Source organism: Escherichia sp. MOD1-EC6162, from assembly GCF_002965125.1.
In the GTDB taxonomy this organism is placed as follows: Bacteria; Pseudomonadota; Gammaproteobacteria; order Enterobacterales; family Enterobacteriaceae; genus Escherichia; species Escherichia marmotae.
The window spans coordinates 1-82,593 of the sequence record NZ_PTSB01000019.1; the positions used below are offsets into that span (position 1 = coordinate 1).

An 82,593-nucleotide genomic window follows, 5' to 3' on the forward strand; every position below is an offset into this window, starting at 1 on the left:
CCCCAGAGAAGTCAGTGGGTTACGCAGAGAATCGTAACGGGATACCAGATCAAGGGCCTGTCCAATGTGCATAAAAAAATCCGGAAACGAGTGAGCGTTTCCGGATTCTTACACAGCCACTGGATCGGTCAACTGATCCTTAACTGATCGGCATTACAGCCTTCGGGCTGGCATTTTTTATGGTTGAGTTACCAGCGGCCGGACGCGCCGCCGCCGCCAGAAGAACCACCCCCGCCGCTAAATCCGCCGCCACTTGAGCCTCCACCGGAAGAGGATGAAGAAGAACCTTTTCTTGAAGCTCTTTCTTTACTGAGCTTCTTATATTTGGCGCGTAACTTTTTATTCACCAGAAGCCAGAAGATAAGCAGAGGTACGATCGCAAAAGGCGTTAACATACTGCAAGCAACGATTAAATTCGTCCATGCTCCGGGCTCGGCAACATAGAGGAATACCATCCCGTAAATTGCGCCGGTGAGTGCAATCCACGGTAGATTTGATGGATCGGTAAAAATAATAAAATACGAAAGTACTGCCAGTAAAATAATTACAGCGACCGATAATGGAATTGGAGTTTTGATACTGTAATGATTTCCGCTGCCTTCCGGTAATTCACCATTCAACAGAAGCGCGCCGATATTTTCGCTGGCCAGTGTCAACCCTCCAATAAGATCATCGTTTTTGAACGCGGGGATCAATATAACACGGATAATCTTTGCCGCTTGCAGGTCGGTAACCACCCCTTCCAGCCCGTAGCCCACTTCTATACGGACAGCATGATCTTCCCAGGCAACCAGAAGTAAAATACCATCGTTGCGCTGTGCATCGCCCAACTTCCAGCTATCAAAAACGCGTGTTGCATATTGTTCAATGGTATCTTCACCAGTGGATGGCACCACTAATATAGCGACCTGCGCCTGCGTATTCTGTGCAATCTTCTGCAACTGTAGTGTCAGAGATTGTTGCTCAGATGAACTTAACGTATCAGTAAGATCTGTCACCTGTTGGTGTAGTTCCGGTACAGCCATTTGCTGGGCAAACACAGGAACGCACCACAATATGAGTAGAAAAAGGATTAAGCGCATATTGATCACCAGCGCCCTGAAGCGCCACCGCCACCAGATGAACCGCCACCGCCGCTGAAATTGTCATTGTCGAAAGAAGAGGACGATGATGATGACGAATCTCTGGAGTTATAATTACTTCTGGTATGGCGTGATGGTCGGTTGGCACTACGCATTAAATTACGTACCTTTTTTCCGAAAGGGGTAAAAGAAATAACAATAATAAGGAACGGTGTGGAGAAGCATAATAATGTGATAAGCGCTCCCCAGCTCCCGCTATATCCAGCAATGGGAAGCACAAAGGCCAGCACTATGGCAGCAAAGCAAATTACTCCCAGCGTTTTGATATATCCCCTGGCGGAAATAAAGGTCAATACTATTGCCCAGACCAACAAAGCCCACCAGCCGCTAAAAGGTAAGAAGTGATCGGTCGGTGTTATAGTTGATAAAGTATTCTCTGCCAGACGACTTTCAATATCGTTTATTCCTTTTTGTAAGCCGCCAGCAAGGTCGCCATTTTTAAATGCTGGAATAATACTGTTGCGAATAATTTGTCCGGACTGTGCATCTGTAATAAGGCCTTCCAGTCCGTAACCGATTTCAATACGCACGGTATGATCCTGCCAGGCGACTAACAGTAGAACACCATCATCGCGGTCTTTATCACCTGGTTTCCAGCTATCGAATACCCGCGTAGCGTACTGCTCGATAGTTTCATCGCCTGTTGTGTCAACTACTAACACCACCATTTGCGCCAGATTTCTTTGCGTCAGGTTTTTAATCTGACCAGCAAGAGCATTTATTTCGCTGTTCGTCAATGTACCTGTTACGTCATTCACATACACAGGTAATTCAGGTACTGGAATTTGCGTAGCAAACGCCGATGGACAGAAGAAAGCCAGAAGAAAGATAAAAATTCGCATAAGGATTGCCCGCTTAATGAATATTAGGATTTTGGCTAAAATCTATTGTTGGTGCTTTACTCACTGCGGCGACATCATCCGGCAAATAATTTTTCTTTGCGGTGTAATCCATTATTTTTGCGGTTAATACAGCGGGGAATTTGCGGATAGTGACATTATATTGTTCAATAGCTTTAATGTATCTTCCTCGCGCAACGGCAATGCGGTTTTCACTTCCTTCGAGCTGTACTATCAAATTTTGATAGAGTTCCTGGGCCTTTAATTCAGGATAACGTTCACTGATAATCGTTAACTGGCCGAGTGTACGAGTCAGTTGCGCCTGAGCTTGTTGCCAGGTTTGTAGCTTTTGCTCATCGCCTGGCGCTTGCTGTAAATCGCTACTGGCCCTGATAGCCTGGCTACGCGCTAATGTTACGGCTTCCAACACTTCTTTTTCATAGCTGGAATAACCTTTAATACTGGCGACAAGATTAGGAATAAGGTCGGCACGACGTTGATACTGATTCAGAACTTCTGACCAGGATGAATTGACTTGTTCGTCATAAGTTTGAATATCATTATATCCACAACCTGATAAATTGAAAATAAATATAAGTACGATGAATATTCTGAGCATGTTTAAATCCCTTTTGTTTAATTCCCCGGGGAATAATACGTTGTTTCATTTTTTTATTAATGATCTGTTTCGCCTTTTTATCTTAAACCCGCGTGTAACAGAATGTTAATAAAGCATGAATATTGCGGTAGGATCTGCAATAATTAACAATTATCCACTTTACAGAGAATGCTATGCAGTACCCGATTAACGAGATGTTCCAGACCCTGCAAGGTGAGGGTTACTTTACCGGCGTCCCCGCCATTTTTATTCGTTTACAGGGATGCCCGGTCGGCTGTGCCTGGTGTGATACCAAACACACGTGGGAAAAACTTGAGGATCGGGAAGTTTCTCTTTTCAGTATTTTGGCGAAAACCAAAGAGAGTGATAAGTGGGGCGCAGCAAGCAGCGAAGATTTGTTAGCGGTCATAAGTCGTCAGGGATATACCGCGCGTCACGTAGTGATTACGGGTGGTGAACCTTGCATTCATGATTTGCTGCCATTGACTGACTTGCTTGAAAAGAACGGTTTTAGCTGCCAGATAGAAACCAGCGGTACTCACGAAGTACGTTGTACACCGAACACCTGGGTTACCGTGTCGCCAAAACTGAACATGCGCGGCGGCTATGAAGTGTTGTCGCAGGCGCTGGAACGCGCCAATGAAATCAAACATCCGGTTGGGCGTGTACGGGATATTGAAGCACTGGATGAATTGCTGGCAACGCTGACTGATGATAAACCGCGAGTAATTGCACTTCAGCCAATTAGTCAGAAAGAAGATGCCACGCGTTTATGTATCGATACCTGTATTGCGCGGAACTGGCGTTTGTCGATGCAAACGCATAAATATTTGAATATTGCCTGATTAAATATTTATAAGCGTTATAAATGGGTGGAACCTGTAAAGAATTCCACCCATTTATATTTTTGCCTCTTCTGATTGTTCTCTTCTGGTTTTTCCGGACTCGTCATTGCAAACCAAAACAAAGTCCGTAGTGTTAATTTTTCACTGGAGTAAAAATCATCGCTACAAATTTTGGTAGATTGAAACTGGCTTGAAAATTCATTAATTAATAACAGGTTATGTTTAGAGGTAACCATTCAGGTATGCTCAGAGCGGGCGGTTTCCCGCCCGGTCTTCTTCACTTACGCATTAGACCAGCTTTGAATAGCGTCCACATTGCCCAATTCTCCATGCATCACTTCATACGATTTTTTCAGGATCACATCAGTGTGTTTGGTTAGGTCTTTGAAAATGCCTTTATTCATCGCGTCGTAACGTCTGGCGTTGCTCTCAACAGGCATAAAGATGTCTTTCACGCGAACCATTTTGTCAACAGCCGTTGCGTAATCCGGGTACAAGCCAAGCCCTACAGACGCGTTGATAGCCGCTCCCAAACTAGCGCACCCGTTAATGGCGTTACGTCTTGCCGGAAGATTGAACACGTCGGCAAAAATTTGCATAAACAGATCGCTGTTTGAACCGCCGCCAGTAATGATCACATGCTTCGCAAAGTGATTCATTTCATTACACATATTGTCGTAATTGTTCTTCAGTGTCAGCGCCACGCTTTCCAGAATCGAACGATAAATCCATGCGTAATCCATACTGGAATCAAAGCCGATCATAATTCCGCGTTTGTACGGTTCCCACGGGTTGGTCAGCCAGTCCAGCACCGTCATCAACCCATTACAGCCAGGTGGCACGCAAGAGGCTTTTTTGTTGAGCAAATCTTCCGGCGAAAGATCCTGTGCTCTGGCATCCTGAATTAACGACTCGCCCAACATGTCGCGCAACCAACTTACCGTCCACATCCCTTTGCGAATACCGTAACCTTCATACAGCAATGTTTCTGGAATAGAAGACATAATCGGCCAGTACGCTACCGGGTCTTTCGGCAGTGCTTTGCCATTCATCATCAGCGCGATATAGGTGCCTAAGGAAATCACCGCCGTTTCATCGTCCAGCAATCCGGCTCCTAATGCTTCTACCGGTTTATCACTGGTGGTACAAACTACCGGCAGTCCTGCCGGGAAATGTGTCGCCAGTGCTGCTTGTGGTGTGATATGCCCGAGAACGGTCCCCGGCATTTGTACGCCAAAAAGCATATGGCGGGGGATATTAAACTTCTCGATTACCGCGGCATCTTCACTCCAGGCCCAGGTTTTATAATCCACCGGCCACTGGCCAAAATAGTTGGCGATATTGTCTTTAAACTCGCCTGTTAAGCGGTGCGCCAGATAGCCCGAAAAAGAAGTGACATACGCCACGTCAGGATTCGTGTGTTCGTAAGGGCGCGTAACTCGCGCATCCTGCCAGCTAATCAGTGGTGCGGCGGGTGTACCGTCAGCTTTCAGTAAGGCACGGCAGCAACGGATTGATCCCAGGCCGATGCCAACAATATCTTCTTTATTCCCGGCAAACTGGCTCATTAAATCGTGACCGGCAAAACATAATGATGCCCATAAATCGTCGTCAGGATGTTCTGCGGTATCGGCATCCGGTGTGTGCATCGGCTGTAATAAACCTTTGCCTTCGCAAATTATGTTGCCTTGCAGATCGTACATCACCACTTTTGTACTCTGACTTCCGCCATCAATCCCTATGATGTATTTCTTCGACATGATTTTTCTCCTGTAATGTTCTGGGCTTACTTGCTGTTAGCCGTTGCGGGGGCGCTATCAGCAGTACGAATTTTTTGGAACAGCAAAAAGGTAAAGACGATCACCATGCCGAGCGCCGCCATGCCCATCAGCCACATGTTGCGGTAGGCTTCTGCTGCGGGCAGGGTGTCCTGCCAGTAACCGATAATCGGGTAAACAAAGACATCAGGCAGGAAGCCAATCACCGAACAAATACCTACCGTGGTGCCCATAATGTAAGATGGTGTTCTCGCTTCGCCGGGGCAGGCCCAGTACAGCCCGCGTGAGGCGTAGCAGGTGAATCCCAGTAGTAAAATCAGGCCAATCCCCATCGCGACCGATTGCGGGTTAGAGTTAGTCATGAGTAGGGCAGTGAGTGCCAGCAGGCCGACCACGGAAAGAATTTGGATCACGCGGGTAGGGGATTTCACTTTGCTGTAGGTGGTGATAATGCCGCCAAGTGGGCCGCACAGTGCGCGGAAGATTTTGTTGATCACGATCCCCATGTAGCTCGCCGCCACCAGCGACATGCCATACATTTCGGTCAGATAGTTGGTGGAGTAACTCAGAATGGCGTAGATGGTGAAGACCCCAAAAATCACCATGCTGCAATACCAGGTTGTACTGATACGCAAAACGGCCAGGATGTCGCTAAGCTGGAATGACTGTTTTTCTTCGTTATGGGTACTACGCAGGCTGTTGTTATCGCTAACAAAAAACCAGCACAGAATCCCCAACAAGATGTAAACCACGCTGTAGATGATAATGACCGTTTTCAGGCTGGCGCTGTCATCCGGGGCGAAGCGGGAAAAGACCCACATGGTAAACACTGCCAGCGACATTACACCGACGCCGCGCAGTCCTTCCATCCAGCCCATGATTTTCCCTTGTTCGCTATGGTCACCAAGCAACGAGGCGGCTTTAATCGACACCGACCACAGCATTAAAATAGTCGTTATCGCAAAGGCAACCTGAATACAGAGCATGACCCATAATGGTGGATACGTTGCCATTATCAGGCCTAATAATCCGGTAATTACCATCGCGGAAGTAATCATTTTGCGATGTGAAAATTTATCGGCAATAACCCCGCTGGGCGCATAAAGAATAATGGCGGCAATACCAAAGGTGCTCATAATTAAACCTATCTCGGTATTGCTGAATCCCATAAATTTCGCCATGGGAATTTGATAAATATAACGTAAATAAGCCAGGTCAAAACTAACTCCGCCGCTAAAACTAATTATCGCGAGGGTTATCCAACGTCGATATGAGCTGTGTTGCATATCGTATTCCCATTTGTAATAGACAAAAAAAAGAGAAAAGTAAGCCGCCTTTTCAGGAGGATTACTTTTCTCAGGTCTCTAGTAATTGCGATAAGAAATAACATGGAAAGCAGAGGTGTTGTGTGAGAGTAATCACGCTTCTGCTTTTTAAAATTATTTGATTATACGAGTAATACTCTGTGAGTACGATCACATTAGCGACTATGCCCTTATGCTAAAAATTATCGCCAGTTACCAGAGATAATGAGAAAGGTAACTTCCCTCTCGCGGGGGAAGTTACCTTTCTTTTTTTTTGCCTTACGGAAATTGGAGCTAACTATGTCAATCGAATCACTCAATGCATTCTCAATGGATTTTTTCTCCCTGAAAGGTAAAACTGCAATTGTTACCGGCGGGAATAGTGGTTTAGGCCAGGCATTTGCGATGGCACTGGCAAAAGCAGGTGCAAATATCTTTATTCCAAGCTTCGTCAAAGATAATGGCGAAACGAAGGAAATGATTGAAAAACAAGGCGTTGAAGTGGACTTCATGCAGGTGGATATCACCGCAGAAGGCGCGCCGCAGAAGATAATCGCTGCCTGTTGTGAGCGTTTTGGCACTGTCGATATTCTGGTCAATAACGCAGGTATTTGTAAGCTGAATAAGGTGCTGGACTTCGGCCGTGCCGACTGGGACCCGATGATTGATGTGAACCTGACAGCCGCTTTTGAGCTGAGTTACGAAGCGGCAAAAATTATGATCCCGCAAAAAAGCGGTAAAATCATTAATATCTGTTCATTGTTTTCTTACCTGGGCGGGCAATGGTCTCCAGCATATTCTGCAACTAAACACGCACTTGCTGGATTCACTAAAGCCTATTGCGATGAATTAGGTCAATATAATATTCAGGTAAATGGTATTGCCCCTGGTTATTATGCAACCGATATTACGCTGGCGACACGCAGCAATCCAGAAACAAATCAGCGCGTTCTTGATCATATTCCGGCAAATCGTTGGGGCGATACACAGGATTTAATGGGCGCAGCCGTATTCCTCGCAAGCCCGGCATCGAATTATGTGAATGGTCATTTGCTGGTGGTTGATGGTGGTTATTTAGTGCGCTAATCCATAACGGTGGTTTCTGTTTTCTTTTATTAATGACTATTCCATTTTTATTATCAGAAAGGATTTATTATGTCTTTATCTCGCGCAGCGATTGTCGACCAGCTAAAGGAAATTGTTGGTGCAGATCGCGTAATTACCGATGAAACGGTATTAAAGAAAAACAGTATTGACCGTTTTCGTAAATTTCCGGATATTCATGGAATTTATACTTTGCCGATTCCGGCAGCGGTCGTAAAACTCGGTTCCACAGAGCAAGTGTCCCGCGTGCTGAATTTTATGAATGCGCACAAAATTAACGGTGTGCCGCGTACCGGCGCTTCCGCCACCGAAGGTGGGCTGGAAACTGTCGTAGAAAACTCGGTGGTGCTCGACGGCTCCGCCATGAATCAAATCATTAATATTGATATTGAGAATATGCAGGCCACGGCGCAATGTGGCGTTCCGCTGGAGGTGCTGGAAAACGCGTTGCGTGAAAAAGGCTACACCACGGGGCATTCTCCGCAGTCAAAACCGCTGGCGCAGATGGGTGGCCTGGTGGCAACCCGCAGTATTGGGCAGTTCTCCACACTTTACGGCGCAATTGAAGATATGGTCGTTGGCCTGGAAGCGGTACTGGCAGATGGCACCGTGACGCGCATTAAAAACGTTCCACGTCGCGCGGCTGGTCCGGACATTCGTCACATCATTATTGGTAACGAAGGTGCACTGTGCTATATCACTGAAGTTACAGTGAAAATCTTCAAATTCACCCCGGAAAACAATCTCTTCTACGGCTATGTGCTGGAAGACATGAAAACCGGCTTCAACATCCTGCGTGAAATCATGGTGGAAGGGTATCGCCCGTCGATTGCTCGTTTGTATGACGCTGAAGATGGCACGCAACACTTCACTCATTTTGCTGATGGTAAATGCGTGCTGATCTTTATGGCCGAGGGTAACCCACGTATTGCGCAGGCGACAGGCGAAGGAATTGCCGAAATCGTGGCGCGTTACCCGCAGTGCCATCGTGTGGACAGCAAACTGATCGAAACCTGGTTCAACAACCTGAACTGGGGGCCGGATAAAGTGGCCGCCGAACGTGTGCAGATCCTCAAAACCGGCAACATGGGCTTTACCACCGAAGTGTCCGGCTGCTGGAGTTGTATTCACGAAATCTATGAAAACGTCATTAACCGTATTCGTACCGAGTTCCCGCACGCCGACGACATCACTATGCTGGGCGGTCACTCTTCTCACAGCTACCAAAACGGCACCAACATGTACTTCGTTTACGACTACAACGTTGTTGACTGCAAACCGGAAGAGGAAATCGACAAGTACCACAACCCGCTCAACAAAATCATCTGTGAAGAAACCATTCGCCTCGGTGGTTCGATGGTGCATCACCACGGCATTGGTAAACATCGCGTTCACTGGAGCAAACTGGAACACGGCAGCGCGTGGGCGTTGCTGGAAGGGCTGAAAAAGCAGTTCGATCCTAACGGCATTATGAACACGGGTACTATCTATCCGATTGAAAAATAATGTGTCAGGCAGCGTCCTGTGATGTCGGGGCGTTGCCTTTTCGGCTTCTCAAGCGAGAAGCCGTTCTTATTACCGGACAATGAAGGGGTAAAGATGAACACTTCACCGGTGCGAATGGATGATTTACCACTTAACCGTTTTCACTGTCGCATTGCTGCGCTTACTTTCGGCGCGCACCTGACTGACGGTTATGTCCTCGGCGTCATTGGTTACGCCATTATTCAGCTTACTCCAGCCATGCAACTGACACCGTTTATGGCGGGAATGATTGGTGGCTCAGCGCTACTTGGCCTGTTTATCGGCAGCCTGGTTTTGGGCTGGATCTCCGACCATATCGGGCGGCAAAAAATCTTCACTTTCAGCTTTTTACTGATTACGCTCGCTTCGTTTTTACAATATTTTGCCACCACGCCGGAGCACCTGATTGGTTTGCGCATTTTGATCGGCATTGGGCTGGGTGGTGATTACTCTGTGGGGCATACCTTGCTGGCAGAATTTTCCCCGCGCCGCCACCGCGGTATTTTGCTGGGCGCGTTCAGCGTGGTGTGGACGGTGGGTTATGTGCTGGCAAGTATTGCCGGACATCACTTTATTTCAGAAAGTCCGGAGGCCTGGCGATGGCTTTTGGCATCAACAGCTCTGCCCGCGCTGTTGATTACGTTGTTACGTTGGGGCACACCGGAATCGCCGCGCTGGCTGCTGCGACAGGGGCGTTTTGCAGAAGCTCATGCCATTGTGCATCGTTACTTTGGCTCTCATGTATTACTGGGCGATGAAGTGGCAACGGCCACCACTAAGCACATCAAAACCTTGTTCTCTTCGCGTTACTGGCGGCGCACGGTATTTAACAGCGTGTTCTTTGTCTGCCTCGTGATCCCGTGGTTTGTGATTTATACCTGGCTGCCGACTATCGCCCAGACTATTGGTCTGGAAGATGCGCTGACCGCCAGCCTGATGCTCAATGCCTTGTTAATTGTTGGCGCGTTATTAGGGTTAGTGTTGACCCACTTGTTAGCCCATCGCAAATTTTTACTGGGGAGCTTTTTGCTGCTGGCGGCCACGCTGATGGTGATGGCCTGTTTGCCTTCCGGCAGTTCGTTAACGCTGCTGCTTTTTATTCTCTTCAGCACCACCATTTCAGCGGTCAGCAATCTGGTTGGCATTCTACCTGCCGAAAGTTTTCCTACTGATATCCGCTCTCTGGGCGTCGGTTTTGCGACCGCCATGAGTAGACTTGGCGCGGCAATTAGCACCGGTTTGTTGCCGTGGGTTCTGGCGCAGTGGGGAATGCAGGCCACCTTATTGTTACTGGCCATCGTGCTATTGGTTGGTTTTGTTGTGACCTGGCTATGGGCTCCAGAAACTAAAGCTCTCCCGCTGGTTGCGGCGGGAAATGTCGGAGGTGCGAATGAACATTCTGTTAGCGTTTAAAGCCGAACCGGATGCCGGAATGCTGGCGGAAAAAGAGTGGCAGGCTGCTGCTACGGCAAATTATGGGCCGGATGTTTCACTGTTGCGAAGTTTACCCGGTGCTGATGAACAGGCCGCCGCCGCAATTCTATTGGCGCAGAGAAAAAGCGGCACGCCGATGACTTTAACCGCGTTGAGCATGGGGGATGAACGGGCGTTGCATTGGCTTCGCTATTTCACGGCTCTCGGGTTTGAGGAAGCAGTATTGCTGGAGACTGCGGCAGATCTGCGTTTTGCGCCGGAATTTGTTGCTCGCCATATTGCCGAATGGCAGCACCAGAATCCGATGGAGCTGATTATTACCGGCTGCCAAAGCAGCGAGGGGCAGAACGGGCAAACGCCGTTTTTGCTGGCGGAAATACTGGCCTGGCCCTGTTTTACCCAGGTGGAGCGTTTCACACTCGACGCGCCATTTATCACTCTCGAACAGCGTACTGAAAACGGGCTGCGCTGTTGCCGGGTACGCTTGCCTGCGGTCATTGCCGTGCGCCAGTGTGGCGAAGTCGCTTTGCCTGTACCGGGAATGCGCCAGCGTATGGCGGCAGGGAAAGTGGAAATTTTACGCGAAACTCTCGCCGCCGAATCGTCAGCGATACAGTGCCTGCAACTGGAAAGGCCGGAGCAACGACGTGGCGCGACGTTGATTGATGGGCAAACAGCAGAAGAAAAAGCACAAATACTGTGGCGGGATTATTTGCGCCAGAGGATGCAGCCATGAATGTCGTAATAGTGACAATAAATCAGGACAATGCAGCTATCGCAGGCTGGCTGGCAGAACAGGATTTCAGCGGTTGTACACTGACGCACTGGCAGATTGAACCTCAGCCCGTAGTGGCGGAACAGGTGCTGGATGCGCTTGTGGAACAGTGGCAGCGAACACCTGCGGAATTTGTGCTCTTCCCTCCGGGGGCGTCTGGCGATGAACTGGCGACCCGACTGGCCTGGCGTTTACATGGCACCAGCATCTGCCAGATCATTTCGTTGGATATACCGACAGCAAGCGTGCGCAAATCCCACTGGGGAAATGCGCTGACGGCGACGCTGCAAACAGAAAAACGTCCGCTATGCCTTTCTCTGGCGCGCCAGGCTGGAGCTGCGAAAAACGCAATGTTGCCATCTGGTATGCAGCAACTAAACATTGTCCCCGGCGCACTTCCAGACTGGTTTGTTAGCATCGAAAACCTGAAAAATACTACCCGTGACCCATTAGTAGAAGCCAGACGGGTGCTGGTGGTAGGGCAGGGCGGCGAGGCTGATAGCCATGACATCGCTACGCTGGCTGAAAAGCTGGGCGCCGAAGTGGGCTACAGTCGGGCGCGAGTGATGAATGGTGGTTTTGATGCGGAAAAAGTGATTGGAATTTCCGGGCACTTGCTGGCGCCAGAGATTTGCATTGTTGCCGGGGCGTCCGGCGCGGCAGCGTTAATGGCAGGTGTGCGTAATAGCCAGTTTGTGGTGGCTGTGAATCATGACGCCAGCGCGGCTGTTTTTTCACAGGCAGATGTTGGCGTGGTGGATGACTGGAAAGCGGTGCTGGAGGCACTGGTGACAAATATTCACGCAGATTGCCAATAACGTACTGGCGGATGCGGTTCTGGGTCAGGGACTTGTAGGCCTGATAAGACGCGTTAGCGTCGCATCAGGCGTTGAATGCCGGATGTGGCCTACAAATCACACAAATTCAATTCGTTACGTTTATCCCGTTAAAGCAATTTTTTCGCTAACGTCCAGACGCGGGTATTAGTAGTAGAAAGCGCCACGACACCGGCGTCAATTGCATTACGCGCATCTTCTTCATCGCACACCAGCCCGCCAGCAATCAGCGGTTGGCGGATTTTCTCCGTCACCCAGCCCAGCACTTTGGGCATACAGCCAGGCAGGATCTCAATGCAATCTGGGTTCGATTGCGCAACCTGCTTATCAATATTGTGAAACGAAATCGAATCGACAATAAACAGGCGATGAATACAGAAAAAACCTTCTGCTCTGGCGGCTTTCAGCATCGACGCTTTAGTGCTGATAATGCCGTCTGCTTCGGTCACCAGTTTCAAAAACTGAATCACCACCTCTTTATTTGACGCGCCTTCCAGCAAATCGACATGAATAAAGGCATATTTCCCGGCGTTTTTAATCTTTTTGACGATATTGCTGATGGTGCAGATATTGCCGTACAGCACGGAAATAAACTGGCATTCAGAATTAATGGCCAGTTGCAGGCTGGCATTATCTTTAACGGCAGCAATCACCGGATTCTGACGGAGCAGGTGTAAGAGGGGCATAAATTATCCTTATTATTTATCCAAAGCGGTAGGTGATGCCGAATCCAGAAGGCGGATAGCGCCACTGTTGTAGTGTTTTTTCATCGCATAACAAACGGCAGGTGCCGCACTCCAGGCAACTACGATAATCAATACGCAAGTCGCCTTCCGGCGTGAGCGAAAAAAGACCTGCCGGGCAGGCATTAATCAACCGTTCTGCTGTCTGGCGCTCAACGGGGTCAACCGGAACAATGTGTGGCGCATCAGCAGCACGCCAGAGATTACGGGCTACAGACATCGCAGACTCCTGATAACATCGCCCGCCAGATGCCACAGGCCGTGACGACGTAAATGACGCCAGAGCAACTGGCGAAGTGGTGGAACAGGTTTATCTCCCTGATCCCATAAGTCGCGGGAAATATCCTGCATTAACGCAGGCCACGTCCGATACCAGCCAGGGCGTTGCAAAAGCGCCGGAACATGCTGATAACGTTGTAGAACATCCCACAGCAAACTGTGTTCTACGTTGTGATGATAAATCGGGAACAGATTTTGCGGCTCGCGTTGCTGGCAGGCGCTAATCAGTGTTTGTGCTGCTGCCTGTGCGCCAATGAACGCCATATCCATGCCTCGCACTGAAATTCCAGTATTGACGCAACTGCGCAACGCATCGCCCACCAGCAGCCAGCCGTTACCGGCGAATTGCACGGGCATATTGCGTAAACCGCCTTCCGGCACCAGATGTGCACCGTATTCCAGCGTTTCACTGTTTTTAATGAGAGGTCTTACTGCCGGATGTGTCTTAAAACGAGCCAGCAACTCGCTTGCCGGAACGCGGTTTTGTGCAAGGGAAGAGAGCGGGCAAACAATCCCCAAAGAGAGCGTTTGCTGATTGGTATAAAGAAATGCACCGCCTGGCAGGTCATCACAGATTTCCCCGCTGAACAGTATCGCTGCACCTTCGTTGTTTTCCAGATGAAAACGCGCTTCAATAATGGGCGTTTCCAGCGACAGCACTTCTTTGATCCCTAACGCCATCGATTCGCCAGCAGGACGGGTAACTAACCCGTGATGTTCTGCCAGCACACTATTGGCCCCTTCCGCCAGCACAACATAACGGGCGCGGAGAATATCATCACCACAGATAACGCCACACACTCTGCTGTTTTCTTCATATAACGCGTCTACTGTTGCGCCGGGAATACACTCAACTCCTGCTTTTTCAGCTTCGGCAACCAGCCACGGATCGAATCGTGCGCGTAATACGCTCCAGGATTCACCACCGGGTTGTAAGCTGGAAAACGTCGTTGCGCCATCGGGCGTTAACAGAGAAAGGCTTTCGTGAGTGATACGTCGCTCAAGGGGCGCGGTCAGGTGAAATTGAGGGAGGAGTTCCGCGAGCGCATGGGTATATAACCGCCCGCCGGAAAGGTTTTTGCTGCCAGGGATTTCAGCGCGTTCCAGTAACAGAACAGATAATCCCGCTCGCGCGCAGCGTAACGCACAAGCGGTGCCCGCAATACCGGCACCAATAATAATAATGTCGCAGTCGTCTTCCATGTCATGCCCCAGATATCCAGAGCACAACACCCTAACATAGCGTTACTTAAGGGAAATTGACCGCCGACACACTCTGATTATTCACCGCGATAGATGCAGCCTGCGGTGCAGGTTTCTTTCACCATCACAGCGCTTAATAGTGGTACAACGGGTTTAACTTGATCCCAAATCCATTTTGCTAAAACTTCGCTGGTCGGGTTTTCCAGGCCGGGTATATCATTGAGATAATAGTGGTCGAGACGATCGTAAGTCGGTTTAAACGCCGCTTTCAGTTCAGCGAAATCGATAATCCAGCCCGTATGCGGATCGACTTCCCCGGTAATTTCCAGGCGCACCATAAAAGAATGCCCGTGCAGGCGACCACATTTATGCCCTTCTGGGACGTGTGGTAAGCGGTGAGCGGCTTCGAAGGTGAAATCTTTAAATAACGTGGTGGACATCATAATTTCTCTACTGGACGATAAAACCGCCGTAGAGTACCGGAAAGCCTGTTTTTTCGCATTACCAAAAACGGGTTTGTTGCGCAAAATGACCGATTTATCTTAATTGCGGTCGATATTTATCTATTTTTCATTGAGTTAATAAATCTATTTTGTTGTTAAAGACTATTGCTAAAACAGGTTAGTCGATTTGGTTATTAGTTATCGCTATCCCGTCTTTAATCCACCCCCTTCGCGCCGTTAACCTTACCTTCTCTTCTGTTTTATGGGCGCTGACAGGGCCGATAAACAGCTTTGCTTACTGGAACATAACGACGCATGACGACACAGGTCCCTCCTTCCGCTTTGCTTCCGCTGAATCCGGAGCAACTGGCTCGCCTTCAGGCAGCCACTACTGATTTGACACCGACCCAGCTTGCGTGGGTATCTGGTTATTTCTGGGGAATGCTTAACCAGCAGCCAGGTACACTTGCCGCTACACCAGCCGCAGAAATGCCGGGTATCACCATCATCTCCGCCTCGCAAACGGGTAATGCTCGCCGGGTCGCTGAAGCATTACGTGACGACTTATTAGCGGCAAAACTGAACGCTAAGCTGGTGAACGCAGGCGACTATAAATTCAAACAAATCGCCAGCGAAAAACTGCTTATCGTGGTGACTTCAACACAAGGTGAAGGGGAACCGCCGGAAGAAGCCGTCGCGCTGCACAAGTTTCTGTTCTCCAAAAAAGCGCCGAAACTGGAAAACACCGCTTTTGCTGTGTTTAGCCTCGGTGACACCTCTTATGAGTTTTTCTGCCAGTCCGGTAAAGATTTCGACAGCAAACTGGCTGAACTGGGCGGCGAACGCCTGCTCGACCGGGTCGATGCCGATGTTGAATATCAGGCAGCCGCCAGCGAATGGCGCGCCCATGTAGTTGATGTACTGAAATCGCGCGCGCCTGTCGCAGCACCTTCGACATCCGTCGCCACTGGCGCGGTGAATGAAATCCACACCAGTCCGTATAGTAAAGAAGCGCCGCTGGTGGCGAGCCTCTCTGTTAACCAGAAAATCACTGGACGTAACTCTGAAAAAGACGTTCGCCATATTGAGATCGATTTAGGTGATTCAGGCCTGCGCTATCAGCCGGGCGATGCGCTGGGTGTCTGGTATCAGAACGATCCGGCACTGGTAAAAGAGATTGTCGAACTGCTGTGGCTGAAAGGCGATGAACCCGTCACTGTCGAGGGCAAAACGCTGCCGCTGGCGGAAGCCTTACAGTGGCATTTTGAACTGACCGTCAACACCGCGAACATTGTTGAAAATTACGCCACCTTAACGCGCAGCGAAACGCTGCTGCCGCTGGTGGGCGATAAAACGAAGTTGCAGTATTACGCTGCGACGACGCCGATTGTCGATATGTTGCGTTTCTCTCCGGCACAACTGGACGCTGATGCGTTCATCAGTATTTTGCGTCCGCTGACGCCGCGCCTTTATTCCATCGCCTCATCGCAGGCGGAAGTCGAGAGTGAAGTGCACGTTACTGTCGGCGTTGTGCGTTATGACGTGGAAGGCCGTGCCCGTGCCGGTGGTGCCTCCAGCTTCCTCGCGGATCGCGTGGGAGAAGAGGGCGAAGTTCGCGTCTTTATCGAACATAACGACAACTTCCGCCTGCCAGCTAACCCGGAAACCCCGGTGATTATGATTGGCCCTGGCACCGGTATCGCGCCATTCCGCGCCTTTATGCAGCAGCGTGCTGCCGACGAAGCGCCGGGCAAAAACTGGTTGTTCTTCGGCAATCCGCACTTTACGGAAGATTTCCTCTACCAGGTGGAATGGCAGCGTTATGTCAAAGAGGGCGTGCTGACGCGTATCGATCTGGCCTGGTCACGCGATCAAAAAGAAAAAATTTACGTACAAGACAAACTGCGTGAACAGGGGGCAGAGCTGTGGCGCTGGATCAATGACGGTGCCCACATTTATGTTTGCGGCGACGCTAATCGCATGGCGAAAGACGTTGAACAGGCACTTCTGGAAGTGATTGCCGAATTTGGTGGCATGGACACTGAAGCGGCGGATGAATTTTTAAGTGAGCTGCGCGTAGAGCGCCGTTATCAGCGAGATGTCTACTAATGAGCGAAAAACATCCAGGGCCTTTAGTGGTCGAAGGTAAACTGGCAGACGCCGAGCGCATGAAGCTTGAAAGCAACTTTCTGCGCGGCACGATTGCCGAAGATTTGAATGATGGCCTGACTGGCGGGTTTAAGGGCGATAATTTCCTGCTGATCCGCTTCCACGGCATGTATCAGCAGGATGACCGCGACATTCGCGCCGAACGAGCTGAACAGAAGCTGGAGCCGCGTCACGCCATGATGCTCCGCTGCCGCCTGCCGGGGGGCGTTATCACCACCAAACAGTGGCAGGCGATCGACAAATTTGCAGTGGAAAACACCATTTACGGTAGCATTCGCCTGACCAACCGTCAGACCTTCCAGTTCCACGGTATTCTGAAAAAGAACGTCAAACCTGCACACCAAATGTTGCACTCAGTCGGTCTTGATGCGCTGGCGACCGCCAACGACATGAACCGTAACGTGCTGTGCACCTCGAATCCGTACGAGTCACAGTTGCACGCGGAAGCCTATGAGTGGGCGAAGAAGATCTCTGAACATCTGTTGCCGCGTACCCGCGCCTATGCGGAGATCTGGCTCGATCAGGAGAAAGTTGCTACCACTGATGAAGAACCGATCCTCGGGCAGACCTATCTGCCGCGTAAGTTCAAAACGACGGTGGTTATTCCGCCGCAGAACGATATCGATCTGCACGCCAACGACATGAACTTTGTGGCTATCGCGGAAAACGGCAAGCTGGTGGGCTTCAACCTGCTGGTGGGTGGCGGCCTTTCTATGGAACACGGCAATAAAAAAACCTATGCCCGCACGGCGAGCGAGTTTGGTTATCTGCCACTTGAGCATATGCTGGCAGTGGCGGAAGCTGTGGTTACGACTCAGCGTGACTGGGGTAATCGTACTGACCGTAAAAATGCCAAAACCAAATACACGCTGGAACGCGTGGGGGTAGAGACGTTTAAGGCGGAAGTTGAACGTCGCGCGGGGATCAAGTTCGAACCGATCCGCCCGTATGAATTTACCGGACGCGGCGATCGCATCGGCTGGGTTAAGGGTATCGATGATAACTGGCACCTGACGCTGTTTATCGAAAATGGTCGTATTCTCGATTATCCGGGGCGTCCGCTGAAAACCGGTCTGCTGGAGATCGCAAAGATCCACAAAGGCGATTTCCGCATTACGGCGAACCAGAACCTGATTATCGCGGGTGTACCGGAAAGTGAAAAAGCGAAGATCGAGAAGATCGCCAAAGAGAGCGGGTTGATGAATGCCGTCACACCACAGCGTGAAAACTCAATGGCATGTGTGTCATTCCCGACCTGTCCGCTGGCGATGGCGGAAGCCGAACGTTTCCTGCCCTCGTTTATCGACAACATCGATAACTTAATGGCGAAACATGGCATCAGCGATGAGCATATCGTAATGCGTGTGACGGGATGCCCGAACGGCTGTGGCCGGGCGATGCTGGCAGAAGTTGGTCTGGTGGGTAAAGCGCCGGGGCGCTACAACCTGCATCTTGGCGGCAACCGTATGGGGACACGTATCCCACGGATGTATAAAGAAAACATCACCGAGCCGGAAATCCTGGCGTCGCTTGATGAACTGATAGGGCGCTGGGCGAAAGAGCGCGAAGCGGGTGAAGGCTTCGGTGACTTTACGGTGCGTGCGGGCATCATTCGCCCGGTGCTCGATCCGGCTCGCGATTTGTGGGATTAACATAAATCGCCGCGTCTGCTCGGTTTTGTAGGCCTGATAAGACGCATAAGCGTCGCATCAGGCAAGGCAAACAGTGAGGAATCTATGTCCAGACTTGATCTAAACGACCTGAATGAACTGCCGAAGGTAGAGCGCATTCTGGCTCTGGCACAAACCAACGCTCAACTGGAAAAACTGGACGCTGAAGGCCGCGTTGCCTGGGCGCTGGAGAATCTGCCCGGCGAATACGTGCTCTCTTCCAGCTTTGGCATTCAGGCGGCAGTCAGCCTGCATCTGGTGAACCAGATCTGCCCGAATATCCCGGTGATTCTTACCGATACTGGTTATCTGTTCCCGGAAACCTACCGCTTTATTGACGAGTTAACGGACAAACTTAAACTCAACCTGAAAGTGTACCGTGCCACTGAAAGCGCCGCATGGCAGGAAGCACGCTACGGCAAACTGTGGGAGCAGGGTGTTGAAGGCATTGAAAAGTACAATGAGATCAACAAAGTCGAACCCATGAACCGTGCACTGAAAGAACTTAACGCGCAAACGTGGTTTGCTGGTCTGCGCCGTGAGCAATCTGGCAGCCGTGCCAATTTACCAGTGCTGGCTATCCAGCGTGGCGTATTTAAAGTGCTGCCGATTATCGACTGGGATAACCGAACTATTTATCAGTACCTGCAAAAACATGGCCTGAAATATCACCCATTATGGGACGAAGGATATTTATCGGTTGGCGACACCCATACAACCCGTAAATGGGAACCCGGCATGGCCGAAGAAGAAACGCGCTTCTTTGGCTTAAAAAGGGAATGTGGATTACACGAAGGGTAAATATTTCCGGATAAATTAAACGCCTCTGTCAGAAATGATGGGGGCGTTTTTATTTTGCGAGCAGCATTCTGGCCTTTAAACGAGAACGTCGCAGGGAGAATCAACAGGTATAGAATGGCGTCGGGTGCTTGAGGCTGTCTGGCGTTAAGCATTCGCGAGGTTCCAGATGGACAAAAGCCCCAGGCGATATTTCTATCCACCTGAGGCCTACGTTCGAACCCAACAATTCGAATGCTAGTCTCTTCTTTGCAGAGAGGCAAGACATGCTAACAAAATATGCCCTTGTGGCAGTCATAGTGCTGTGTTGTACAGTACTGGGATTCACGCTGATGGTAGACGACTCGTTGTGTGAGTTGAATATCAGAGAACGTGGTATGGAGTTTAAGGCTGTTCTCGCTTACGAACCGAAGAAGTAGCCACCACGCGGGGGTGAAACCCCGCGTATTGAATTGTTATAGTTTGGCCTCCTGCACCCTATTTTTTTATAGGCAGAATTGACTCCTCACAGTCATGGGGAATCAGCTCAAACCCATCAAGACGCCTTCGCCAGTTCCTTCACCAGTGGCAGCATTATCCGCATAACATCACGGCAGCGGCGTTCTATTCTTCCTGGAAGTGCCTTATCAATATGCTGTTGATTATCCAGTCTTACGTCATGCCAGCTATTTCCTGCGGGGAATGCGGCTGTTTTTGCGCGTTGCTGATAACCATCTTTATTTCCCAGATTCCAGTTTGTTGCTTCTACCGAAAGTACAGCAATACCGGCTTTGTCAAAAACTTCAGCGTCATTACAACACCCGGTGCCTTTTGGATAATTTTTATTCAAACCAGGATTGGTCGTCGCGGCAATTCCATGACTGCGGGCAATTGCCAGCGCCCGATCGCGCGTTAATTTCCTTACTGCTTCGGGGGTTTTTACGCCACTGTTGAAATACAATTTATCACCGACAATTAAGTTATCGAGATTAATCACCAGCAGAGTATTTTTCTTTTCGGCGTCACTCATTCGTTTGAGTAAATTTTCAGCGCCTAATTTCCCTTCCTCTTCACCACTGGTCGCCACAAAACGAATACCATATTCGGTTGGCGTATTTTTCAGGCGTTCTGCCAGCTCTAGCATGACCCCCAAACCTGCGGCGTTATCATCCATACCTTGTAATGTCAGCCCGCCGAGATTGGCATCGGCATCCGCGTCGCTCTGTGGGGCGTAGGTATCCAGATGCGCCATGATAATGATCTGCTGCGGTGCTTTGCCTTCATGAGCGGCAATCACCGTACTTCCTGTCACGTTATGCCAGTTTTTGTGGTTATCGCGGGCGGTATAAATATATCGGCCATTAAATGTCCGGATATCACTGCGATAACCCATTTGCTGAAACTGTTGCCGGATATAATCGGCAGATAACATTTCTGCGGGTGTTCCGGTCATTCGCCCCGGAAAGAAAGTGGCAATGTGTCGCGCCTGTGTATTAGCAAAATCGCCAGGTTTAGGTGACGAGGCGTGTACGGGGAGAATAAAGCATACGCCGAGCGCCAGGGCAGCGGTACGGTGGCGCAATGCGGAAAACATAGTGAGTCCTTAAATACCATGCAAATTTTTTTACCGCCATAGTATGAAACTGCCGCTGCGCTAAAACAATTTCAAATCTTCCTAAATGCCCGAAATCCGGAGCCTTAAGCACTTTTTGATATTAGCTTTGCCAAATCGTTATTCCGTTAAGGAACTACTCATTCTAATTGGTAATTTCATTCGCACTCTTACGCTCCCTATAGTCGGAATATCTGATGGCAAGCAAATAGCAGTATTGCAAAGGAACGGTTATGAACCAAAAACGACTGACTCACCTGCGGCAACTGGAGGCGGAAAGCATCCACATCATTCGCGAGGTGGCGGCAGAATTCTCAAATCCGGTGATGCTCTACTCCATCGGCAAAGATTCCAGCGTCATGCTACATCTGGCGCGCAAGGCGTTTTATCCAGGTTCGCTGCCTTTCCCGTTGCTGCATGTTGATACCGGCTGGAAATTCCGTGAGATGTATGAATTTCGCGATCGTACGGCAAAAGCCTACGGCTGCGAGCTGTTGGTGCATAAAAATCCAGAAGGTGTGGCGATGGGGATTAATCCATTCGTTCACGGCAGCGCCAAACACACTGACATCATGAAAACCGAAGGCCTGAAACAGGCGCTGAACAAATATGGTTTTGATGCTGCCTTCGGCGGCGCGCGCCGCGATGAAGAGAAATCCCGCGCTAAAGAACGTATCTACTCTTTCCGTGACCGTTTCCATCGCTGGGATCCGAAAAACCAGCGTCCGGAGCTGTGGCATAACTACAACGGGCAGATTAACAAAGGCGAAAGTATCCGCGTCTTCCCACTCTCTAACTGGACCGAGCAGGATATCTGGCAATACATCTGGCTGGAAAATATCGACATTGTTCCGCTGTATCTTGCTGCTGAACGTCCGGTTCTGGAACGCGACGGTATGTTGATGATGATTGATGACAACCGTATCGACCTGCAACCCGGCGAAGTGATTAAAAAACGGATGGTGCGTTTCCGTACGCTGGGCTGCTGGCCGCTGACCGGCGCAGTAGAGTCAAACGCGCAAACACTGCCCGAGATCATCGAAGAGATGCTGGTTTCCACTACCAGCGAACGTCAGGGCCGTGTGATTGACCGCGACCAGTCCGGTTCTATGGAGCTGAAAAAACGTCAGGGGTATTTTTAAGATGAACACCGCACTTGCACAACAAATCGCCAATGAAGGCGGAGTCGAAGCCTGGATGATCGCGCAACAACACAAAAGCCTGCTGCGTTTTCTGACCTGTGGCAGCGTTGATGACGGCAAAAGTACCCTGATAGGTCGCCTGTTGCACGATACCCGCCAGATCTACGAAGATCAGCTCTCATCGCTGCATAACGACAGTAAACGCCACGGCACCCAGGGTGAAAAACTGGATCTGGCGCTGCTGGTGGATGGCCTGCAGGCTGAGCGTGAACAAGGCATCACCATTGACGTGGCTTACCGTTATTTCTCCACCGAAAAACGCAAATTTATTATTGCCGACACCCCAGGGCACGAGCAGTACACCCGCAATATGGCGACCGGCGCGTCGACGTGTGATCTGGCGATCTTATTGATCGACGCCCGTAAAGGTGTGCTTGATCAAACCCGTCGTCACAGTTTTATCTCCACGCTTCTGGGGATCAAACATCTGGTAGTGGCGATCAACAAGATGGATCTGGTGGATTACAGCGAAGAAACGTTCACCCGCATTCGTGAAGATTATCTGACCTTTGCCGGGCAACTGCCGGGCAATCTGGATATCCGCTTTGTGCCGCTCTCCGCGCTGGAAGGCGATAATGTTGCTTCGCAAAGTGAAAGTATGCCGTGGTACAGCGGCCCGACACTGCTGGAAGTGCTGGAAACCGTTGAGATTCAGCGAGTGGTTGATGACCAGCCAATGCGCTTCCCGGTGCAGTACGTTAACCGCCCGAATCTTGATTTTCGAGGCTACGCAGGAACGCTGGCCTCTGGCAGCGTGAAAGTCGGGCAACATGTCAAAGTGCTCCCCTCTGGTGTTGAGTCAAATATTGCGCGGATCGTCACGTTTGATGGCGATCGCGAAGACGCCTTTGCCGGAGAAGCGATCACCCTGGTGCTGACGGATGAGATCGACATCAGTCGTGGCGATTTGCTGCTGGCAGCAGATGAAGCGTTGTCGACGGTGCAGAGCGCGTCAGTGGATGTGGTATGGATGGCGGAACAACCGCTTTCCCCAGGGCAGAGTTACGACATCAAAATTGCCGGGAAGAAGACGCGTGCTCGTGTTGATGACATTCATTATCAGATTGATATTAATAACCTTAACCAGCGTGAAGTTGAAAATCTGCCGCTGAACGGCATTGGTCTGGTGGATCTCACTTTTGATGAGCCGCTAGTGTTAGATCGTTATCAACAAAATCCGGTAACTGGTGGGCTGATTTTTATCGATCGCCTGAGCAACGTGACCGTTGGTGCCGGTATGGTGCATGAGCCGAAAAATGAGGCTGCCGTTGCGCCATCAGAATTTAGCGCATTTGAGCTGGAACTGAATGCGTTGGTACGTCGCCACTTCCCACACTGGGGCGCGCGCGATTTGCTGGGAGGTAAATAATGGCGCTGCATGACGAAAACGTCGTCTGGCATAGTCATCCGGTGACTCCACAACAGCGCGAGCAACACCACGGGCATCGTGGTGTTGTGTTGTGGTTTACCGGCCTCTCTGGTTCAGGGAAATCGACAGTTGCCGGGGCGCTGGAGGAGGCGCTGCATAAACTTGGCGTCAGCACGTATTTGCTGGATGGCGACAACGTTCGCCACGGTTTATGCAGCGATCTCGGTTTTAGCGATGCCGATCGTAAAGAAAATATCCGTCGGGTTGGCGAAGTGGCGAATTTAATGGTTGAAGCCGGTCTGGTAGTGCTGACTGCGTTTATCTCACCACATCGCGCTGAACGTCAGATGGTTCGCGAACGTGTAGGAGAAGGGCGGTTTATCGAAGTGTTTGTCGATACGCCGTTGGCGATTTGTGAAGCTCGCGATCCAAAAGGTTTATATAAAAAAGCGCGTGCCGGTGAACTGCGTAACTTTACGGGGATAGATGCCGTTTACGAAGCGCCTGAATCAGCAGAAATTCATCTCAATGGTGAACAATTGGTAACAAATTTGGTTCAGCAATTATTAGATCTACTGAGACAGAACGATATTATCAGATCCTGAGACACCGCCGGGTTTACATGCCCGGTTCGTCAAAGTAACAGGATCCGATATGCGTAATAGCCATAACATTACACTAACAAATAGCGAAAGCCTTACCGAAGATGAAGAAACCACATGGTCGCTGTCAGGGGCCGTGGTCGGTTTTGTCTCCTGGCTGTGCGCGCTGGCGATACCGATGTTGATTTATGGCTCTAACACGCTGTTCTTCTTTATCTATACCTGGCCTTTCTTTCTGGCGCTGATGCCCGTCGCGGTGGTGGTGGGTATTGCGCTGCATTCATTGATGGACGGAAAGCTACGCTACAGCATTGTTTTCACCCTGGTGACAGTCGGCATTATGTTTGCCGCACTGTTTATGTGGTTGCTGGGCTAATTTGTTCTTTCCCGTCTGGTCTGTTCATAATTCAAACCGTAACCAATAATGAGATTATGTTCTGCACGCCCTGGGTATACGTAACAATGGACAAATGTGGTACATTTGCCCGCGTTGTCGCGGTATCCCCAACAGAGGATGTAGAGTCGTCTTCGGATGCATGGGATGATGATGCCGTTTTTCAGGGGGCAGGATGGGTAAACTAACGCTGCTGTTGCTGGCTATTCTGGTCTGGCTACAGTATTCGCTGTGGTTCGGTAAGAACGGTATACATGACTATACCCGCGTCAATGATGATGTGGCGGCACAGCAAGCTACAAACGCGAAACTTAAAGCGCGAAACGATCAGCTTTTTGCCGAAATTGACGATCTCAATGGCGGCCAGGAGGCGCTCGAAGAGCGTGCGCGTAATGAACTCAGCATGACCAGGCCGGGCGAAACTTTTTATCGTCTGGTGCCTGACGCGTCGAAGCGCGCGCAGTCTGCGGGGCAAAACAATCGATAAATCAGCCCAGGAATTAACATGGCAACCACTCATTTGGATGTTTGCGCCGTGGTTCCGGCGGCCGGATTTGGCCGCCGAATGCAAACGGAATGTCCTAAGCAATATCTCTCAATAGGTAATCAAACCATTCTTGAACACTCGGTGTATGCGCTCCTGGCGCATCCCCGGGTGACGCGTGTCGTCATTGCAATAAGCCCGGGCGATAGTCGTTTTGCACAACTTTCTCTGGCGAATCATCCGCAAATCACTGTTGTTGATGGTGGTGAAGAGCGTGCCGATTCTGTGCTGGCAGGACTGAAAGCTGCTGGCGACGCGCAGTGGGTGTTGGTGCATGACGCCGCTCGTCCTTGCCTGCATCAGGATGATCTTGCACGGCTGTTAACTCTGAGCGAAACCAGCCGCACGGGGGGGATTCTTGCCGCTCCGGTGCGCGATACCATGAAACGCGCCGAACCTGATAAAAATGCCATTGCACATACCGTTGATCGCAACGGTTTATGGCACGCGCTGACGCCGCAATTTTTCCCTCGAGAGCTGTTATATGACTGCCTGACGCGTGCTTTAAATGAAGGCGCAACCATTACCGATGAAGCCTCGGCGCTGGAATATTGCGGTTTTCATCCGCAGCTTGTCGAAGGCCGTGCGGATAACATTAAAGTCACGCGCCCGGAAGATTTGGCGCTTGCTGAATTTTACCTCACCCGAACCATCCATCAGGAGAATACATAATGCGAATTGGACACGGTTTTGATGTACACGCCTTTGGTGGCGAAGGCCCAATTATCATTGGTGGCGTGCGCATTCCTTACGAAAAAGGGCTGTTGGCGCATTCTGATGGCGACGTGGCGCTGCATGCGCTGACCGATGCACTACTTGGTGCCGCGGCGCTGGGGGATATCGGCAAGCTGTTTCCGGATACCGATCCGGCATTTAAAGGTGCCGATAGCCGCGAGCTGCTACGCGAAGCCTGGCGACGCATTCAGGCGAAGGGGTATACCCTCGGCAACGTTGATGTCACTATCATCGCTCAGGCACCGAAGATGCTGCCGCACATTCCACAAATGCGCGTGTTTATTGCCGAAGATCTCGGCTGCCATATGGATGATGTTAACGTGAAAGCCACCACCACGGAAAAACTTGGATTTACCGGACGTGGGGAAGGGATTGCCTGTGAAGCGGTGGCGCTACTCATTAAGGCAACAAAATGATTGAGTTTGATAATCTCACTTACCTCCACGGCAAACCGCAAGGCACCGGGCTGCTGAAAGCCAACCCGGAAGACTTTGTGGTGGTGGAAGATTTAGGCTTTGAGCCTGATGGTGAAGGTGAGCATATTCTGGTGCGGGTGCTTAAAAACGGTTGCAATACCCGGTTTGTGGCGGACGCACTGGCAAAATTCCTGAAAATTCATGCTCGTGAAGTCAGCTTCGCGGGGCAGAAAGACAAACATGCCGTTACGGAACAGTGGTTATGCGCGCGTGTACCGGGCAAAGAAATGCCTGATCTGAGTGCGTTTCAACTGGAAGGTTGCCAGGTGCTGGAGTATGCGCGGCACAAGCGTAAGCTGCGTTTAGGGGCGCTGAAAGGTAACGCCTTTACCCTGGTGCTACGCGAAGTGAGCAATCGCGATGACGTTGAACAGCGTCTGATCGATATTTGCGTGAAAGGTGTACCGAACTACTTTGGTGCGCAACGTTTTGGTATTGGCGGCAGTAACTTGCAGGGAGCGCTGCGCTGGGCGCAAACGAATACACCGGTGCGCGATCGCAATAAACGCAGTTTTTGGTTGTCGGCAGCCCGTAGTGCGTTGTTTAATCAGATTGTTGCTGAGCGCCTCAAAAAAGCGGACGTTAATCAAGTTGTTGACGGCGATGCGCTACAATTAGCGGGGCGTGGTAGCTGGTTTGTTGCTACTAACGATGAAATGGCGGAATTACAGCGTCGCGTCAACGATAAAGAGCTGATGATTACCGCTGCTTTGCCCGGTAGCGGCGAGTGGGGTACCCAGCGTGAGGCGCTGGCATTCGAACAAGCGGCGGTTGCCGACGAAACTGAATTGCAAGCATTACTGGTACGCGAAAAAGTAGACGCCGCGCGCAGAGCGATGCTGTTATATCCACAACAATTAAGCTGGAACTGGTGGGATGACGTCACCGTAGAAATCCGTTTCTGGCTTCCGGCGGGAAGTTTTGCAACCAGCGTTGTCAGGGAACTTATCAACACAACAGGTGATTATGCGCATATTGCTGAGTAATGATGACGGGGTACATGCACCCGGTATACAAACGCTGGCGAAAGCCTTGCGTGAGTTTGCTGACGTTCAGGTGGTTGCCCCCGATCGTAACCGCAGCGGCGCTTCAAATTCTCTGACACTGGAATCCTCCCTGCGCACGTTTACCTTTGAAAATGGTGATATCGCCGTGCAAATGGGAACCCCGACCGATTGTGTATATCTTGGTGTGAATGCACTGATGCGTCCGCGTCCGGATATTGTGGTTTCGGGCATTAACGCCGGGCCGAATCTGGGTGATGATGTTATCTATTCCGGTACGGTGGCAGCCGCGATGGAAGGCCGTCATTTAGGTTTTCCAGCGCTGGCCGTCTCGCTTGACGGGCATAAGCATTATGACACTGCTGCGGCGGTAACCTGTTCTATTTTGCGCGCACTGTGCAAAGAGCCGCTGCGCACCGGGCGTATTCTCAATATTAACGTCCCGGATTTACCGCTGGATCAGATTAAAGGTATCCGCGTCACTCGCTGCGGTACACGACATCCGGCAGATCAAGTTATCCCGCAACAGGATCCGCGCGGTAATACGCTGTACTGGATTGGCCCGCCGGGCGGTAAGTGCGATGCCGGTCCGGGGACTGATTTTGCTGCGGTAGATGAAGGCTATGTCTCCATCACGCCGCTGCATGTAGATTTAACCGCGCACAACGCGCAAGATGTGGTTTCAGACTGGTTAAACAGCGTGGGAGTTGGCACGCAATGGTAAGCAGACGCGTACAAGCACTTCTGGATCAATTACGTGCGCAAGGTATTCAGGATGAGCAGGTGTTGAACGCACTTGCCGCCGTGCCGCGTGAAAAATTCATTGATGAAGCGTTTGAACAAAAAGCCTGGGACAATATCGCGTTGCCGATAGGTCAGGGGCAGACAATTTCGCAGCCGTACATGGTGGCGCGAATGACCGAATTACTCGAACTGACGCCGCAGTCGCGGGTGCTGGAAATCGGCACCGGTTCGGGCTATCAAACGGCAATCCTTGCACATCTTGTCCAGCATGTATGTTCGGTTGAACGGATTAAAGGATTGCAGTGGCAGGCGCGTCGTCGCCTGAAAAATCTTGATTTACATAATGTTTCAACCCGTCACGGCGATGGATGGCAAGGTTGGCAAGCACGTGCGCCGTTTGACGCTATCATTGTAACGGCAGCACCGCCCGAAATTCCTACTGCACTAATGACGCAACTGGATGAAGGCGGGATTCTCGTCTTGCCGGTAGGGGAAGAGCACCAGTATTTGAAGCGGGTGCGTCGTCGCGGGGGCGAATTTATTATCGATACCGTAGAGGCCGTGCGCTTTGTTCCCTTAGTGAAGGGGGAGCTGGCTTAAAGTGCGAGGAAATACCTGGAATTTTCCTGGTTATTTTGCAGCAGGTCAGCGTATCGTGAACATCTTTTCCAGTGTTCAGTAGGGTGCCTTGCACGGTAATTATGTCACTGGTTATTAATCAATTTTTCCTGGGGGATAAATGAGCGCGGGAAGCCCAAAATTCACCGTTCGCCGTATTGCGGCTTTGTCACTGGTTTCGCTATGGTTGGCTGGCTGTTCTGACACTTCAAATCCACCGGCACCGGTCAGCTCCGTCAATGGCAATGCGCCTGCAAATACCAATTCTGGTATGTTGATTACGCCGCCACCGAAGATGGGGACGACGTCTAAAACGCAGCAACCGCAAATTCAGCCGGTACAGCAGCCACAAATTCAATCTACGCAACAACCACAAATCCAGCCGGTGCAGCCTGTCACTCAGCAACCGGTGCAAATGGAAAATGGGCGTATCGTCTACAACCGTCAGTACGGGAATATTCCGAAAGGCAGTTATAGCGGTAGTACTTATACCGTGAAAAAAGGCGACACACTTTTCTATATTGCCTGGATCACCGGTAACGATTTCCGCGATCTCGCCCAACGTAATAATATTGAGGCACCATACGCGTTGAACGTAGGTCAGACTTTACAGGTTGGCAATGCTTCTGGCACGCCAATCACTGGCGGAAATGCCATTACCCAGGCGGATGCAGCAGAGCAAGGAGTTGTGATCAAGCCTGCACAAAATTCCACCGTTGCTGTTGCGTCGCAACCGACAATTACGTATTCTGAATCTTCGGGTGAACAGAGTGCTAACAAAATGTTGCCGAACAACAAGCCAACTGCGACCACGGTCACAGCGCCTGTAACTGTACCAACAGCAAGCACAACCGAGCCGACTGTCAGCAGTACATCAACCAGTACGCCGATTTCCACCTGGCGCTGGCCAACTGAGGGCAAAGTGATTGAAACCTTTGGCGCTTCTGAGGGAGGCAACAAGGGGATTGATATCGCAGGTAGCAAAGGACAGGCAATTATCGCGACCGCAGATGGCCGCGTTGTTTATGCCGGTAATGCGCTGCGCGGCTACGGTAATCTGATTATCATCAAACATAATGATGATTACCTGAGTGCCTACGCCCATAACGACACAATGCTGGTCCGGGAACAACAAGAAGTGAAGGCGGGGCAAAAAATAGCAACCATGGGTAGCACCGGAACCAGTTCAACACGATTGCATTTTGAAATTCGTTACAAGGGGAAATCCGTAAACCCGCTGCGTTATTTACCGCAGCGATAATTCGGCGGAACCAGGCTTTTGCTTGAGCGTTCCGTCAAGGGATCACGGGTAGGAGCCACCTTATGAGTCAGAATACGCTGAAAGTTCATGATTTAAATGAAGATGCGGAATTTGATGAGAACGGAGTTGAGGTTTTTGACGAAAAGGCCTTAGTTGAAGAGGAACCCAGTGATAACGATTTGGCCGAAGAGGAGCTGTTATCGCAGGGTGCCACACAGCGTGTGCTGGACGCGACTCAGCTTTACCTTGGTGAGATTGGTTATTCGCCACTGTTAACGGCCGAAGAAGAAGTTTATTTTGCGCGTCGCGCACTGCGTGGAGATGTCGCCTCCCGCCGCCGGATGATCGAGAGTAACTTGCGTTTGGTGGTAAAAATTGCCCGCCGTTATGGCAATCGTGGTCTGGCGTTGCTGGATCTTATCGAAGAGGGTAACCTGGGGCTGATCCGCGCGGTTGAGAAGTTTGACCCGGAACGTGGTTTCCGCTTCTCAACATACGCAACATGGTGGATTCGCCAGACGATCGAACGGGCGATTATGAACCAAACCCGTACGATTCGTTTGCCAATCCACATCGTAAAGGAGCTGAACGTTTACCTGCGAACCGCACGTGAGTTGTCCCATAAGCTGGATCACGAACCGAGCGCGGAAGAAATCGCAGAGCAACTGGATAAGCCAGTTGATGACGTCAGCCGTATGCTTCGTCTTAACGAGCGCATTACCTCGGTAGACACCCCGCTGGGTGGTGATTCCGAAAAAGCGTTGCTGGACATCCTGGCCGACGAAAAAGAGAACGGTCCGGAAGACACTACGCAAGATGACGATATGAAGCAGAGCATCGTCAAATGGCTGTTCGAACTGAACGCCAAGCAGCGTGAAGTGCTGGCACGTCGATTCGGTTTGCTGGGGTATGAAGCGGCAACACTGGAAGATGTAGGTCGTGAAATAGGCCTCACACGAGAACGTGTTCGCCAGATTCAGGTTGAAGGCCTGCGCCGTCTGCGTGAGATTTTGCAGACTCAGGGGCTGAATATCGAAGCGCTGTTCCGCGAATAAGCAAGCATCTGTCAGAAAGGCCAGTCTCATATGAGGCTGGCCTTTTTCTTTTGTTTGGGGCGTTGGTGTATTTTGTCGCCTGGATAAGATGCGACAGTGTCGCATCCGGCAATCAGCACCCTATGTGTTCATCATCTTGCGCACCAGTCGCATAAACAACACCTGCTCTTCTCTACTCAAACGCCCCAAAAATTCATCATCCACGCGGTTACCAATGGGATCGCCGCAGCAAGTACCCATCGAACCTTTTCGCTAAGGTTAAATTACTGCCCACACGCACCAGGTGATTAAGAATCCGGTAAAACCGAGGATGGTCGTTAACACTGTCCAGGTTTTCAGACCATCTGCCACCGATAAACCCAGATATTTGGTGACGATCCAGAAACCGGAGTCGTTAATGTGCGATGCGCCAAGCCCACCAAAGCAGGCCGCCAGTGTCACCAGTACGCACTGAATCGGATTCAGCCCCACAACCGCTTCTGAAAGCAGTCCGCCTGTTGTCAGGATTGCTACGGTTGCCGAACCCTGCGATGCACGCAGCGCCAGTGAAATAATAAATGCCGCAGGCAACAGAGGCAGGTCAATCATTTGTAGCATGTTGGCAAGAGCCTTACCGACGCCAGATTCCACCAGCACTTTGCCGAACACCCCACCAGCTCCAGTAACCAGAATAACTACCGCCGCAGTGGGAAGGGCTGAGCCCATAATATCGCTGGTGTGTTGCAGGCTCCAGCCGCGACGTAAGGCCAATAACCAGAACGCCAGTACCAGCGCAATCATCAATGCTACCATCGGTGAGCCGAGCAGTTGCAACGTACCAAGCAGGGGATGCGAGGCTGGCATTAGTGTTGCCGAAACCGTACCCGCCATAATAATCGCGATAGGGATAACAATTAGCGAGGTGACCAGCGCTACGCCTGGCGGATTTATTTTATCGCTTAATTTTGTTGCGTTTCCCTCACTGGCTGGAGCCAGTTGCATCTGCTCCAGTACTTCCACCGACATCGCATATTGGCGCTTATTGATTATTTTCGCTGCAAAATAGCCGACAATGCCCACTGGAATAGAAATCGCAATACCGATTATGGTCAGCCAGCCGATGTCTGCGTGAAGGAGTCCCGCTGCGGCGACGGGGCCAGGATGTGGCGGCACAGCTACGTGAACGGTCAGCATGATCCCAGCAACAGGCAGACCAAATTTAAGCGGTGATATTTTTGCAACCTTGGCAAAGCCATAAATGATTGGCGCAAGAATAATAAAGCCGACATCAAAGAAGACGGGGATGCCGAGGAAGAATGCTGCCAGAGTCAGTGCGGCGATTGTTCGTTTATCCCCTAACTTGCGGCTGAAATAATTGGCCAGTGATTCTGCGCCGCCAGAGTGCTCGATCATGCGTCCCAGCATAGCGCCAAGGCCGATGATAATGGTGACGGAGCCAAGCACGCCACCCATCCCGGCGATCATCACTTTACCTACTTCGCCAGCCGGGATACCCGCTGCAAGTGCGACTAACAGGCTGACGAGAAGCAGCGCGACGAATGGTTGTACCTTTGCCTTGATGACCAGCAGCAACAGCATGATTACGCCAGCTAACGCAATGCATAACAATGTAATTGTGGACATGGAAAACCCTGTCTGAAAGTTATAGTTAACCTACCCCATCCGTAGATGGGGGGATGTATGGGTACGTTGTAATTATGGATTTAGCGAATTAGCGCCAGGCGTCAAACCAGCCAAGCCCTTCTTCGGTGAGGCCGCGGGGTTTGTATTCACAACCGATCCAACCCTGATATCCCACCTTATCGAACAGGCGAAACAGCCACGGATAATTGATCTCGCCATCGTCTGGTTCATGTCGGTCAGGCAGTCCGGCAATTTGCACGTGGGCATATTTCCCAGCGTAATCGCGGATTAAATGCGTCAGGTCGCCATCTACTTTTTGCGCATGGAAGGTATCCAACTGAATAAACACATTATCGCGAGCGACCTCTTCAACAATTGCCAGTGCCTGATACTGACTGGAGAAGAGATAACTAGGTTTAACGGCTGGGCTGAGTGCTTCAACCAAAACTCGCTTGCCGTGCGGCGCAAAGCTATCGGCAGCGTAGCGGAGATTATCGATAAACACTGCCCGATACCGTTCAGCGTCTTCGCCTGCGGGCACTACTCCTGCCATCACATGAACTTGTTCGCAATTGAGCGCCAGCGCATATTCCAGAGCCAGATCGATGTCCGCGCGAGCTTCGTGCTCACGTCCGGGAAGGGCGGATAATCCCCATTCACCCGCATTAACATCCCCAGGAGCGGTATTGAACAGCGCCAGCGTCAGATGGTTTTGCGCCAGTTGTTGCTGGATTTGCTGGATGGAATAGTCATAGGGAAACAGAAATTCCACGGCATCAAAACCAGCTTTTCGCGCTGCGGCGAAGCGTTCAATAAAAGGCACTTCGGTGAACATCATGGATAAATTAGCTGCAAAACGAGGCATTGCATTAACTCCTTAATTCCGCAATTTCATCTGCGGTCAGATAGCGGATCGGGCGGTCGCTGAGAATAAAAATCAGCCTGGCCGTTTCCTCCAGCTCTTCCATATTGTTGGCAGCTTCTTGCAGGCTTTCACCGCAAACCACTGGGCCATGATTTGCTAACAAAAAGGCCTGATGATTTGCTGCCAGTTCCGCCAGATCCTGTGCGATGCGTTTATCGCCCGGGCGATAATAGGGCACCAACGGGACGTTCCCCATCCGCATCACCACGTACGGTGTGAACGGACGAATAACGTTACTGCTGTCCAGCCCTTGAAGGCAGGAAAGTGCCGTCGACCACGTACTGTGCAAATGCACGACAGCTTTACAGCGCGGATTATTGCGATACAGCGCCAGATGAAAGAGCACTTCTTTTGAGGGGTTGTCACCACTTAGCCATTCGCCATCCGCGGTGACTTTGGAAAGCCGCTGCGGATCGAGATTACCCAGGCATGAACCTGTCGGCGTTGCCAGTAAATTCCCGTCAGGCAAAAGCAGCGACAGATTGCCAGCCGAACCGGTGGCATAGCCGCGCTGAAAGAACGAACTGGCAATCCGCGTCATCTCTTCTCGCAAAGACTGCTCTGCTTTTGCGAAATCGCTCATGGTAGAAACTCTCTTTGGGCTCGTGAAAAAAAGGCTTCGTCACCGAAATTGCCGGATTTAAGGGCCAGTGAGACAGGTTTATCCAGTGCGTTAACCCACGGCACACCGGGGGAAATTGTTGGGCCAATATGGAACCCTTTTATGCCCAGACTCTGCGTGACCACTCCGGAAGTTTCACCGCCTGCGACAATAAAACGCGTTACACCTTCCGCCGCTAACCTGGCAGCCAGTAGCGAAAACAGCGCTTCCACTGCCTGGCTGGCTTTTTGTGCGCCATATTGCTGTTGAATAGCGGCCAGCGCGTCGGTGCTGGCGGTGGCAAAAACCAGCGGAGCAAGTTCACTTTCCTGACTCAGAACCCATTTCGCCAGTTCGTGTGTATAAGCGACCAGTGTTTCTGTTGTGAGACAACGTGCCACATCAACTTCACGGGCTGGCGCAATCTGACGGTAATGTGCCACCTGGCAATTGGTCATTTGTGAGCATGAACCGGAGAGCACTACGCCGCGCCCTGCGAGTGGACGCCCTGCTTCGCGTGCCTGGTTACCGTTTTCTTGCGCCCACTGCCGGGCCAGACCTATCGCAAGGCCAGAACCGCCGGTTACTAATGGGGCATCACGCAAGGCTTCACCCTGAATTTCCAGATGGCGTTCGGTCAGGGCATCAAGCACCGCGTAGCGATAGCCCTCTTGCTGTAAACGGGCCAGTTCCTGACGCATGGCTTCCACACCTTTTTCGAGAATATGCGCCGAAACGACGCCGCAGCGCCCTGTGGATTGTGCTTCAACCAGACGCGGAAGGTAGCTGTCGGTCATAGGATTTACTGGATGATGCCGCATCCCGGATTCGGCCAGCAGTTGATTCATCACGAACAAATAACCCTGATAAACCGTACGCCCGTTGACTGGCAGAGCCGGGGAAAAGACCGTAAACGGCGTGTCGAGTGCATCCATTAATGCATCAGTCACCGGGCCGATATTGCCTTTCTCAGTACTGTCGAAAGTGGAGCAGTATTTGAAGTAGACTTGTTTGCAACCTTGTTGTTGCAACCAGCGCAGAGCCGCCAGCGATTGCTGTGTGGCTTCTGCCACCGGGCAGGAGCGAGTTTTCAGACTGATCACAACGGCATCGATTGCTTCCGGCATTTCCCCTGTCGGGACACCGTTGATTTGCACCGTTGGCAGACTATTTTCCACCAGAAAACTGGCGATATCCGTCGCGCCGGTAAAATCATCAGCGATAACGCCAATCCTGATCATGATTTCGCTCCCGGTAGAGTGATGCCAGAGAAAATCTTGATGACTGCGCTGTCGTCTTCTTTTCCGTAACCTGCGTTGCTGGCGCTGGTGAACATATTCAACGCTGTTGAGGCCAACGGCAGCGGAAAGTGCAGGGCTTTAGCGGTATCAGCAACCAGCCCGAGATCCTTCACAAAAATATCTACGGCAGAATGCGGGGTGTAATCGCCATCCACCACATGGCGCATCCGGTTTTCGAACATCCACGAATTTCCGGCGGCATTGGTTACGACGTCATACATTACATCCAGTGGGATCCCCGCACGGGCAGCAAGCGCCATCGCTTCGGCCCCGGCAGCAATATGCACGCCAGCTAACAACTGGTGGATAATTTTTACTGTCGAACCCAGACCCGGCTCTGCACCAATGCGATAAACTTTTCCGGCGACGGCTTCCAGCACGGGGGTCAGGCGTTCAAAGGCAAGATCACTACCGGAGGCCATAACGGTCATTTCACCGTTAGCGGCTTTTACCGCGCCACCAGAAACTGGCGCATCCAGCATTTCCAGATCGAACGCAGCCAGAGCAGTGGCAATTTCCTGCGCATCAGCACTGGCGATAGTGGAAGAAACCATTACAGCCGTGCCGGGTTTCAGATGCTGTGCAACGCCTTTATCACCAAACAGTACTTGTTTGACCTGGGCCGCATTTACCACCAGCACCAGCAGAGCATCCAGTTTTTCGGCAAACGTCGCGGCGTTATCGGAAACCCCGCAAGCGCCAGCCTCTTTCAGCGTAGCGCAGGCATTGGCGTTCAGGTCTGCGCCCCAGGTAGAAAGACCCGCGCGGACACACGACAGCGCCGCTCCCATCCCCATTGACCCTAAACCAACGATACCGACATGAAACTCAGATCCCGTTTTCATCTGCTCTCCTTGTTAATTTAAGTGATATTTTGTTTGATGTTGTGAATATAAGCGCCAGGCGATAACGATATGGTGAGCTGATTCACAAAAATTAACATGGCGTGTTATTTTATGTGAACTAAGCGATAGTTGCGTTGCGCACGTTTCGCAGGCAAATAGCGTAGAATGTCCGCAGGACAAAGGAAGGAGCAAAAGTTGATACCCGTAGAGCGTCGCCAAATCATCCTTGAGATGGTAGCTGAAAAAGGCATTGTCAGTATTGCTGAACTGACGGACAGAATGAATGTGTCACATATGACCATTCGTCGGGATTTGCAAAAACTGGAGCAGCAGGGCGCTGTTGTGTTGGTGTCCGGAGGTGTCCAGTCGCCGGGACGTGTGGCGCATGAACCTTCTCACCAGGTAAAAACTGCGCTGGCAATGACGCAAAAAGCGGCTATTGGCAAGCTGGCGGCAAGTCTCGTTCAGCCGGGGAGTTGTATCTATCTGGATGCGGGAACGACCACGTTAGCGATTGCACAGCATTTGATTCACATGGAGCCACTCACTGTAGTCACCAACGATTTCGTTATCGCAAACTACTTGCTCGACAACAGTAATTGCACAATTATTCACACTGGTGGTGCAGTTTGTCGGGAAAACCGTTCCTGTGTCGGAGAAGCCGCCGCGACCATGCTACGCAGCTTGATGATTGATCAGGCTTTTATTTCTGCATCGTCATGGAGTGTGCGGGGGATCTCTACGCCAGCGGAAGATAAAGTCACGGTGAAACGGGCGATTGCCAGTGCCAGTCGCCAGCGGATTCTGGTCTGTGATGCCACGAAATATGGTCAGGTGGCGACATGGCTGGCGTTACCGTTAAGTGAGTTTGATCAGATCATTACTGACGGCGGTCTGCCGGAAAGCGCCAGCCGCACGCTGGCGAAGCTTGATCTCTCTTTGCTGCTGGCGAAAAACGAATAATGGCCTGAAATAAAACCGGGATACTCATGCTTCACAGAGGAAGCATGAGATTACTTTATTTTATAAAACGATAACCGTCCGCTTTTCGGTGAGCCGGTATCAATATAAATCTGGTTAGCGAACGTCTGAATGTTATCAAACATCATATGACCAAAGATAAAGCGGTCGGCACCGTTTATTTTTTGTGATTCGCCTTTAAGCGATTTCTGCACGCGATCAACAGGCCAGAGTAATTCACTTTCCGCTATTTCTTTACCAAACTGATATTTATCTCCTGGGTAATCCGCATGTGCGATGATATATTTTATATTATCGTTATCTAATTCAATAATATGGGGAAGATGATGAAAACGAAGCAACAGATCTATTGCCTCTTTTTGTTCCGTCTTATTTAAATCGAAAAACCAGTCACCGCCACTGGCCAGCCACATATTGCCATCGCCAGTCGCGAATGCATCAAGAGCCATCGCTTCGTGGTTGCCTTTAACAGAGGTAAACCAGGGATGGTTTAACAGGCGTAGTACGTTAAGACTCTCCGCCCCACGATCAATATTATCGCCTGTAGAAATAAGTAAGTCTGTTTCGGGACAAAAAGATAATTGATGTAAGCGGGATTGTAATAATTGATAGTCACCATGAATATCACCAACGGCCCATATATGGCGATAGTTATGAGCATCAATTTTTTGATAGCGGGTGGTAGACATTTGCATAGACTCAAAATTATAGCAATGTATTATTATACCCGACCAGAGTGTCGAAGTCTTTGGAGTAATAAATTACAAAAGGATGTTTTAAGATGCTTAGATGTTTTTATGCTTTCCTGTTAGCTTTCTGTTTTTTTACATCTAATGTACAAGCTGCTTCTATAGAAGAAATAAATCGTTTTGAAAAACTTATAACTGAAGGTGATGTAGTTAAGTGTACAACAGATTTCAGTGTGACGGAGAATAACGAAAAATATCAACTTAGCATTTTGGGAATAATGAAAGTCATTTACTCGGTAGAAAATGAAAAACGCTACCACACGACACAATATTATCATTTAAATGGTTCCACAATATCCTTTGTCCGCCATGAGATGGATATCATTGTTACTCATGAAAAATCGAAGATAAAAGAAGAGATTGTACCTGACAGTGTAAAGGTATTTTATCCGTTAGCACCAGAGCAAGAAGCGATCTTAGCAGAAGCTGCACGGAAAACTGCCCCCGTGTTTATTGATCATGAAGATATCACATTTACGACATTTCCTGATTACCAGGTGAAAGTGAAATATCCCTCTATTTCAGATGTGGTGACTCAGTATTGCCGGGTGCAAATGAAAAAGTAGTGAATCAACCCGACGGCATAGTGCCGTCGGGAATATCAGGTTTACACCAGACTCTTCAACCGATAAATCCACTCCAGCGCCTGACGCGGGGTCAGTGAATCTGGATCGAGATTTTCCAGTGCTTCGACTGCTGGCGAGGTTTCTTCCGGTAATGACAGCAAAGACATCTGCGTACCATCAACCTGCGTAGCGGCCGCATTAGGTGAAATGCTCTCCAGCTCACGCAGTTTCTGCCGCGCGCGCTTGATTACCTCTTTTGGTACGCCCGCCAGCGCAGCAACCGCCAGACCGTAGCTCTTACTTGCCGCGCCGTCCTGCACACTGTGCATAAAGGCAATCGTGTCGCCGTGCTCCAGTGCATCAAGATGCACGTTCGCCACGCCTTCCATTTTCTCTGGTAGCTGTGTCAGTTCGAAATAGTGGGTGGCAAACAGTGTCAACGCTTTAATCTTATTCGCCAGATTTTCCGCACACGCCCACGCCAGCGACAGACCATCGTAAGTGGACGTCCCGCGACCAATCTCATCCATCAACACCAGACTGTACTCGGTGGCATTATGCAGAATATTGGCGGTTTCGGTCATTTCCACCATAAAGGTTGAACGCCCGGAAGCCAGATCATCCGCCGCGCCGACGCGGGTGAAGATACGGTCAATCGGACCAATTTCCACGCTTTGTGCCGGTACATAACTGCCGATATAGGCCATCAGCGCAATCAACGCGGTCTGGCGCATATAGGTACTTTTACCGCCCATGTTCGGACCGGTAATGATCAACATGCGGCGCTGTGGCGACAGATTCAGCGGGTTAGCGATAAACGGCTCATTCAGTACCTGTTCAACCACCGGATGGCGACCTTCGGTAATGCGAATACCGGGTTTATCAATAAAGGTCGGGCAGGTGTAGTTCAGGGTATAGGCACGTTCTGCCAGGTTAACCAGCACGTCGAGTTCTGCCAGTGCGCTCGCACTCTGTTGCAACGCTTCCAGATGCGGCAGCAGCAGGTCAAACAACTCTTCATAAAGCTGTTTTTCCAGCGCCAGTGCTTTGCCTTTTGAGGTGAGGACTTTGTCTTCGTACTCTTTCAGCTCCGGAATAATGTAGCGTTCAGCGTTTTTCAGCGTCTGGCGGCGCATGTAGTTAATCGGTGCCAGATGGCTTTGCCCACGGCTGATTTGAATGTAATAGCCGTGCACCGCGTTAAAACCAACTTTCAGCGTGTCCAGGCCGGTACGTTCACGCTCGCGGACTTCCAGACGCTCCAGATAATCGGTCGCGCCGTCAGCCAGCGCGCGCCACTCATCCAGCTCTTCGTTATAGCCCGGTGCGATAACACCACCGTCGCGCACCAGTACCGGCGGCGTGTCGATGATTGCCCGCTCCAGCAGATCGCGCAGTTCGGCAAATTCGCCCATTTTCTCACGCAGCGCCTGTACCGGTGCACTATCGACAGTTTCTAACTGTGCGCGCAGTTCCGGCAGTTGCTGGAAGGCGTGACGCATGCGAGCAAGATCGCGTGGGCGAGCGGTACGTAACGCCAGTCGTGCCAGAATACGCTCCAGATCGCCCACCTGCCGCAGTACCGGCTGTAATTCGGCGGTGAAATCCTGCAATGCGCCGATGGTCTGCTGGCGCTCAAGCAACACGCGGGTGTCGCGCACTGGCATATGTAGCCAGCGTTTCAGCATACGGCTACCCATCGGCGTGACGGTGCAGTCAAGCACGGAAGCCAGCGTATTTTCCGCGCCACCCGCCAGATTCTGGGTGATTTCCAGATTACGGCGCGTCGCAGCATCCATAATGATGCTGTCCTGCTCGCGTTCCATCGTGATAGAGCGGATATGTGGCAAGGTTGTGCGCTGGGTATCTTTTGCATACTGCAACAGGCAACCAGCGGCACAAAGACCGCGTGACGCATTTTCAACACCAAAACCTACCAGATCGCGCGTGCCAAATTGCAGGTTTAACTGCTGGCGCGCGGTGTCGATTTCAAACTCCCACAGCGGGCGACGGCGCAGGCCGCGACGACCTTCAATTAACGAGATTTCAGCAAAATCTTCTGCGTACAGCAGTTCCGCCGGATTGGTGCGTTGCAGTTCTGCTGCCATCGTTTCGCGGTCAGCCGGTTCGCTCAGACGAAAACGCCCGGAACTGATATCCAGCGTCGCGTAACCGAAACCTTTACTGTCCTGCCAGATAGCCGCCAGCAGGTTGTCCTGGCGCTCTTGCAACAGGGCTTCATCGCTGATAGTACCCGGTGTGACGATACGGACAACTTTGCGCTCAACGGGCCCTTTGCTGGTCGCCGGATCGCCAATCTGTTCACAAATAGCGACGGATTCGCCCTGATTTACCAGTTTGGCAAGATAGTTTTCTACCGCGTGATAGGGGATACCTGCCATCGGGATTGGCTCACCCGCGGAAGCGCCACGTTTAGTCAGCGAAATATCCAGCAGTTGCGACGCCCGTTTCGCGTCGTCATAAAACAGCTCGTAAAAGTCACCCATCCGGTAGAACAGCAGGATCTCCGGATGCTGTGCTTTCAGCTTGAGATACTGCTGCATCATAGGCGTATGGGCTTCGAAATTTTCTATTACACTCATGGAGTTAGGTCCGGTTCCCTGATGTTAAATGTGGTGTGATGGTTTTTATTTTCGTTGTAATCACATAAGGCGCACATGATACCGGAGTTAATCATTTCAGGGGAAGACGCGAACGGTGAGTTCTTGATGCTGGTTCCGGGAAAGATGCTGTTTTGCAGCTTTTGCGTGTTGATTATGAAAACATTGCGTTGGTTGAAGAAACCTCCTCCTTCAGAGCCATAGTCCCCTTTAAAATTAAGTTGTAATATAAATGCACCTTAAGAGTGTGGAGGCAGCATGTCCGGCAAGCGTATCTCTCGTGAAAAACTGACGATTAAAAAAATGATCGATCTTTATCAAGCGAAATGCCCGCAGGCGTCAGCGGAGCCGGAGCATTACGAGACGTTGTTTGCTTATGCGCAAAAACGGCTGGATAAATGTGTGTTTGGCGAAGAGAAACCGGCCTGTAAGCAGTGTCCGGTGCACTGTTATCAGCCTGCGAAGCGTGAAGAGATGAAGCAGATTATGCGTTGGGCGGGGCCGCGAATGCTGTGGCGTCATCCGATCTTAACCGTGCGTCATCTGATTGATGACAAGCGTCCGGTGCCGGAACTGCCAGAAAAATATCGCCCGAAGAAATAAATTTGCCGGAGGAGTTTATATTCCCCGGCAAATACGGCGCTTACGCTTTGGTCGCAATCAGGATTGCTGATGCCTTGATCAACGCAATAACGCGCGAGCCAGCGGTGAGTTTCATCTCATCCTGGCTTTCATTTGTTACCACCGCCACAATTTCAAAACCCGCATCCGTTTTGATATGGACAGTGGCATTCACTGCGCCTTCGGTGATTTTCGACACACTGCCAGCAAACTGGTTGCGAGCGGAGAATTTCAGTCCACAGTCTTCCGTTGCCAGCGTTACCCACGGGGCTTTAATCAGGGCAATCGCTTCTTTCCCTTTTGCCAGCCCCAGGGCTTGCTGGCTGCTGTGGGTCACAATCGCCACCAGCTTAGCGCCACCTGCCAGCGTCAGTTCTACTTCATCATTCACCGCGCCCATTGCTACTGCGCTAACGGTTCCGGTTAATTGATTTCTTGCTGAAACGGCCATACTGCCTCCTTTCATTGAATGTTGACTGAGTATAACTAAATCTGTCAAACCAATGCCGCTTTATCAATTCCCAGCCGTTTCATCCGTGACAGCAGGGTGGTGCGTTTTAGCCCCAGACGTTGTGCAGCTCCTTTCGGCCCCGCGACTACACCATTGGTCTCTTTCAGTACACGGACAATCAGTTGATATTCATCTTCACCTTCCTGGGCGACGACCGTCGCGGCAGGCGGCGTTTCAGGTTCCGGTAGTGAGATATCGGGTAAAGAGAGTTGTAGAACGTTACCGCGAGTCAGCAGCACCGCGCGCTCAATGACATTTTCCAGTTCGCGGACGTTACCCGGCCATTCCATGTTGCTCAATATGCGCAGAGTCTCGGCTGGAATACTGTCAATATTGCGCCCCAGACGGCGGGCTATTTTGAAGGTGAAGGCTTTCGCCAACAGCGGAATATCTTCCGGACGCTCGCGTAGCGGTGGCAGATGAATCGGGAAGACATTCAGGCGGTAATAGAGATCGCTACGGAACTCACGGTCAGCGACCATTTTTTTCAGATCGCGGTTAGTCGCGGCGATTAAACGCACGTCCGTCTGAATAATTTTGTTGCTGCCGAGGCGTTCAAACTCCTGTTCCTGCAACACGCGCAGTAGCTTCGGCTGTAACTCCAGCGGCATATCACCCACTTCATCGAGGAACAGCGAGCTTTTATCCGCCAGTTCAAAACGACCGATGCGCTGGGTGCTGGCACCAGTAAAGGCGCCACGCTCATGACCAAACAGATCGCTTTCCAGCAATCCGGCAGGCATGGCGGCGCAGTTCATTTTCACCATTCGACGACCGTTTCGCTCACTCAGATTGTGAATTGCGCGGGCTATCAGCTCTTTTCCTGTGCCAGTTTCACCAAGAATGAGTACGGTGCTGTCGCTTTGCGCCACCATCTCAACCTGTTTGAGCACGCTATACATGGCTTCGCTGCGACCAATAATCTCGCCAAATTCACTATCCACATTGTTGAGTTGTTCTGTCAGGGCGAGGTTTTCATCAACCAGCCGCTCTTTCAGACGGTGGATTTCCTGGTAGGCAAGAGCATTATCCACGGCAATCGCCACACGTTCGGCAATCTGGCGCAGTAAACTCAGGTTGGTGGTGGTAAAGGTTTTCTCTTCACACTGTGCCAGTTTCAATACGCCCAGCATGGTATTACCAGACATCAATGGTAGCAGGCACAACGTCTGGATCTGGTTTCCCCAGGTGTCGAACAGCATGCGTTCGTAGGGGGCTAAATCATCTCGTTCGTGGAGATTAATCAGCAGCATCTCTTTGCTTTTAAATACGCGCTCGGTGAGGGTTCCGGCCTCATCAACTTCACTCTGTTCGTGAGTGGGATGCTGTTTATCAAGATAATGAGTGGAGTAAACGTTGAGTTTGTTTTTACGATGACTGCGTAAGACGATACTGATATCGTCGATATCGAAGTAGTAGTGGATCTCTTTCGCCACTTCGCTGACCAGTTCGTCCATGTCCAGGCGGGAGAGTACCGCATTGGTGATGGCGACCAGAATGCGGAAGTTATCCCGTTCCCGACATAACAGTTCGTAGTCGACGTTGTTGATGACGCGGCTCTGAATTTGCTCGGTGACAACAGAAACAATCTGCGTAAATGTTTGCAGGCGATTGAACTCTTTTTCGCTCCACGGGCGATCGTCATAACGAATAAATTCACAGCCACCAAAAATATGCCCTTCCGCTGCCTGTGGCATCAGGCAATAGTGACCAAATTTGGGATATAAACCGCTTGTGGCCAGTTGTGGCCAGGTTTCACAAAATTCTTCGTAGCTGCAATGCAGCGTATCAGGACGCGACAAAATGCTGCGCACCGGCCCATGCGCCAGAACGGTTTCGTCTTCGTATTTTATTGGGGTTTCTTTGTCACGCGACGCGTAATAAGTCGCACGTTGAGTCTGCGCTTGCCACAACACAATCGCCGCGTTGTCAGCGAGCGCAGAACGCTTTACCAGTTGCGAAAGAGCCTCACACAGCGAGGCCAGATCGGGCTGCTGCAATAGTGTCCGAGTGATGTCGAACAACCCTTGTTGCCCGAGATCACTCATCGGTGTATACGACATGTTGTTCTTCCAGGAAAGCACCGCTAAGCGGTGCAAAAGGTAAATGACAAATTAAAGGAGCTTTAGATTTTTATTAGCATATACGAGGCAGCGGTTCGGCGTGTGGTAGATCGAGAGTTCGTTTCACACCATAAAGCCCTGCAAGACGAACACCTTTACGTTCCACCACTTCGCCAATTAACGCAGCATCCTGTCCCAGTGGATGGGAATGCAGCGCCGCCAACACTTGCTCTGCCGCGTTACGCTCTACGGCGATCACCAGCTTGCCTTCGTTGGCAAAGTTGAGGGCATCCAGTCCCAGCAGTTCGCAAACGCCGCGCACGGCAGGTTTAACCGGCAGTGCAGCTTCTGAAAGTTCAATACCGCAACCGCAGGCTGCCGCGAATTCATGAACCACCGCGTTCACTCCACCGCGGGTGGCATCGCGCAGCGCCTTCACGCCGGGAATGTCACGCAGTGTCTGAATCAGAGGCGTCAGCACTGCACAGTCGCTGACCAGTTCGCCATCCAGCCCCAGTTGCTCACGCAGGTTAAGGATAGTTGCACCGTGGTCACCGAGCGTACCGCTAACCAGCAATACATCGCCTGCGGTCAGAGTTTGTGCGCCCCAGTGAATATTCGCCGGGATTGCGCCCATTCCTGCGGTGTTGATAAACAATTTGTCTGCAGCACCGCGTTGTACCACTTTGGTATCGCCAGTCACAATGGCAATGCCAGCCGCGCGGGCGGTTTCTGCCATGCTGGTGACGACCGCTTTTAGCGTCTCCATCGGCAACCCTTCTTCAAGGATAAAACCACAGGAGAGATAACGTGGAATTGCGCCGCTGACCGCAACGTCATTCGCCGTACCACAAATCGCCAGCTTGCCAATATTGCCACCAGGGAAGAATAGCGGGTCAATGACGTAGCTGTCGGTGGAGAAGGCCAGACGGTCGCCTTCCGCCACCAGTTGCGCCAGGTCAAGACGTGCCTGATCTTCCTGTTCCGCCAGCCACGGATTGGCAAAAGCTTCCATAAACAGGCTATTGATTAATTGCTGCATCGCCTGGCCGCCGCTGCCGTGGGCGAGTTGGATATTATTCACGCTTCACTCTCCTGCTGACGATACTGATACCACGCTGCACAGGCTCCTTCGGAGGAAACCATCAGCGCACCGAACGCGGTTTGAGGATTACAGGTGTTCCCAAATAACGGGCATTGATGCGGCTTACATTTGCCCGTCAATACTTCGCCACAGCGCGCGCGCGGATCATCGCAAACCTGCTGCGGAGCCGGGCGGAAATGCGCTTCAGCGTCAAACCGCTGATAGTCCGGCGTCAGGTGCACGCCAGAAGATTCAATCACGCCCAGTCCGCGCCATTCGCTGTCACCGTTAACGCAGAACACATCAGCAATCGCCTGTTGCGCCAGCAGATTACCGGCATCAGGTACTACCCGGCGATACTGATTCTCTACCTTGCTGTGAGCCGCTATTTTCTGCTCTACCAGCATCACTACGCCTTGTAGTAGATCAAGTGGTTCGAATCCAGCGACCACCAGCGGACGATGAAAATCGCTGGCGATAAAATTATAGGCGTCGGTGCCGATAACCATACTGACGTGGCCCGGCGCGAGGAACGCATCAATGCCATTGTCGGGTTGTTCCAGCAAACTGCGCAGAGTCGGGATCAGCGTAATGTGCTGGCAGAAGAAGTAAAAGTTCTGCACATCGCGGGCTTTCGCCTGTTGCAGAGTGATGGCGGTGGTCGGCATGGTGGTTTCAAACCCTAAGCCGAAGAACACCACTTTGCGGGTTGGGTTCTCCTGCGCCAGTTTCAACGCATCCATTGGTGAGTAGACAATACGCACATCGGCACCGCGCGCTTTTGCCTGTAGCAGCGACCCCTGTTTACCGGGTACGCGCATGGCGTCACCAAAGGTACAGAAGATGACTTCCGGATGGCTGGCAATTTCTACGCAAGTGTCGATTCTGCCCATCGGCAGTACGCACACCGGGCAACCCGGACCGTGGATAAACTCAACGTTTTCCGGCAGCAACTGGTCGAGACCGAATTTAAAGATGGCGTGGGTATGGCCGCCGCATACTTCCATAATGCGCAGTGGGCGCTCGGCGGTGTAAGAGAGATGTGAAGCACGTTCGCGCAGATGTTCAATTAACTGCATCACCTGTTCCGGCGCGCGATATTCATCAACAAAACGCATTATTTTTCCTCGCCATACAACAGCGCGCCGACATCCGGCTCAACGTCAAACATATTTTGTAAGGCGTCGAGGGTGTCGCGCGCTTCGGCTTCATTAATTACGCTCATGGCAAAGCCAACGTGAACCAGTACCCACTGACCCACGCGTGGCTGACCGTTTTCATCGCAACTGCCGACTAACGTTAAATCGACATCGCGTTGAATGCCGCAGATGTCGACCTTCGCCTGGTTGCCGTCAATGGTGCGAATCTGGCCGGGAACGCCTATGCACATCGCTGTGTCTCCAGCCAGTTCAACCACTGGTCCATCCCTTCGCCGCTGGTGGCGGAAATCAGGATGATTTCAATTTCTGGATTGACTTCGCGGGCGCAGGCGATGCATTTCTCAACGTCGAAATTGAGATACGGCAGCAGATCAACTTTGTTGAGCAACATCAGCGAGGCAGCGGCAAACATATGCGGATATTTCAGAGGCTTATCTTCACCCTCAGTGACCGATAGCACCGCCACTTTGTGTTTTTCACCGAGATCGAAGCTGGCCGGGCATACAAGATTGCCAACGTTTTCGATAAACAGAATACCGTTATCGTCTAATGGCAGACGCGGTGCGGCGTCGGCAATCATCTGTGCGTCGAGATGGCAGCCTTTACCGGTGTTTACCTGAATTGCCGGTGTGCCGGTAGCGCGAATGCGCGCGGCGTCGTTAACTGTCTGCTGGTCACCTTCGATAACCGCACACGGAACGCTATCTTTCAGGCGCATTAAGGTTTCGGTCAGCAGCGTGGTTTTACCGGAACCAGGGCTGGAAACCAGGTTTAACACCAGTTGGTTGCGGGCAGCAAAGCGTGCGCGATTGCGTTCAGCCAGACGGTTATTTTTGTCCAGCACGTCAATTTCCACTTCCAGCATCCGGCGCTGGCTCATGCCCGGCGCGTGAGTGCCAGCTTCTCCGTGACCGTAATGCAGGTCGCCTTCTTCAGTCTGGCTGGGGGTAAATTCAGGCGCTTTAATGCCGGTGATTTTCATTTTCGGGCGTGCTGCCGGGGCAAAAGGCGCGCTACGAAACGCGGAATGAGGGTTATGTTCATCACCCTCGATATACAGGTTGCCTTCACCGCAACCGCATGTTGTACACATCGCTCACTCCTGGTCTATTTCTATCCGCCGAATCTGTAAACCGTCGTCTGCCACAATACGCAGCATGTCGCCATGACACTGTGGACAGCGGCGGACGCGCTGGGTCAGTAGCGTCACATACTGTTGGCATGTTTCACACCAGCATTCGGCCTCTTGTTCTTCGAGGTGCAGTTTACAACCTTCCGCCACGCTGCCGCGGCAAACCAGATCAAAACAAAAGGCAAGAGAGCTGGTTTCGACACAAGAAAATGCGCCAATTTTGAGCCAGACCCCAGTTACGCGTTTTGCGCCATGCTTTGCGGCCTGCTGTTCGATCAATTCCAGTGCCCGTTGGCAGAGGGTTATTTCGTGCATATCGCCTCCCATTAACTATTGCCAGCTATAAGCAATAATTGTGCCAGCGTTGATTATCGCTGCGGTGAATAATGTCGATGATGTCGAAATGACACGTCGACACGGCGTCGAAATTCAGTGGAATCATAAAAAATACTTAAATAACAATAGATTAAAAATTGGCACAAAAAATGCTTGAGGGCAGGCATCTCTGTTAAACGGGTAACCTGACAATGACTATTTGGGAAATAAGCGAGAAAGCCGATTACATCGCACAGCGGCATCGTCGCCTACAGGACCAGTGGCATATTTACTGCAATTCGCTGGTTCAGGGGATCACGTTATCAAAAGCGCGTTTGCATCACGCTATGAGCTGCGCGCCAGATAAAGAACTCTGTTTCGTTCTTTTTGAGCATTTTCGAATTTACGTCACCCTCGGGGATGGTTTTAACAGCCACACCATCGAGTACTACGTTGAAACGAAAGACGGCGAAGATAAACAGCAGATTGCACAGGCTCAGTTGGGCATTGACGGCATGATTGATGGCAAGGTCAACATCCGCAATCGCGAACAAGTGCTGGAACACTATCTCGAAAAAATCGCTGGCGTTTACGACAGCTTATACACCGCCATTGAAAACAATACCCCGGTGAATTTAAGCCAACTGGTAAAGGGACAAAGCTCGGCAGCATGAGCTGAGGCTTTGCCTGTGTTGCAGGCGTCATGCCTGTTTGGGGATGGGCGTGTCGATGAGTGTCGAAAATGACATTTCATCGGCATGTTTTCGTCAAAAATGACAATCACCTGAGGAATGCCTGGTGAATCGTTTTGTAATTGCTGACTCCACGCTCTGTATCGGCTGCCACACCTGTGAAGCAGCCTGTTCAGAGACGCATCGCCAGCACGGCCTGCAATCTATGCCGCGCCTGCGAGTGATGCTGAATGATAAAGAATCTGCACCGCAGCTTTGCCATCACTGCGAAGATGCGCCCTGTGCGGTGGTCTGCCCGGTTAACGCTATCACCCGCGTTGATGGCGCAGTCCAGCTTAATGAAAGTCTGTGCGTAAGCTGCAAACTATGCGGCATTGCCTGTCCGTTTGGCGCAATCGAATTTTCCGGCAGCCGTCCGCTGGATATTCCGGCAAACGCCAATACCGCGAAAGCGCCACCGGCACCGCCTGCTCCGGCGCGTGTCAGCACGTTGCTTGACTGGGTGCCGGGTATTCGCGCAATCGCCGTCAAATGTGACCTCTGTAGTTTTGATGAACAAGGTCCGGCCTGCGTGCGGATGTGCCCGACCAAAGCCCTGCATCTGGTGGATAACACCGATATCGCCCGCGTCAGCAAGCGTAAGCGTGAGCTGACTTTTAACACGGACTTTGGCGATCTCACCTTGTTTCAGCAGGCTCAAAGTGGAGAGGCTAAATGAGCGCAATTTCACTGATCAATAGCGGCGTGGCGTGGTTTGCCGCCGCCGCTGTTCTGGCATTTCTCTTTTCTTTTCATAAGGCGCTAAGTGGCTGGATTGCCGGGATTGGCGGCGCGGTCGGTAGCCTGTACACGGCTGCTGCAGGGTTCACCGTGCTGACTGGCGCGGTCGGCGTGAGCGGTGCGCTGTCGCTGGTGAGTTTTGATATCCAAATCTCCCCGCTTAACGCGATTTGGCTGATTACCCTTGGTCTGTGCGGCCTGTTTGTCAGCCTCTACAACATTGACTGGCATCGCCATGCGCAGGTGAAATGCAACGGCTTGCAGATCAATATGTTGATGGCTGCCGCCGTGTGCGCTGTCATCGCCAGTAACCTGGGCATGTTCGTGGTAATGGCTGAAATCATGGCTCTGTGCGCGGTGTTCCTCACCAGTAATAGCAAAGAGGGCAAACTGTGGTTTGCGCTGGGGCGTCTTGGCACTTTGCTGCTGGCGATCGCTTGCTGGCTGGTGTGGCAGCGTTATGGCACGCTGGATTTGCGCCTGTTGGATATGCGCGTGCAACAACTGCCGCTCGGTTCCGATATCTGGCTGCTTGGCGTGATTGGCTTTGGCCTGCTGGCCGGGATTATCCCACTGCATGGTTGGGTGCCGCAGGCTCATGCCAACGCCTCTGCGCCAGCGGCAGCGCTGTTTTCCACAGTAGTGATGAAAATTGGCCTGCTGGGTATTTTAACTCTGTCGCTGCTGGGGGGTAACGCGCCGCTGTGGTGGGGGATTGCGCTGCTGGTGCTCGGCATGATCACCGCGTTCGTCGGCGGTCTGTATGCACTGATGGAGCACAATATCCAGCGTCTGCTGGCTTACCACACGCTGGAAAATATCGGCATTATCCTGCTGGGGCTGGGCGCTGGTGTAACGGGTATCGCGCTTGAACAACCGGCGCTGATTGCCCTTGGCCTGGTCGGTGGTCTGTACCATCTGCTTAACCATAGCCTGTTCAAAAGCGTACTGTTCCTCGGCGCGGGTAGCGTCTGGTTCCGTACTGGTCATCGCGATATCGAAAAACTGGGCGGAATTGGCAAGAAAATGCCGGTTATCTCCATCGCCATGTTAGTCGGGCTGATGGCAATGGCGGCGCTGCCGCCGCTGAACGGGTTTGCCGGTGAATGGGTTATCTATCAATCCTTCTTCAAACTGAGCAATAGCGGCGCGTTTGTTGCCCGTCTGCTGGGGCCGCTGCTCGCTGTGGGTCTGGCAATTACCGGTGCGCTGGCGGTGATGTGTATGGCGAAAGTCTATGGCGTAACCTTCCTCGGCGCACCGCGTACCAAAGAAGCTGAAAACGCCACCTGTGCGCCGATCCTGATGAGCGTAAGTGTGGTGGCACTGGCGATTTGCTGCGTGATTGGCGGTGTTGCTGCGCCGTGGCTGCTGCCGATGCTGTCTGCTGCTGTACCTCTGCCGCTGGAGCCTGCTAACACCACCGTTTCTCAACCGATGATCACGTTGCTGCTGATTGCCTGCCCGCTGCTGCCATTCATCATTATGGCGATTTGCAAAGGCGACCGTCTGCCGTCACGTTCCCGTGGCGCGGCATGGGTGTGTGGCTATGACCACGAAAAATCAATGGTGATTACTGCTCACGGTTTTGCCATGCCGGTGAAACAGGCGTTTGCGCCGGTGCTGAAACTGCGCAAAGTGCTGAATCCGGTGTCGCTGGTGCCGGGCTGGCAGAGCGAGGGAAGTGCGTTGCTGTTCCGCCGGATGGCGCTGGTTGAACTGGCGGTACTGGTGGTGATTATTGTTTCACGAGGAGCCTGAGAATGAGTGTTTTGTATCCGTTAATTCAGGCGCTGGTGTTATTTGCCGTTGCGCCGCTGCTCTCCGGTATTACCCGCGTGGCGCGCGCCCGTCTGCATAACCGTCGCGGACCAGGCGTGCTGCAGGAGTATCGCGACATTATCAAACTGCTGGGTCGCCAGAGCGTTGGCCCGGATGCCTCTGGCTGGGTGTTTCGCCTGACGCCGTATGTGATGGTGGGCGTCATGCTGACTATCGCCACTGCGTTACCGGTAGTGACCGTCGGTTCTCCGCTGCCGCAACTGGGTGATTTGATCACCTTACTGTATCTCTTCGCTATCGCGCGTTTCTTCTTTGCCATTTCCGGTCTGGATACCGGTAGCCCGTTTACCGCTATCGGCGCGAGCCGTGAAGCGATGCTGGGTGTGCTGGTTGAGCCGATGCTGCTGCTTGGGCTGTGGGTCGCCGCACAGGTTGCCGGTTCCACCAACATCAGCAACATCACCGACACCGTTTATCACTGGCCGCTGAGCCAAAGTATTCCACTGGTGCTGGCGCTCTGCGCCTGTGCATTCGCCACCTTTATCGAAATGGGCAAACTGCCGTTCGACCTGGCGGAAGCCGAGCAGGAGTTGCAGGAAGGGCCGCTCTCTGAATACAGCGGTAGCGGCTTTGGCGTAATGAAATGGGGTATCAGCCTGAAACAACTGGTGGTGTTGCAGATGTTCGTCGGGGTGTTTATCCCGTGGGGACAAATGGAAACCTTCACCGCCGGTGGGCTGCTGCTGGCATTGGTGATTGCCATCGTCAAACTGGTGGTCGGTGTACTGGTTATCGCGCTATTCGAAAACAGCATGGCCCGTCTGCGTCTTGATATTACTCCGCGCATGACCTGGGCTGGTTTTGGTTTTGCATTTTTAGCGTTCGTCTCCTTGCTGGCGGCGTGATTAAAGAGAGTTTGAGCATGTCTGAAGAAAAATTAGGTCAACATTATCTCGCCGCGCTGAATGAGGCATTTCCGGGCGTCGTGCTGGACCACGCCTGGCAGACCAAAGATCAGCTTACCGTTACCGTAAAGGTGAACTACCTGCCGGAAGTGGTGGAGTTTCTCTACTACAAACAGGGTGGCTGGCTGTCGGTGCTGTTTGGTAACGACGAGCGCAAACTGAATGGCCATTATGCCGTTTACTACGTGCTGTCGATGGAGAAGGGCACCAGGTGCTGGATAACCGTGCGTGTCGAAGTTGACGCCAACAAACCAGAATATCCGTCCGTGACGCCGCGCGTTCCGGCGGCGGTGTGGGGCGAGCGTGAAGTGCGCGATATGTACGGTTTGATTCCGGTTGGCCTGCCGGATGAACGTCGTCTGGTGCTGCCGGATGACTGGCCAGATGAACTCTACCCGCTGCGTAAAGACAGCATGGATTATCGTCAGCGTCCGGCACCGACCACCGATGCTGAAACCTACGAGTTCATCAACGAACTGGGTGATAAGAAAAATAACGTTGTACCGATTGGTCCGCTACATGTCACTTCTGACGAACCGGGGCACTTCCGTCTGTTCGTCGATGGTGAAAACATTATCGACGCCGACTACCGCCTGTTCTACGTCCATCGTGGCATGGAAAAACTGGCGGAAACCCGCATGGGTTATAACGAAGTGACGTTCCTCTCTGACCGTGTTTGCGGGATCTGCGGCTTCGCCCACAGCACCGCCTACACCACGTCGGTGGAAAACGCGATGGGCATTCAGGTACCAGAGCGTGCGCAGATGATCCGCGCCATTCTGCTGGAAGTGGAACGTCTGCACTCGCATCTGCTCAACCTCGGCCTTGCCTGCCACTTTACTGGCTTTGACTCCGGCTTTATGCAGTTCTTCCGCGTGCGCGAATCCTCCATGAAAATGGCGGAGATCCTCACCGGGGCGCGTAAAACTTACGGTCTGAACTTGATCGGCGGGATTCGTCGCGATCTACTGAAAGATGACATGATCCAGACCCGCCAACTGGCGCAGCAAATGCGTCGTGAAGTGCGGGAACTGGTGGATGTGCTGCTGAGTACGCCAAACATGGAACAGCGCACCGTCGGAATTGGTCGTCTTGATCCAGAAATCGCCCGCGACTTCAGTAACGTTGGGCCGATGGTTCGCGCCAGCGGCCACGCTCGTGATACCCGTGCCGATCACCCGTTTGTTGGTTATGGCTTGCTGCCGATGGAAGTACACAGCGAACAGGGTTGTGACGTTATTTCGCGCCTGAAAGTGCGTATCAACGAAGTCTTTACTTCGCTCAATATGATCGACTACGGCCTGGATAACTTGCCAGGTGGCCCGCTGGCGGTGGAAGGATTCACCTATATTCCACACCGTTTTGCGTTGGGCTTTGCCGAAGCGCCGCGTGGTGATGATATTCACTGGAGCATGACCGGCGACAACCAGAAGCTGTACCGCTGGCGCTGCCGCGCGGCAACCTACGCTAACTGGCCGACCCTGCGCTATATGCTGCGTGGCAACACCGTTTCTGATGCACCGCTGATTATCGGTAGCCTCGACCCTTGCTACTCCTGTACCGACCGCATGACCGTGGTCGATGTGCGTAAGAAGAAGAGCAAAGTGGTGCCGTACAAAGAACTTGAGCGCTACAGCATTGAGCGTAAAAACTCGCCGCTGAAATAAGGAATCGCCATGTTTACCTTTATCAAAAAAGTCATCAAAACCGGCACGGCGACCTCGTCTTATCCGCTGGAGCCGATTGCGGTTGATAAAAACTTCCGTGGTAAGCCAGAGCAGAACCCGCAGCAGTGCATCGGCTGTGCGGCCTGTGTCAATGCCTGCCCGTCAAACGCCTTAACGGTTGAAACCGACCTCGCCACTGGTGAGCTGGCGTGGCAGTTCAATCTTGGTCGTTGCATCTTCTGTGGCCGCTGCGAAGAAGTCTGCCCGACAGCGGCGATTAAACTGTCGCAAGAGTACGAACTGGCAGTGTGGAAGAAAGAAGACTTCCTGCAACAGTCCCGTTTCGCGCTGTGCAACTGCCGCGTCTGCAATCGTCCTTTCGCCGTACAGAAAGAGATCGACTACGCCATTGCGCTGCTTAAGCACAACGGCGACAGCCGCGCGGAAAACCACCGCGAAAGCTTTGAGACTTGCCCGGAATGTAAGCGCCAGAAATGCCTGGTGCCGTCCGACCGTATTGAACTGACTCGCCATATGAAAGAGGCCATCTGATGAGCAATTTATTAGGCCCCCGTGACGCCAACGGCATTCCGGTCCCGATGACGGTGGATGAATCCATCGCCAGCATGAAGGCGTCGTTACTGAAAAAAATCAAACGTTCTGCCTACGTTTACCGCGTGGACTGTGGCGGCTGTAACGGCTGTGAAATCGAAATTTTCGCCACGCTTTCGCCGCTGTTCGATGCAGAACGCTTCGGCATTAAGGTCGTTCCGTCCCCGCGTCATGCGGATATTTTGCTATTTACCGGCGCGGTCACCCGTGCAATGCGATCCCCTGCGCTGCGTGCGTGGCAGTCCGCGCCGGACCCGAAAATCTGTATCTCCTACGGTGCCTGCGGTAACAGCGGCGGCATTTTTCACGATCTCTACTGCGTGTGGGGCGGTACAGATAAAATCGTCCCGGTGGATGTCTACATTCCGGGTTGCCCGCCAACGCCTGCCGCCACGCTGTACGGCTTTGCGATGGCGCTCGGTTTGCTGGAACAGAAAATCCACGCCCGTGGCCCCGGCGAACTGGATGAACAACCGGCAGAAATCCAGCACCCGGAAATGGTGCAGCCGCTGCGCGTAAAAGTGGATCGCGAAGCGCGCCGCCTGGCGGGTTACCGTTACGGTCGGCAGATTGCTGATGATTTCCTGACGCAGTTAGGGCAGGGCGAAGAGCAGGTTGCACGCTGGCTGGAGGCGGAAAACGATCCGCGTCTGAACGAGATTGTCAGCCATCTGAATCATGTTGTTGAAGAGGCGCGTATCCGATGAGTGAAAAGGTGGTGTTCAGTCAACTGAGCCGTAAATTTATTGATGAGAACGATGCCACGCCTTCTGAGGCGCAGCAGGTGGTCTATTACAGCCTGGCGATTGGTCACCACCTTGGGGTTATCGATTGCCTGGAAGCGGCGCTTACCTGCCCGTGGGATGAATACCTGGCATGGATTGCGACACTGGAGGCGGGCAGCGAAGCCCGCCGAAAAATGGAAGGCGTGCCGAAATACGGTGAGATCGTCATCGACATTAACCATGTGCCGATGCTGGCCAATGCATTCGATAAAGCTCGGGCAGCGCAAACTTCGCAGCAGAAGGAATGGAGTACAATGCTGTTAAGTATGCTGCATGATATTCATCAGGAAAACGCCATCTATTTGATGGTGAGGAGATTGCGTGACTGACGTTTTACTTTGTGTTGGCAATAGCATGATGGGCGATGATGGCGCGGGCCCGTTGCTGGCAGAAAAGTGCGCCGCCGCGCCGAAAGGTAACTGGGTGGTGATTGACGGCGGTAGCGCACCGGAAAACGACATTGTCGCCATCCGCGAGCTGCGCCCGACACGACTGCTGATTGTCGACGCCACTGATATGGGGCTAAACCCCGGCGAGATCCGCATCATCGACCCGGATGACATCGCTGAGATGTTTATGATGACGACCCATAACATGCCGTTGAATTACCTTATCGACCAATTGAAAGAAGATATTGGCGAAGTGATTTTCCTCGGCATCCAGCCGGATATCGTCGGCTTTTACTACCCGATGACCCAGCCGATTAAAGATGCGGTGGAAACCGTTTATCAACGGCTGGAAGGCTGGGAAGGAAACGGCGGATTTGCGCAGTTAGCGGCGGAAGAAGAGTAGTTCTTCGTTAAGGAGTTCAGGGAATTGAAAATCAGGACAGGGATGTGCGCTTTTTTATTGGGCTTTGTGCTGCCTGCGCAGGCCACCAGCTTTACCGAATATCTGCCGATGAGTGACAGCGAATACGCGCAAAAGCGTGCGCTGAAATCTCTCCTGACCATGCCTGATTTTACCGATCAAAACTGGCATTTTAGAAAAGTGGGCGTTGCTGGCGTGACGCTTGAGAAGATGCCAAATGAAGAGGATTACTGGCAATTAACCGCTAAAGACCGCGCTGGTAAATCCTGGTTTGTGCCTGTGGGTGTGCTGCAAAATATGGCGGGTAATGCGCAATTTTACCGTGCTGACCTCGATCGTAATGGCATTCAGGATTTGGTTATCTGGCGAGGCGTTTCGGGAAACGGGCTGGCGCCTTCCTCGTTTTTGATCCTGATGACCTTTAATCAGCAAGGTCGCCCGTGTGTTTTCCAGGTCGATGGTTTTTACACCGCAAGCAAAACTGGCGTAGATGATTTGCTGGATTTGCAAGGCAATGGTCACACGCAATTGCTGGATATGCAGTTTGATTCTGGTTACTGGATAACCAGTCTGTATCAGGTAAAAGACGCCAAATGGCAGCGCGTTCACGGCTGGTTTGGCAAGTTAAGCTATCCCGCTCTCACGCGTTTTGCTTATACCCCCAACCGTAAACTCATCATCAAACCCATCGCCGGGCGCGACCCGCAAACGGAAGATCTGGCGCTGACGCAGCGTTGTTTGATAAAGGGGGATGTGCTTGATGGGGTGAATCAGCTCTGACAGCAAACGCTAAATTGCCTGATGCGCTACGTTTATCGGGCCTGGATGGTTCGTGCGACGTGTAAGCTGCATCCGGCAGGGTTGCCTAATCTAAATCTTCACCATTACTGGCAATCACTTTTTTATACTGGCGACGATAAAACATTCATCAGAAAATTGATTCACTGCGATTCTCTCATTGCCTTACCGTCATCACATGTCATCGTCACTAGTGTCGATGACAGTGTTTTTGTCGGCCCCAGAAAATTATTTTCCTTATATAACAGCAAATTAAAAACTGGCATGATTTATGAATGTATCGGCGCATTAACTGTCATTGCTGGAGAATTTGATGAACCGTTTCATCATTGCTGACGCGAGTAAATGTATTGGTTGCCGTACCTGTGAAGTAGCGTGCGTGGTTTCTCATCAGGAAAATCAGGATTGCGCTTCGCTGACTCCGGAAACTTTTTTACCGCGTATCCATGTCATTAAAGGTGTGAACATTTCCACTGCTACTGTTTGTCGTCAGTGTGAAGATGCTCCGTGCGCTAATGTCTGCCCGAATGGTGCTATCAGCCGTGATAAAGGGTTTGTTCATGTCATGCAGGAACGCTGCATTGGTTGCAAAACCTGCGTTGTGGCTTGCCCGTACGGCGCGATGGAAGTGGTGGTGCGTCCGGTGATTCGCAACAGCGGCGCGGGGCTGAATGTACGTGCCGATAAAGCCGAAGCCAATAAATGCGATCTGTGTAACCATCGTGAAGACGGCCCTGCGTGTATGGCTGCGTGCCCGACGCATGCGCTGATTTGTGTCGATCGTAATAAACTTGAGCAACTGAGCGCAGAAAAACGCCGCCGCACGGCGATGATGTTCTAAAAATCTTACATAACTATTCTGGCATCAAAGGAATTCCCCGAAATATTCGTAGAATACGGAGCGGGCGATATTGCTGACCTGTGACTACCGGATGCGATGCTGTCGCATCCGGTAGGGTGGGTTATGGATTCATGATGGCGGGAATAACTCAATGGCAAAAAACACATCTTGCGGTGTTCAACTGCGTATTCGTGGCAAAGTGCAGGGCGTTGGTTTTCGTCCGTTTGTCTGGCAACTGGCACAGCAATTAAATCTTCACGGCGATGTCTGTAATGACGGCGATGGCGTGGAAGTCCGGCTGCTGGAAGATCCGCAAACGTTTCTTGTTCAATTGCATCAACACTGCCCGCCGCTGGCGCGTATTGATAGCGTTGATCGTGAGCCGTTTATCTGGTCACAACTGCCCACTGAGTTCACTATCCGCCAGAGCACAGGCGGCACCATGAATACGCAAATTGTTCCGGATGCCGCCACGTGCCCTGCCTGTCTTGCTGAAATGAATACCCTGGGCGAACGGCGTTATCGTTATCCGTTTATCAACTGTACCCACTGCGGCCCGCGTTTCACCATTATTCGCGCGATGCCTTATGACCGCCCATTTACCGTGATGGCAGCGTTTCCGTTATGTCCGGCCTGTGACAAAGAATACCGCGACCCGCTCGATCGTCGCTTCCATGCCCAGCCGGTGGCTTGCCCGGAATGTGGTCCGCATCTTGAATGGGTAAGTAATGATGTACATGCCAAACAAGAGGCTGCTTTACAGGCTGCTATAGCACAGTTAAAAGCGGGAAAAATCGTCGCCATCAAAGGGATTGGCGGATTTCATCTCGCCTGTGATGCACGTAACAGTGACGCGATAGCAACACTACGAGCGCGCAAACATCGCCCGGCGAAACCGCTGGCGGTTATGTTGCCAACGGTAGAAAACCTACCAGAGGCTGTCCGTCAGTTGCTCACCACGCCTGCCGCGCCGATTGTGCTGGTGGATAAAAAATACGTTCCCGAACTTTGTGACAATATTGCCCCATGCCTTAACGAAGTTGGGGTGATGTTGCCTGCGAATCCACTGCAACATTTGTTGTTGCAGGAACTGCAATGCCCGCTGGTGATGACCTCCGGCAACCTGAGTGGCAAACCTCCGGCTATCAGCAATGAACAGGCGCTGGAGGATTTGCAGGACATTGCCGACGGATTCTTGTTGCATAACCGCGATATTGTGCAGCGGATGGATGACTCGGTAGTGCGCGAAAGTGGCGAAATGTTGCGCCGTTCGCGTGGCTATGTACCGGATGCGCTGGCTTTGCCGCCGGGTTTTAAAAATGTGCCGCCGATGCTGTGTCTTGGCGCAGATCTGAAAAACACCTTCAGCCTGGTGCGTGGTGAACAAGCCGTGTTGAGTCAGCATCTGGGCGATTTAAGCGACGATGGTATCCAGATGCAGTGGCGCGAAGCGTTACGCCTGATGCAGAACATCTACGATTTCACCCCGCAATGTGTTGTGCATGACGCGCATCCGGGCTATGTCTCCAGCCAGTGGGCGAGTGAAATGAATCTGCCGACGCAAACGGTGTTGCATCATCATGCTCATGCGGCGGCGTGTCTGGCGGAGCATAACTGGCCGCTGGATGGCGGTGATGTCATTGCTTTGACGCTTGACGGTATCGGTATGGGCGAGAACGGCGCTTTGTGGGGCGGCGAGTGCCTGCGGGTGAACTATCGTGAATGCGAGCGCCTGGGCGGCTTGCCTGCAGTGGCGCTTCCTGGTGGTGATCTTGCCGCAAAGCAGCCGTGGCGTAACCTGCTGGCGCAGTGCCTGCGCTTTGTGCCGGAGTGGCAGAATTATCCTGAAACGGTAAGTGTGCAACAGCAAAACTGGAGCGTGCTGGCGCGGGCCATTGAACGAGGCATTAACGCGCCGCTGGCGTCATCGTGCGGGCGTTTGTTCGATGCCGTGGCGGCGGCGCTGGGCTGTGCGCCAGCCACGTTAAGTTATGAAGGGGAAGCGGCTTGTACGCTGGAGGCGCTGGCGTCTTCATGCCACGGCGTGAAGCATCCGGTGACAATGCCGTTGGTCAATAATCACCTGGATCTCGCCATTTTCTGGCGGCAGTGGCTGAACTGGCAAGCTCCGGTTAATCAACGGGCGTGGGCGTTTCATGATGCGCTGGCGCAGGGGTTTGCCGAGTTGATGCGCGAGCAGGCTACGATGCGCGGTATCACTACGCTGGTATTCAGCGGCGGGGTTATTCATAACCGCCTGCTGCGTGCACGTCTGGCGCATTATCTCGCTGATTTCACATTGCTTTTCCCGCAGAGTTTACCTGCGGGTGATGGTGGATTATCACTGGGGCAGGGGGTTATTGCTGCGGCTCGCTGGCTGGCGGAAGAAGTCCAGAACGGATAAAACGTGTTGCATTTGGACACCATTGCCGGATGCGGCGTAAACGCCTTATCCGGCCTACACATGTGCTCCCCGTAGGTCGAATAAGACGCGCCAGCGTCGCATCCGACATTTTGGGCACAGTAGGCGGATGCGTCATGAACGCATTATGTGACCAACATATGCGCTCTCTGTAGGTCGGATAAGGCGCGCCAGCGTCGCATCCGACATTTTGGGCACAGTAGGCGGATGCGTCATGAACGCATTATGTGACCAACATATACGCTCTCCGTAGGTCGGATAAGGCGCGCCAGCGTCGCATCCGACATTTTGGGCACAGTAGGCGGATGCGTCATGAACGCATTATGTGGCCAACATATGCGCTCTCTGTAGGTCGGATAAGGCGCGCCAGCGTCGCATCCGACATTTTGGGCACAGTAGGCGGATGCGTCATGAACGCATTATGTGACCAACATATACGCTCCCCGTAGGTCGAATAAGGCGCGCCAGCGTTGCATCCGGCATTTTGGGCACAGTAGGCGGATGCGTCATGAACGCATTATGTGACCAACATATACGCTCTCCGTAGGTCGGATAAGGCGCTCGCGCCGCATCCGACAACCGTGTTGCCTGATGCGACGCTGGCATTTTGGGCACAGTAGCCAGATGCGCCTACACCGGTAACGTTTTCAACAATCCAAACGCCTCTTTCATCCGATCTTCACTGACCACAAAGGCACGTAACTGATCGGTATCGTCCAGACCGCGTGCCACCATTCCCTGGTTTTCGGCACAAATCTGCCAGCGTAAATCCCGACGCTGGGTTTCCCCTGCCAGATGCAGTGGTAACTCTGGCGTTTTGATTTTTACCAGCATCGCCGGTAGTTTCAGAGGCGTATTAGCGCCGAGCAGATTTTTTGCCAGCATCATTGCGCTAAGTTGAATCGGCTGCAGAAACGGCAGTACCTGACCGTTAATTTCCGCGCAATCGCCCAGCGCGTAAATATCGGCATTGCTGGTTTGCAGATAACTATCGACGCAAACGCCGCGATTAATCGTCAGCCCGGCGCGTCGTGCCAGGGCGGTTTCCGGGCGCAGCCCGGTGGCGGCAATCACCGCATCCACTTCGATGCTGCGCTGGCGGTCCAGGGTTGCACGGATGCCAGAATCCGTTTTTTCCAGCGCCAGTAACTGAGATTTCAACAGCAGATGGACGCCCATCTCCGTCAACCGATGTTGTAAGCGACTGCTTACTTCCGGTGGCATTAACGATGCCAGAATACTGGCGGCGTTGTCGATCAGCGTGACTGCTTTGCCTGCCCGACAAGAATCCATCGCCAGTTCGCTACCAATCAGGCCGCCACCGACAATCAACACGCGCTGCGCTTCCCGTAGTTGCGTTTCACAGGCGCGATACTCTTGCTGACTATTTAAAGTAAGCATTAACTCACGCCCAGGCACCGGCGGGACGAAGGCGCTGGCACCGGTTGCCAGCACTAACTTGTCGTACTGCCACTGATTATTCTGGCTTTTCACCACATGGGCTTCGGCATCAATATCCGTCACCCAGGTTTGTGGAAACAGGCGCAGATTAAACTGTTCGGCAAATTCTCCCGCCGTCTGGCGGGTAAGGTCGTCGGCACGTTGTCCCTGACTGATAACATGGCTAAGATCAGGTTTGTTGTACTCATCCATGCTATCGGCAGCAATCAGGGTTAATGGAATACTGGCGTCCTGTTTGCGAATATTTTTCACCAGTTGGCGGGCGGCGAAGCCCGAACCAATGATCACAATACCGTTGCTCATTTTGCCTCCGATGCCAGTTCATCAAAGACGTCTTTGCCGAGGGAACATTCCGGGCACAGGAAGTTATCCGGAACTTCACTCCACGGCGTTCCCGGCGCGACGTCCTGCATTGGCTCGCCTTTTGCTGGATCGTAAATCCACTGGCAGACGCTGCACTGCATCCGTGGGCCGAGGTCGGTTGTTGTGGTGGCACTGGTTTCTTCTTTAACCACCGTATTCACTGTGCCCTGCGGCAGCGGCGCGAGCGCCCACTGACGGGCGATTTCACGACCGTGTTCACGACATAACTCCAGCGCGTCCTGATCCGGTCGCCATTTGGCTTTCAGACTAAGTGACATTTCGAAGCCTGCATCCTGCAAGCGCGTAGAAAGACGATCAACCGCACCGCCGCTCCAGCCGTGGGAGCCGAAAGCGCTGGCGCGTTTGTTACGGAAGCGCAATCCGGTCATCTCCTCCACCAGCCCGGCGATTTTCGGCATCATTACGTTATTCATCGTCGAAGTCCCAACCAGCACGCCTTTTGAGCGGAAGACATTGGTCAGGATTTCGTTTTTATCGCTCCGGGCGACGTTGAAAATTTTCACCGCTACGCGCGGGTCGGTTTCTGCAATCCCCTGGGCGATAGCGTCAGCCATCATGCGGGTGTTATTCGACATGGTGTCGTAGAAAATAGTGATCCTGTCTTCCTGATAATCCGCCGCCCATTTCAGGTACAGCTCGACAATCTGCGTCGGGTTATCGCGCCACACCACACCGTGAGAGGTGGCAATCATATCGACCGGCAAGTTAAAGCCCAGAATCTCGGTGATTTTGGGAGTTACCAGGCGGCTGAACGGCGTCAGGATATTGGCGTAGTAACGCTGGCACTGTTCGAAAAGCTCGGTCTGATCCACTTCATCGTTGAACAGATGCTCGTCGCAGTAGTGCTGACCAAAGGCATCGTTACTGAACAGCACTGCATCGCCCGTCAGGTAAGTCATCATGCTGTCCGGCCAGTGGAGCATTGGTGTTTCGACAAAAATGAGCTGTTTGCCATTACCGATATCCAGCGTGTCGCCGGTTTTCACCACGTTGAAATTCCACTCCGGATGATGGTGATGACCATTAATTGAGTCGATGGCGTTGGCAGTACAGTAGATTGGCGTATCCGGAATTTGCGCCATCAGTTCGGTCAGCGCCCCGGCGTGGTCTTCTTCTGCATGGTTAATTACGATGTAATCGATATCTGCCAGATCGATTTCATTACGCAGGTTCTGCACAAATTCGCGGCTGAATTTATGGTCGACAGTGTCGATTAGCACGTTTTTTTCTTCGCGAATGAGGTAGCTGTTGTAGCTGCTGCCGCGCAGCGTTTTATATTCTGTGCCGTGAAAATCACGCACTTCCCAGTCACGTTGACCAACCCAATGAATGTTATTTTTCACCACAATAGACATAGCAACCTCAATTTATTCAGCGTGTTCTAAAAAGATGTCTTGTTAATTGCAGATTGCGTGCCAGTTTTTTATCTAATTGTTTTTACTCTATAAATTAATTTATGCTCATTAATGAGTAGTCAAAATGACTATTAATCAGATGGTCGATATGACAATATCTATAGTCAAATTGACAGTGAGGCAAAGATGAGTTTTTCCGTTGATGTGCTGGCGAATATCGCCATCGAATTGCAGCGCGGGATTGGCCATCAGGATCGTTTTCAACGCCTGATTACCACGCTGCGTCAGGTGCTGGAGTGTGATGCGTCAGCGTTGCTGCGCTACGACTCGCGGCAATTTATTCCGCTCGCCATCGACGGGCTGGCAAAAGATGTGCTCGGCAGACGCTTTGCGCTGGAAGGGCATCCGCGGCTGGAAGCGATTGCCCGCGCCGGGGACGTGGTGCGTTTTCCTGCAGACAGCGAATTACCCGATCCCTATGACGGTTTGATTCCCGGGCAGGAGAGTCTGAAGGTTCATGCCTGTGTTGGTCTGCCATTGTTTGCCGGGCAAAACCTGATTGGCGCATTGACGCTCGACGGGATGCAGCCCGATCAGTTCGATGTTTTCAGCGATGAAGAGTTACGGCTGATTGCCGCGCTGGCGGCGGGGGCGTTAAGCAATGCGTTGCTGATTGAACAACTGGAAAGCCAGAATATGTTGCCGGGTCATGCCGTGCCGTTTGAAGCGGTGAAAGAGATGCAGATGATTGGCCTGTCGCCAGGTATGACGCAACTGAAAAAAGAGATTGAGATTGTGGCAGCGTCCGATCTCAACGTCTTAATTAGCGGTGAGACGGGAACAGGTAAGGAGCTGGTGGCGAAAGCGATTCATGAAGCCTCGCCGCGGGCGGTGAATCCGCTGGTTTATCTCAACTGCGCCGCACTGCCGGAAAGCGTGGCGGAAAGTGAGCTGTTCGGGCATGTGAAAGGGGCGTTTACCGGCGCTATCAGTAACCGCAGTGGTAAGTTTGAAATGGCGGATAACGGTACGCTGTTTCTGGATGAGATCGGTGAGTTGTCGTTGGCATTGCAGGCCAAGCTACTGCGGGTGTTGCAGTATGGCGATATTCAGCGCGTTGGCGATGACCGCAGTTTGCGGGTGGATGTGCGCGTACTGGCAGCGACTAACCGCGACTTGCACGAAGAAGTACTGGCAGGGCGATTTCGCGCCGATTTATTCCATCGCCTGAGTGTGTTTCCGCTTTCCGTGCCGCCGCTACGTGAGCGGGGCGATGACGTTATTTTGCTGGCGGGTTATTTCTGCGAGCAGTGCCGTCTGCGACTGGGACTTTCTCGCGTGGTGTTGAGCGCCAGTGCGCGGAATTTATTGCAACACTACCGTTTTCCGGGAAACGTGCGCGAACTGGAACATGCTATTCATCGGGCGGTAGTGCTGGCGAGAGCGACCCGCAGCGGTGATGAAGTGATTCTTGAGGCGCAACATTTTGCTTTTCCTGAGGTGACGTTGCCGTCGCCAGAAGTGACGACAGTGCCCGTCGTTAAACAAAACCTGCGTGAAGCGACAGAAGAGTTCCAGCGCGAAACCATTCGCCAGGCGCTGGCACAAAATAATCACAATTGGGCCGCCTGTGCGCGGATGCTGGAAATCGACGTCGCCAACCTGCATCGGCTGGCGAAACGTCTGGGATTGAAGGATTAAATAATCCCGGCCTGATAGAAATCCTGCAGGTTAATCGCGCCGGCGAGTTTACCGTTTTCATCTACCACCGGTGCGGCGGTGATTTTGCGCTTCATCAGGATCTCTTTGGCGTCAATGGCGCGGCTTTGTGCCTGTAATGTGGTGCCACCAGCCGTCATCGCTTCATTAACGGGCGTGGTGAGTGCACCACCGCCAACCAGCCAGCGACGTAAATCGCCGTCGGTAAAGACGCCTTTCACCAGTCGTTGATCATCACACACTGCCACCAGCCCTAACCCGGTGCGGCTGAGTTCCAGCATCGCGTCCATCACGCTGGCAGTTAACGCCACCTGCGGGACAGCATCATCACGGCGCATCAGATGATGCACTTTGTTCAGCAAGCGAGCGCCCAGCGCGCCGGCTGGATGGGAGCGGGCAAAATCTTCTTCATTAAACCCACGCGCCTGCATGACCGCCATCGCCAGCGCATCGCCCATCATCAGGGTATTGACGGTGCTGGAAGTCGGCGCAAGGTGCATCGGGCAGGCTTCGCGTTCTACGGAAATATCCAGCACCGCTTTCGCCGCCAGACCCAGCGGTGACGTCGGTTTACCGGTCATTGCCAGCAGAGCAATAGATTTGTCTTCCAGACGCGGAATAATCAGATCCAGTTCCTTTGCGCCACCGGAGTACGAGATAAACAGCATTACATCGCGGCTTTCAATCATCCCCAGATCGCCGTGCAGTGCCTCTGCCGGATGGACAAAAAAAGCAGGCGTGCCAGTGCTGGCAAGCGTTGCGGCGATTTTCTTACCAATGTGACCCGATTTGCCAATTCCCGAAACCACCACTTTGCCTTCGCAGTGCAGGATGATATTGGCGGCGCGAACAAAATCATCGCCCAGACGTTCAGGTAAACGGCTTGCTTCCTGCAACTCCAGCATTAACGTCTGACGTCCCGCGTTCAGTAGTGCTTCACTCATTGCTTTCTCCGGTGATGATCACGTCGATCCCTTTCTCTTCCAGCGCCTGACGAAACGCTGGAGAAATGCCTGCGTCGGTAATGAGTTTATCGACGCTTTCAAGACTGCAAACTACATTGGGGCTTTTACGACCAAACTTCGATGAGTCAGCCATCAAAATAACTTCGCGCGCAGCATTACACATCGCTTTACTGACGGTGTAGACCTCGTTGAAAGTCGTTACGCCTGCATTCAGATCGATGCCGTCGGTGCCCATAAACAATTTATCGAAGCTGAAATGTTCGAAGGCATTCTCGGCAAGTTGCCCGTGAAATGAGGCCGATTTTTTGCGAAATGTTCCGCCAGGCATCAGGATGGTTTGCTCGTTATCCAGTTCGGATAGCGCATTGACAATATGCAGACTGTTGGTCATCACTGTGATGTTATTAAAGCGCGAGAGCATTGGCACCATCTGCAATACGGTACTGCCAGCATCGAGAATGATTGAGTCGCCATCGTGGATAAAACTGACGGCGGCTTCCGCTATCAACTCTTTTTTGTGGGTGTTGATGAGCGTTTTATGATCGATTGGCGGATCGGATTCCTCTTTATTTAACACCACGCCGCCATAGGTACGAATGACGGTTCCGGCATGTTCCAGAATGACCAGATCTTTGCGAATGGTTGTGCCTGTGGTGTCAAAGTATTGCGCCAATTCTTCAACCGAGCATTTCCCCTGCTTTTGCAGATACTCCAGAATGGCGGCCTGACGCTGACGAGGTTTCATAGGCGTGATTACCTGATTTAGGTTTCAAAATGATAACTTCGCAAGCAAGTAGCATTCACAACGAAATTATCTACGTTTCAGTTTAAGCGCCAATGATAGAGCATTCTGCGATAATGGATCATGGGGAAAGATCACATCGGGCCGTAAATCAGCAGAATGCATACCCGTAATGGCGGGAATTTTTTGCGGTCGGGCGAAAACGGTCAGTCCTTTCATAAACAAGGTGTCGACGATGCGCTGCTGATCGTCCAGGGCGATGGCGACTACGACCCGCGGTTTAAAGCGCCCGCTGGAACGGCCCACGCCAACGCGGCCTTGCTGGCAAAGTGCATCGAAGGCACGGTTAAAACGAGAAATTTGCCAGCCGCCTAAGACCAGTTGTGTACACCAGGCGATAACGGCGACGGTGATGAGAGCGGATACCATAACTTCTCCTTATATGTGGTGGCGGAGGATTTTCGCTGAGAATGTTTACAGTGTGTGCTTTATTCATGCCGGATGCGGCGTGAACGCCTTATTAGGTCTTAAAAGTTCTGTTAATTCAATGTGTTGTATGGGGGCGTAGGCCTGATAAGCGTAGCGCATCAGGCAGTCTCGCGGAGATCCTTAAAGGATCTCCGCTGTTGATCAGAACATGACCTGACCGCCAGTGACATTAATCGACTGCCCGGTGCAGTACGACGCTTTTGGACTGGCGTAGAACAACAACATATTCAGCACGTCCTGATAATCGCAGCCGCGCTTAAGTGGCACTTTATCGATGTAATATTGCTCGACTTGATCCGGTTTTATGCCCAGCTTAGTGGCGTATTGCGGCAATAGTGACTGGAACATAGGTGATTTCAGCAAGTTACCGAGCATCAGTGAATGCACCGTAATGCCGTACTCCGCAAGATCCAACGCCAGTGACTGGGTAAGACCGACTCCGCCAAATTTCGCGGCGCTGTAACCAGAGTTGTGTTTGCTGCCCACTTTGCCTGATTTCGAGTTGATCTGAATAATCCGTCCCTGAATGCCGTCGCGGATCATCAGGCGCGAAAATTCACGCGCACAAAGGAAGTAGCCCACCAGATTTACCTGTAGCGAGCGGTCAAAATCCCCCAGTTGGAAATCGCTGATAAACGCTGCTTTAGCAATTCCGGCGCTGTAGACCAGTAAATCCACACGACCAAAGATCTCATCTACCCCACGAGAGAGTGCCAGTACGCTCTGCTCGCTGGTGGCATCAGCACCAAAACCATATGCCATGCCTTCGCCATATTCTGCATTAATTTCTTGCGCCACATTTGCAGCTTTGTCGCTCTGAATATCGACAACCGCCACGCGATACCCCTCGGCAGCCAGACCGTGGCACAGGAACGCGCCTAAGGTTTGCCCACCACCGATGACAACAGCAACCTGATTCATTTTTTACTCCTTAACAGATTCAAACTTCAAAACTGATCCCGGCGCGATATCGTCGGGTACGGGGCCTGCCACATGGACAGTGCCCGGAAATTCCGCTTCGCTTAAACCATCGAAGCGCAGGGTGACATGACCCAGTTCGCGAAGGTTGTCTTCCGCCACGCTGCCAACGGCGGTTACCGGATAGCGATGCTGTCCGAGAGAAAATTGCAAACCGGGATGGAGTTCACCTTTCAATTCGCCGTGGCAATGAATGAAGCAATACTCTTCGAGATCCGCAGGCGCGCCTTCACGAAAGGTGATGAGCATCTGATCGCTGAGAGCGTCAGTCGCACTCGCGCCGATACGGGTGATGGTGGTCTGATAAATAACGGTCATGTTTTAACCTCTATTGATAGATAAAACCGGAGACAAACCAGGCGATAAGTACGGTAGGCGCGCCGGTCAGAAAGCGGCTCACCAGTACAGAAGGGACACCGACGCGAACCGTGTCCTGACGGGCTTCCGCCAGAGACAAACCGACCGGGATAAAATCGCAGGCCGCCTGCGCGTTGATGGCAAACAGCGCCGGTAAAGCCAGATGCGGCGGAATATTGCCGAGACCAATCTGCACGCCAATCAATACGCCGATAACCTGCGCGATAACCGCGCCAGGGCCGAGGAAAGGCGAAAGCAGCGGAAAGGAGCAGATGAGTGCCAGCATCACCAGTCCCAGAGGATGACTGGCCAGCGGAGCAAGACCGTGGGCTATCCAGTCGCCAAGACCGGAAGCCATAATGATGCCGATAAGCGCCGAGACGAACGCCATAAACGGCAGGATGGTTTTTAATACGGTGTCGATGGTGTCGCGGCCAGACTGGAACAGCACGGCAACCGCAGACCCCATGCCCATTCCTACTTTCGCCAGTAAGCCATCGCTTTGTTCGGTGATTTTCTTGCTGGTGTCGTAGTCACGACCTACGGTAGAGGATTGTGGAGCAGCATCACCCACTACAGTGATGTTTTCTTCTTTTACACCGGAGACATAAATATCTTCCACGATGTACTGCGCCAGCGGACCGGACTTGCCCGTTGAGTGGATATTGATAGTGGGAATACGCCGCTTGGGATAGATGCCGCAGCGCAGTGTACCGCCACAGTCGATTACCGCGACGCCGATTTCCGCTTCTGCGGGTTCACCTTCTTTAAATCCGTCGATAGCCTGCCAGCCAGTAAGCTGTGCCAGTTTGTCGACAATCGCAGGACGTGTACCGGCGGTGATATAGACGATTTTTTTCCCCGGAGTGGCTTCCAGCTCCAGCGGGCCGCCCCAGCCACCCGTCCCTTTTTCGATCCGAATACGTGTCATGATGTTGCTCCTGCCAGACGAACTTTCTGTTCAAGTTGAATGCCCATCTTTTTCTCAAAAATGGCGGTGGTCAGGTCGGTCACCCAACCGCGGAAGAAGTTAGTGATCAGGCCTACCAACAGATAACTGACGGCCAGCGGGCCAAGTGGCAGGTTCAGCGTTGTCAGACCGCTGGCAATTCCAAGATAAACAAACAATTCGCCGGGGTTGATATGGGGGAAGAGGCCATTCATTGAGTGGCAGCTATAAGAAGCCGCCGCATAGTAGCTGGGTTTGTACTTTTCCGGCATAAAGCGACCGAGGCTTAAGGTCATGGGGTTACAAAAGACAAACGTACCAATGCACGGTAGCAGCAGGTAACGGGAAACAGGATTACCGGCGCAACGTTGAGCAAAACGTTCAATACGATGTTGACCGATAAAATTAATCAGTGCGTTCATGATTACCAGCAGGCTAATCAACAGCGGAAGAATGCCGGTCACCATCCCGGTAAACACCTCTCCGCCTTTCTGGAACAGCCCGATGAACCACTCTGCGCCATGAGTAATGGTTTCTATCATTGTTCTCTCCTTCAGAATTTATTGTTTTATTACCAAACGGCAACCTAATCTAATCAGATCGAAAGATTTAAAAGTGTTATTTTGATCGCAAAATGAAAGATAAATATTTTAATTTGAAAGTTATGGTGAAGGTGTATCGATGAAGGGTATTTGAGTTATGTAAAGTCCGTATCGGGGAGCGACTACCGCTTCCTTGTGCAGGGCGCGATGCTTTACCATACTTGCCCCAGGTTGAATCTGTTAAATGGACTCCTCATGTTCAAGCGTCGTTATGTAACATTGCTTCCCCTTTTTGTGTTGCTTGCCGCCTGCAGCAGCAAGCCAAAACCTACCGAGACTGAAACGACCACCGGAACGCCGTCTGGCGGCTTCCTGCTTGAGCCGCAGCACAATGTGATGCAGATGGGCGGTGACTTCGCCAACAACCCGAATGCCCAGCAGTTCATCGATAAAATGGTGAGCAAACACGGCTTCGATCGTCAGCAACTGCAAGAAATCCTTTCCCAGGCGAAACGTCTGGATTCGGTACTGCGGTTGATGGATAACCAGGCACCGACCACATCGGTGCAGCCGCCATCAGGCCCGAACGGTGCATGGCTGCGTTATCGCAAAAAATTTATTACTCCGGATAACGTGCAGAACGGCGTGGTTTTCTGGAATCAATATGAAGATGCGCTGAATCGCGCGTGGCAGGTATATGGTGTACCGCCAGAAATTATCGTCGGAATTATTGGCGTCGAAACCCGCTGGGGACGCGTGATGGGTAAAACCCGCATCCTTGATGCGCTGGCAACGCTGTCATTTAACTATCCACGCCGCGCGGAATATTTCTCTGGCGAACTGGAAACCTTCCTGCTAATGGCGCGCGATGAGCAGGATGATCCGCTCAATCTGAAAGGTTCCTTTGCCGGAGCGATGGGCTATGGACAGTTTATGCCATCGTCTTACAAACAATACGCCGTGGACTTTAGCGGTGATGGTCATATCAACCTGTGGGATCCGGTTGATGCTATTGGTAGTGTGGCAAACTATTTCAAAGCGCACGGCTGGGTGAAAGGTGACCTGGTGGCGGTGATGGCAAACGGCCAGGCTCCAGGTTTACCAAATGGTTTCAAAACTAAGTACAGCATTTCGCAGCTTGCTGCGGCAGGTTTGACGCCGCAGCAGCCGTTGGGGAATCATCAGCAGGCCAGCTTGCTGCGTCTGGATGTTGGGACGGGTTACCAGTACTGGTATGGTCTGCCGAACTTCTACACCATTACTCGTTACAACCACAGCACCCATTATGCAATGGCAGTCTGGCAGTTAGGACAGGCTGTGGCGCTGGCGCGCGTACAGTAACAACTGACAAGAGGGGAGTTTAAACTTCCCTCTGCTTTATTACTGTTTATTCGAATTACGTAATTGCTTGATTTTTTTCGACAGCGATATCGTATATCCCAGGCATACAACGCCTAATGCAGCCTGACCGAAGTCGAAAGGTTCAAGATAGCCAGAAGATAAAATCTTACATACCACTGTAACCAGGGCGCTGACGCCGCCAATGGTGACCCACATGCGCATTTGCGTGGTCTGTTTGAGCACGTTTTGTGGGGTGTTATCCGTTTTCTTTGTTGCCATTGCTTTTCTCTCCCTGTGAATACATATCAATGTGAACGCGGCATGGTAGCTTTTTTCTTTACCGGTTGGTCGTAACAGTCTTATTTCGGAATGCGACTCGTAAAATGAATCGCTCGTCCCCATCTTCTGCGGGAAAGTGCTATCTTGTCCGGCATAAATTTTTGACTGACAGAGGTTGTGATGACTGACAGTGAACTGATGCAATTGAGTGAACAGGTCGGGCTGGCACTGAAAGCCCGTGGCGCAACCGTCACAACCGCTGAGTCTTGTACCGGCGGTTGGGTCGCGAAAGTTATTACCGATATTGCTGGCAGTTCCGCCTGGTTTGAACGCGGATTTGTCACCTACAGTAACGAGGCTAAAGCGCAGATGATCGGCGTACGTGAAGAGACGCTGGCGCAGCATGGCGCGGTGAGTGAACCCGTCGTGGTGGAAATGGCAATTGGTGCACTGAAAGCGGCTCGAGCTGATTATGCCGTGTCTATCAGCGGCATTGCCGGACCGGATGGCGGCAGTGAAGAGAAGCCTGTAGGCACCGTCTGGTTTGCGTTTGCTTCTGCCAGCAGCGAAGGCATTACCCGCCGGGAATGCTTCAGCGGTGACCGTGATGCAGTACGACGTCAGGCGACGGCTTATGCATTACAGACGTTGCGACAACAATTTCTACAAAACACTTGATACTGTATGAGCATACAGTATAATTGCTTCAACAGAACATATTGACTATCCGGTATTACCCGGCATGACAGGAGTAAAAATGGCTATCGACGAAAACAAACAGAAAGCGTTGGCGGCAGCACTGGGCCAGATTGAGAAACAATTTGGTAAAGGCTCCATCATGCGCCTGGGTGAAGACCGTTCCATGGATGTGGAAACCATCTCTACCGGTTCGCTTTCACTGGATATCGCGCTTGGGGCAGGTGGTCTGCCGATGGGCCGTATCGTCGAAATCTACGGGCCGGAATCTTCCGGTAAAACCACGCTGACGTTACAGGTGATTGCCGCTGCGCAGCGTGAAGGTAAAACCTGTGCGTTTATCGATGCTGAACACGCGCTGGACCCAGTCTATGCACGTAAACTGGGCGTCGATATTGATAATCTGCTGTGCTCTCAACCGGACACTGGTGAGCAGGCTCTGGAAATCTGTGACGCTCTGGCACGTTCTGGCGCGGTAGATGTTATCGTTGTTGACTCCGTTGCGGCGCTGACGCCGAAAGCAGAAATCGAAGGCGAAATTGGTGACTCTCATATGGGCCTTGCGGCACGTATGATGAGCCAGGCGATGCGTAAGCTGGCGGGTAACCTGAAGCAATCCAACACGTTGCTGATTTTCATCAACCAGATCCGTATGAAAATTGGCGTGATGTTCGGTAACCCTGAAACCACTACCGGTGGTAATGCGCTGAAATTCTACGCTTCTGTTCGTCTCGATATCCGCCGTATTGGCGCGGTGAAAGAGGGCGAAAACGTGGTGGGTAGCGAAACTCGCGTGAAAGTTGTGAAGAACAAAATCGCTGCGCCGTTTAAACAGGCTGAATTCCAAATCCTCTACGGCGAAGGCATCAACTTCTACGGCGAACTGGTTGACCTGGGCGTGAAAGAGAAGCTGATCGAGAAAGCGGGTGCATGGTACAGCTATAAAGGCGAGAAGATCGGCCAGGGTAAAGCAAATGCGACAGCATGGCTGAAAGACAACCCGGAAACTGCGAAAGAGATCGAGAAGAAAGTGCGTGAGTTGCTGCTGAGCAACCCAAATGCAGCGCCAGATTTCTCTGTTGATGACAGCGAAGGTGTAGCAGAAACGAACGAAGATTTTTAATCGTCTTGTTTGATACATAAGGGTCGCATCTGCGGCCCTTTTGCTTTTTAAGTTTTAAGGGGATGCCATGACCGAATTAACGCCCCGTCGCCCGATATATACTCGCCTGTTGGATCGCGCGGTACGTATTCTGGCGGTACGTGATCACAGTGAGCAGGAACTGCGCCGTAAACTTGCCGCACCGATTATGGGCAAAAATGGCCCGGAAGAGATTGATGCCACGGCAGAAGATTATGAGCGTGTTATCGCCTGGTGTCATGAACACGGTTATCTCGATGACAGCCGCTTTGTTGCACGCTTTATCGCCAGTCGCAGTCGCAAAGGATATGGACCGGCACGTATTCGTCAGGAACTGAGCCAGAAAGGGATCTCCCGAGAGGCGACAGAAAAAGCGATGCGTGAATGTGACATCGACTGGTGCGCGCTGGCGCGTGATCAAGCGACGCGAAAATATGGTGAACCTTTGCCAACCATCTTTTCAGAAAAAGTTAAGATCCAGCGTTTTCTGCTCTATCGTGGCTATCTGATGGAAGATATCCAGGAGATTTGGCGAAATTTTGCCGACTGAACGCATACGGTATTTTACTTCCCAGTCAAGAAAACTTATCTTATTCCCACTTTTTCAGTTACCAGCCCGGCGGTTAACAACACGTTGCTGCTGGTAGCGATATTTCTTTAGCTTGATTTCAGGATAATTATGAGCAAGAGCACCGCTGAGATCCGTCAGGCGTTTCTCGACTTTTTCCACAGTAAGGGGCATCAGGTAGTTGCCAGCAGTTCCCTGGTTCCCCATAACGACCCAACTTTGTTGTTTACCAACGCCGGGATGAACCAGTTCAAGGATGTGTTCCTTGGGCTCGACAAGCGTAATTATTCCCGCGCTACCACTTCCCAACGCTGCGTGCGTGCGGGTGGTAAACACAACGACCTGGAAAACGTCGGTTACACCGCACGCCATCACACCTTCTTCGAAATGCTGGGCAACTTCAGCTTCGGTGACTATTTCAAACACGATGCTATTCAGTTTGCATGGGAATTGCTGACCAGCGAAAAATGGTTTGCCCTGCCGAAAGAGCGTCTGTGGGTTACCGTCTATGAAAGCGACGACGAAGCCTACGAAATCTGGGAAAAAGAAGTTGGGATCCCACGCGAACGTATTATTCGCATCGGTGATAACAAAGGTGCGCCATACGCATCTGACAACTTCTGGCAGATGGGCGACACTGGACCGTGCGGCCCGTGCACCGAAATTTTCTATGATCACGGCGACCATATCTGGGGTGGCCCTCCGGGAAGCGCAGAAGAAGACGGCGACCGTTACATTGAGATCTGGAACATCGTCTTCATGCAGTTCAACCGCCAGGCCGATGGCACTATGGAACCGCTTCCGAAGCCGTCTGTTGATACCGGTATGGGGCTGGAGCGAATTGCTGCGGTGCTGCAACACGTTAACTCTAACTATGACATTGACCTGTTCCGCACGCTGATTCAGGCGGTTGCAAAAGTCACTGGCGCGACCGATCTGAGCAACAAATCGCTGCGTGTTATCGCTGACCACATTCGTTCCTGCGCATTCCTGATTGCAGATGGTGTCATGCCATCCAATGAAAACCGTGGTTATGTACTGCGTCGTATCATTCGTCGCGCGGTACGTCACGGCAATATGCTGGGCGCGAAAGAAACCTTCTTCTACAAACTGGTTGGTCCGCTGATCGACGTTATGGGCTCTGCGGGTGAAGACCTGAAACGCCAGCAGGCGCTGGTTGAGCAGGTGCTGAAAACTGAAGAAGAGCAGTTTGCGCGTACTTTGGAGCGCGGTCTGGCGTTGTTGGACGAAGAGTTAGCGAAACTTTCTGGTGATACGCTGGATGGCGAAACGGCTTTCCGTCTGTACGATACCTACGGTTTCCCGGTTGACCTGACGGCTGACGTTTGTCGTGAGCGCAACATCAAAGTCGATGAAGCCGGTTTTGAAGCAGCAATGGAAGAGCAGCGCCGTCGCGCACGTGAAGCCAGTGGCTTTGGCGCTGATTACAACGCGATGATCCGTGTTGATAGCGCTTCTGAATTTAAAGGCTATGACCATCTGGAACTGAACGGTAAAGTGACTGCACTGTTTGTTGATGGCAAAGCTGTTGATGCAATCAATGCAGGCCAGGAAGCGGTTGTCGTACTGGATCAAACGCCATTCTATGCAGAATCAGGCGGCCAGGTTGGCGATAAAGGCGAACTGAAAGGCGCAAGCTTCTCTTTTGCGGTGGAAGACACTCAAAAATACGGCCAGGCGATAGGTCACATCGGTAAACTTGCTGCGGGTTCTCTGAAAGTGGGCGACGCGGTGCAGGCTGATGTTGATGAAGCGCGCCGCGCCCGTATTCGTCTGAACCACTCCGCAACGCACCTGATGCACGCTGCATTGCGCCAGGTTCTGGGTACTCATGTCTCCCAGAAAGGTTCTTTGGTTAACGACAAAGTGCTGCGTTTCGACTTCTCGCATAACGAAGCGATGAAACCTGAAGAGATTCGAGCGGTCGAAGACCTGGTGAACGCACAGATTCGTCGCAACCTGCCGATCGAAACCAACATCATGGATCTTGAGGCGGCTAAAGCGAAAGGCGCGATGGCGTTGTTCGGTGAGAAGTATGATGAACGCGTACGTGTGCTGAGCATGGGCGATTTCTCTACCGAGCTGTGTGGCGGTACTCACGCCAGCCGCACCGGTGATATCGGCCTGTTCCGCATCATCTCTGAATCGGGTACTGCTGCAGGCGTTCGCCGTATCGAAGCGGTAACCGGAGAAGGTGCTATCACCACTGTTCATGCGGACAGCGATCGCTTAAGCGAAGTCGCGCATCTGCTGAAAGGCGATAGCAACAATCTGGTTGATAAAGTGCGTTCAGTGCTGGAACGTACGCGTCAGTTGGAAAAAGAGTTACAACAGCTTAAAGAACAGGCTGCTGCGCAGGAGAGTGCGAATCTTTCCAGTAAGGCAATTGATGTTAATGGTGTTAAGCTGTTGGTTAGCGAGCTTAGCGGTGTTGAGCCGAAAATGTTACGTACCATGGTTGACGATTTAAAAAATCAGCTGGGGTCGACAATTATCGTGCTGGCAACGGTAGCCGAAGGTAAGGTTTCTCTGATTGCAGGCGTATCTAAGGACGTCACAGATCGTGTGAAAGCAGGGGAACTGATTGGTATGGTCGCTCAGCAGGTGGGCGGCAAGGGTGGTGGACGTCCTGACATGGCGCAAGCCGGTGGTACGGATGCTGCGGCCTTACCTGCAGCGTTAGCCAGTGTGAAAGGCTGGGTCAGCGCGAAATTGCAATAATATAAGCGTCAGGCAATGCCGCAGAGTGAGTCTGCGGCATTCGCATCAACGCTATCGACAACGATAAAGTCAGGTTGAAGTTGTGTATATCGGCTAAACTTAGGTTTAACAGAATGTAATGCCATGACTGCTTACATGTAATGTGTTTGTCATTGCTTACTTTTTGGCGTTATATGATGGATAATGCCGGGATACAGAGAGACCCGACTCTTTTAATCTTTCAAGGAGCAAAGAATGCTGATTCTGACTCGTCGAGTTGGTGAGACCCTCATGATTGGGGATGAGGTCACCGTGACAGTTTTAGGGGTAAAGGGCAACCAGGTACGTATTGGCGTAAATGCCCCGAAGGAAGTTTCTGTTCACCGTGAAGAGATCTACCAGCGTATCCAGGCTGAAAAATCCCAGCAGTCCAGTTACTAATCTTTCCGCGTCTCATCTTTAACGGTGAGACGCACCCTCAAAATTTCTCCTTCACTTCATTTTCTTTTCGCGTTACACCCGTTCATTCATCTTTAGTCTCCCTTTTTCTGTATTACCGCTACCTTTCAGATGCCCGTTTTTCTGTTGATAAAACACTCTTTTTGGCGTTTTTACAGACTAATTGAGCGTGAAGTGTGCAAACGATAAAAGTGTGGGAAAAATTGTTTGACTTATAAGTCTCAGAAAGTAATATGTGCGCCACGCAGCGACGATGAGCGATAAACAAGTTCTTCGAAGCACTCGTAAGAGGCGTGTGGTGAGGTGGCCGAGAGGCTGAAGGCGCTCCCCTGCTAAGGGAGTATGCGGTCAAAAGCTGCATCCGGGGTTCGAATCCCCGCCTCACCGCCATTTGCATCCGTAGCTCAGCTGGATAGAGTACTCGGCTACGAACCGAGCGGTCGGAGGTTCGAATCCTCCCGGATGCACCATATTCTCCGTAACCTTCAGCGATGAAGGTATCGAAGAGGTGGCGGTACTAACCGCAGGCACCAGGGAGGATAACGTTGCTTTAGCAACGACCCTAAGGGCGAGCCGCAAGGCGAGTAATCCTCCCGGATGCACCATCTCTTGCTTGATACGGCTTTAGCAGCGGTGTCAAAAAATCTGCAGTAAAGTAAGTTTCCCGATGCATCCGTAGCTCAGCTGGATAGAGTACTCGGCTACGAACCGAGCGGTCGGAGGTTCGAATCCTCCCGGATGCACCATATTCTACGTAACCTTCAGTGATGAAGGTATCGAAGAGGTGGCGGTACTAACCGCAAGCACCAGGGAGGATAACGTTGCTTTAGCAACGGCCCGAAGGGCGAGCCGCAAGGCGAGTAATCCTCCCGGATGCACTATCTCTTACTTGATATGGCTTTAGTAGCGGTATCAATATCAGCAGTAAAATAAATTTTCCCGATGCATCCGTAGCTCAGCTGGATAGAGTACTCGGCTACGAACCGAGCGGTCGGAGGTTCGAATCCTCCCGGATGCACCATATTCTCCGTAACCTTCAGCGATGAAGGTATCGAAGAGGTGGCGGTACTAACCGCAGGCACCAGGGAGGATAATGTTGCTTTAGCAACGGCCCGAAGGGCGAGCCGCAAGGCGAGTAATCCTCCCGAATGCACCATCTCTTGCTTGATATGGCTTTAGTAGCGATATCAATATCAGCAGTAAAATAAGCTTTCCCGATGCATCCGTAGCTCAGCTGGATAGAGTACTCGGCTACGAACCGAGCGGTCGGAGGTTCGAATCCTCCCGGATGCACCATCCTCTTCGTATTATCCACGATTGATAATCTTCATGGTCTGCAAAATTGACGCAAGCACCAGGGAGGATAACGTTGCGCCAGCAACGGCCCGAAGGGCGAACGCCAGTGAGTTATCCTCCCGGATACACCATCTTCTCCAAAAGATCCCCTCAAAAATATTTCATTTCTAAATGACGATTTTATCCATTTCCTGAATAATCTTCCCCTTCGCCATCAGCGACAAAATCAAGCAATTACGCTAAAGTAGCGTCATATTTTTCGATTTGTGAGAAGGCCATGTACGAGCGTTATGCTGGTTTAATATTTGATATGGATGGCACCATTCTGGATACCGAGCCTACGCACCGTAAAGCGTGGCGCGAAGTATTAGGACGTTACGGTCTTCAGTACGATGTACAGGCCATGATCGCACTTAATGGTTCGCCTACCTGGCGTATTGCCCAGGCGATCATTGAGTTGAACCAGGCCGATCTCGACCCACATGCTCTGGCGCGTGAAAAAACAGAGGCGGTAAGAAGCATGCTGCTGGATAGCGTCGAGCCGCTTCCTCTTGTTGACGTAGTGAAGAGTTGGCATGGTCGTCGCCCAATGGCTGTCGGTACGGGGAGTGAAAGCGCTATAGCTGAGGTGCTGTTAACACATCTGGGATTGCGCCGTTATTTTGACGCCGTCGTTGCTGCCGATCACGTCAAACATCATAAACCTGCGCCAGACACATTTTTGTTGTGCGCACAGCGTATGGGAGTGCAACCAACACAGTGCGTGGTCTTTGAAGATGCTGATTTCGGTATTCAGGCTGCTCGCGCCGCAGGCATGGACGTTGTGGATGTTCGCTTGTTGTGAGTGAGGCGCTATCGCTCTTCTCGTTGTTTGCCAGTAGTTTTCTCAGCGCTACACTATTACCCGGCAATTCGGAAGTTGTGCTGGTGGCAATGTTACTTTCTGGGGTGAGTCATCCCTGGGTTTTAGTATTAACAGCAACAATGGGTAATAGCCTTGGAGGGTTAACTAACGTTATCCTTGGGCGTTTCTTTCCATTGCGCAAAACATCGCGCTGGCAAGAAGAAGCCATTGGCTGGCTGAAACGCTATGGCGCAGTCACACTCTTATTAAGCTGGATGCCAGTGATTGGCGACTTACTGTGTCTGTTAGCGGGATGGATGCGCATCTCGTGGGGACCAGTAATCTTTTTTTGTGCCTTGGTAAAGCGTTGCGCTACGTTGCGGTTGCAGTAGCCACCGTTCAGGGCATGATGTGGTGGCACTAATTGTAGGCCTGCACACATGGCCACCATTACAGTTATGCTAATTAAAACGATTTTGACAGGCGGGAGGTCAATTTGATCCCGGACGTATCACAGGCGCTGGCCTGGCTGGAAAAACATCCTCAGGCATTAACGGGGATACAGCGCGGTCTTGAGCGCGAAACTTTACGTGTTAATCCAGATGGCACACTAGCAACAACGGGTCATCCTGAAGCATTAGGTTCCGCACTGACGCATAAATGGATCACGACCGATTTTGCCGAAGCGTTGCTGGAATTTATTACGCCGGTCGATGGCGATATTGAACATATGCTGACCTTTATGCGCGATTTGCATCGCTATACCGCGCGTAACATTGGCGATGAGCGGATGTGGCCGTTAAGTATGCCATGTTACATCGCGGAAGGTCAGGATATCGAACTGGCGCAGTATGGCACTTCCAATACCGGTCGCTTTAAAACGCTGTACCGTGAAGGGCTGAAAAATCGCTATGGCGCGCTGATGCAAACCATCTCCGGCGTACACTACAACTTCTCTTTACCAATGGCATTCTGGCAGGCGAAGTGTGGTGATATCTCGGGCGTTGACGCCAAAGAGAAAATCTCAGCGGGCTACTTCCGTGCTATCCGTAACTACTATCGTTTCGGTTGGGTTATCCCGTATTTGTTTGGCGCTTCCCCGGCGATTTGTTCTTCTTTCCTGCAAGGTAAACCGACGTCGCTACCGTTTGAGAAAACCGAGAGTGGCATGTACTACCTTCCGTATGCGACCTCTCTTCGTTTGAGCGATCTGGGCTATACCAATAAATCGCAAAGTAATCTTGGTATTACCTTTAACGATCTCTACGAGTACGTAGCTGGTCTGAAGCGGGCAATTAAAACGCCGTCGGAAGAGTACGCGAAGATTGGTCTTGAGAAAGACGGCAAGCGACTGCAAATCAACAGTAACGTACTGCAGATTGAAAATGAACTGTATGCGCCGATTCGTCCGAAACGCGTTACTCGCAGCAGTGAGTCGCCTTCTGATGCGCTGTTGCGCGGCGGCATTGAATATATCGAAGTGCGTTCGCTGGATATCAACCCCTTCTCACCGATAGGTGTTGATGAGCAGCAGGTGCGTTTCCTCGACCTGTTTATGGTCTGGTGTGCGTTAGCTGACGCGCCGGAAATGAGCAGTAGCGAACTTGCCTGTACACGCGTCAACTGGAACCGGGTGATCCTTGAAGGGCGTAAGCCGGGGCTGACGCTGGGAATTGGCTGTGAAACTGCACAATTCCCGCTGCCGCAGGTGGGCAAAGATCTGTTCCGGGATCTGAAACGTGTTGCGCAAACCCTGGACAGCATTAACGGCGGCGAAGCGTATCAGAAAGTGTGTGATGAGCTGGTAGCCTGCTTTGATAATCCCGATCTGACTTTCTCTGCCCGTATCTTACGGTCTATGATTGATACTGGCATTGGCGGAACTGGTAAAGCATTTGGTGAGGCTTACCGCAATTTGCTGCGTGAAGAGCCGCTGGAAATTCTGCGTGAAGAGGATTTTATTGCCGAACGCGAAGCGTCTAAACGCCGTCAGCAGGAAATGGAAGCTGCAGATACCGAACCGTTCAAGGTGTGGCTGGAAAAACACGCCTGACAGAAAAGAAAAAGGCCACTCGTGAGTGGCCAAAATTTCATCTCTGAATTCAGGGATGATGATAACAAATGCGCGTCTTTCATATACTCAGACTCGCCTGGGAACAAAGAGTTCAGAATATTTAAAAAAAAATTACCGGAGGTGGCTAAATGCCGTTGTTAGATAGCTTCACAGTCGATCATACCCGGATGGAAGCGCCTGCAGTTCGGGTGGCGAAAACAATGAACACCCCGCATGGCGACGCAATCACTGTGTTCGATCTGCGTTTTTGCGTGCCGAACAAAGAAGTAATGCCAGAAAAAGGTATCCATACTCTGGAGCATCTGTTTGCTGGTTTTATGCGCAACCATCTTAACGGCAACGGCGTTGAGATCATCGATATCTCGCCAATGGGTTGTCGCACCGGTTTCTATATGAGTCTGATTGGTACGCCAGATGAGAAGCGTGTCGCTGATGCCTGGAAAGCGGCAATGGAAGATGTACTGAAAGTGCAGGATCAGAATCAGATCCCGGAACTGAATGTCTACCAGTGTGGCACTTACCAGATGCACTCGTTGCAGGAAGCGCAGGATATTGCACGTAGCATCCTGGAACGTGGTGTGCGTATCAACAGCAACGAAGAGCTGGCGTTGCCGAAAGAGAAATTACAGGAACTGCACATCTAGTCAGTTTAAGTAGAAGAAGCCGGACATGCAGTAGCACCGTCCGGCTTGCCTGATGCGCTACGCTTATCAGGTTGATGCAGGGAGCGCGCCACCCGTATACCGCGACGGGCGGCAAAGTGGCATTAAAAGAGATATTTCATGCCCAGCATTCCCTGGGTATCGCTGTAACCGTTGTCACCCAACTGCTGGGCGACGTTGCCCCACAGTTGCAGACGCGGATTAAGCTGACCTTCCACC

General features: G+C 51.8%; 83 protein-coding genes, 5 tRNA genes and 3 pseudogenes. 55 read left to right on the forward strand and 36 right to left on the reverse strand.

Going from position 1 to position 82,593, the window contains the following annotated elements:
* The 4 genes and pseudogenes from A9587_RS25080 to A9587_RS15880 all read right to left on the reverse strand — a co-directional run.
* A partial coding sequence (locus A9587_RS25080; protein WP_001675268.1) for a hypothetical protein occupies positions 1 to 72 on the reverse strand: 72 nt, incomplete at its 3' end.
* A gap of 116 nt (positions 73 to 188) precedes the next feature.
* The gene (locus A9587_RS15870) at positions 189 to 1,091 is read right to left on the reverse strand and encodes a TPM domain-containing protein (protein ID WP_123057485.1); all 903 of its coding nucleotides are present in this window, start codon (positions 1,089 to 1,091) and stop codon (positions 189 to 191) included.
* Between the two features lie 221 nt (positions 1,092 to 1,312).
* Positions 1,313 to 1,984: pseudogene (locus A9587_RS15875) on the reverse strand (TPM domain-containing protein); the annotation flags it as partial.
* Positions 1,985 to 1,997: 13 nt separating this feature from the next.
* The gene (locus tag A9587_RS15880; RefSeq protein ID WP_000944229.1) at positions 1,998 to 2,600 is read right to left on the reverse strand and encodes a LemA family protein; all 603 of its coding nucleotides are present in this window, start codon (positions 2,598 to 2,600) and stop codon (positions 1,998 to 2,000) included.
* 173 nt (positions 2,601 to 2,773) lie between these two features.
* Here A9587_RS15880 and queE point away from each other — a divergent pair, with 173 nt between their 5' ends.
* Positions 2,774 to 3,445, forward strand: coding sequence for a 7-carboxy-7-deazaguanine synthase QueE (queE, locus tag A9587_RS15885; RefSeq protein WP_001199980.1), 672 nt, complete (start codon positions 2,774 to 2,776; stop codon positions 3,443 to 3,445).
* A 281-nt stretch (positions 3,446 to 3,726) separates the two neighbouring features.
* On the opposite strand, the gene A9587_RS15895 is transcribed toward queE, so the two are convergent.
* Positions 3,727 to 5,205: an FGGY-family carbohydrate kinase gene (locus A9587_RS15895; RefSeq protein WP_105263598.1), complete on the reverse strand. Its 1,479-nt coding sequence runs from the start codon at positions 5,203 to 5,205 to the stop codon at positions 3,727 to 3,729.
* 26 nt (positions 5,206 to 5,231) lie between these two features.
* Positions 5,232 to 6,509 (reverse strand): MFS transporter, encoded by a 1,278-nt coding sequence (locus A9587_RS15900; protein ID WP_001164860.1) that lies wholly within the window; start codon positions 6,507 to 6,509, stop codon positions 5,232 to 5,234.
* 318 nt (positions 6,510 to 6,827) lie between these two features.
* Between A9587_RS15900 and A9587_RS15905 the strand changes: the two genes are divergently transcribed.
* The 5 genes from A9587_RS15905 to A9587_RS15925 all read left to right on the forward strand — a co-directional run bounded on the left by A9587_RS15905 (position 6,828) and on the right by A9587_RS15925 (position 12,182).
* Entirely contained in the window at positions 6,828 to 7,613 is a 786-nt protein-coding gene (locus A9587_RS15905) for an SDR family oxidoreductase (RefSeq protein ID WP_000021321.1), read from the forward strand.
* Between the two features lie 69 nt (positions 7,614 to 7,682).
* Positions 7,683 to 9,137 (forward strand): FAD-binding oxidoreductase, encoded by a 1,455-nt coding sequence (locus A9587_RS15910; RefSeq protein WP_001516963.1) that lies wholly within the window; start codon positions 7,683 to 7,685, stop codon positions 9,135 to 9,137.
* Between the two features lie 93 nt (positions 9,138 to 9,230).
* The gene (locus A9587_RS15915) at positions 9,231 to 10,568 is read left to right on the forward strand and encodes an MFS transporter (protein ID WP_024191904.1); all 1,338 of its coding nucleotides are present in this window, start codon (positions 9,231 to 9,233) and stop codon (positions 10,566 to 10,568) included.
* Positions 10,546 to 11,325: an electron transfer flavoprotein subunit beta/FixA family protein gene (locus A9587_RS15920; RefSeq protein ID WP_105263599.1), complete on the forward strand. Its 780-nt coding sequence runs from the start codon at positions 10,546 to 10,548 to the stop codon at positions 11,323 to 11,325. Before A9587_RS15915 ends, A9587_RS15920 begins: the two co-directional genes overlap by 23 nt.
* Positions 11,322 to 12,182, forward strand: coding sequence for an electron transfer flavoprotein subunit alpha/FixB family protein (locus tag A9587_RS15925; RefSeq protein ID WP_001103599.1), 861 nt, complete (start codon positions 11,322 to 11,324; stop codon positions 12,180 to 12,182). Before A9587_RS15920 ends, A9587_RS15925 begins: the two co-directional genes overlap by 4 nt.
* Before the next feature lie 128 nt (positions 12,183 to 12,310).
* On the opposite strand, the gene A9587_RS15930 is transcribed toward A9587_RS15925, so the two are convergent.
* The 4 genes from A9587_RS15930 to queD all read right to left on the reverse strand — a co-directional run bounded on the left by A9587_RS15930 (position 12,311) and on the right by queD (position 14,868).
* The gene (locus A9587_RS15930) at positions 12,311 to 12,886 is read right to left on the reverse strand and encodes a glycerol-3-phosphate responsive antiterminator (protein WP_001130283.1); all 576 of its coding nucleotides are present in this window, start codon (positions 12,884 to 12,886) and stop codon (positions 12,311 to 12,313) included.
* Between the two features lie 16 nt (positions 12,887 to 12,902).
* The gene (locus A9587_RS15935) at positions 12,903 to 13,163 is read right to left on the reverse strand and encodes a ferredoxin family protein (protein WP_000109517.1); all 261 of its coding nucleotides are present in this window, start codon (positions 13,161 to 13,163) and stop codon (positions 12,903 to 12,905) included.
* Positions 13,154 to 14,425, reverse strand: a complete 1,272-nt coding sequence (locus A9587_RS15940; RefSeq protein ID WP_016249127.1) for an FAD-dependent oxidoreductase — start codon at positions 14,423 to 14,425, stop codon at positions 13,154 to 13,156. Before A9587_RS15940 ends, A9587_RS15935 begins: the two co-directional genes overlap by 10 nt.
* A gap of 77 nt (positions 14,426 to 14,502) precedes the next feature.
* Complete coding sequence (gene queD, locus A9587_RS15945; protein WP_001329795.1) at positions 14,503 to 14,868, reverse strand: 6-carboxytetrahydropterin synthase QueD; 366 nt, start codon at positions 14,866 to 14,868, stop codon at positions 14,503 to 14,505.
* A gap of 315 nt (positions 14,869 to 15,183) precedes the next feature.
* Between queD and cysJ the strand changes: the two genes are divergently transcribed.
* The 4 genes from cysJ to A9587_RS15970 all read left to right on the forward strand — a co-directional run bounded on the left by cysJ (position 15,184) and on the right by A9587_RS15970 (position 19,924).
* The gene (cysJ, locus tag A9587_RS15950) at positions 15,184 to 16,977 is read left to right on the forward strand and encodes an NADPH-dependent assimilatory sulfite reductase flavoprotein subunit (RefSeq protein WP_016249126.1); all 1,794 of its coding nucleotides are present in this window, start codon (positions 15,184 to 15,186) and stop codon (positions 16,975 to 16,977) included.
* Positions 16,977 to 18,689, forward strand: coding sequence for an assimilatory sulfite reductase (NADPH) hemoprotein subunit (cysI, locus tag A9587_RS15955; protein WP_105263600.1), 1,713 nt, complete (start codon positions 16,977 to 16,979; stop codon positions 18,687 to 18,689). The genes cysJ and cysI overlap by 1 nt, the downstream gene beginning before the upstream one ends.
* A gap of 84 nt (positions 18,690 to 18,773) precedes the next feature.
* Complete coding sequence (gene cysH / locus A9587_RS15960) at positions 18,774 to 19,508, forward strand: phosphoadenosine phosphosulfate reductase (RefSeq protein WP_001516956.1); 735 nt, start codon at positions 18,774 to 18,776, stop codon at positions 19,506 to 19,508.
* A 263-nt stretch (positions 19,509 to 19,771) separates the two neighbouring features.
* On the forward strand, positions 19,772 to 19,924 hold the full coding sequence (locus tag A9587_RS15970; protein ID WP_000956462.1) for a Hok/Gef family protein: 153 nt from the start codon (positions 19,772 to 19,774) through the stop codon (positions 19,922 to 19,924).
* 116 nt (positions 19,925 to 20,040) lie between these two features.
* On the opposite strand, the gene iap is transcribed toward A9587_RS15970, so the two are convergent.
* A complete protein-coding gene (iap, locus tag A9587_RS15975; RefSeq protein WP_000490394.1) occupies positions 20,041 to 21,078 on the reverse strand; it encodes an alkaline phosphatase isozyme conversion aminopeptidase in 1,038 nt (345 codons plus the stop codon).
* Between the two features lie 251 nt (positions 21,079 to 21,329).
* On the opposite strand from iap, the gene cysD reads away from it, so the two are divergent.
* From cysD to rpoS, 12 genes are all read left to right on the forward strand, one after another.
* A complete protein-coding gene (cysD, locus tag A9587_RS15980) occupies positions 21,330 to 22,238 on the forward strand; it encodes a sulfate adenylyltransferase subunit CysD (protein WP_001072281.1) in 909 nt (302 codons plus the stop codon).
* Position 22,239: 1 nt separating this feature from the next.
* Entirely contained in the window at positions 22,240 to 23,667 is a 1,428-nt protein-coding gene (gene cysN / locus A9587_RS15985) for a sulfate adenylyltransferase subunit CysN (RefSeq protein WP_001090336.1), read from the forward strand.
* Positions 23,667 to 24,272: an adenylyl-sulfate kinase gene (cysC, locus tag A9587_RS15990; RefSeq protein WP_001173652.1), complete on the forward strand. Its 606-nt coding sequence runs from the start codon at positions 23,667 to 23,669 to the stop codon at positions 24,270 to 24,272. Before cysN ends, cysC begins: the two co-directional genes overlap by 1 nt.
* Positions 24,273 to 24,321: 49 nt before the next feature.
* On the forward strand, positions 24,322 to 24,645 hold the full coding sequence (locus A9587_RS15995) for a DUF3561 family protein (RefSeq protein WP_001246116.1): 324 nt from the start codon (positions 24,322 to 24,324) through the stop codon (positions 24,643 to 24,645).
* Between the two features lie 193 nt (positions 24,646 to 24,838).
* Positions 24,839 to 25,150, forward strand: a complete 312-nt coding sequence (ftsB, locus tag A9587_RS16000) for a cell division protein FtsB (RefSeq protein WP_000517476.1) — start codon at positions 24,839 to 24,841, stop codon at positions 25,148 to 25,150.
* Between the two features lie 18 nt (positions 25,151 to 25,168).
* On the forward strand, positions 25,169 to 25,879 hold the full coding sequence (ispD, locus tag A9587_RS16005; RefSeq protein ID WP_000246161.1) for a 2-C-methyl-D-erythritol 4-phosphate cytidylyltransferase: 711 nt from the start codon (positions 25,169 to 25,171) through the stop codon (positions 25,877 to 25,879).
* Positions 25,879 to 26,358 carry a 2-C-methyl-D-erythritol 2,4-cyclodiphosphate synthase gene (ispF, locus tag A9587_RS16010; RefSeq protein ID WP_001219242.1) on the forward strand — a complete coding sequence of 160 codons (480 nt, stop codon included), beginning with the start codon at positions 25,879 to 25,881 and terminating at the stop codon, positions 26,356 to 26,358. The genes ispD and ispF overlap by 1 nt, the downstream gene beginning before the upstream one ends.
* A complete protein-coding gene (gene truD, locus A9587_RS16015) occupies positions 26,355 to 27,404 on the forward strand; it encodes a tRNA pseudouridine(13) synthase TruD (RefSeq protein ID WP_000568971.1) in 1,050 nt (349 codons plus the stop codon). Before ispF ends, truD begins: the two co-directional genes overlap by 4 nt.
* The gene (gene surE, locus A9587_RS16020) at positions 27,385 to 28,146 is read left to right on the forward strand and encodes a 5'/3'-nucleotidase SurE (RefSeq protein WP_001516955.1); all 762 of its coding nucleotides are present in this window, start codon (positions 27,385 to 27,387) and stop codon (positions 28,144 to 28,146) included. Before truD ends, surE begins: the two co-directional genes overlap by 20 nt.
* Complete coding sequence (gene pcm / locus A9587_RS16025; RefSeq protein WP_000254703.1) at positions 28,140 to 28,766, forward strand: protein-L-isoaspartate O-methyltransferase; 627 nt, start codon at positions 28,140 to 28,142, stop codon at positions 28,764 to 28,766. Before surE ends, pcm begins: the two co-directional genes overlap by 7 nt.
* A 190-nt stretch (positions 28,767 to 28,956) precedes the next feature.
* A complete protein-coding gene (gene nlpD / locus A9587_RS16030) occupies positions 28,957 to 30,045 on the forward strand; it encodes a murein hydrolase activator NlpD (RefSeq protein WP_233461570.1) in 1,089 nt (362 codons plus the stop codon).
* 62 nt (positions 30,046 to 30,107) lie between these two features.
* The gene (gene rpoS / locus A9587_RS16035; RefSeq protein WP_000081550.1) at positions 30,108 to 31,100 is read left to right on the forward strand and encodes an RNA polymerase sigma factor RpoS; all 993 of its coding nucleotides are present in this window, start codon (positions 30,108 to 30,110) and stop codon (positions 31,098 to 31,100) included.
* A 258-nt stretch (positions 31,101 to 31,358) separates the two neighbouring features.
* Here rpoS and A9587_RS16045 read toward each other — a convergent pair whose 3' ends face one another.
* The 5 genes from A9587_RS16045 to ltnD form a co-directional block, all read right to left on the reverse strand.
* On the reverse strand, positions 31,359 to 32,723 hold the full coding sequence (locus tag A9587_RS16045; RefSeq protein WP_000104436.1) for a GntP family transporter: 1,365 nt from the start codon (positions 32,721 to 32,723) through the stop codon (positions 31,359 to 31,361).
* An 88-nt stretch (positions 32,724 to 32,811) separates the two neighbouring features.
* On the reverse strand, positions 32,812 to 33,588 hold the full coding sequence (locus tag A9587_RS16050; protein WP_105263602.1) for an HPr family phosphocarrier protein: 777 nt from the start codon (positions 33,586 to 33,588) through the stop codon (positions 32,812 to 32,814).
* Positions 33,589 to 33,592: 4 nt separating this feature from the next.
* Entirely contained in the window at positions 33,593 to 34,231 is a 639-nt protein-coding gene (gene otnC, locus A9587_RS16055) for a 3-oxo-tetronate 4-phosphate decarboxylase (protein WP_105263603.1), read from the reverse strand.
* Positions 34,228 to 35,490 carry a 3-oxo-tetronate kinase gene (otnK, locus tag A9587_RS16060; RefSeq protein ID WP_016249122.1) on the reverse strand — a complete coding sequence of 421 codons (1,263 nt, stop codon included), beginning with the start codon at positions 35,488 to 35,490 and terminating at the stop codon, positions 34,228 to 34,230. Before otnK ends, otnC begins: the two co-directional genes overlap by 4 nt.
* A complete protein-coding gene (gene ltnD, locus A9587_RS16065; RefSeq protein WP_000847962.1) occupies positions 35,487 to 36,395 on the reverse strand; it encodes an L-threonate dehydrogenase in 909 nt (302 codons plus the stop codon). The genes otnK and ltnD overlap by 4 nt, the downstream gene beginning before the upstream one ends.
* Positions 36,396 to 36,590: 195 nt before the next feature.
* On the opposite strand from ltnD, the gene ygbI reads away from it, so the two are divergent.
* Entirely contained in the window at positions 36,591 to 37,358 is a 768-nt protein-coding gene (gene ygbI, locus A9587_RS16070; protein ID WP_016249120.1) for a DNA-binding transcriptional repressor YgbI, read from the forward strand.
* A gap of 50 nt (positions 37,359 to 37,408) precedes the next feature.
* Here the strand turns inward: ygbI and pphB are convergent, their stop codons facing one another.
* Positions 37,409 to 38,065: a protein-serine/threonine phosphatase gene (gene pphB, locus A9587_RS16075; protein ID WP_016249119.1), complete on the reverse strand. Its 657-nt coding sequence runs from the start codon at positions 38,063 to 38,065 to the stop codon at positions 37,409 to 37,411.
* 92 nt (positions 38,066 to 38,157) lie between these two features.
* On the opposite strand from pphB, the gene A9587_RS16080 reads away from it, so the two are divergent.
* Complete coding sequence (locus tag A9587_RS16080; protein ID WP_085449184.1) at positions 38,158 to 38,691, forward strand: hypothetical protein; 534 nt, start codon at positions 38,158 to 38,160, stop codon at positions 38,689 to 38,691.
* 41 nt (positions 38,692 to 38,732) lie between these two features.
* Here the strand turns inward: A9587_RS16080 and mutS are convergent, their stop codons facing one another.
* Positions 38,733 to 41,294, reverse strand: coding sequence for a DNA mismatch repair protein MutS (mutS, locus tag A9587_RS16085; protein WP_105263604.1), 2,562 nt, complete (start codon positions 41,292 to 41,294; stop codon positions 38,733 to 38,735).
* Between the two features lie 75 nt (positions 41,295 to 41,369).
* On the opposite strand from mutS, the pseudogene A9587_RS24745 reads away from it, so the two are divergent.
* A pseudogene (locus A9587_RS24745) lies at positions 41,370 to 41,539 on the forward strand (hypothetical protein).
* Positions 41,540 to 41,570: 31 nt separating this feature from the next.
* Positions 41,571 to 41,915 (forward strand): nitrous oxide-stimulated promoter family protein, encoded by a 345-nt coding sequence (locus A9587_RS16090; RefSeq protein ID WP_001516949.1) that lies wholly within the window; start codon positions 41,571 to 41,573, stop codon positions 41,913 to 41,915.
* A 40-nt stretch (positions 41,916 to 41,955) separates the two neighbouring features.
* Here A9587_RS16090 and A9587_RS16095 read toward each other — a convergent pair whose 3' ends face one another.
* From A9587_RS16095 to hypA, 7 genes are all read right to left on the reverse strand, one after another.
* Positions 41,956 to 42,384 (reverse strand): TOBE domain-containing protein, encoded by a 429-nt coding sequence (locus A9587_RS16095; RefSeq protein ID WP_001516948.1) that lies wholly within the window; start codon positions 42,382 to 42,384, stop codon positions 41,956 to 41,958.
* Positions 42,385 to 42,428: 44 nt separating this feature from the next.
* The gene (gene flhA / locus A9587_RS16100; RefSeq protein ID WP_038355668.1) at positions 42,429 to 44,507 is read right to left on the reverse strand and encodes a formate hydrogenlyase transcriptional activator FlhA; all 2,079 of its coding nucleotides are present in this window, start codon (positions 44,505 to 44,507) and stop codon (positions 42,429 to 42,431) included.
* Between the two features lie 73 nt (positions 44,508 to 44,580).
* Complete coding sequence (gene hypE / locus A9587_RS16105) at positions 44,581 to 45,591, reverse strand: hydrogenase maturation carbamoyl dehydratase HypE (protein ID WP_001059917.1); 1,011 nt, start codon at positions 45,589 to 45,591, stop codon at positions 44,581 to 44,583.
* Entirely contained in the window at positions 45,588 to 46,709 is a 1,122-nt protein-coding gene (gene hypD / locus A9587_RS16110; RefSeq protein ID WP_001212982.1) for a hydrogenase formation protein HypD, read from the reverse strand. Before hypD ends, hypE begins: the two co-directional genes overlap by 4 nt.
* Positions 46,709 to 46,981, reverse strand: coding sequence for a hydrogenase 3 maturation protein HypC (gene hypC, locus A9587_RS16115; RefSeq protein WP_000334875.1), 273 nt, complete (start codon positions 46,979 to 46,981; stop codon positions 46,709 to 46,711). Before hypC ends, hypD begins: the two co-directional genes overlap by 1 nt.
* Complete coding sequence (gene hypB, locus A9587_RS16120; RefSeq protein ID WP_000337678.1) at positions 46,972 to 47,844, reverse strand: hydrogenase nickel incorporation protein HypB; 873 nt, start codon at positions 47,842 to 47,844, stop codon at positions 46,972 to 46,974. The genes hypC and hypB overlap by 10 nt, the downstream gene beginning before the upstream one ends.
* A gap of 3 nt (positions 47,845 to 47,847) precedes the next feature.
* Positions 47,848 to 48,198: a hydrogenase maturation nickel metallochaperone HypA gene (gene hypA / locus A9587_RS16125; protein ID WP_001516945.1), complete on the reverse strand. Its 351-nt coding sequence runs from the start codon at positions 48,196 to 48,198 to the stop codon at positions 47,848 to 47,850.
* A 212-nt stretch (positions 48,199 to 48,410) separates the two neighbouring features.
* On the opposite strand from hypA, the gene hycA reads away from it, so the two are divergent.
* From hycA to hypF, 13 genes are all read left to right on the forward strand, one after another.
* Complete coding sequence (gene hycA / locus A9587_RS16130) at positions 48,411 to 48,872, forward strand: formate hydrogenlyase regulator HycA (RefSeq protein WP_000158067.1); 462 nt, start codon at positions 48,411 to 48,413, stop codon at positions 48,870 to 48,872.
* Between the two features lie 124 nt (positions 48,873 to 48,996).
* Positions 48,997 to 49,608 carry a formate hydrogenlyase subunit HycB gene (gene hycB, locus A9587_RS16135; protein WP_001079169.1) on the forward strand — a complete coding sequence of 204 codons (612 nt, stop codon included), beginning with the start codon at positions 48,997 to 48,999 and terminating at the stop codon, positions 49,606 to 49,608.
* Entirely contained in the window at positions 49,605 to 51,431 is a 1,827-nt protein-coding gene (gene hycC / locus A9587_RS16140) for a formate hydrogenlyase subunit 3 (RefSeq protein WP_001274366.1), read from the forward strand. Before hycB ends, hycC begins: the two co-directional genes overlap by 4 nt.
* Positions 51,432 to 51,433: 2 nt before the next feature.
* A complete protein-coding gene (gene hycD, locus A9587_RS16145) occupies positions 51,434 to 52,357 on the forward strand; it encodes a formate hydrogenlyase subunit HycD (protein ID WP_001516944.1) in 924 nt (307 codons plus the stop codon).
* A gap of 17 nt (positions 52,358 to 52,374) precedes the next feature.
* Complete coding sequence (gene hycE / locus A9587_RS16150) at positions 52,375 to 54,084, forward strand: formate hydrogenlyase subunit HycE (protein ID WP_001288146.1); 1,710 nt, start codon at positions 52,375 to 52,377, stop codon at positions 54,082 to 54,084.
* A gap of 9 nt (positions 54,085 to 54,093) precedes the next feature.
* Positions 54,094 to 54,636, forward strand: coding sequence for a formate hydrogenlyase subunit HycF (gene hycF / locus A9587_RS16155; protein WP_000493799.1), 543 nt, complete (start codon positions 54,094 to 54,096; stop codon positions 54,634 to 54,636).
* Positions 54,636 to 55,403 carry a formate hydrogenlyase subunit HycG gene (gene hycG / locus A9587_RS16160; protein WP_105263605.1) on the forward strand — a complete coding sequence of 256 codons (768 nt, stop codon included), beginning with the start codon at positions 54,636 to 54,638 and terminating at the stop codon, positions 55,401 to 55,403. The genes hycF and hycG overlap by 1 nt, the downstream gene beginning before the upstream one ends.
* Positions 55,400 to 55,810 (forward strand): formate hydrogenlyase assembly protein HycH, encoded by a 411-nt coding sequence (gene hycH / locus A9587_RS16165; RefSeq protein ID WP_001291934.1) that lies wholly within the window; start codon positions 55,400 to 55,402, stop codon positions 55,808 to 55,810. Before hycG ends, hycH begins: the two co-directional genes overlap by 4 nt.
* Complete coding sequence (gene hycI, locus A9587_RS16170) at positions 55,803 to 56,273, forward strand: hydrogenase maturation peptidase HycI (protein ID WP_000132959.1); 471 nt, start codon at positions 55,803 to 55,805, stop codon at positions 56,271 to 56,273. The genes hycH and hycI overlap by 8 nt, the downstream gene beginning before the upstream one ends.
* 42 nt (positions 56,274 to 56,315) lie before the next feature.
* Positions 56,316 to 57,071, forward strand: coding sequence for a hypothetical protein (locus A9587_RS16175; protein ID WP_105263606.1), 756 nt, complete (start codon positions 56,316 to 56,318; stop codon positions 57,069 to 57,071).
* Positions 57,072 to 57,116: 45 nt separating this feature from the next.
* Positions 57,117 to 57,425 carry a hypothetical protein gene (locus A9587_RS16180; protein ID WP_133115474.1) on the forward strand — a complete coding sequence of 103 codons (309 nt, stop codon included), beginning with the start codon at positions 57,117 to 57,119 and terminating at the stop codon, positions 57,423 to 57,425.
* Positions 57,403 to 57,930: an electron transport protein HydN gene (hydN, locus tag A9587_RS16185; protein WP_001078778.1), complete on the forward strand. Its 528-nt coding sequence runs from the start codon at positions 57,403 to 57,405 to the stop codon at positions 57,928 to 57,930. Before A9587_RS16180 ends, hydN begins: the two co-directional genes overlap by 23 nt.
* A gap of 151 nt (positions 57,931 to 58,081) precedes the next feature.
* Positions 58,082 to 60,334 (forward strand): carbamoyltransferase HypF, encoded by a 2,253-nt coding sequence (gene hypF, locus A9587_RS16190; protein ID WP_105263607.1) that lies wholly within the window; start codon positions 58,082 to 58,084, stop codon positions 60,332 to 60,334.
* Between the two features lie 648 nt (positions 60,335 to 60,982).
* Here hypF and norW read toward each other — a convergent pair.
* The gene (norW, locus tag A9587_RS16200) at positions 60,983 to 62,116 is read right to left on the reverse strand and encodes an NADH:flavorubredoxin reductase NorW (RefSeq protein ID WP_105263608.1); all 1,134 of its coding nucleotides are present in this window, start codon (positions 62,114 to 62,116) and stop codon (positions 60,983 to 60,985) included.
* On the reverse strand, positions 62,113 to 63,552 hold the full coding sequence (gene norV, locus A9587_RS16205) for an anaerobic nitric oxide reductase flavorubredoxin (RefSeq protein ID WP_105263609.1): 1,440 nt from the start codon (positions 63,550 to 63,552) through the stop codon (positions 62,113 to 62,115). Before norV ends, norW begins: the two co-directional genes overlap by 4 nt.
* Before the next feature lie 186 nt (positions 63,553 to 63,738).
* Between norV and norR the strand changes: the two genes are divergently transcribed.
* Positions 63,739 to 65,253, forward strand: coding sequence for a nitric oxide reductase transcriptional regulator NorR (gene norR / locus A9587_RS16210; RefSeq protein ID WP_000010765.1), 1,515 nt, complete (start codon positions 63,739 to 63,741; stop codon positions 65,251 to 65,253).
* On the opposite strand, the gene gutQ is transcribed toward norR, so the two are convergent.
* The 7 genes from gutQ to srlA form a co-directional block, all read right to left on the reverse strand.
* Complete coding sequence (gutQ, locus tag A9587_RS16215) at positions 65,250 to 66,215, reverse strand: arabinose-5-phosphate isomerase GutQ (RefSeq protein ID WP_016262458.1); 966 nt, start codon at positions 66,213 to 66,215, stop codon at positions 65,250 to 65,252. The genes norR and gutQ overlap by 4 nt on opposite strands.
* Entirely contained in the window at positions 66,208 to 66,981 is a 774-nt protein-coding gene (gene srlR, locus A9587_RS16220; protein WP_000804554.1) for a glucitol operon DNA-binding transcriptional repressor SrlR, read from the reverse strand. Before srlR ends, gutQ begins: the two co-directional genes overlap by 8 nt.
* 66 nt (positions 66,982 to 67,047) lie before the next feature.
* On the reverse strand, positions 67,048 to 67,407 hold the full coding sequence (gene gutM, locus A9587_RS16225; protein WP_105263610.1) for a transcriptional regulator GutM: 360 nt from the start codon (positions 67,405 to 67,407) through the stop codon (positions 67,048 to 67,050).
* A 201-nt stretch (positions 67,408 to 67,608) separates the two neighbouring features.
* The gene (srlD, locus tag A9587_RS16230; protein WP_001077342.1) at positions 67,609 to 68,388 is read right to left on the reverse strand and encodes a sorbitol-6-phosphate dehydrogenase; all 780 of its coding nucleotides are present in this window, start codon (positions 68,386 to 68,388) and stop codon (positions 67,609 to 67,611) included.
* Positions 68,389 to 68,391: 3 nt separating this feature from the next.
* Entirely contained in the window at positions 68,392 to 68,763 is a 372-nt protein-coding gene (gene srlB, locus A9587_RS16235) for a PTS glucitol/sorbitol transporter subunit IIA (protein WP_016242534.1), read from the reverse strand.
* A 10-nt stretch (positions 68,764 to 68,773) separates the two neighbouring features.
* Positions 68,774 to 69,733: a PTS glucitol/sorbitol transporter subunit IIB gene (gene srlE, locus A9587_RS16240; RefSeq protein WP_000196931.1), complete on the reverse strand. Its 960-nt coding sequence runs from the start codon at positions 69,731 to 69,733 to the stop codon at positions 68,774 to 68,776.
* Positions 69,730 to 70,293 (reverse strand): PTS glucitol/sorbitol transporter subunit IIC, encoded by a 564-nt coding sequence (gene srlA / locus A9587_RS16245; RefSeq protein WP_000573320.1) that lies wholly within the window; start codon positions 70,291 to 70,293, stop codon positions 69,730 to 69,732. The genes srlE and srlA overlap by 4 nt, the downstream gene beginning before the upstream one ends.
* 255 nt (positions 70,294 to 70,548) lie before the next feature.
* Here srlA and mltB point away from each other — a divergent pair, with 255 nt between their 5' ends.
* Entirely contained in the window at positions 70,549 to 71,634 is a 1,086-nt protein-coding gene (mltB, locus tag A9587_RS16250; RefSeq protein ID WP_001516936.1) for a lytic murein transglycosylase B, read from the forward strand.
* A 39-nt stretch (positions 71,635 to 71,673) separates the two neighbouring features.
* Here mltB and A9587_RS16255 read toward each other — a convergent pair whose 3' ends face one another.
* Complete coding sequence (locus A9587_RS16255) at positions 71,674 to 71,913, reverse strand: hypothetical protein (protein ID WP_105263611.1); 240 nt, start codon at positions 71,911 to 71,913, stop codon at positions 71,674 to 71,676.
* Between the two features lie 180 nt (positions 71,914 to 72,093).
* Between A9587_RS16255 and pncC the strand changes: the two genes are divergently transcribed.
* From pncC to luxS, 14 genes and pseudogenes are all read left to right on the forward strand, one after another.
* Entirely contained in the window at positions 72,094 to 72,591 is a 498-nt protein-coding gene (gene pncC / locus A9587_RS16260; RefSeq protein ID WP_105263612.1) for a nicotinamide-nucleotide amidase, read from the forward strand.
* A gap of 79 nt (positions 72,592 to 72,670) precedes the next feature.
* Positions 72,671 to 73,732 carry a recombinase RecA gene (gene recA, locus A9587_RS16265; protein WP_105263613.1) on the forward strand — a complete coding sequence of 354 codons (1,062 nt, stop codon included), beginning with the start codon at positions 72,671 to 72,673 and terminating at the stop codon, positions 73,730 to 73,732.
* Positions 73,733 to 73,799: 67 nt separating this feature from the next.
* The gene (recX, locus tag A9587_RS16270; protein ID WP_000137971.1) at positions 73,800 to 74,300 is read left to right on the forward strand and encodes a recombination regulator RecX; all 501 of its coding nucleotides are present in this window, start codon (positions 73,800 to 73,802) and stop codon (positions 74,298 to 74,300) included.
* Positions 74,301 to 74,429: 129 nt separating this feature from the next.
* Entirely contained in the window at positions 74,430 to 77,060 is a 2,631-nt protein-coding gene (gene alaS, locus A9587_RS16275) for an alanine--tRNA ligase (RefSeq protein WP_105263614.1), read from the forward strand.
* A gap of 234 nt (positions 77,061 to 77,294) precedes the next feature.
* Positions 77,295 to 77,480, forward strand: coding sequence for a carbon storage regulator CsrA (csrA, locus tag A9587_RS16280; protein ID WP_000906486.1), 186 nt, complete (start codon positions 77,295 to 77,297; stop codon positions 77,478 to 77,480).
* Positions 77,481 to 77,795: 315 nt separating this feature from the next.
* Positions 77,796 to 77,888, forward strand: a tRNA-Ser gene (locus tag A9587_RS16285).
* Between the two features lie 3 nt (positions 77,889 to 77,891).
* A tRNA-Arg gene (locus A9587_RS16290) sits at positions 77,892 to 77,968 on the forward strand.
* Positions 77,969 to 78,167: 199 nt separating this feature from the next.
* A tRNA-Arg gene (locus tag A9587_RS16295) sits at positions 78,168 to 78,244 on the forward strand.
* A gap of 198 nt (positions 78,245 to 78,442) precedes the next feature.
* A tRNA-Arg gene (locus A9587_RS16300) sits at positions 78,443 to 78,519 on the forward strand.
* A gap of 198 nt (positions 78,520 to 78,717) precedes the next feature.
* A tRNA-Arg gene (locus A9587_RS16305) sits at positions 78,718 to 78,794 on the forward strand.
* A gap of 277 nt (positions 78,795 to 79,071) precedes the next feature.
* Positions 79,072 to 79,638: a fructose-1-phosphate/6-phosphogluconate phosphatase gene (gene yqaB, locus A9587_RS16310; RefSeq protein ID WP_016262456.1), complete on the forward strand. Its 567-nt coding sequence runs from the start codon at positions 79,072 to 79,074 to the stop codon at positions 79,636 to 79,638.
* A pseudogene (locus tag A9587_RS16315) lies at positions 79,635 to 80,062 on the forward strand (YqaA family protein). Before yqaB ends, A9587_RS16315 begins: the two are co-directional and overlap by 4 nt.
* Positions 80,063 to 80,134: 72 nt before the next feature.
* Entirely contained in the window at positions 80,135 to 81,691 is a 1,557-nt protein-coding gene (gene gshA / locus A9587_RS16320; RefSeq protein WP_105264055.1) for a glutamate--cysteine ligase, read from the forward strand.
* Positions 81,692 to 81,840: 149 nt separating this feature from the next.
* Positions 81,841 to 82,356, forward strand: a complete 516-nt coding sequence (gene luxS, locus A9587_RS16325; protein WP_001516930.1) for an S-ribosylhomocysteine lyase — start codon at positions 81,841 to 81,843, stop codon at positions 82,354 to 82,356.
* Positions 82,357 to 82,478: 122 nt separating this feature from the next.
* Here the strand turns inward: luxS and A9587_RS25705 are convergent.
* Positions 82,479 to 82,593, reverse strand: a 115-nt coding sequence (locus A9587_RS25705; RefSeq protein ID WP_123057717.1) for an autotransporter outer membrane beta-barrel domain-containing protein, incomplete at its 5' end; no start/stop codon positions are given.

Excerpts from the sequence above, each read along its gene's own strand:
- A9587_RS15880 (WP_000944229.1), bottom strand. The coding sequence starts at position 2,600 with ATGCTCAGAATATTCATCGTACTTATATTTATTTTCAATTTATCAGGT.
- queE (WP_001199980.1), top strand. The coding sequence starts at position 2,774 with ATGCAGTACCCGATTAACGAGATGTTCCAGACCCTGCAAGGTGAGGGT.
- A9587_RS15895 (WP_105263598.1), bottom strand. The coding sequence starts at position 5,205 with ATGTCGAAGAAATACATCATAGGGATTGATGGCGGAAGTCAGAGTACA.
- A9587_RS15900 (WP_001164860.1), bottom strand. The coding sequence starts at position 6,509 with ATGCAACACAGCTCATATCGACGTTGGATAACCCTCGCGATAATTAGT.
- A9587_RS15905 (WP_000021321.1), top strand. The coding sequence starts at position 6,828 with ATGTCAATCGAATCACTCAATGCATTCTCAATGGATTTTTTCTCCCTG.
- A9587_RS15910 (WP_001516963.1), top strand. The coding sequence starts at position 7,683 with ATGTCTTTATCTCGCGCAGCGATTGTCGACCAGCTAAAGGAAATTGTT.
- A9587_RS15915 (WP_024191904.1), top strand. The coding sequence starts at position 9,231 with ATGAACACTTCACCGGTGCGAATGGATGATTTACCACTTAACCGTTTT.
- A9587_RS15920 (WP_105263599.1), top strand. The coding sequence starts at position 10,546 with ATGAACATTCTGTTAGCGTTTAAAGCCGAACCGGATGCCGGAATGCTG.
- A9587_RS15925 (WP_001103599.1), top strand. The coding sequence starts at position 11,322 with ATGAATGTCGTAATAGTGACAATAAATCAGGACAATGCAGCTATCGCA.
- A9587_RS15930 (WP_001130283.1), bottom strand. The coding sequence starts at position 12,886 with ATGCCCCTCTTACACCTGCTCCGTCAGAATCCGGTGATTGCTGCCGTT.
- A9587_RS15935 (WP_000109517.1), bottom strand. The coding sequence starts at position 13,163 with ATGTCTGTAGCCCGTAATCTCTGGCGTGCTGCTGATGCGCCACACATT.
- A9587_RS15940 (WP_016249127.1), bottom strand. The coding sequence starts at position 14,425 with ATGGAAGACGACTGCGACATTATTATTATTGGTGCCGGTATTGCGGGC.
- queD (WP_001329795.1), bottom strand. The coding sequence starts at position 14,868 with ATGATGTCCACCACGTTATTTAAAGATTTCACCTTCGAAGCCGCTCAC.
- cysJ (WP_016249126.1), top strand. The coding sequence starts at position 15,184 with ATGACGACACAGGTCCCTCCTTCCGCTTTGCTTCCGCTGAATCCGGAG.
- cysI (WP_105263600.1), top strand. The coding sequence starts at position 16,977 with ATGAGCGAAAAACATCCAGGGCCTTTAGTGGTCGAAGGTAAACTGGCA.
- cysH (WP_001516956.1), top strand. The coding sequence starts at position 18,774 with ATGTCCAGACTTGATCTAAACGACCTGAATGAACTGCCGAAGGTAGAG.
- A9587_RS15970 (WP_000956462.1), top strand. The coding sequence starts at position 19,772 with ATGCTAACAAAATATGCCCTTGTGGCAGTCATAGTGCTGTGTTGTACA.
- iap (WP_000490394.1), bottom strand. The coding sequence starts at position 21,078 with ATGTTTTCCGCATTGCGCCACCGTACCGCTGCCCTGGCGCTCGGCGTA.
- cysD (WP_001072281.1), top strand. The coding sequence starts at position 21,330 with ATGAACCAAAAACGACTGACTCACCTGCGGCAACTGGAGGCGGAAAGC.
- cysN (WP_001090336.1), top strand. The coding sequence starts at position 22,240 with ATGAACACCGCACTTGCACAACAAATCGCCAATGAAGGCGGAGTCGAA.
- cysC (WP_001173652.1), top strand. The coding sequence starts at position 23,667 with ATGGCGCTGCATGACGAAAACGTCGTCTGGCATAGTCATCCGGTGACT.
- A9587_RS15995 (WP_001246116.1), top strand. The coding sequence starts at position 24,322 with ATGCGTAATAGCCATAACATTACACTAACAAATAGCGAAAGCCTTACC.
- ftsB (WP_000517476.1), top strand. The coding sequence starts at position 24,839 with ATGGGTAAACTAACGCTGCTGTTGCTGGCTATTCTGGTCTGGCTACAG.
- ispD (WP_000246161.1), top strand. The coding sequence starts at position 25,169 with ATGGCAACCACTCATTTGGATGTTTGCGCCGTGGTTCCGGCGGCCGGA.
- ispF (WP_001219242.1), top strand. The coding sequence starts at position 25,879 with ATGCGAATTGGACACGGTTTTGATGTACACGCCTTTGGTGGCGAAGGC.
- truD (WP_000568971.1), top strand. The coding sequence starts at position 26,355 with ATGATTGAGTTTGATAATCTCACTTACCTCCACGGCAAACCGCAAGGC.
- surE (WP_001516955.1), top strand. The coding sequence starts at position 27,385 with ATGCGCATATTGCTGAGTAATGATGACGGGGTACATGCACCCGGTATA.
- pcm (WP_000254703.1), top strand. The coding sequence starts at position 28,140 with ATGGTAAGCAGACGCGTACAAGCACTTCTGGATCAATTACGTGCGCAA.
- rpoS (WP_000081550.1), top strand. The coding sequence starts at position 30,108 with ATGAGTCAGAATACGCTGAAAGTTCATGATTTAAATGAAGATGCGGAA.
- A9587_RS16045 (WP_000104436.1), bottom strand. The coding sequence starts at position 32,723 with ATGTCCACAATTACATTGTTATGCATTGCGTTAGCTGGCGTAATCATG.
- A9587_RS16050 (WP_105263602.1), bottom strand. The coding sequence starts at position 33,588 with ATGCCTCGTTTTGCAGCTAATTTATCCATGATGTTCACCGAAGTGCCT.
- otnC (WP_105263603.1), bottom strand. The coding sequence starts at position 34,231 with ATGAGCGATTTCGCAAAAGCAGAGCAGTCTTTGCGAGAAGAGATGACG.
- otnK (WP_016249122.1), bottom strand. The coding sequence starts at position 35,490 with ATGATCAGGATTGGCGTTATCGCTGATGATTTTACCGGCGCGACGGAT.
- ltnD (WP_000847962.1), bottom strand. The coding sequence starts at position 36,395 with ATGAAAACGGGATCTGAGTTTCATGTCGGTATCGTTGGTTTAGGGTCA.
- pphB (WP_016249119.1), bottom strand. The coding sequence starts at position 38,065 with ATGTCTACCACCCGCTATCAAAAAATTGATGCTCATAACTATCGCCAT.
- A9587_RS16080 (WP_085449184.1), top strand. The coding sequence starts at position 38,158 with ATGCTTAGATGTTTTTATGCTTTCCTGTTAGCTTTCTGTTTTTTTACA.
- mutS (WP_105263604.1), bottom strand. The coding sequence starts at position 41,294 with ATGAGTGTAATAGAAAATTTCGAAGCCCATACGCCTATGATGCAGCAG.
- A9587_RS16090 (WP_001516949.1), top strand. The coding sequence starts at position 41,571 with ATGTCCGGCAAGCGTATCTCTCGTGAAAAACTGACGATTAAAAAAATG.
- A9587_RS16095 (WP_001516948.1), bottom strand. The coding sequence starts at position 42,384 with ATGGCCGTTTCAGCAAGAAATCAATTAACCGGAACCGTTAGCGCAGTA.
- flhA (WP_038355668.1), bottom strand. The coding sequence starts at position 44,507 with ATGTCGTATACACCGATGAGTGATCTCGGGCAACAAGGGTTGTTCGAC.
- hypD (WP_001212982.1), bottom strand. The coding sequence starts at position 46,709 with ATGCGTTTTGTTGATGAATATCGCGCGCCGGAACAGGTGATGCAGTTA.
- hypC (WP_000334875.1), bottom strand. The coding sequence starts at position 46,981 with ATGTGCATAGGCGTTCCCGGCCAGATTCGCACCATTGACGGCAACCAG.
- hypB (WP_000337678.1), bottom strand. The coding sequence starts at position 47,844 with ATGTGTACAACATGCGGTTGCGGTGAAGGCAACCTGTATATCGAGGGT.
- hypA (WP_001516945.1), bottom strand. The coding sequence starts at position 48,198 with ATGCACGAAATAACCCTCTGCCAACGGGCACTGGAATTGATCGAACAG.
- hycA (WP_000158067.1), top strand. The coding sequence starts at position 48,411 with ATGACTATTTGGGAAATAAGCGAGAAAGCCGATTACATCGCACAGCGG.
- hycC (WP_001274366.1), top strand. The coding sequence starts at position 49,605 with ATGAGCGCAATTTCACTGATCAATAGCGGCGTGGCGTGGTTTGCCGCC.
- hycD (WP_001516944.1), top strand. The coding sequence starts at position 51,434 with ATGAGTGTTTTGTATCCGTTAATTCAGGCGCTGGTGTTATTTGCCGTT.
- hycE (WP_001288146.1), top strand. The coding sequence starts at position 52,375 with ATGTCTGAAGAAAAATTAGGTCAACATTATCTCGCCGCGCTGAATGAG.
- hycF (WP_000493799.1), top strand. The coding sequence starts at position 54,094 with ATGTTTACCTTTATCAAAAAAGTCATCAAAACCGGCACGGCGACCTCG.
- hycG (WP_105263605.1), top strand. The coding sequence starts at position 54,636 with ATGAGCAATTTATTAGGCCCCCGTGACGCCAACGGCATTCCGGTCCCG.
- hycH (WP_001291934.1), top strand. The coding sequence starts at position 55,400 with ATGAGTGAAAAGGTGGTGTTCAGTCAACTGAGCCGTAAATTTATTGAT.
- A9587_RS16175 (WP_105263606.1), top strand. The coding sequence starts at position 56,316 with ATGTGCGCTTTTTTATTGGGCTTTGTGCTGCCTGCGCAGGCCACCAGC.
- A9587_RS16180 (WP_133115474.1), top strand. The coding sequence starts at position 57,117 with ATGGTTCGTGCGACGTGTAAGCTGCATCCGGCAGGGTTGCCTAATCTA.
- hydN (WP_001078778.1), top strand. The coding sequence starts at position 57,403 with ATGAACCGTTTCATCATTGCTGACGCGAGTAAATGTATTGGTTGCCGT.
- hypF (WP_105263607.1), top strand. The coding sequence starts at position 58,082 with ATGGCAAAAAACACATCTTGCGGTGTTCAACTGCGTATTCGTGGCAAA.
- norW (WP_105263608.1), bottom strand. The coding sequence starts at position 62,116 with ATGAGCAACGGTATTGTGATCATTGGTTCGGGCTTCGCCGCCCGCCAA.
- norV (WP_105263609.1), bottom strand. The coding sequence starts at position 63,552 with ATGTCTATTGTGGTGAAAAATAACATTCATTGGGTTGGTCAACGTGAC.
- norR (WP_000010765.1), top strand. The coding sequence starts at position 63,739 with ATGAGTTTTTCCGTTGATGTGCTGGCGAATATCGCCATCGAATTGCAG.
- gutQ (WP_016262458.1), bottom strand. The coding sequence starts at position 66,215 with ATGAGTGAAGCACTACTGAACGCGGGACGTCAGACGTTAATGCTGGAG.
- srlR (WP_000804554.1), bottom strand. The coding sequence starts at position 66,981 with ATGAAACCTCGTCAGCGTCAGGCCGCCATTCTGGAGTATCTGCAAAAG.
- gutM (WP_105263610.1), bottom strand. The coding sequence starts at position 67,407 with ATGGTATCCGCTCTCATCACCGTCGCCGTTATCGCCTGGTGTACACAA.
- srlD (WP_001077342.1), bottom strand. The coding sequence starts at position 68,388 with ATGAATCAGGTTGCTGTTGTCATCGGTGGTGGGCAAACCTTAGGCGCG.
- srlB (WP_016242534.1), bottom strand. The coding sequence starts at position 68,763 with ATGACCGTTATTTATCAGACCACCATCACCCGTATCGGCGCGAGTGCG.
- srlE (WP_000196931.1), bottom strand. The coding sequence starts at position 69,733 with ATGACACGTATTCGGATCGAAAAAGGGACGGGTGGCTGGGGCGGCCCG.
- srlA (WP_000573320.1), bottom strand. The coding sequence starts at position 70,293 with ATGATAGAAACCATTACTCATGGCGCAGAGTGGTTCATCGGGCTGTTC.
- mltB (WP_001516936.1), top strand. The coding sequence starts at position 70,549 with ATGTTCAAGCGTCGTTATGTAACATTGCTTCCCCTTTTTGTGTTGCTT.
- A9587_RS16255 (WP_105263611.1), bottom strand. The coding sequence starts at position 71,913 with ATGGCAACAAAGAAAACGGATAACACCCCACAAAACGTGCTCAAACAG.
- pncC (WP_105263612.1), top strand. The coding sequence starts at position 72,094 with ATGACTGACAGTGAACTGATGCAATTGAGTGAACAGGTCGGGCTGGCA.
- recA (WP_105263613.1), top strand. The coding sequence starts at position 72,671 with ATGGCTATCGACGAAAACAAACAGAAAGCGTTGGCGGCAGCACTGGGC.
- recX (WP_000137971.1), top strand. The coding sequence starts at position 73,800 with ATGACCGAATTAACGCCCCGTCGCCCGATATATACTCGCCTGTTGGAT.
- alaS (WP_105263614.1), top strand. The coding sequence starts at position 74,430 with ATGAGCAAGAGCACCGCTGAGATCCGTCAGGCGTTTCTCGACTTTTTC.
- csrA (WP_000906486.1), top strand. The coding sequence starts at position 77,295 with ATGCTGATTCTGACTCGTCGAGTTGGTGAGACCCTCATGATTGGGGAT.
- yqaB (WP_016262456.1), top strand. The coding sequence starts at position 79,072 with ATGTACGAGCGTTATGCTGGTTTAATATTTGATATGGATGGCACCATT.
- luxS (WP_001516930.1), top strand. The coding sequence starts at position 81,841 with ATGCCGTTGTTAGATAGCTTCACAGTCGATCATACCCGGATGGAAGCG.